99 protein-coding genes and 3 pseudogenes (2 of these 102 only partly in view) are annotated in these 115343 nt (G+C 62.7%); 38 read left to right on the top strand and 64 right to left on the bottom strand.

Annotated elements, in window-relative coordinates:
* The 3 genes in view from GTP69_RS01780 to GTP69_RS01770 are tightly spaced (at most 2 nt apart) and all read right to left on the bottom strand, a layout consistent with a single transcriptional unit that may run on beyond the window.
* Positions 1-514: the 5' portion of a hydrolase 2, exosortase A system-associated gene (locus GTP69_RS01780; RefSeq protein ID WP_371867764.1), read on the bottom strand. 326 nt of this gene lie to the left of the window's left edge; 514 of the gene's 840 nt are visible here — the first part of the coding sequence; it begins with the start codon at positions 512-514; its stop codon lies beyond the left edge, outside the window.
* A gap of 2 nt (positions 515-516) precedes the next feature.
* Positions 517-759, bottom strand: a complete 243-nt coding sequence (locus tag GTP69_RS01775) for an acyl carrier protein (RefSeq protein WP_161053259.1) — start codon at positions 757-759, stop codon at positions 517-519.
* Entirely contained in the window at positions 726-1454 is a 729-nt protein-coding gene (locus tag GTP69_RS01770; RefSeq protein WP_161053258.1) for a GNAT family N-acetyltransferase, read from the bottom strand. Before GTP69_RS01770 ends, GTP69_RS01775 begins: the two co-directional genes overlap by 34 nt.
* A 159-nt stretch (positions 1455-1613) precedes the next feature.
* On the opposite strand from GTP69_RS01770, the gene GTP69_RS01765 reads away from it, so the two are divergent.
* Genes GTP69_RS01765 through GTP69_RS01755 form a run of 3 tightly spaced genes read left to right on the top strand, consistent with a single transcriptional unit; the run spans position 1614 to position 6258 of the window.
* Entirely contained in the window at positions 1614-3176 is a 1563-nt protein-coding gene (locus GTP69_RS01765) for an acyl-CoA ligase (AMP-forming), exosortase A system-associated (RefSeq protein WP_161053257.1), read from the top strand.
* Complete coding sequence (locus tag GTP69_RS01760) at positions 3173-4399, top strand: pyridoxal-dependent decarboxylase, exosortase A system-associated (protein WP_161053256.1); 1227 nt, start codon at positions 3173-3175, stop codon at positions 4397-4399. Before GTP69_RS01765 ends, GTP69_RS01760 begins: the two co-directional genes overlap by 4 nt.
* Positions 4396-6258 carry an asparagine synthetase B family protein gene (locus GTP69_RS01755; protein WP_161053255.1) on the top strand — a complete coding sequence of 621 codons (1863 nt, stop codon included), beginning with the start codon at positions 4396-4398 and terminating at the stop codon, positions 6256-6258. The genes GTP69_RS01760 and GTP69_RS01755 overlap by 4 nt, the downstream gene beginning before the upstream one ends.
* On the opposite strand, the gene GTP69_RS01750 is transcribed toward GTP69_RS01755, so the two are convergent.
* Positions 6188-7027 (bottom strand): polysaccharide deacetylase family protein, encoded by an 840-nt coding sequence (locus GTP69_RS01750; RefSeq protein WP_161053254.1) that lies wholly within the window; start codon positions 7025-7027, stop codon positions 6188-6190. The two genes, GTP69_RS01755 and GTP69_RS01750, sit on opposite strands and share 71 nt — an antisense overlap.
* Entirely contained in the window at positions 7024-8283 is a 1260-nt protein-coding gene (locus GTP69_RS01745; protein ID WP_161053253.1) for a putative O-glycosylation ligase, exosortase A system-associated, read from the bottom strand. Before GTP69_RS01745 ends, GTP69_RS01750 begins: the two co-directional genes overlap by 4 nt.
* 91 nt (positions 8284-8374) lie before the next feature.
* Between GTP69_RS01745 and GTP69_RS01740 the strand changes: the two genes are divergently transcribed.
* The 5 genes from GTP69_RS01740 (at position 8375) to GTP69_RS01720 (ending at position 15525) form a co-directional block, all read left to right on the top strand.
* Complete coding sequence (locus tag GTP69_RS01740; RefSeq protein ID WP_229260753.1) at positions 8375-10462, top strand: glycosyltransferase; 2088 nt, start codon at positions 8375-8377, stop codon at positions 10460-10462.
* The gene (locus GTP69_RS01735; protein WP_161053252.1) at positions 10459-11898 is read left to right on the top strand and encodes a lipopolysaccharide biosynthesis protein; all 1440 of its coding nucleotides are present in this window, start codon (positions 10459-10461) and stop codon (positions 11896-11898) included. Before GTP69_RS01740 ends, GTP69_RS01735 begins: the two co-directional genes overlap by 4 nt.
* A 36-nt stretch (positions 11899-11934) precedes the next feature.
* Positions 11935-12975 carry a glycosyltransferase family 4 protein gene (locus GTP69_RS01730; protein ID WP_161053251.1) on the top strand — a complete coding sequence of 347 codons (1041 nt, stop codon included), beginning with the start codon at positions 11935-11937 and terminating at the stop codon, positions 12973-12975.
* Positions 12965-14368 carry an MBOAT family O-acyltransferase gene (locus tag GTP69_RS01725; RefSeq protein WP_161053250.1) on the top strand — a complete coding sequence of 468 codons (1404 nt, stop codon included), beginning with the start codon at positions 12965-12967 and terminating at the stop codon, positions 14366-14368. The genes GTP69_RS01730 and GTP69_RS01725 overlap by 11 nt, the downstream gene beginning before the upstream one ends.
* Before the next feature lie 74 nt (positions 14369-14442).
* Positions 14443-15525 (top strand): hypothetical protein, encoded by a 1083-nt coding sequence (locus GTP69_RS01720; protein ID WP_371867763.1) that lies wholly within the window; start codon positions 14443-14445, stop codon positions 15523-15525.
* Here the strand turns inward: GTP69_RS01720 and GTP69_RS01715 are convergent.
* From GTP69_RS01715 to GTP69_RS01655, 13 genes are read right to left on the bottom strand one after another with little or no spacing between them, the layout of a single operon-like run.
* Positions 15512-16252 carry a class I SAM-dependent methyltransferase gene (locus GTP69_RS01715; RefSeq protein ID WP_161053248.1) on the bottom strand — a complete coding sequence of 247 codons (741 nt, stop codon included), beginning with the start codon at positions 16250-16252 and terminating at the stop codon, positions 15512-15514. The two genes, GTP69_RS01720 and GTP69_RS01715, sit on opposite strands and share 14 nt — an antisense overlap.
* Before the next feature lie 9 nt (positions 16253-16261).
* Positions 16262-18688, bottom strand: a complete 2427-nt coding sequence (locus GTP69_RS01710) for a glycosyltransferase (RefSeq protein WP_202424258.1) — start codon at positions 18686-18688, stop codon at positions 16262-16264.
* Entirely contained in the window at positions 18685-19893 is a 1209-nt protein-coding gene (locus tag GTP69_RS01705) for a TIGR04063 family PEP-CTERM/XrtA system glycosyltransferase (protein ID WP_161053472.1), read from the bottom strand. The genes GTP69_RS01710 and GTP69_RS01705 overlap by 4 nt, the downstream gene beginning before the upstream one ends.
* Entirely contained in the window at positions 19893-21818 is a 1926-nt protein-coding gene (locus tag GTP69_RS01700) for an XrtA/PEP-CTERM system amidotransferase (RefSeq protein ID WP_161053247.1), read from the bottom strand. The genes GTP69_RS01705 and GTP69_RS01700 overlap by 1 nt, the downstream gene beginning before the upstream one ends.
* Before the next feature lie 2 nt (positions 21819-21820).
* Complete coding sequence (locus GTP69_RS01695) at positions 21821-22984, bottom strand: TIGR03088 family PEP-CTERM/XrtA system glycosyltransferase (protein ID WP_161053246.1); 1164 nt, start codon at positions 22982-22984, stop codon at positions 21821-21823.
* Positions 22971-24542 carry an exosortase A gene (xrtA, locus tag GTP69_RS01690; protein ID WP_161053245.1) on the bottom strand — a complete coding sequence of 524 codons (1572 nt, stop codon included), beginning with the start codon at positions 24540-24542 and terminating at the stop codon, positions 22971-22973. Before xrtA ends, GTP69_RS01695 begins: the two co-directional genes overlap by 14 nt.
* Positions 24539-25780, bottom strand: a complete 1242-nt coding sequence (locus tag GTP69_RS01685; protein WP_161053244.1) for a TIGR03087 family PEP-CTERM/XrtA system glycosyltransferase — start codon at positions 25778-25780, stop codon at positions 24539-24541. Before GTP69_RS01685 ends, xrtA begins: the two co-directional genes overlap by 4 nt.
* 5 nt (positions 25781-25785) lie before the next feature.
* The gene (locus GTP69_RS01680; RefSeq protein ID WP_161053243.1) at positions 25786-26820 is read right to left on the bottom strand and encodes a FemAB family XrtA/PEP-CTERM system-associated protein; all 1035 of its coding nucleotides are present in this window, start codon (positions 26818-26820) and stop codon (positions 25786-25788) included.
* Positions 26820-27650 (bottom strand): XrtA system polysaccharide deacetylase, encoded by an 831-nt coding sequence (locus tag GTP69_RS01675; protein ID WP_161053242.1) that lies wholly within the window; start codon positions 27648-27650, stop codon positions 26820-26822. The genes GTP69_RS01680 and GTP69_RS01675 overlap by 1 nt, the downstream gene beginning before the upstream one ends.
* Positions 27647-28792 carry a non-hydrolyzing UDP-N-acetylglucosamine 2-epimerase gene (gene wecB, locus GTP69_RS01670; protein ID WP_161053241.1) on the bottom strand — a complete coding sequence of 382 codons (1146 nt, stop codon included), beginning with the start codon at positions 28790-28792 and terminating at the stop codon, positions 27647-27649. Before wecB ends, GTP69_RS01675 begins: the two co-directional genes overlap by 4 nt.
* A 12-nt stretch (positions 28793-28804) precedes the next feature.
* Positions 28805-30322, bottom strand: coding sequence for a TIGR03016 family PEP-CTERM system-associated outer membrane protein (locus tag GTP69_RS01665; protein WP_161053240.1), 1518 nt, complete (start codon positions 30320-30322; stop codon positions 28805-28807).
* Positions 30315-31049, bottom strand: a complete 735-nt coding sequence (locus GTP69_RS01660) for an XrtA-associated tyrosine autokinase (RefSeq protein ID WP_161053239.1) — start codon at positions 31047-31049, stop codon at positions 30315-30317. The genes GTP69_RS01665 and GTP69_RS01660 overlap by 8 nt, the downstream gene beginning before the upstream one ends.
* Before the next feature lie 10 nt (positions 31050-31059).
* Positions 31060-32583 carry an XrtA system polysaccharide chain length determinant gene (locus GTP69_RS01655; protein WP_161053238.1) on the bottom strand — a complete coding sequence of 508 codons (1524 nt, stop codon included), beginning with the start codon at positions 32581-32583 and terminating at the stop codon, positions 31060-31062.
* 124 nt (positions 32584-32707) lie between these two features.
* On the opposite strand from GTP69_RS01655, the gene GTP69_RS01650 reads away from it, so the two are divergent.
* A complete protein-coding gene (locus GTP69_RS01650) occupies positions 32708-33307 on the top strand; it encodes an XrtA/PEP-CTERM system exopolysaccharide export protein (protein ID WP_161053237.1) in 600 nt (199 codons plus the stop codon).
* A gap of 90 nt (positions 33308-33397) precedes the next feature.
* Positions 33398-34141: an N-acyl amino acid synthase FeeM domain-containing protein gene (locus GTP69_RS01645; protein ID WP_371867762.1), complete on the top strand. Its 744-nt coding sequence runs from the start codon at positions 33398-33400 to the stop codon at positions 34139-34141.
* Here GTP69_RS01645 and GTP69_RS01640 read toward each other — a convergent pair.
* From GTP69_RS01640 to prsT, 3 genes are read right to left on the bottom strand one after another with little or no spacing between them, the layout of a single operon-like run.
* A complete protein-coding gene (locus tag GTP69_RS01640; RefSeq protein WP_161053236.1) occupies positions 34110-34874 on the bottom strand; it encodes a S1 family peptidase in 765 nt (254 codons plus the stop codon). The two genes, GTP69_RS01645 and GTP69_RS01640, sit on opposite strands and share 32 nt — an antisense overlap.
* Entirely contained in the window at positions 34871-36826 is a 1956-nt protein-coding gene (locus GTP69_RS01635) for a hypothetical protein (protein ID WP_161053235.1), read from the bottom strand. The genes GTP69_RS01640 and GTP69_RS01635 overlap by 4 nt, the downstream gene beginning before the upstream one ends.
* Positions 36827-36831: 5 nt before the next feature.
* On the bottom strand, positions 36832-39381 hold the full coding sequence (gene prsT, locus GTP69_RS01630; RefSeq protein ID WP_161053234.1) for an XrtA/PEP-CTERM system TPR-repeat protein PrsT: 2550 nt from the start codon (positions 39379-39381) through the stop codon (positions 36832-36834).
* A gap of 133 nt (positions 39382-39514) precedes the next feature.
* Between prsT and GTP69_RS01625 the strand changes: the two genes are divergently transcribed.
* Both GTP69_RS01625 and GTP69_RS01620 read left to right on the top strand, forming a co-directional pair.
* Positions 39515-40795, top strand: coding sequence for a nucleotide sugar dehydrogenase (locus GTP69_RS01625; RefSeq protein ID WP_161053233.1), 1281 nt, complete (start codon positions 39515-39517; stop codon positions 40793-40795).
* Positions 40795-41856 (top strand): SDR family oxidoreductase, encoded by a 1062-nt coding sequence (locus GTP69_RS01620; protein WP_161053232.1) that lies wholly within the window; start codon positions 40795-40797, stop codon positions 41854-41856. Before GTP69_RS01625 ends, GTP69_RS01620 begins: the two co-directional genes overlap by 1 nt.
* On the opposite strand, the gene GTP69_RS01615 is transcribed toward GTP69_RS01620, so the two are convergent.
* The 11 genes from GTP69_RS01615 to GTP69_RS01565 form a co-directional block, all read right to left on the bottom strand.
* The gene (locus tag GTP69_RS01615; RefSeq protein WP_161053231.1) at positions 41849-43204 is read right to left on the bottom strand and encodes a SpoVR family protein; all 1356 of its coding nucleotides are present in this window, start codon (positions 43202-43204) and stop codon (positions 41849-41851) included. The genes GTP69_RS01620 and GTP69_RS01615 overlap by 8 nt on opposite strands.
* A complete protein-coding gene (locus GTP69_RS01610; protein WP_161053230.1) occupies positions 43201-44322 on the bottom strand; it encodes a DUF444 family protein in 1122 nt (373 codons plus the stop codon). Before GTP69_RS01610 ends, GTP69_RS01615 begins: the two co-directional genes overlap by 4 nt.
* Position 44323: 1 nt before the next feature.
* Positions 44324-46258, bottom strand: a complete 1935-nt coding sequence (locus GTP69_RS01605) for a serine protein kinase (RefSeq protein ID WP_161053229.1) — start codon at positions 46256-46258, stop codon at positions 44324-44326.
* A gap of 83 nt (positions 46259-46341) precedes the next feature.
* Positions 46342-47253 carry a LysR family transcriptional regulator gene (locus GTP69_RS01600; RefSeq protein ID WP_161053228.1) on the bottom strand — a complete coding sequence of 304 codons (912 nt, stop codon included), beginning with the start codon at positions 47251-47253 and terminating at the stop codon, positions 46342-46344.
* A 69-nt stretch (positions 47254-47322) separates the two neighbouring features.
* Positions 47323-47751 (bottom strand): hypothetical protein, encoded by a 429-nt coding sequence (locus GTP69_RS01595; RefSeq protein WP_161053227.1) that lies wholly within the window; start codon positions 47749-47751, stop codon positions 47323-47325.
* A 336-nt stretch (positions 47752-48087) separates the two neighbouring features.
* Positions 48088-48483, bottom strand: coding sequence for an Hpt domain-containing protein (locus GTP69_RS01590; RefSeq protein ID WP_161053226.1), 396 nt, complete (start codon positions 48481-48483; stop codon positions 48088-48090).
* A 60-nt stretch (positions 48484-48543) separates the two neighbouring features.
* Entirely contained in the window at positions 48544-49401 is an 858-nt protein-coding gene (locus GTP69_RS01585; protein ID WP_229260752.1) for a proteasome-type protease, read from the bottom strand.
* Positions 49402-49461: 60 nt separating this feature from the next.
* Positions 49462-50262 (bottom strand): transglutaminase family protein, encoded by an 801-nt coding sequence (locus GTP69_RS01580; RefSeq protein WP_161053224.1) that lies wholly within the window; start codon positions 50260-50262, stop codon positions 49462-49464.
* Between the two features lie 15 nt (positions 50263-50277).
* Positions 50278-51225 (bottom strand): alpha-E domain-containing protein, encoded by a 948-nt coding sequence (locus tag GTP69_RS01575; protein ID WP_161053223.1) that lies wholly within the window; start codon positions 51223-51225, stop codon positions 50278-50280.
* A 2-nt stretch (positions 51226-51227) separates the two neighbouring features.
* Positions 51228-52658: a circularly permuted type 2 ATP-grasp protein gene (locus GTP69_RS01570; protein ID WP_161053222.1), complete on the bottom strand. Its 1431-nt coding sequence runs from the start codon at positions 52656-52658 to the stop codon at positions 51228-51230.
* A gap of 99 nt (positions 52659-52757) precedes the next feature.
* Positions 52758-53291, bottom strand: coding sequence for a PRC-barrel domain-containing protein (locus tag GTP69_RS01565; protein WP_161053221.1), 534 nt, complete (start codon positions 53289-53291; stop codon positions 52758-52760).
* A 176-nt stretch (positions 53292-53467) separates the two neighbouring features.
* Here GTP69_RS01565 and GTP69_RS01560 point away from each other — a divergent pair, with 176 nt between their 5' ends.
* Positions 53468-54301, top strand: coding sequence for a ferritin-like domain-containing protein (locus GTP69_RS01560; protein WP_161053220.1), 834 nt, complete (start codon positions 53468-53470; stop codon positions 54299-54301).
* Here GTP69_RS01560 and GTP69_RS01555 read toward each other — a convergent pair.
* Together GTP69_RS01555 and GTP69_RS01550 are read right to left on the bottom strand one after the other, a co-directional pair.
* The gene (locus tag GTP69_RS01555) at positions 54261-57215 is read right to left on the bottom strand and encodes a sensor histidine kinase (RefSeq protein WP_161053219.1); all 2955 of its coding nucleotides are present in this window, start codon (positions 57213-57215) and stop codon (positions 54261-54263) included. The genes GTP69_RS01560 and GTP69_RS01555 overlap by 41 nt on opposite strands.
* A gap of 61 nt (positions 57216-57276) precedes the next feature.
* Positions 57277-59643 carry an acyl-CoA dehydrogenase gene (locus tag GTP69_RS01550; protein WP_161053218.1) on the bottom strand — a complete coding sequence of 789 codons (2367 nt, stop codon included), beginning with the start codon at positions 59641-59643 and terminating at the stop codon, positions 57277-57279.
* Positions 59644-59803: 160 nt separating this feature from the next.
* On the opposite strand from GTP69_RS01550, the gene GTP69_RS01545 reads away from it, so the two are divergent.
* Genes GTP69_RS01545 through GTP69_RS01535 form a run of 3 tightly spaced genes read left to right on the top strand, consistent with a single transcriptional unit; the run spans position 59804 to position 62257 of the window.
* Complete coding sequence (locus GTP69_RS01545) at positions 59804-60118, top strand: CzcE family metal-binding protein (protein ID WP_161053217.1); 315 nt, start codon at positions 59804-59806, stop codon at positions 60116-60118.
* 40 nt (positions 60119-60158) lie between these two features.
* Entirely contained in the window at positions 60159-60830 is a 672-nt protein-coding gene (locus GTP69_RS01540; protein ID WP_161053216.1) for a heavy metal response regulator transcription factor, read from the top strand.
* Entirely contained in the window at positions 60827-62257 is a 1431-nt protein-coding gene (locus tag GTP69_RS01535) for a heavy metal sensor histidine kinase (RefSeq protein WP_371867760.1), read from the top strand. Before GTP69_RS01540 ends, GTP69_RS01535 begins: the two co-directional genes overlap by 4 nt.
* Here GTP69_RS01535 and GTP69_RS01530 read toward each other — a convergent pair.
* Entirely contained in the window at positions 62243-63262 is a 1020-nt protein-coding gene (locus GTP69_RS01530; protein WP_161053215.1) for a GlxA family transcriptional regulator, read from the bottom strand. The two genes, GTP69_RS01535 and GTP69_RS01530, sit on opposite strands and share 15 nt — an antisense overlap.
* Before the next feature lie 116 nt (positions 63263-63378).
* On the opposite strand from GTP69_RS01530, the gene GTP69_RS01525 reads away from it, so the two are divergent.
* Entirely contained in the window at positions 63379-64485 is a 1107-nt protein-coding gene (locus tag GTP69_RS01525; RefSeq protein WP_110847941.1) for an S-(hydroxymethyl)glutathione dehydrogenase/class III alcohol dehydrogenase, read from the top strand.
* Between the two features lie 8 nt (positions 64486-64493).
* On the opposite strand, the gene GTP69_RS01520 is transcribed toward GTP69_RS01525, so the two are convergent.
* On the bottom strand, positions 64494-64727 hold the full coding sequence (locus GTP69_RS01520; protein ID WP_161053214.1) for a hypothetical protein: 234 nt from the start codon (positions 64725-64727) through the stop codon (positions 64494-64496).
* A 169-nt stretch (positions 64728-64896) separates the two neighbouring features.
* Here GTP69_RS01520 and GTP69_RS01515 point away from each other — a divergent pair, with 169 nt between their 5' ends.
* Positions 64897-65730 (top strand): HpcH/HpaI aldolase/citrate lyase family protein, encoded by an 834-nt coding sequence (locus GTP69_RS01515; protein WP_161053213.1) that lies wholly within the window; start codon positions 64897-64899, stop codon positions 65728-65730.
* A gap of 12 nt (positions 65731-65742) precedes the next feature.
* Here the strand turns inward: GTP69_RS01515 and GTP69_RS01510 are convergent, their stop codons facing one another.
* Together GTP69_RS01510 and GTP69_RS01505 are read right to left on the bottom strand one after the other, a co-directional pair.
* Entirely contained in the window at positions 65743-66462 is a 720-nt protein-coding gene (locus GTP69_RS01510; RefSeq protein WP_161053212.1) for a CbtA family protein, read from the bottom strand.
* A 12-nt stretch (positions 66463-66474) separates the two neighbouring features.
* A complete protein-coding gene (locus GTP69_RS01505) occupies positions 66475-66690 on the bottom strand; it encodes a CbtB domain-containing protein (protein WP_161053211.1) in 216 nt (71 codons plus the stop codon).
* Between the two features lie 157 nt (positions 66691-66847).
* Here GTP69_RS01505 and GTP69_RS01500 point away from each other — a divergent pair, with 157 nt between their 5' ends.
* Both GTP69_RS01500 and GTP69_RS01495 read left to right on the top strand, forming a co-directional pair.
* A complete protein-coding gene (locus tag GTP69_RS01500; RefSeq protein WP_161053210.1) occupies positions 66848-67435 on the top strand; it encodes a histidine phosphatase family protein in 588 nt (195 codons plus the stop codon).
* Complete coding sequence (locus GTP69_RS01495; protein WP_161053209.1) at positions 67425-68141, top strand: MipA/OmpV family protein; 717 nt, start codon at positions 67425-67427, stop codon at positions 68139-68141. The genes GTP69_RS01500 and GTP69_RS01495 overlap by 11 nt, the downstream gene beginning before the upstream one ends.
* A 168-nt stretch (positions 68142-68309) precedes the next feature.
* Here the strand turns inward: GTP69_RS01495 and GTP69_RS01490 are convergent, their stop codons facing one another.
* Positions 68310-69089 carry a substrate-binding periplasmic protein gene (locus GTP69_RS01490; protein ID WP_161053208.1) on the bottom strand — a complete coding sequence of 260 codons (780 nt, stop codon included), beginning with the start codon at positions 69087-69089 and terminating at the stop codon, positions 68310-68312.
* 203 nt (positions 69090-69292) lie between these two features.
* Between GTP69_RS01490 and GTP69_RS01485 the strand changes: the two are divergent.
* A pseudogene (locus GTP69_RS01485) lies at positions 69293-69502 on the top strand (MipA/OmpV family protein); the annotation flags it as partial.
* On the opposite strand, the gene GTP69_RS01480 reads toward GTP69_RS01485, so the two are convergent.
* The gene (locus GTP69_RS01480; protein WP_161053206.1) at positions 69503-70399 is read right to left on the bottom strand and encodes an AraC family transcriptional regulator; all 897 of its coding nucleotides are present in this window, start codon (positions 70397-70399) and stop codon (positions 69503-69505) included.
* 101 nt (positions 70400-70500) lie between these two features.
* Between GTP69_RS01480 and GTP69_RS01475 the strand changes: the two genes are divergently transcribed.
* Positions 70501-71238: an SDR family oxidoreductase gene (locus tag GTP69_RS01475; protein ID WP_161053205.1), complete on the top strand. Its 738-nt coding sequence runs from the start codon at positions 70501-70503 to the stop codon at positions 71236-71238.
* 131 nt (positions 71239-71369) lie between these two features.
* Here the strand turns inward: GTP69_RS01475 and GTP69_RS31210 are convergent, their stop codons facing one another.
* Complete coding sequence (locus tag GTP69_RS31210; protein ID WP_229260751.1) at positions 71370-71513, bottom strand: LysR substrate-binding domain-containing protein; 144 nt, start codon at positions 71511-71513, stop codon at positions 71370-71372.
* 539 nt (positions 71514-72052) lie between these two features.
* Here GTP69_RS31210 and GTP69_RS01465 point away from each other — a divergent pair.
* Complete coding sequence (locus GTP69_RS01465) at positions 72053-72562, top strand: hypothetical protein (protein ID WP_161053204.1); 510 nt, start codon at positions 72053-72055, stop codon at positions 72560-72562.
* A gap of 337 nt (positions 72563-72899) precedes the next feature.
* Here GTP69_RS01465 and GTP69_RS01460 read toward each other — a convergent pair whose 3' ends face one another.
* Positions 72900-74075, bottom strand: a complete 1176-nt coding sequence (locus GTP69_RS01460) for a tyrosine-type recombinase/integrase (RefSeq protein ID WP_161053203.1) — start codon at positions 74073-74075, stop codon at positions 72900-72902.
* Positions 74076-74212: 137 nt separating this feature from the next.
* Between GTP69_RS01460 and GTP69_RS01455 the strand changes: the two genes are divergently transcribed.
* The 7 genes from GTP69_RS01455 (at position 74213) to GTP69_RS01425 (ending at position 79716) form a co-directional block, all read left to right on the top strand.
* On the top strand, positions 74213-75130 hold the full coding sequence (locus GTP69_RS01455; RefSeq protein WP_161053202.1) for an ROK family protein: 918 nt from the start codon (positions 74213-74215) through the stop codon (positions 75128-75130).
* On the top strand, positions 75123-75854 hold the full coding sequence (locus GTP69_RS01450; RefSeq protein ID WP_161053201.1) for a copper homeostasis protein CutC: 732 nt from the start codon (positions 75123-75125) through the stop codon (positions 75852-75854). Before GTP69_RS01455 ends, GTP69_RS01450 begins: the two co-directional genes overlap by 8 nt.
* A gap of 75 nt (positions 75855-75929) precedes the next feature.
* The gene (locus GTP69_RS01445; RefSeq protein ID WP_161053200.1) at positions 75930-76589 is read left to right on the top strand and encodes an amino acid ABC transporter permease; all 660 of its coding nucleotides are present in this window, start codon (positions 75930-75932) and stop codon (positions 76587-76589) included.
* Positions 76589-77260: an amino acid ABC transporter permease gene (locus tag GTP69_RS01440; RefSeq protein WP_161053199.1), complete on the top strand. Its 672-nt coding sequence runs from the start codon at positions 76589-76591 to the stop codon at positions 77258-77260. Before GTP69_RS01445 ends, GTP69_RS01440 begins: the two co-directional genes overlap by 1 nt.
* A gap of 1 nt (position 77261) precedes the next feature.
* Positions 77262-77993 (top strand): amino acid ABC transporter ATP-binding protein, encoded by a 732-nt coding sequence (locus GTP69_RS01435; RefSeq protein ID WP_161053198.1) that lies wholly within the window; start codon positions 77262-77264, stop codon positions 77991-77993.
* On the top strand, positions 77993-78919 hold the full coding sequence (locus tag GTP69_RS01430; RefSeq protein ID WP_161053197.1) for a glycosylasparaginase: 927 nt from the start codon (positions 77993-77995) through the stop codon (positions 78917-78919). Before GTP69_RS01435 ends, GTP69_RS01430 begins: the two co-directional genes overlap by 1 nt.
* 11 nt (positions 78920-78930) lie before the next feature.
* On the top strand, positions 78931-79716 hold the full coding sequence (locus GTP69_RS01425) for a transporter substrate-binding domain-containing protein (protein ID WP_161053196.1): 786 nt from the start codon (positions 78931-78933) through the stop codon (positions 79714-79716).
* Here GTP69_RS01425 and GTP69_RS01420 read toward each other — a convergent pair.
* Both GTP69_RS01420 and GTP69_RS01415 read right to left on the bottom strand, forming a co-directional pair.
* On the bottom strand, positions 79706-80659 hold the full coding sequence (locus GTP69_RS01420) for a LacI family DNA-binding transcriptional regulator (protein WP_202424257.1): 954 nt from the start codon (positions 80657-80659) through the stop codon (positions 79706-79708). The two genes, GTP69_RS01425 and GTP69_RS01420, sit on opposite strands and share 11 nt — an antisense overlap.
* Before the next feature lie 36 nt (positions 80660-80695).
* A complete protein-coding gene (locus GTP69_RS01415; RefSeq protein WP_161053195.1) occupies positions 80696-81343 on the bottom strand; it encodes a dihydrofolate reductase family protein in 648 nt (215 codons plus the stop codon).
* Positions 81344-81543: 200 nt separating this feature from the next.
* On the opposite strand from GTP69_RS01415, the gene GTP69_RS01410 reads away from it, so the two are divergent.
* The 3 genes from GTP69_RS01410 (at position 81544) to GTP69_RS01400 (ending at position 89289) form a co-directional block, all read left to right on the top strand.
* Positions 81544-83715, top strand: coding sequence for a glycoside hydrolase family 3 C-terminal domain-containing protein (locus GTP69_RS01410; protein ID WP_161053194.1), 2172 nt, complete (start codon positions 81544-81546; stop codon positions 83713-83715).
* A gap of 64 nt (positions 83716-83779) precedes the next feature.
* The gene (locus GTP69_RS01405; protein ID WP_161053193.1) at positions 83780-85750 is read left to right on the top strand and encodes a peptidase U32 family protein; all 1971 of its coding nucleotides are present in this window, start codon (positions 83780-83782) and stop codon (positions 85748-85750) included.
* A gap of 455 nt (positions 85751-86205) precedes the next feature.
* Positions 86206-89289, top strand: coding sequence for a di-heme oxidoredictase family protein (locus GTP69_RS01400; protein ID WP_229260750.1), 3084 nt, complete (start codon positions 86206-86208; stop codon positions 89287-89289).
* Positions 89290-89343: 54 nt separating this feature from the next.
* Here the strand turns inward: GTP69_RS01400 and GTP69_RS01395 are convergent, their stop codons facing one another.
* Positions 89344-90453, bottom strand: a complete 1110-nt coding sequence (locus GTP69_RS01395; protein ID WP_161053191.1) for a glycoside hydrolase family 5 protein — start codon at positions 90451-90453, stop codon at positions 89344-89346.
* 185 nt (positions 90454-90638) lie between these two features.
* Here GTP69_RS01395 and GTP69_RS01390 point away from each other — a divergent pair, with 185 nt between their 5' ends.
* Positions 90639-91373: a glycine-rich domain-containing protein gene (locus tag GTP69_RS01390; protein WP_202424256.1), complete on the top strand. Its 735-nt coding sequence runs from the start codon at positions 90639-90641 to the stop codon at positions 91371-91373.
* 19 nt (positions 91374-91392) lie between these two features.
* Here GTP69_RS01390 and GTP69_RS01385 read toward each other — a convergent pair whose 3' ends face one another.
* Positions 91393-92022: a 3-keto-disaccharide hydrolase gene (locus GTP69_RS01385; protein WP_161053190.1), complete on the bottom strand. Its 630-nt coding sequence runs from the start codon at positions 92020-92022 to the stop codon at positions 91393-91395.
* Between the two features lie 106 nt (positions 92023-92128).
* Between GTP69_RS01385 and GTP69_RS01380 the strand changes: the two genes are divergently transcribed.
* Complete coding sequence (locus GTP69_RS01380) at positions 92129-93790, top strand: FAD-dependent oxidoreductase (protein ID WP_161053189.1); 1662 nt, start codon at positions 92129-92131, stop codon at positions 93788-93790.
* On the opposite strand, the gene GTP69_RS01375 is transcribed toward GTP69_RS01380, so the two are convergent.
* Genes GTP69_RS01375 through GTP69_RS01350 form a run of 6 tightly spaced genes read right to left on the bottom strand, consistent with a single transcriptional unit; the run spans position 93787 to position 98411 of the window.
* Complete coding sequence (locus tag GTP69_RS01375; protein WP_161053188.1) at positions 93787-94083, bottom strand: RNA-binding protein; 297 nt, start codon at positions 94081-94083, stop codon at positions 93787-93789. The two genes, GTP69_RS01380 and GTP69_RS01375, sit on opposite strands and share 4 nt — an antisense overlap.
* A 12-nt stretch (positions 94084-94095) precedes the next feature.
* Positions 94096-94872, bottom strand: a complete 777-nt coding sequence (fabI, locus tag GTP69_RS01370) for an enoyl-ACP reductase FabI (protein ID WP_161053187.1) — start codon at positions 94870-94872, stop codon at positions 94096-94098.
* The gene (locus GTP69_RS01365) at positions 94869-96065 is read right to left on the bottom strand and encodes an acetate/propionate family kinase (protein WP_161053186.1); all 1197 of its coding nucleotides are present in this window, start codon (positions 96063-96065) and stop codon (positions 94869-94871) included. Before GTP69_RS01365 ends, fabI begins: the two co-directional genes overlap by 4 nt.
* A gap of 4 nt (positions 96066-96069) precedes the next feature.
* Positions 96070-97011, bottom strand: coding sequence for a phosphate acetyltransferase (locus GTP69_RS01360; RefSeq protein ID WP_161053185.1), 942 nt, complete (start codon positions 97009-97011; stop codon positions 96070-96072).
* Positions 97012-97062: 51 nt separating this feature from the next.
* Positions 97063-97245 (bottom strand): hypothetical protein, encoded by a 183-nt coding sequence (locus GTP69_RS01355; RefSeq protein ID WP_161053184.1) that lies wholly within the window; start codon positions 97243-97245, stop codon positions 97063-97065.
* Positions 97242-98411: a PepSY-associated TM helix domain-containing protein gene (locus GTP69_RS01350; protein ID WP_161053183.1), complete on the bottom strand. Its 1170-nt coding sequence runs from the start codon at positions 98409-98411 to the stop codon at positions 97242-97244. Before GTP69_RS01350 ends, GTP69_RS01355 begins: the two co-directional genes overlap by 4 nt.
* Before the next feature lie 128 nt (positions 98412-98539).
* On the opposite strand from GTP69_RS01350, the gene GTP69_RS01345 reads away from it, so the two are divergent.
* On the top strand, positions 98540-100741 hold the full coding sequence (locus tag GTP69_RS01345; protein WP_161053182.1) for a TonB-dependent receptor: 2202 nt from the start codon (positions 98540-98542) through the stop codon (positions 100739-100741).
* On the opposite strand, the gene GTP69_RS01340 is transcribed toward GTP69_RS01345, so the two are convergent.
* Together GTP69_RS01340 and GTP69_RS01335 are read right to left on the bottom strand one after the other, a co-directional pair.
* Positions 100738-102111, bottom strand: a complete 1374-nt coding sequence (locus tag GTP69_RS01340) for a DUF2799 domain-containing protein (RefSeq protein ID WP_161053181.1) — start codon at positions 102109-102111, stop codon at positions 100738-100740. The genes GTP69_RS01345 and GTP69_RS01340 overlap by 4 nt on opposite strands.
* A gap of 41 nt (positions 102112-102152) precedes the next feature.
* Positions 102153-102844, bottom strand: a pseudogene (locus GTP69_RS01335) (SDR family NAD(P)-dependent oxidoreductase).
* A gap of 111 nt (positions 102845-102955) precedes the next feature.
* Here GTP69_RS01335 and GTP69_RS01330 point away from each other — a divergent pair.
* Positions 102956-103706, top strand: a pseudogene (locus GTP69_RS01330) (LysR family transcriptional regulator).
* Position 103707: 1 nt separating this feature from the next.
* On the opposite strand, the gene GTP69_RS01325 reads toward GTP69_RS01330, so the two are convergent.
* The 3 genes from GTP69_RS01325 to GTP69_RS01315 form a co-directional block, all read right to left on the bottom strand.
* Positions 103708-105498 (bottom strand): sensor domain-containing phosphodiesterase, encoded by a 1791-nt coding sequence (locus tag GTP69_RS01325; protein WP_161053180.1) that lies wholly within the window; start codon positions 105496-105498, stop codon positions 103708-103710.
* 2 nt (positions 105499-105500) lie between these two features.
* Positions 105501-107159 (bottom strand): methyl-accepting chemotaxis protein, encoded by a 1659-nt coding sequence (locus GTP69_RS01320; protein ID WP_161053179.1) that lies wholly within the window; start codon positions 107157-107159, stop codon positions 105501-105503.
* A 184-nt stretch (positions 107160-107343) separates the two neighbouring features.
* On the bottom strand, positions 107344-108570 hold the full coding sequence (locus tag GTP69_RS01315; RefSeq protein WP_161053178.1) for a hypothetical protein: 1227 nt from the start codon (positions 108568-108570) through the stop codon (positions 107344-107346).
* A 56-nt stretch (positions 108571-108626) separates the two neighbouring features.
* On the opposite strand from GTP69_RS01315, the gene GTP69_RS01310 reads away from it, so the two are divergent.
* A complete protein-coding gene (locus tag GTP69_RS01310; RefSeq protein ID WP_161053177.1) occupies positions 108627-109115 on the top strand; it encodes a hypothetical protein in 489 nt (162 codons plus the stop codon).
* Here the strand turns inward: GTP69_RS01310 and GTP69_RS01305 are convergent.
* The 7 genes in view from GTP69_RS01305 to cyoB are tightly spaced (each overlapping or abutting the next) and all read right to left on the bottom strand, a layout consistent with a single transcriptional unit that may run on beyond the window.
* Positions 109096-109689, bottom strand: coding sequence for a 2'-5' RNA ligase family protein (locus tag GTP69_RS01305; protein ID WP_161053176.1), 594 nt, complete (start codon positions 109687-109689; stop codon positions 109096-109098). The genes GTP69_RS01310 and GTP69_RS01305 overlap by 20 nt on opposite strands.
* Positions 109686-110225 (bottom strand): response regulator transcription factor, encoded by a 540-nt coding sequence (locus GTP69_RS01300; protein WP_161046394.1) that lies wholly within the window; start codon positions 110223-110225, stop codon positions 109686-109688. Before GTP69_RS01300 ends, GTP69_RS01305 begins: the two co-directional genes overlap by 4 nt.
* Complete coding sequence (locus tag GTP69_RS01295) at positions 110222-111607, bottom strand: ATP-binding protein (RefSeq protein ID WP_161053175.1); 1386 nt, start codon at positions 111605-111607, stop codon at positions 110222-110224. The genes GTP69_RS01300 and GTP69_RS01295 overlap by 4 nt, the downstream gene beginning before the upstream one ends.
* Positions 111588-112373 carry an SURF1 family protein gene (locus GTP69_RS01290; protein WP_161053174.1) on the bottom strand — a complete coding sequence of 262 codons (786 nt, stop codon included), beginning with the start codon at positions 112371-112373 and terminating at the stop codon, positions 111588-111590. The genes GTP69_RS01295 and GTP69_RS01290 overlap by 20 nt, the downstream gene beginning before the upstream one ends.
* Complete coding sequence (gene cyoD, locus GTP69_RS01285; RefSeq protein ID WP_110847986.1) at positions 112370-112780, bottom strand: cytochrome o ubiquinol oxidase subunit IV; 411 nt, start codon at positions 112778-112780, stop codon at positions 112370-112372. The genes GTP69_RS01290 and cyoD overlap by 4 nt, the downstream gene beginning before the upstream one ends.
* A complete protein-coding gene (gene cyoC, locus GTP69_RS01280; protein ID WP_161053173.1) occupies positions 112777-113406 on the bottom strand; it encodes a cytochrome o ubiquinol oxidase subunit III in 630 nt (209 codons plus the stop codon). Before cyoC ends, cyoD begins: the two co-directional genes overlap by 4 nt.
* Positions 113399-115343, bottom strand: partial view of a cytochrome o ubiquinol oxidase subunit I gene (cyoB, locus tag GTP69_RS01275; protein WP_371867759.1) — the 3' portion only. The gene runs 62 nt beyond the window's last position; 1945 of the gene's 2007 nt are visible here — the last part of the coding sequence; its start codon lies beyond the right edge, outside the window; the stop codon is at positions 113399-113401. The genes cyoC and cyoB overlap by 8 nt, the downstream gene beginning before the upstream one ends.

Below are 115343 nucleotides of genomic sequence, written 5' to 3'. Positions count from 1 at the left end.
TTTCCGTGCTTTGCTCGGCCGCCGGCGGATTGGAGAACAGTCGCGCCGCGCTTTGCAACCGCACGAACTGGTTCAGATGCGCGCGTCCGCTCAGGGCGGGCTGCCACAGGATTACGCCATCCGGCCGCACGCGCGTGGCAAAGTCCAGCGCCAGCAAGGCGCCCAGACGCAACCCCCACAGGTAGCGCGGGCCGGTGTGGCGTGCTTGCAGCCAGTGCCATGCGCGTGTCAGGTCGCTCAGCCAGGTATCCCACCGGGCTTGCGGCAGCTCGCCGCTGCTGTCGCCGCATCCGAACAGATCGATTTGCAGCACGCCGAAGCCTGCCTGTGCATAGGCGCGGGCCTGCAACGCCACCATGCGCCGGCTCTTGTTCAATTCTTCCGCAAACGGATGGACGTAGAGGATGGCGCCGCGCGACGGCGTGCCTATTTCTGGCGCGTGGTACAGGCAAAAGCGTTCGCCCTCATCGGCATTGAGGAAGAACGGCAGGGCGGCAAGGGAGGCGGCGTCCACGGTCAGGCCGTCTTGCTGGCGACGAAGCTGGCCAGGGAGCCAACCGTGGCGAAGTGGCGGGCGCTGATTTCGTCGTCCTGGACTTCGAAGCCGAAGTGCTGTTCCAGCGCGACGATCAGGTTGGCCACCGCCATCGAGTCCAGCTCCGGCAGGCTGCCCAGCAGCGGCGTGTCTTCGGTCAGCTGCATGTGGCCGAGGGAGAGGGTGCTTCTCAGGATGTGGCAGACTTGCGAAAATTGGGGCATGACGGCTCCTGTAGCTGGCTGGTGTCGAACATCAGTTGGGGAAAGGATGCGGGGTGGCGCGACAAGTGGAAATAGGGCCGCAGGCTGCATACCATCCACTGCCACTGGCCGCAGCGCAGGAACACGGCGTGGCCTAGCCGCACCACGCCGATCTGCGCATGCGCGCGCAACGAGCCGGGATTGAAGGCCGAGATGCGGCTACAGGTCCAGCGCACGCCGCGTCCACGCAGCTGCTGGCGCGCGGTTTCCCATAATCGGCGGAAGACCCAGCCGAGGCGCTCATCCGGTCGCACCCAGACGTCAAAATCCCAGTTTTCGCGTTGGGACGACAACCGGTAGCGCGCGCGGACTTCGTCCTCCTGGTATGCATTTGGGATCAGCCAGAGAAAGCCGGCCAGCCGGCCGTTTCGCCATGCCGTCAGCGTGCTGGCGCCTTGGGCGTAACGGTCGCGCACCACATGCGCGGGGCGCGGATAGCCGTCCGGCAGCGGCGTGCTGACATCGGGAGAGTGGATACTGATGTCGGCACCACGCATCGGCGTGAGCGGCGAATCGCTGACATATTGGGCGACAAACAGGTAGCGGAACAGCGTCCAGCGGCCGCCACTGGCCCGCGCCAGCACGCGCGCCAGCAGATACAGGGCGGTATTCAGCCAGCCAAGTTGGGCGAGAGTGAGACGCAGGCGCTTGCTCATGACAGTCAGTTCGATCGGGAGCGGGGTTCTGATTAAACTATGGGCGCGGCGCGCACGGTTTGCGCCAGCACAAGCGCGCGTGGCGTTTGATGCGCATCAAGAACGGCTCGGCAGTTTGTCCCGATCATGGAGGACCGTCCATCGCGAAGGCTGACCGTCATGCCGCAGCTAATCCACGAATGTATCTTTCAGTCGGCGCGCCAGGTGCCGGACCGGCAGGCACTGTCTTATCAAGGCGTGGGCCTGAATTATGGCGCTTTGGAGCAGATGGTACGGCAGGCTGCGTACGCCTGGCTGGATCATGGCCTGGGACGCGGCGAGCGGCTGGCCGTCTATCTGGAGAAGCGCGAGGAGACGGTGGTGGCCATGTTTGGCGCGGCGGTGGCGGGTTCGGTGTTTGTGCCGGTCAATCCGGTGCTGAAGGCGGAGCAAGTGGCGTACATCCTCGCCGACTGCAATGTGCGCATTCTGGTGACCTCGCGTGAGCGGTTTAATCAGTTGGCGGAGGCGTTGGGCGGCTGCCCGGATCTGCATACGGTCATCATTATCGGGTCGATGGAGGCGTTGCAAGCGCCCAACGGCATCAAACTGCATTCGTGGCGCGAAGCGATGTTGGCGGCAGCCCCGCAGGAGTTTCATCCCTGCATTGACAGCGATATGGCCGCCATCCTGTACACCTCCGGCAGCACGGGCAAGCCCAAGGGTGTAGTGCTGTCGCACCGCAATCTGGTGGCTGGCGCGCTCAGCGTGTCCACGTATCTGCATAACACCTCGGAAGACCGATTGCTGTGCGTGCTACCGCTCAGTTTCGATTATGGCCTGAGCCAGTTGACCACCGCGTTTGCCGTCGGTGCCTGCGCCGTGCTGCTCAACCACCTGCTGTTGCGCGATGTGATCGACGCGGTCGATCGCGATCGCATCACCGGTCTGGCGGGCGTGCCGCCGCTGTGGATACAGCTGTCGGAGCTGAGCTGGCATCATGCGCGCCGATTGCGCTATATCACCAACTCCGGCGGCGTGATGCCGCAGCACACCATCAAAGCCCTGCGCAAGGCGCTGCCGCATGTGGAAATCTATCTGATGTACGGGCTGACCGAGGCGTTCCGCTCGACTTATCTGGCGCCGGAGCAGCTGGCGATCCGGCCTGAATCGATCGGCAAGGCCATTCCCAACGCCGAAATCCTGGTGCTGCGCAACGATGGTTCGCCGTGCGGTCCGAACGAGCCGGGCGAACTGGTGCATCGTGGCGCGCTGGTGGCGATGGGCTACTGGAACGATGCGGCGCGCACGGCGGAACGCTTCCGGCCTTTGCCCGACCGTAGCGGCGGCTTGCCGATAGCGGAACTGGCGGTGTGGTCGGGCGACACCGTGCGTGCCGACGAAGAAGGCTATCTGTACTTTATCGGCCGCACTGACGACATGATCAAGACTTCCGGCTACCGCGTCAGCCCGGCGGAAGTGGAAGAGGTGGTGTATGCGACCGGGCTGGTATCGGAGGCGGCCGCGTTTGGCGTCGCGCATCCGACGCTGGGCCAGGCGATCGCGCTGGTGGCAGTGGGCGATGAGCTGAACAGTCCGGCGCTACTGGCTGCCTGCAAGCGTTGTCTGCCAGCCTACATGGTGCCGGCGCGCATCGATATGCGTAGCGAGCCCCTGCCGCGCAATCCCAACGGCAAGATCGACCGGCGGCTGCTGGCGCAGGAACTGGAGGCGCGTCGATGACGATTTCCCATGCGGAGTTGCGCCAATTCCCGGTGCAGGATGATTGCCTGCAACTAGGCGGCATCGCGCTGACGCGGCTGGCGGAGCGGGTCGGCCGCACGCCGTTTTATGCGTATGAGCGCAACCATATCCAGTCGCGGATTGGCTTGCTGCGGCAGGTGTTGCCGGCCGGCGTGCATTTGCATTACGCCGTCAAAGCGAATCCCATGCCGGCGCTGGTGCAGATGATGGCATCGCTGGTGGACGGCTTTGACGTGGCGTCTGGCGGCGAGATGAAAATCGCGCTGGATGCCGGCATGCCGTCGCCGCGCATCAGTTTCGCCGGGCCGGGCAAGAGCAATGCCGAGTTGCGCAGCGCGGTGGCGGCCGGCGTGGTGCTGCATCTGGAATCGGAAGACGAAATGGCGCGTGCAGCGCGCGTGGGCGAGTTATTGGGAATTAGGCCGCGCGTGGCGGTGCGCGTCAATCCGGAATTTGAGCTGAAATATGCCGGCATGAAAATGGCCGGCGGCGCGCGGCAGTTTGGCGTCGATGCGGAGCGGGTGCCGGTGATGCTGCGCAAACTGGGTCAGCTGGAACTGGATTTTCAGGGCTTTCATCTGTTTTGCGGCGCGCAGAATTTGTCCGCCAAGGCAATCTGCGAAGCTCAACTGCTGAGCGTGCAACTGGCGCTACGCCTGGCGGAACATGCGCCGGCGCCGATGCGCTTGCTGAATATTGGTGGCGGTTTCGGTGTGCCGTATTTTCCTGGTGAGCGGCCGCTGGATCTGGCTGCCGTGGCGGAAGGTTTGCACGCCACTGCGCAGGTGCTGAGCGCCGCGTCGCCGGAGACGCGACTGATACTGGAGCTCGGCCGCTACCTGGTCGCCGAGGGCGGCGTCTACGTCTGCCGCGTGTTGGAACGCAAACTGTCGCACGGCCAGGTGTTTGTGATTACGGATGGCGGCCTGCATCATCATCTGGCCGCATCCGGCAACTTTGGGCAGGTGATCCGCAAGAATTATCCGGTGGCGGTCGGCAACCGCATGCACGCTGCGCCGCGCGAAGTGGTTACCGTGGTCGGCCCGCTGTGCACGCCGCTTGATATGCTAGCTGACAGCATGGAACTGGCGCGCGTAGAGCCGGGTGATTACGTGGTGGTGTTCCAGTCCGGCGCTTATGGCTTGACGGCCAGTCCGACCGCGTTTCTCGGCCATCCGCCGCCACTGGAGGTGCTGGTATGAGCGGGCTGTGCGGTTATTTGAATCTGCAACGTGATACGCAATTTGGCGCGTTGCCGTTGGCGGACCGCACCGCCAGCATGGCGCGCTTCGACGCCAGTCCGGTCAGGATATTAACGAGCGAGCCGTGCGGACTCGGCGTTGCGGCCAGTGCGGAGGCGGTCAGCCTGCACCAGGAACCGGGCTTGCTTGCCGCCATCTGGGGCCATGCCAGGCTGGACGGCAGTGCAGATCAGCTTGCCACACGGCTAGTGCAGAAATGGCGTACACGCGGCCCGCAGGCCTGCGCCGATCTGACCGGGCATTTCGCTGTCTGCATCATCGATGGCAACACGGGCCAGGCGATGCTGGCGGTGGACCGTAGCGGCGTGCATACCATGCATTACCAGAGCGAACCGCACGGACTGCTGTTTGCGACCTCGTTGGCGGCCTTGCCGGCAGGCGAGTTGGACCCGCAGTCGCTGTATCACTACCTGTATTTCCACATGATTCCAGCGCCACGCGGCGTGTATCGCGATCAGTACCGGTTGCAACCGGGCCAGTATCTGTTGTACCGGCGCGGACGCATGGAGCGTGGCGTGTACTGGTGCATGCGTTTCCGTGAGGAGCGCAGCACGCCGTTTGTGGCGTTGAAAAATCAGTTTCTGGGCGCGTTGCGCGATTCAGTACAGCAAGCGGCGGCCGGGACCGAGAAAGTCGGTGCCTTTCTCAGCGGCGGCACGGATAGTTCGACGCTAGCCGGCTTGCTGGCGCGGCCGGCGCGCACTTATTCCATCGGCTTCGATGTCGACGGCTACGACGAAATGGCCTATGCCCGCATCGCCGCCCAGCATTTTGGCACGGATCATCACGAATACTATTTGACTGCGGGGGATGTGGCGGACGCTATCCCGCAGATCGCGGCGGCCAGCGCGCAGCCCTTTGGCAATTCCTCCGTGGTGCCGGCGTATTTCTGCGCGCAGATGGCGCGGGCGGACGGGGTCACGCGCTTGCTGGGCGGCGATGGCGGCGATGAGCTGTTCGGCGGTAACGAGCGTTACGCGCGTCAGGCGGTGTTTGCCCGTTATGAGCAGTTGCCGTCGTCTGTGCGACAGTTGCTGCTGGAGCCGCTGCTGTTCGGGCTGGCACGCCGCTGGCAGGCGCCGCTGCTGCGCAAGGCCCGCAGCTACGTCGAGCAGGCGCTGGTGCCGATGCCGGCGCGGCTGGAAACCTACAATCTGTTGCAACGCTACGGTCCGGCACCGATGCTGCATGGCGATTTTCTGGCGTCCGTGGACCAAAGCGCGCCGCTCGGAGAATTGAATGCCTGCTATTGGGAATCGCACGGACTCAGCCAGATCAACCGCATGCAAGCGCTGGATCTGCGCTACACGCTGGCCGACAACGACCTGCGCAAGGTCGACCTGGCGTGTGAGCTGGCCGGCGTGGAGGCGGCGTTTCCGTTCCTGAGCGATGAGCTGCTGGCGTTCTCGGCTTGCCTGCCGCCGAGCGACAAGTTGAACGGCACGCGGCTGCGCTACTTCTTCAAGCATGCGCTGCGCGACCATCTGCCGCAGGCCATCCTGCGCAAGAAAAAGCACGGCTTCGGCATGCCGTTCGGCCAATGGCTGCTGACCGACATCCGCTTGCGCGAACTCGCGTTTGACAGCCTGGCCGATCTGAAAGGCCGCCGTATCGTGCGCGCGGACTTCATCGACCACCTGACGCAGACGCTGGTGCACGAGCATCCGGCCTATCACGGCACTATGGTATGGGTGTTGATGATGCTGGAACAATGGCTGCAACAGCACGCTACACCGCGATCCGCCGCTGTGCCAGCAGCCGCAGCAGAAACCGCAGCCGGTCCGGCTCCCACGGCGTGAAACGCGGCAATTGCAGCGGGTCGCTGCCGTCATAGGCGGCGCCGGCAACGGTGCTGAAGGCCGCGTCGAAACCCATCTCGCTCACCATTTGTACATGCTGCTGGCGGTAATCCGTGCCGGGCTTGCCGTTCGGATAGGCGAACAGTGTGACTGGCGCCTGGATGATGTTTTCCAACATCGACTTGCCCTGGGCAATGTCGGTGAAGGCGTCGGCATCCGGCACGGCGGCAAGGATCGGGTGCCGATGGGTGTGCGCGCCGATTTCCATGCCGGCAGCGTGCAGTGCTTGCAGTTGCTCCGAACGCAGCATCAGTTGCCGGCCGCGTGGCGGCGCCAGGGCGCTGGCGGTGCGCAGGCGGTGATCGAACGGCAGGTATTTCAGTTCCTGTAGCAACTGGTCCAGCGCCTGCGGGTCGCCACCGGACTGGCGGACGTAGTCGATGATGTCGTCGTTCCACATCTGACCGCCGTTCAGGTACCCGCTGGCGACAAAGAAGGCGGCGTTCAGGCCGTGCTTCTGCAGAATCGGCAAGGCGACCTCGGCGTTATCGGCATAACCGTCGTCGAAAGTGATGCAGGCGGCGCGCCGTGGCAGGGTCTGGCTTTGCAGCCGGCGTACGGCCTGGCTGACCGGCAGCACGTTGAAATGGCGTTTGAGCAGCGCCATCTGGCGGTCGAAGCGTTGTGCATCGGGCAGACTGGGCAGCAATGCGTCGGCTCGTGCCAGCACCCGGTGGTAAATCAGGATCGACAACCGTTGCGCGCTCATCGGGCCACCTCGGCTTTGCGGGCGGCCAGCCGCTGTTCGGTCAGCGCGCGCAGGGCGACCACGGCGGCCATCAAATAATACGGCACGTCAAAATAGAGCAGGCTGAGGAAGGCGCCGCCCACCGCGAAGCCGATCAGGCTGGATTGAATCATCTTGGCCAGGTTGCTGGCCCATTGTAGTTCGGGATCGTCACGGCTGCTGCGGACTATCCACGACGCCGAGCGCCAGGTCAGCACGCCCAGCAGCAGATACAGTCCCAATCCGATGAAACCATGTTCGCCCAGCGCCTGGAAATAGATGCTGTGGGCTGCATGAACAGCGGCCGGGTTCGGCGCGTACAGGTAGAACACGGACGGCTCGGCGATCTCGAAACCGCCGCCGAAGAAGCGGTCCTTGGCCAGGTTGTAAGCCATATGCCAGGCGTTGATGCGGCCCATGGCGGAGGTGTCGGCCTCGTAGTCGGCAATGCTGTCCATGCGTTCGGTCCAGCGCTCCGGCATGTACAGCATGGCCAATGGCGCGAACATCAGGATGACGAAGGCGCCCAGCAGCTTTTGCTGGCTTTTCAGCCACATCAGCACGATCATGGCGCCGATGGCCAGCAGCGCGCCGCGCGAGTAGGTGCCCAGCGCGGCCATGGCGGACAGCAGCATGGTGGCGGTCAGGCCGTGCTTGACCCAGCGGTTGTCGCTGCTCAGTTGCAGGTAGCGCATCAGTGGAATGGCGATGATCAGCGCCAGGGCGATTTCGTTATTGCCGCCGATGAAGGTGCCGATCGGCCCCCAGACGCGGAAGTTGCCGCCTTCGCGCACCGTGAAAATACCGCCCTTGACGCCGTAGTAGCCCAGCGAAATGACCAGTACCCAGATCATGCGGTGCACATCCTCGCGGCGGCGGATCACCACCATGGTGACCAGGCTCATCAACATGATTTTCATCACCTTGGCCAGTTGCACCTGGGACGCCGCCGGGAAGATCGCAAACAGTGTGGTGATGTTCATCCACAGCACCATGGCCAGCAGGGCAAAAGTGATGCCGCTGGCCGGCAAGGTCTTCGGCGTGCGCGAAGTGGCCAGGCTGAACAGCGTGATGACGGCGATGATCTGCGCAAACGGAAAGGTGGTGGCGAAGCCCCAGCTCTGGGTGTGCGGATTCATGACGCTGATCCAGATCCACATCAGCACGCCATTGACGGGATGTTTGATGATCAGCGGCAGGCTGGCAAACACAATAAAGGTAACGAATATGTCGCGCATGGCAGTCATTGATTTGGCTCAACGATGCGTTTGAGCCTGTCGGTACACTGGCTTTTTGATCTGCCAATCATAGGACAGGGGAGACCGGGCCTTGTTGACCGTACTCATGGCAACCCGCAATGGCGCTGCGACTTTACCTCGGGTGCTGGACGCTTATTGCCGCCTGAGCGTGCCTGCGGATGGTTGGCGGCTGCTGATCGTCGATAACGGCAGCACGGATGGCAGCGGCGAGCTGATCGCCAGCTATGCCAGCCGGCTGCCGCTGCGGTGCCTGCACGAGCCGGCCGCCGGCAAAAACCGGGCGTTGAATCGCGCGCTGGAGCTGGTACTGGCGGAGCCCGATGCCGACGATGCGCTCTACGTCTTCACCGATGACGACGCCACGCCGCACGCCGACTGGCTGGTGCAATGGCAGGCCTGCGCGCAAGCCTTTCCTGCCGACAGCGTGTTCGGCGGCGCCATCTTGCCCGATTGGGCCGAACCGCCGCCAGACTGGCTGCTGGCCTTGATTCCCACTGGATTGACGTATGGGCTGACGTCGCCATCGATGGCAGATGGGCCGGTATTTCCCGGACTGGTGTGGGGCGCGAATATGGCGGTGCGACGCGCGGCGTTTGTGGCTGGACACCGTTTCGACGTCGCGGTGGGGCCGAATGGCGCCGAGTACGCGATGGGCAGCGAGACCGAGCTGACGCGCAGGCTGGCCTTGCTGGGCCATCGCGCCAGGTTCTACGGCGGTGCGCGGGTGACGCATCATATTCGCCGGCATCAGGTGGAAATCGACTACGTCCTGCAAAAAGCCTGGCGCTTCGGGCGCGGCAAATTTCGGCAGGATCCGCCCGGCAGGTTTGCGGAGTGGCGGCGCGTGCCGCGCTGGATGTGGCTGCGCTACCTCAAAGAAATGTTGGCATGGGCGCGCGCGGCGCTGACCGGCGATGTTGGGAGCAAGTTCAGCCATCGCTGGGAACTGGCTTATCTGCGCGGCTATTTTCATGAAGCGTGGCGTGGTTCGCTGCCGGCCCGCAAGACGGTGCTGGTGACCAGCTATTCAGGCGAACTCGGCGGGATGGAATTGCGGATGGCGCAAGAGGTCCGCTATCTGCAAGCTGCCGGTCATGGGGCGGTGCTGGCGATGCGGCGCTTCGCCGGTCTTACCGCGTGGACGCAGCGGCTGGCGCGAGAGCAGGTCACGGTGGCGGAATTCGACCCGCCGGCGTTCTTCGAAGGAAACTGGCGCTGGCGCGATCTGCGCCGTTGGCGCGCGCACTGGTTCGGCGGCGGCAGGTTGCGGGCGTTCAGGGCGGATCTGGTGCATGTGGCGTTTTGCTGGACCACGTATGGCGCGTCGCTGCTGTGGCTGGCACAGCGTTGCCGGTTGCCGACGGTGATCAGCGTGCACAATGCGTTTCCTCCGGCCCGCTTTACCGCCTGGCACGAGCGTCTGCTGCGGCAGGCATTTTCCGGCGTGCGTGGCGTGTATGCGGTGTCGGCATCGGCAATGGCGCATTTTATGGCGATTTACCAGCCGTACTTGCCGCAGTCCGCGCGGTTGGCGGTGATACCGAACCCGGTCGATGTGGAGCGTTTCCGGCCATCGCTGGCGGCGCGGTTGCAGGCGCGCATGCGGCTACAGGTGCCACAGCAGGCGCTGGTGATCGGCACGGTGGCCCGGCTGGCGGAGCAGAAGCGTCCAGCATTGGCGATCAACCTGCTGGCGGCGCTGCGGCAACGATTTCCCGATCTTTATCTGGTGCTGGCTGGCGACGGACCGCTGGAGGCAACGTTGCGCGGGCAGGCCGAACGGCTGGGGCTGACGCCGTGGGTGATCTTTACCGGCTTTGTCGCCGATGTACACGAGGTGATGCCGGCGCTGGATGTCCATCTGCTGATGAGTCGCAACGAAGGCTTTGGCATTGCCACCATCGAGGCGATGGCGTGCGGCATCCCGGCCGTGGCGACCGACGTGCCGGGCAGCGCCGACATCCTGCGCGATTCTCCGGCGGGGACGTTGATCCCGGCGCATGGCCTGGCTGCGGCAGTCGTGGCGGTTGGCGATTTGCTGGCGGATCCGGCACGCCGCGCGGCCATGGGCCGCTGCGGTCGGGACGTAGCGGTCAGCCGCTATAGCAATGACGTCGTCGGCAAGCAGGTCTCTGCGTTCTACGACGGATTGCTATGAAACCACATCTATCGTTCCTGTTTTCGTTTTCTGAAAAATATACGCTGCTGGTGCTGAACACCATCGGTGCGATGGTGCTGGCGCGGCTGTTGACGCCGAACGATGTCGGCGTCTATGCGGTCGGCGCGGTGCTGATTGGATTGGTGCAGGTGCTGCGCGATTTCGGCGTCGGCGCGTATGTGATCCACGCCCGTGAATTGGACCAGCAGCAATTGCGTGCCGCGCTCAGCGTGAGCTTCCTGATTGCCTGGACGCTGGCGGCGCTGGTGTTGGCGGTCAGCATTCCAGCGGCCTGGTTTTATCACGAGCCACGGCTGCGCACCACGTTGCAACTGCTGTCGATTAATTTTCTGCTGATTCCATTCAGCGCGGTGGCGTTGCCGTATCTGCGGCGGCAGATGCGATTTTCGTCGATTTTCGCGATCAACACCAGCCAGTGCGCGGCGCAGATGGCATGCTCGATTGTCTTGGCGATGCGTGGCTGGGGCTACCTGAGCCTGGTCTGGGGGGCGGTCGCCGGCGCGGTGGCGACGCTACTGGCGACCTTGTGCTGTCGACCGGCGGATCTGCCTTGGTTGCCGGGATGGCGTGGCGTGCGCAAAATTCTGTCATTCGGCACCGTGTCCACGGCCGGCACGGTGATCGACGAGGCTGGCGTGGCGGCGCCCGATCTGATCATCGGCAAGATGACCGGGCTGGCTGAGCTGGGCATCTACAGCAAGGCGATGGGCATCATCAACGTCTTCAATCAGCTGGTGACCGCGGCGATTTCGCCGGTGATCTTCCCGCTGTTTTCCTTGCAGGCGCGCGAGGGACGCGATTTGCAGCAAGCGTATCTGACGACGGTCAGCTACATCACGGCGCTGGCCTGGCCGTTTTTCGGTTTCGTCGCGCTGATGGCGCCGGCGCTGGTGCGTGTGCTGTATGGCGATCAGTGGGATGCCGCCGTCCCCTTGATCCGCATCATTTGCCTGGCGTCGGCGCTGTACAGCATGTTCAGCATGGCGCGCTACCTGTTTGTGGCGATGGGCGAGGTCAAGGCGCAGGCGCGGCTGGATGCGATGGCGGTAGCGGTGCGCGTGGTCGTGGTGCTCATTGCGGCGCCTTTCGGCTTGTACTGGGTCGGCTGGGCGGTGGTGGTGGGTGCGGCGTTTCGCAGCGTGCTGACGTATGTCTATCTGCGCCGTCTGGTCGCCATGCAGGGTACGCAACTATTGGCGGCGACTGGTCGCAGCGGCGTGGTGGCGGCCTGGTGTCTGTGCGGCGTGGCGGCCTTGCAGCTGTGGCAGCCGCAAGCACAGGCGTTGGCGCAGTTGCTGGTTGCGGCGCTGCTGTGCGGGCTGATCTGGCTGGGGGCCATCCATTACGTTCGCCATCCGCTGGCTGAGGAATGCACGCTGGCCGCGCGCAAGGCGCTGGCGCTGTTGCATCGATAAGGAGTGTTTATGCGTGTTGGTATTTTGTCTTATCCCATGTTGTTTCAGCGAGATGGCGGCTTGCAGGTGCAGGTGCGTTCCACCATTGCGGCCTTGCGCGAGCTGGCCATGCCGGGGCTGGAGATAGAGTTGGTGGATACCAACCGCCAGCGTATCGACAGCTACGACGTGATCCATGTTTTTTCGGCGATCAATGGCAACTATCGGGCGGTCGAGTTGGCGACCGAGATGGGGGTGCCGGTGGTATTGTCGGCCTTGCTGTCGCCGGGATGGAGCCGCAGCGCGGGGTGGCGGGCGCGTGTGGCCGACCAGTTGACCGGGCGGCTGACGCAGTGGAATGTGCAAACCAGCTATGCCCAGACCAAGCGCGCGTTGCAGCTGGCGCAGATGGTGATTGCGCTGGGTGAGGCGGAGCAAAAGGCGCTGATGGATGGCTTCAAGATCGAATCGTCGCGGATTCAACTGCTGCCGAATGGCATTGCCGAGCGATTCTTTCAGGCGGATGCGAAGAGATTTCGGCAGCACACAGGTCTGGAGGGACCGTTTGTGCTGATGGTGGGCAGCATTTCGCCGTACAAGAACCAGCAGGGCCTGGTGCGGGCGCTGGCGGCGCTGGATCTGCCGGTGGTGCTGATCGGTCAGGCGCAGCGGCAGCATCAGGCTTATTTGCAGAGTTTGCTAGCGTCGCCCAACGTCCGCTGGCTGGGGCAGCTGGAGCATCACGATCCCTTGTTGGCCAGCGCGTATGCGGCGGCATCGGTACTGGCCTTGCCTAGCCAGGGGGAGGTGTTCCCGTTATCGGTGCTGGAGGCCTTGGCGGCCGGCACGCCGGCGGTCATGACTGATGAGAGTGCGCTGAGTCTGCCCGGCAGCGCATTTGCACTCAAGCAGTTGCGCTGGAGCGACACCGACTCGCTGCGCCAGGCAATACAGGAATTTGTGGGCGTGCCGCCGCCACGCGCTGCGGTCAGCGCTCTGGTGCAAACCTTCACCTGGCGTCGCGTCGCGCTGAAAATAGCCGACTGTTATCAGTTGCTGTACGAGCGTCGCCAGCAGGGATCGGGCGATGCTGTTTAACTCGTTCAGTTTTTTGTTCCTGTATTTGCCGGTGGCGTTGGCCGGCTACGTTGTGCTGCTGCATTGGCGTCCCAGCTGGATTGCTGGATGGCTGGCGCTGGCGTCGCTGTTTTTCTACGGCTATTGGGATACGCGTTATCTACCACTCTTGCTGGGATCGATCCTTTTCAATTACTGGTGCGCACGACACCGCCGGTTGCTGCTCTTCGGCGTGGTGGCCAACCTGGCCTTGCTGGCATACTACAAATACGCCAATTTCTTTCTACCCGGACACGGCTGGGAGATTATCCTGCCAGTGGGCATTTCGTTCTTTACCTTCACGCAGATCGCGTATCTGGTCGATTGCTATCGCGGCGGCACGGGTGAATACCGGCTGGTGCACTACACGCTGTTCGTCAGCTACTTCCCGCACCTGATCGCCGGTCCGGTGCTGCACCACAAGGAGATGATGCCGCAGTTCGACCGGTTGCCGCGCTTCGACATGGCCGACATTGGGATCGGTTTGTCGATATTTGTGGTGGGATTGGCGAAGAAGGTGTTATTGGCCGATCCCATCTCGGTGCTGGTGGCACCGGTGTTCGCGCCCGGCGCGCAGCCACAACTGGTGGAAGCCTGGATCGGCATGCTGGCTTATACCTTCCAGCTGTACTTTGATTTTTCCGGTTACTCGGACATGGCGATCGGCCTGTCGCGGCTGTTTGGCGTGCGTCTGCCGCTGAATTTCGATTCGCCGTACAAGGCCGCCAACATCAGTGACTTCTGGCGGCGCTGGCACATGACCTTGTCGCGTTTCCTGCGCGATTATCTGTACGTGCCGTTGGGCGGCAACCGTCACGGCACGTTGAGCCGCTACCGCAACCTGATGCTGACCATGCTGCTGGGCGGACTGTGGCATGGCGCCGGCTGGACCTTTGTTGTCTGGGGCGCGCTGCACGGCGTGTATCTGGTGGTTCAGCACGGCTGGCAAGCGTTGACGGGTTCGTCTACGCCAAGTTGGTGGGGGCGGTGGCTGACGCTGCTAGCGGTAATGATTGCCTGGGTAGTGTTCCGCGCACCGGATCTTGCCACGGCCGGCGAGGTATTGCAGGGACTGGCTGGCGCCAACGGCGTATCGCTGCCACGCGGCATGGCCGGCTGGACGTCGCAGATGGCTGCGTTGGGCTTGCATCCTGCGTTCGACGGCATCCGCTGGATTGATGTCAGCGGTCCGGTGGTGCCGACTTTGCTGGTGGCAATGGCGTTGGCGCTCTATGCACCCAATACGCAACAACTGTTCGGACTTTCCATGCAGTGGACGCCGGCCAGGTGGCGTAGCGCGCTGCTGGCCATGGTTTTCCTGAGCTGTCTGTTCAATATGAACAAGGTCAGCGAATTTCTCTACTTCCAATTCTGACCATGAGCACACAAACCGAATGGCGCGACTATGTCGCCATCTTTTGCGGCCTTGGCCTGGCGGTGACGGGCGCGGTGGCGGCGCTGAATTATCAGGTCGATCCCTACCTGACGCATCAGTGGGATACGCCGCATCTTCAGCGTTTGCTGCCCGGACGGGAAAAACTGAGTCCTTGGGGAAAGACCTACGCGCTGGCGCGGTTTCGGCCGCAGGTGCTGTACGTCGGCAATTCCCGTACGGAGTTGGGCTTGCCGGTGCAGACTGCGCTGTTCGGTTCGCAGCGCGTGTTCAACGGCGCTTTGTCTGGCGCGTCTTTGGGTGACGCGGCGGCGATGCTGCGCCATGCGGCCGCCGTCGGCCGGCTGGAGACGGTGGTGTGGGGCATCGACGCACCGTCGTTTTCCATGGAAATTGGCAATTCCGATTTTGACCGCGAGCTGGTGGCGGCGGACCGCTATTATTTGCTACGGCGCGGTTTGCTCAATCTGAAACGCGCCATCAGCGTGGACATGACGCTGGATTCGATCCGCGTGTTGCGCGGCACGTTTGGCCATGTTTGTCAGTCCAGTCTGGCGCTATATGGGCAGCGCGATGGCCGATGCGTGCGTGATCGCATCGAGAGTCTTGGCGGTACCAGTGCTGCTATTTTGCCGCGTGTGCGCGACTTCGCTCGCGGCGCCGGGCCGACGGCGGATGCCATGCAGGAATTGGCGGCGAATGTGGAAAACCTGTGCCGGGCTGGTACGCGGTTGCGGCTGTACATCAATCCAACGCATGCCATGACCAGTGACGCGCTTTACTGGGCGGGCAAGTGGCCGGCGCTGGAGAATTGGCAGGCGCAATTGACGGCGTTGGCTGACAGGCATCGGCAACACGGCTGCGATGTGCAGCTGTTTGATTTTTCCGGATTCAATGACGTGACGACCGAGCCGCCGCCACAAGTCAGCGGCAAGCCGGATATGCTGAATTATTGGGAAACGTCACACTACCGCGCGCGGGTCGGCGAAATGGTGCTGGCACGCATGTTCGCAACCGGCGATTTCGGCGTTGAGCTGACGCCGGCGACGCTGATCGCGCATCAGGCCGCACAGCGGCAGGCGCGGGATCGCTATCACCAGCTACATCCGGCCGAAACCGCGATGGTCAGGGGGCATTGATCAAGACGGCGCAGCCTTTTTCGCACGGACGCGAGGATTGCCGTAGCAACGGGAACTCCTGCTGCCAGCGTTGCAGGATAGCCAGTTCGTCATTGCGTGCCGCGTCATCGAGAAAGACGGCGCCATGTGCGGCAAGACGTGGAAACAGCAGCGGACCGGCCGGGTAGCGGGCCTGCGTGCGCGTGTCTTGAGGCGGGCCGTCGATCACCAGCATGTCGATCTGCATGTCGGCCGGCAGCTTGCTGATGTCGTACCACGGCCATGATTCGCCAGCCAGCGTGTACGGTAGCAACGGCGCGTCCAGCACTTGCGCCCAGTCCTGCAAGCCATGTTGGCGCAATTGCTGGCGCGTTTGCTCGGCGTATTGCGGACTGTGTTCCAGGCTCAGCACTTTGCCGGCGCCGTTCAGCTGAAGGCAGCGCGCCAGTACCAGCGTCGAGGTGCCGCTACTGCATTCGACTACCCAGGCAGGCTTGGCTGTGCGTGCATGTCTGGCTACTTCCAGTAGAAAATCCGGCGATGCGGCCCAGCCACGGGTTGGCGGCAGGCTGGTTTTCAGGTCCAGTTCGGCATACAGGCCGTGCAGGCCTTCCAACTGGCGGAACAGGTTGGCATTGTCCAGCCGCGACTGATCGCGGAAGTCAAACATCAGCAAGTGGGCTTTGCGCAGCTTGTATAGGCTGTACATCACCAGCACTAACAGCACGGAATCAAGTAGCAGCGGCATGGCGTTTCCTCAGTGGCTGGCGACTTTGCTGATGACGTAGCGATGCTTGCCGGACGCTTCGGCCGGGATCGCCGTCACTTCTTCGATGACGATCTCTACCGTTGCGCCTAGCCGGGCCCGGAATTGCGTCACGATGCTAAGCCGCAGCGACGGCGGCAAACCGTCCACGCTGACCAGCAGCACGCGGGTGCAGTCCAGCGTCTCCTGGATGATCTTGAAGGCGCGCACCTGCGGCAGGTCGCGCAGGATGTAGATCAGCGCCAGTCCGTGCATTACCGTGCCGTCGCGAGCCACCACAAAATCAGTGACACGGCCTTCAACGCTTTGCAGCAGCGGCAGGCCGCGGCCGCACGGGCACGGTTTCGGATCAAGCGTGCCGATATCACCGGTGGCGTAGCGAATGAAGGGGAAGTCGCGGCTGGCAAGGTGGGTGATGACGATGGCGCCGCTTTCACCGGTCGGCACCGGCTCGCCGTGGGCATCAAGGATTTCGACAATGACGTCCTCGGCGGTGATGTGCATGCCGCCTTCCGGGCACTCGTGGGCGATGAAGCCGGCGTCGCGACCGCCGTATCCGTTGGCAACCGGGGCGGCGAAGGCGCCCATCAGCAAAGCACGCTGGTCTTCGTAAAGGCGCTCGGCGGTGACGAACACCACTTGTATGCCCAAGCGGTCCAGCGCGATGCCGCGCGATTGCGCGTGTTGCACCAGCAAGCACATTACCGACGGATAGCCAAACAGCATCGCCGGACGTTGTTTCTGCAATCGGGCGAGGTAGTCGTCCAGCCGCGTCGGCGACAGGTCGAAAGCCGGCAGCAGATCGCTGCGCATGACGCGGTCGCGGCGCGCGCGCCACAAGTCCTGGGCGTGCAGTTCGATCGGCGATCCCCACAGCACGGCTTCGCGGTCGCCGATGTCCACGCCCCACCAGCGCGTGGCGCGCCATTTGGCGGCGACGTCATGGCTGACACGTTGTTTGCCCAGGTAGAAAATCAGCGGTTCGCCGCTGGAACCGCCGGTGGTGAATCGCTTCATGTGGCGGGCATCGTCGGCGTGGAAGTCGTCGCGGTGGTCGTTGATGTGCGATTTGCGCAGGATGGGCAGCAGCCGCAGGTCGCGCACGTCCTGCACGCGGGTGGCGTCGAAACCGATGCGGGCGTATAGCTGGCGATAATACGGTACATGTTCGGATGCGTACAGCAACAGCAGGCGTAGCCGATGCACCTGCAAGGCTTCGATCTGCTCGGGGCGCCACCACTGGCTGGCTTCCATCTGATGGCGCACGGCTGCGCTGTTGTGACGCTTGAACCATTCATGCAAAGGAAATAGTACGCAAGAAACCAGCGCCGTGTAGCCGGTCCAGCGGGGACGGTGGAGTACCCGCCGGTATTGCGCGAACAGCAATGGCGCGACGCGGTGCCAGCTGAAACGCTGTGCGGCGTGCAGTCCGGCCATCGCCATACGTCGCGCCATGCCGTGATCCTTCAGCAGCACGAGCATGGTACGCGCCATGATGTGCGGATCGCCGGGCGGCACCAGCAGGCCGTCGACATTATCGTGGATCAGGTCGGGCACGCCGCCGACGTTGGTACTCACCACTGGCACGCTGCTGGCCCAGGCTTCCAGCACGGAGATGGGCATGTTGTCGGCCAGGCTGGGATTCAGCACGAGGTCGGCCTGCTGATAATAAGCGGCCATGTCGGCGTTCTCCGTTTTGCCGGCGAAGTGGACGACGGTTTGCAGTTGGAGCGCCTCGGTCAGTTGTTGCAGCCGGGGCAGCTCCGGGCCTTCGCCGCAGATGGTCAGGCGGGCTTGCGGCAACTGCTTGCGCAGCAGCGCGAAGGCGTGCAGGGCGGTGGCGTGGTCGTACAGCGGTTCCAGATGGCGGGCGATCAGGATATGCGCTTGCGCAGGCCGCTGGGGCGCTGGCTGGAACCGGTCAAGATTGACGATGTTCGGCACAATTTGCGTGCTGATGCCGTATTCGTCGAACACGCGAGCCAGATAGGCTGATGGCACGATGACCGCCTGCGCGCGTCTCAGGCTAAAGCACACCAGCAACGGACTGCGCGCCAGGAAGGCCGGCGCTTCGCCGCCACGATAGTTGACCAGCACGCCTTTACCGCGCAGCCGGCCAATCCAGATGGCGGGCGCGGCGTGCAAATGCCAGGACCAGCCGGAGTTGGCCATCACATGCAATAGGTCTGTGCGGCCGGCTGCGCGCCACAACTGCCACAGATACGGCGCCAGCCGCAGCACCGCGCGCAGGCCGCGTACTTGCGCCGCCCACGCTGGTCGCCAAGGCGGATTGACCTGCACCAGTTCCACCTCGGCGCCGGCGGCACGCAGCAGGGCGGCCAACTGCGCGGTTTGGTTGGCCATGCCGCCGGCTGGCGGCGGCAGCGGACCGATCAGGGCGATGCGCTGGCCGTTCATGGGGCCGGAGCCAGCAGGCGCTGGTAGATGTCGCCGTAGCGGGCGACGCTGTTGTGCCAGTTGCGCTCGCTTTCGACGTAGGCGCGCGCCTGTTTGCGCAAGATCGGCCAGAGTTCGGCGTGCGTGATCAGGTGCTGGACCTGGTCGGCCAGCGCGTCGGCGTCGCCGGCTTTGAACAGCATGCCGGTTTTGCCGTGTTCGATCATTTCGCGGTGGCCGCCGACGTCGGAGGCGACAATCAGGCGGCCTTGGGCCATGGCCTCCAGCGGTTTGAGCGGCGTGACCAACTCGGTCAGCCGCATCGGCAAACGCGGGTAGATCAGGATATCGACCAGACTGTAGTATTCGGCGATTTGTTCGTGCGGGGCGCGGCCGGAGAAGATGACCTTGCTCTGCAGGCCCAGTTTCTCGACCAGCGCGCGCAGTTGGGGACCCTGCGGGCCGCCGCCAACCAGCAGCAACTGCAGCGATGGTGTCGTCTTGAGCAGGCGCGGCAAGGCTTGCACCAGCAACGCCAGGCCTTCGTAGTGATAGAAGGAACCGATAAAGCCGAGCACTACCTTGCCGTGCACGCCCAACCGCCGCGCCAGCATGCGGTTGGGCGGCGGTGCGGCGCGGAAGCGGCTGCTGTCGACAGCATTGGGAATGACGGTGATGCGCACGGCTGGGATGCCGCGCGCGATGAGGTCGTCGCGCAAGCCTTCGCAGATGGTGGTGATGGCGTCCACACGCCGTAGCGCGTAGGTTTCCAGCGCGCGACTCAGGCGGTAGCGCAGGCCGCCGGGGCGGCTGTTGCCGTGGTCGGCGGCGGCGTCTTCCCAGAAAGCGCGGATTTCGTAGACCACGGGAATCGCCAGCGCGCGGCCGACGTGCAACGCGGCAATCGCATTCAGCGACGGCGAATGGGCGTGCAGCACGTGCGGCCGCGCCGCCTGCGCGATCTGGCGCAGGCGACTACTCAGACCAATGATGATTGCGATGTGCGCCAGCAGCGGCAGGCGTGCCCACCAGCGGCGTTCCGGCGGCGTGCGGAAAAAGTGCCAGCCGTCAACGTGCTGTTCGGCCTCGGTTGCGCCTTGCTTGGCGCTGGTCAGGTGCACGGTGTCCCAGCCCAGGCGGCGCTGCTGGCCGAGGATGGCCAGGGTGCGAAAAGTGTAGCCGCTGTGCAGCGGCGCGGAATGGTCGAGGATGTGCAGGATGCGCATCATGCCGCCTGCTGTTCGAGGCGCCGGCCGGGTGTTTCCAGCATCTGGCGCAGGAAGGATTCAAACATCAGCAGCGACCACAACGGTGCACTGTGGTCGCGCAGGCCGGATTGGTGTTGTTGCATCAATTGCTGCACGTAAGTCATGTTGAACATATCGCAGTGCTTCAGCACGGGGCTGCTGAGGCTGCGTTGCAGGCGCGCGCGCAGCGGGCCACGGAACCAGTCGGCCAGCGGCACGGAAAAGCCCATTTTGCGCCGGTGCAGCAGTTCGTCCGGCAGGTACGGCGCCAGCGCTTGTTTGAACAGGTATTTGCCGCTGCCGCCGCGCAGCTTCAGGTCCGGCGGCAGGCCGGAGATCCATTCGACCAAACAATGGTCGAGCAGCGGCACGCGTACTTCGAGGCCGTGCGCCATGCTGGCGCGGTCGACTTTGGTGAGAATGTCGCCGGGCAGGTAGGTTTTCAGGTCGAGGTATTGCACCAGCGACAGCGGATCGTCGGCCGGGCAGTTGGCGGCGTGGCGGCGCAAGGTTTGTACCGCGTGGTAGTCGCCCAGATCGCGCTTCAGCGCCGGACTAAATAATTGCGCGCGCATCTCGTCCTTCATGATGCTGACGCCATGGAAGTAGGCGGCCACCGAATCGCGGGCCAGCGCCTGAAACGTGCTTTTGGCGCGTAGCGGCCGGGGCGCCCAGTCGGCCTTGGGATAGAGCCGGCCCAGCGTGCCGAACACCGGTTTGCGCACGCCCAGCGGCAGCAGCGCGCGCCAGCGTTCTTCGTGCAGGTGGCCACGGTAGCGGCGGTAGCCGGCCAGGTTTTCGTCGCCGCCGTCGCCGGACAGCGCCACCGTCACGCGTTGTCGCGCCAGTTGGCAGACCCGGTAGGTGGGCAGGGCGGAGCTGTCGGCGAAGGGTTCGTCATATAAGGTGGCGAGATGGTCGATGAGGTCGGCATCGTGCTGGGCCACGCGCTGGCTGTGGTGTTTGGTGTGGTAACGCTCGGCGACCAGGTTGGCATAGTGCGATTCGTCGAATTGCGCATCGTCGAAGGCGATCGAGCAGGTGTTGACGGGCGCGTCGGAGACTTGCGCCATCATGGCCACCACCGCGCTGGAATCGACTCCGCCGGACAGAAAGGCGCCGAGCGGCACCTCGGCCACCATGCGGATGCGCACGGCTTCGCGCAGGCGGGCGATCAGTTCGTCGGCTGCTTGCGCCTGGCTGATGATGGGGCGGCGCTGGAATGGCACGTCCCAGTAACGCTGTGTCGCGCCGGTTGCGCTGCCGTGGCGCACCAGTAGCGTATGGCCCGGTTCAAGTTTGCGGATCTGGGTAAATACGGTGCGCGGTTCGGGAATGTAGCCGTAGGCAAAATAGTCCTCGATGGCGAGCGGGTCGAGGTCACGCCGGAGTTGCTCATGTATCAGCAAGGCCTTGATTTCGGAGGCAAAGATCAACTGGCCGTTGTCCAGCACGGCGTAGTGCAGCGGCTTGACGCCCAGCCGGTCGCGCGCCAGGAACAGGCTGCGCTGGCGGCGGTCCCACAGCGCAAACGCAAACATGCCGCGAAAGTGTTCGACACAGCGCGGACCCCATTGCTCCCAGGCGTGGACGATGACCTCGGTATCGCAGTGGGTGCGGAAGCTATGGCCGAATTGCTGTAATTCGCGCATCAATGCAGGGAAGTTGTAGATCTCGCCGTTATAGACCACGACGACGCTGTGATCTTCGTTGAACAGCGGCTGCTGGCCGCTGGCGACGTCAATGATGGACAGGCGCCGGTGCCCGAGGCCGACGCCCGGCTCGCGGTGCATGCCGGCCTGGTCCGGTCCACGGTGGCGCTGCAAGTCGGTCATGTGCTGGAGCAAGCCGGCGTCGATGTCGGCGTGCTGGTAGAGATCAAAAATTCCGGCGATCGCACACATGGCTATCCTTTCATCGATGGCTGGAGGGTAAGACGGTCGTAGACGGCCAAGTAGGCGTTGGCCATGGCAGACAGGCTGAATTCGGCCAGTACACGGCGGCGGGCGCGGGCGCCGTGCTGGGCGGCGAGGCCGGGGATGCGGTAATAATCGGCAATGGCCGCCGCCAGCTGGCCGGGATCGCGCGGCGGCACCAGCGTGCCGGTCCAGCCCGGATGCACCAGTTCCGGATTGCCGCCAACGGCGGTGGCCACCACTGGCAGGCCGGTGGCCATGGCTTCCAGCACGGTATTCGAAGCGCCTTCGGCCAGCGAGGGTTGGACGAAGACGGTCATGCCGCGCATCAGGCGGGCGATGTCGTCGCGCGCGCCGGGCAGCCAGGCCAGGGCGGCCGTGCCAGAGGCGCGCAGCACATCCTGGCATGCCTCGCGGCACGGTCCTTCGCCAATGATGACCAACCTCAGCCGGCTGGAGGCGACGCCGCCTTGCGCCAGCAGCGTCAGGAAGGCGTGCACCAGCGTGATGTGGTCCTTGACCTCGGCCATGCGGCCCACGCTGCCGATCACGAAGGCGTGTTCGTTGACGAAGCCGTGCGGTCCGATCGGCGCCGGCGGCCCCAGGCGTGGATGAAATTGCAGGCTGTCGACGCCATTGCAAATATGCGTCACACGCTGCGGCCGCGCGCCGATGATGTCGACCAGCCACGCTTCCAGTTCCTTGCTGACGGCGATGAAGTGGCCGATCAACGGCCGCAGTACCTGGCGCAGCAGGCGATAGCGGCGCTTGCTACCGTCGAGGTCGTTGATGTCGCGGCCGTGTTCACCATGCACGCGTAGCCGCACGCCGGCCGCGGCCGCCAGCAACTGGGCTTCGATGCCGGCCAGGTTGCGGGTATGGATCAGCTGCGGCTGCAAGCGCTTCAGCGTATGGAACAGACGCAAATAGTGCGACCAGTCCTTGCCTTGCTGCTTGTTGATGCTGATGATTTCCACGCCAGGCCGCTGGATGCGCAGGCGGAAATCACTGGAATCCTCCAGGCACACAATGGCGTGACGGTAGCGCTCCGGCGGCAGGTGGTTGATCAGGTTGACCAGGCCGTTTTCCAGACCGCCGACGTCCAGGCGGTGGATCAGGTGGACGATGAGCGGGGCGCTGTCAACGGTCGACATGGCGTAATCCCTGGTCAATGGCGGGCAGCATGGCGGCCAGCAGGTCGCGCATGGCGGTTTCTGCCGTGGCCGGCTGATCATCGTAGGCGGAGGCGAGGACGACTTCGGCGCCGCCGTCGTTGCCGCCGGAGAGTTTGGCTTTGGCCAGCATCAGTTTGAGCATCTGCGGGCTGGCGAGCTCCACGCCGTCTTGCCGGTACCAGCGCCACACCAGCAGCTTGTCGCTGGCTGACTGCTCGATGGATTCGCGGATGGCGAGGCGGCGCGTAGCGATGAGCACGGTACGCTGGCGGGCTCCGACCTCTTCCCACTGTGGCACACCGGACAACACCGGACGTTGTACCTGGGCTAGCAGTTCGTAACCTTCATACTGGTGCCGATACCAGGTGAGTTGCAGCGAGACAGTACGGCGGCCATCGCTGTAGTTGCGCGAGATGCGCTGCGGCTGGCCTTTGTGCGGCATGTGCCAGTCGCCGGGCCGCATTGCGCTGGCATGCCATGGCGCTGGCGCGGCGGCCAACGTGAGCGATGGTCCCGGCGTAGCGTCCACCGGCGCGCGCAGTATGTAGGCGGCCAGCAAGGGCCAGATGGCGCTGATCACGATGACAGCGATGGCCATGCCGGCGAATTGTGCTGGCGGCGTCACTGGCAAGGTCGGCGCGGTGGCAGCCGGCGCGGGTGGCGGAAGCTCGGCGTCGCGCCAGTACACGCCGCACCAGAACAACATGGCCATCACCATGCCGAAAAAGATCCAGCCGTAGATCAGATGATCAATGCCGGCGGCCAGTTTCATGTCGCTCCAATGGCCAATCAGCACCACCATGCAAGCGCGCAAGCCATTGGCGATGATCGGTAAGACCAGCGATATGGCAATAAACACCAGCCGCTTGCGCGTGCTGCGGTAGTTGACGCCCGCATACAGCATGCCGAGCGCCACCGAGGCGATCAGGTAGCGCAGGCCGCTACAGGCGTCGGCCACCGCCCAGTTCCCGCTGGGCAGGGAGATGAAATTGTTCTCGTGGAAAACGGGAATGCCGAACAGCCGCAGCAGGGTGACTGTGAAATGGGCGGTGAAGTCGATCAGCGCCGGCATCAGTACTTCGCCAAACGGCACCGCCAGCAGCGTGTAGGCCAGCGGAAACGCGATCGCCGCCGCCAGTGCCCGGCCCAACACTGTGGCAACGGTGGCGATACCCATCAGCACCAGGCAATATTGCTGAAGCACCTGGACGTTGGCGACCTCGGACAGCATCCAGACCGCTCCGAGCATGGTCAGCAGCAGCAGGCCGGCGGGCCAAGGGCGCTGCGCCACACCCTGCACATGCGCGCGCTGGCGCCAGATCAGCCAGCCGGCAACCGGCAGGATCAAAAAGCCGTGGTTGAAGGTGGCCGAACGCAGCCATAGCGTGACGATCGAGCGCACGGTCGGCAAGTGCATGGCGAGCATGGCAACCAGGACCACCGCCAGCCAGACATGCTCGTGGCGCAGCAACGGCTGTGGCCGGGACGGCGCAGCCGGCGATGGCGCGGACAATAGTGCGGCGCGACCGGCATTCATGGAGCGCGCTCCATTTCTGGCGCGATGGCGAATTGCGGGTCTTTTGCGCCCAGCACTTGGCCCAGCCTTTGCAGGTTGATGCTCCAGCGATAATCGGCAAGGATGCGCTGGCGGGCGGCGATGCCGATCTGCGCTTCCGGTGCATGCAGCTGGCGGCAGGCGGTGCTGATGAATTCCGCACCGCCGTTGGCGCAGATGACTTCGGCGCCGCGCGTGACGCTGATGCCTTCCAGCGCTTGCGGCGAGGCGATGACGATTTTCTGCATGGCCATCGCTTCCAGCACCTTGTTCTGCACGCCGCGGGCGACGCGCAATGGCGCCACGACCAGCGCGGCATGCTGGAGATAGGGGCGAACATCCGGCACGGTGCCGCTGACTTGCACGCCCGGTAGCCGCAGCAGATCGCGTACCTGCGCTGCCGGCCGCGATCCGACGATATGGAATTCCAGATCGGTGTGTTGTGAACGCAACGTTGGCATCACGCGTTCGGCAAACCAGCTGACGGCGTCGATATTGGGTTCGTAATCCATGGCGCCGGTAAAGACGATGGCGCGCGCATCGCCGAACGGCGAGGGATGCAGTGCTTGCGGCATGAAATAGTTGCTGTCCACGCCGTTGCAGTAGTAATCCACTTTGGCGGCCGATTCCGGCGCGCGGCGTTTGAACAGTTCCGCTTCGGCCGGCGAGACCAGCAGCACGCGGTCGAATTCCGCAGCCGCCTTGCGTTCAAACTCCAGCAACAGCCGGCCCTCTCGTCGGTACAGGCCGGAAACGGGCCAGGGCTTGTTGTCGGCGTAGCCATGCCATTTTTCCGAATCGACATCAACCAAATCCAGCACGCGCCACAAGGGGCCGTGCGGCGTGCTGAAGGGGACGTACTGTGCCATCGGCCCGGAATAGGCCAGGCAGGCAGCGATGTGGCGTTCGGCCAGCGTCTTGTTGACCCAGCGTTGCAGGACGGCGTTGCGAAAATAAGGCAGGCTGAGCGCCTCGTCGCGCAACAGTGCCGACAAGCCGGACAGCCGTGCCCAGTGCGGCGGCATGCGGACGAAACAGCTGCTGGCGCAGTGCGCCGCCAGATGGTCGGCGTAGTCGCCGTCATCGTCGTGGTCGAGGAAGGTGCCGAGGTGGACACGGAAGTGTTGACGCAAGTATTGCAGCGCGTGGTAGGCGCGTATTTTTTCCCCCTTGTTGGGCGGGTAGGGCAGGCGGTGGCACAGAAAGAGCAAGTCCCGCATGGTGGCTATCCCAGTTGCCGCACGATATGCGGTCCGATCAGGTTAGCCACCGACAGCGGCAGCAAGCGCCAGGCTTTGATCAGCATCTGGTAGCGCGGGTTAAGCGGCTGCACTTCCTTCAGCTGCCTGGCGCGGTGCAGTTGGTAGTCGTAGTGCAGTGCTTCTGGTTCGAAGCCCCAGTTTTTCTTGAAGGCGAAAGCGCCGGTGCCATGTTTGCTGCGGCCGAAGTCGAACAGCGTGCAGCCGGCGGCGCAGGCGCGGCGCATCACTTCCCAGTACATGAAGTCGTTGCCGGCGAGGACCCGCGCCTGGGCGCCGCCACCGCCGTAGTAGGGCAGGATCTGGTCGCGGAAACGGAAGCTGAGTACGGCGCACACCGGGCTTTCGGCGTGTTCAACGCACAGCACTTCGCAGTCGGCGCCAAACACTTGCTGCAACAGCTGGAAGTGGCGGCGGCTGAACATGGGCGTGCCAAGGTGATGCATGCTGCGGGCGTAGCAGTCGAAAAATCGGCGGGTATCGGTCTCCATCACGCTGGACAGGCCGGCCGCTATCCCTTTGCGCACCATCGCGCGTTGTTTGCGTGGAATCGCCAGCAGGTTTTGTTCGGCGTTTGTATGCAGGTGTTTGCGGAAAGTGGCGTAGGTGTTGCGGTGCAGCCAGTCGGCATGGTAAGGCTGGCGGTGGCGATATTCCAGATGGTCGACCTGGAGCCGGTTAGCCAGCTGTTGCGCGGCCAGATCGACTGCATCGGCGGCGTCGCGACTATCGGCAGCAATGCCGCCGTAGACGCAGAAAGGCAGCGAGCACAGGGTATTGCCGAACCAGCGGCTGTTGACCTGCGCCAGCGGCAGCACGGCGTGAATCTCGCCCTGCTGATTGGCGGCGTACATGAACCAGGTGGAATGGCCGAAGCTTTCTTCCATGATCTGCTGCCAGCCGGCGCGATGGAAGAAGCTGGCGTCCGGGCAGCGTAGGACAAAATCGTCCCAGCGCGCGCGGTCCTGCGATCCCATCAGCCCGACGGTGTAGTGCGACATTATGCTTTTCCCAGAAAAATACGGTCCATGCGTCCCCAGCGAAAATCGCCCAGCAAGCGGTTGATGCGCGCCTCCATCCGGTGCAGATTGAGGTAGTGGCGCAGCCGGGTCTTCCGGCTGATGCCTGCCATCACAGGCTGGCCGGGATCGAGTTCCCAAGGGTGAAAGTAAAATATGCCAGCTTGCCCATCGTGCGAATTGATCCGTCGCAAAGCCCAGCGCGACGCGGCGTAGGGCAGCAGCCGGAAATAGCCGCCGCCGCCGGCCGGCAGGTTGCGTCCCAGCAGGCGCACGGTGCTGACGGGTAATTCCAGCAGGCCGTGTTCGCCACGCGGACGCCAGGGAAAACGCGGTGCGTCCGGCATGCCGTAATGGTCGTGGCGGATCGGGTAGATACTGGAGCTGTAGCGGTAGCCGGCTTGCAGCAGGCTGTCCAGCGCCCACAGGTTGTTCTGGCCGATGGAAAAACTGGGGGCGCGGTAGCCCAGCACCGGCTGACCGCTCAGTTGTTCCAGCAGTTTTTTGCTGAGGGTGATGTCGTGGTCGAATTCCGCCGGCGTCTGCTGGCTGGCGCGCTGATGGGCGTAGCCGTGGCTGGCCAGTTCGTGGCCTTCGCTGACGATGCGCCGCACCAAGGCCGGATAGCGCTCGGCAATCCAGCCCAGGGTAAAGAAGGTGGCGTGGACGCGGTGCGCGGCCAGCAAGCCGAGGATCAGGTCGACATTGCGCTCGACGCGACAGGGCATGGCGGGCCAGTCCGCAGGCGCGATGCGGGAGGCGAAGGCGGATACCTGGAAGTAGTCTTCCACATCGACGGTCAGCGCGTTCATGGCCGCCGCTCCCGCCGGCTTTGCAGCCAGTTGCTGGTGACGGCGGCGACGCGCCTGGCGGCCTGGCCGTCCCAGTACGGCGGGATGCGGCCGGATTTTCCACCGAAACGCAGGATGTCACGGCACAGCGCCAGGATCACCGATGGATCGCGGCCGGCGATGGCGTTGCTGCCTTCGGTGACGGTGACCGGGCGTTCGGTGTTGTCGCGCAAGGTCAGGCAGGGGACGCGCAGCACGGTGGTTTCTTCCTGCACGCCGCCGGAATCGGTCAGTACCACGCAGGCATGCTTCATCAGGCCCAGCATATTCATATAGGACAGCGGCGGCAGGCAGGCCAGACGCGGCACGTCCAGCATGCCGGCCAGCTCGTGCTGGTGCAACATCGCGCGGGTGCGCGGGTGCAGCGGAAACAGCACCGGCAGGTCTTCGCTGAGCCTGGCCATGGTGGCCATCAGCGCGCGCAGGCGTAACGGGTCGTCGACATTCGACGGGCGATGCAAGGTCAGCAGCGCGTAGGGGCCGCCGTCGGGGACGAAGCCGGCCAGGTTGGCATGGCGCAGTACTTCGGCGGCGCTGGGGGCGGCGGGAAGCTGTCGTAGCAGCGTGTCGATCATGACGTTGCCGACGAAGTGGATGCGGTGCGCCGGCAGGCCTTCGCGCAGCAAATTGGTGGTGGCGCTGGCTTCACTGGTGAAGAGCAGCTCGGAGATGTGGTCGGTCAGCACGCGGTTGACTTCTTCCGGCATGGCGCGGTCGAAGCTGCGCAGTCCCGCTTCGACATGCAGCACCGGAATATTTTGCTTGGCGGCGGTCAGTGCGCAGGCCAGCGTGGAGTTGACGTCGCCCACCACCAGCACCGCGTGCGGCGCGATCTTGGCCAGCACCGGTTCGAAGCGGCGCATCACTTCGGCGGTCTGGACGGCATGGCTGGCGGAGCCGACCTCCAGGCGGAAATCCGGCGCGGCCAGTTCCAGTGCGCCAAAGAACTGGCCGTCCATGTCGGCGTCGTAGTGCTGGCCGGTGTGGACCAGCACGGTTTCCACCTGGGTTTCCGGCGCGGCAAAGGCACGCAGCAGCGGCGCCATCTTCATCAGATTGGGGCGGGCGGCGACCACGCAGGCGATACGGTAGGGACGGGACATGGCAGGCTCCGGTTAGAACGACATGACCACCGACGCGCCAATGCCGTTTTCGCGGTAATTTGCGCCGGCGGTGCTGGTGTGGCGCACATGGCGCAGGTCGGCGCTGGCGCTGATGCGGTTGGACAATTGCCGCGTCAGGCCGACGGTCAGCGCGCTGTTGCGGTCTTCACGGCCGGTGGTCAGCGATTTGGCGCGGCTGTGGCTGGCGCCGATGGTCAGGCTGCCGCGCGCCGACATGCGCCAGTTCCAACCGACCTGCAGGCTGGTCTGGCGGGTGCGGTCGGTCAGGCTCAGCTGGTCGGGACCGAGCAGCACGCTGTCGATGGCGTTGGTGGTCTGGCCGGTGCGGCCGGTGGTGGCCAGGTGCACGGCCAGCGCGCTGCGCGGCGTGCTGTAGACGCCGGACAGTCTTGCTTGCTTCTGCAGGTAGTAGCGATGGCTGAAGAAGTTGACGTTGCCGTCGGTGCCGAGCATTTGCGAGATGGCCAGGAATACCTGGATCGTCTTCAGCCGCAATTGTGGATCGGGAATACGCGTGGCCCACAGATCCCACAGGAAATCGCTCAGGCCGTCGGGGCGGACGCTGAAGAATTCGCCGTGCGTGGTGGTGATGTCTTCGTTATAGCTGAGGCTCCAGAACATGCTGCGCAGGCGGTAGCTGGCGTCCAGCGCGTAGGTCTTGCCGAAGAAACGGTGGCCGATGCTGGCCGAGAGCCGGGTGCGCGGCGATGGCGTCCACACGCCGCCCAGCGTGCCGAACCGGCCCTGCGGTTGCGCGCTGGACGAGTGGTAATCCTGCTTTTCATAACCGGCGGTGGCGAACAGGGCGAGGCTGCTGTTGAACGGGTAGCTGAGCGTGAGCGCGGCGTTGCTCATGGTGACGGGCGCCAGCGCGGCGTCGTCCAGCTCTGTACGTTGCACGATGAGATCCCAGTTCCAGCCGCGGCCGCCGTTATCGCCGGTCAGTTGCAGCGTGGCCCCGGTGCTGCGCACGTCCAGCAGGCCGCCGCTGCCGGCGTGCTGATAGTCGTAGCGCAGCACGGCGGTGGCGAGGCCCCGGAAGTAGTGGCGCAGATACGGGCTGATCGACTGCGTGCGGACCGTGCTGCTGTTGCTGTTGGTGATGGTCGGATCAATCAGTTGCGGGCCGAACGCGGAGACGTTGCGCTCGGTGATGCCGGCGCGGGCGTCGAGAAACAGCCAGTCGGCCAGCACTTCGGCGTGGCTGTTGGCGTCCAGTTGCTGGCTGGTGCGATCGGGCTGGCGGGTGTAGGCCACTCTTTGCAGCGTGTAGGCCAGGGCCAGTTGCAGGCGCGGGCCATCGGTGCTGACCAGCACGCCGGGCGAGACTTCGGTGATGAACTGGCCGCGCGCCTGGTCCGGTGGCGCCAGGTTCATATTGTCGGTATAACTTTCGCGCAGCCGAACGGTGGGGGTGACGTCCCAGGTGGCGGAGGCGGCCACGCTGGGCATGCTCAGCAATACCAGCATGGTCAGGCCGGGAGAGCCGCGCAGAGGCAGCTTAATCATAATAACCATAGTATTCGCTGCCCGGAAAGGCGGTGCTTTTGTTGTAGACCAGGTTGACGCTGGCGCACTGCTCGAGGTGTCGCAGCGCTTCCTTGACGGCGTGTTGCGTAGTGCGCTCGGACTCCACCACCAGCAGCACCTGGCCCATTTGCGCGGCCAGCACACTGGCTTCGGTGGTCATCAGCAGCGGAGGCGAGTCGAAAATGACGATGCGATCGGCGTAGCGTTCGGCAATTTCCGTCAACAAGCGGCTCATGCTGCGGCTGGCCAGCAGCTCGGTGGCGTGCTTGTTGGCGCGTCCGGCCGGCAGGATGCTCAGCGTCGGCACATTGGTTTTCAGGATCACGTCGGCCAGACCGGTCTGGTCGCGCAGCAGGATGTCCATCAGGCCCGGTTCCGGCGGCAGACCCAGCACTTTTAGGACCGACGGCCGGGCGACGTCGGCGTCCACCAGCAGCACGGTGATGTCCATTTCCATGGCGATGCTCATGGCCAGGTTGACGGCGCAATAGGTCTTGCCTTCGCCGGGCATGGCGCTGGTGACGACAATCAGGTTGCCGTGGCGGAGCGGCGGTACATCGTCGCCGCCGCGCGCATTGCGCAGCAGTGGCCGCTTGATCATGCGGAAGTCTTCGGCCACCGAGGTACGGCCGCCGTCCTGCGTCACCATGCCAAGCTGGTGCAGACGGGTGAGATTGATCTCGACGTGGCGTGGGGGCGTGGACATGGCGGTTTCCTCAGCGCAGTATGGCGGACGCCAGCACGCCGCCGTAGGCGACAAACAGGCAACTCAGGGCGGCGCCAAACGCGTATTTGCCGCGTTGCCACTTGGTTCTCTCAGCCGGGGTCCAGTTCATGGCGATCGTGCCCAGCACGGGCAGACCGGTACGGTCGCGTAATTCCTGCGGACTCAGGAAGGTCGGCCGTACCTGGCTGATCAGCAACGCCACGGCGACGCCGGTCAGCAGCGCGGCGCCGAGTGTGATGGTGTACAGCAGAACCCGGTTGGGTCCGATCGGCGTCAGCGGCACGGTGGGCGGGTCGATGATCTTGAACGACATCATCTCGGTGGTGGAGCTGAGGTCGCCGGACAGCTTGGCGGCCTCGCGCCGGCCGATCAGTTTTTCATAGTTTTCCTTGTTGATCTGGTAGTCGCGGTTGAGCTGGGCCAGCTCGGTCTCGATTTCCGGCACGGCGTTGGCCTGGCTCAGCAGGCGCTGGTGGCGCAATGTGTATTCCTGTACCCGGGCGGTGATGGCGGCGACGCGGGCCTCGGCCTCGGTCTGCGCCACTTTCAGCTGCTGCAACATGGGGCTGTAATTCTTGCCGGGATCGCCATTCTGCTTGAGCTTGCTTTCTTCGACCTTGCGCGCTTCCAGCTGCGCCACCAGCCGCTTGGCGGCCACAATGTCCGGATGCAGTTCGGTGTACTGCATGCGTAGCGCATCCAGGTTTTTGTTCAGCGCGGAAATGCGGCCATCCAGATCCGGGTTGTCGATGGCGGACGGATTGAGGTCGGCGCCAAGGATGGGCTCGTCTCCGGTGATCTGGTTGCTGATGGCGTTGCGGGCCTGTTCGGCTTCGGCCAGTTCCAGCCGGGCGGCGCTCAGCGCGTCGGACGACTGCATCAGCTGGCTGTTGTAGTCGATGCCCTGGCGCGGCAGCAGGCCATTGTTCTTCAGGCGGAATTCCTTGACGCTGTTTTCCGCCGTCGACAGCTTGTCTTCGTAGAGCTTGATCTGGTCGTCGATGAATTGCACGGCCTTGCGGGTTTCGCCGCTCTTGCCCTTGAAGCTGCCTTCGACAAAAATGGTCAGCAGCGATTGCACCACGTCGCGCACGATGCGCGGATTGCGGTTGTTGTAGGTGATGGTGTAAATGTCGAGGTTGCCGGTGCCGTTGATGCGGATCTTGTTCATCAGCTCATCCAGTTGCTGTTGCTGCTCGCGCGGCGTGCGGGCGCTGATGTCCAGGTCCACCATGCGCATGACGCGCTCGACATTGGGGCGGCTCAGTAAGGTTCGGCTCATGATGGACACCTGCTGTTCGACGTTGGGCATGCTGGTCATGCCCGCCAGCAGGGGCTTGAGTATGCTTTGCGTGTCGACAAACACGCGCGCGGTGGTCTGGTAGTCGTCCGGCAGCATGGCCACCTTGGCCCAGCCCAGCGCGGCGACCAGCCAGGCGGCGGAAACGGCGTACCAGCGATACTTCCAGATCCCTTTCAGGCTGGATACCAGCTGGCTGATGAGCTCCTCCATATTGCAACTCTCCAGTAAGGGACGGCAGGACTCAAATTATATTTTTCTCAACTGGACAGTCGTTGAGGCATATCAAGTAGAGGGCGGCGAGATTTCTGAATCATGGCGATGAGGAGGAAATATCATGCGTGCGTTGATTTGTTGGCTGTTGACCATGTTGCTGGCGGGCTGTGCCCATCGCGGCGGCTCGCTGGATGAGCCGCCACCGGTGCCGCTACAGGGCGATTACCAGATTGGCGCCGGCGACACGGTGAATATCAATGTCTGGCGTAATCCGGAGGTGTCGCTGAGCGTGCCGGTGCGGCCGGACGGCAAAATCACCACGCCGCTGGTGGAGGATTTGCAGGCGGCCGGCAAGACCGCCACCGAACTGGCGCGCGATATTGAAAAGGCGCTCGGTAAATACATTCAGCAGCCGATGGTGACGGTGATCGTGACCAGCTTTGTCGGCCCGTACACGCAGCAGATCCGGGTGATCGGCCAGGCGGCGCGGCCGCAGGCGCTGGCCTACCGCCAGGGCATGTCGCTGATGGATGTGCTGATCGCGGTCGGCGGCATTACCGACTTTGCGGCAGGCAACAAGGCCAACATCATCCGCACGGTGGACGGGCAGCGCCAGAGCGTGCCCGTGCGCTTGCAAGATTTGTTGCGTGACGGCGATATTTCCGCCAACGTGGCGGTACTTCCGGGCGATATTCTGGTGATACCGGAAGGATGGTTCTAGCAGGGGATGCAGAAATAAATTTCAAATTGCGGGAACTCTTCAACTCAGCGTGGTGTCTCATGAATACATCCACCTGATAGGAAGCCAACCGTGCACTATGACGATGCTATTGTTTCTTTCGAGGTCGAGAGCGAAATGCGCGACCTCGTTGTCGGCGAAGGTAAGGCCGAGGCCGCGTTAGACCACCCATTGGACCAGCAAATTTTTCACATCCGCATGGCCAATTCGCAGGGGCGACGCGAAGCAGCCAGCCTGCTGCTGAAAAAGATGTATGGCTGGCGGGGCTATTCAGTCGATCCCACCGCGATTCACGCTCCCAACAAGATCACATTGTTTGCCGAGACCGGCGGCGAGGTGGTCGGCACCATGTCCTTGTGTCTGGACAATGACGAAATCGGCCTGCCGGCCGATGAAAATTTCCGCGACAAACTGGATGACCTGCGCGGGCAGCACCGTCGCCTGTGCGAACCGTCCCGCCTGGCCATCGACAAAGGCGTTTCCAAGCGCGTGTTTGCCGCGCTGATCCATATTTCCTATATTTATGCCCGCAACATCCATGGTTATACCGACTATGTGATTGAAGTGAACCCGCGCCACGTGATGTTTTACAAGCGCATGCTGGGTTTTCGCGACTTTGGCGGCACCCGTGACTGTACACGGGTCGGCGCGCCGGCCGTGCTGCTGCGGCTGGAGCTGGAGTATATGGGCGAGCAGATCCGGAAATTCGGCGGCCTGATGGAGCAGCATGGCAATGAACGCTCGTTCTATCCGTACTTTTTCCCGATCTGGGACGAACCCGGTATTACTGGCCGTCTGTTGTCGGGGGCAACTTGAGATAGTTGGCGGGAATCGCATAGGTGATGCCGCTGGGGGCCGTGATCGCCGATTCCTTCACGCCCTTGACGAACACCATGTTGACCACGCCGACCACCTCGCCGGTGGCCGGATCGAATAGTGGGCTGCCGCTGCTGCCCGGATAGGCCGTGCCGTCCAGCTGGAACACGGCGTAGACGGGCTTTTGCAGTATCTGGGCGGTTTTGCCGTCCAGCTGTTTGGCGGTGATCGCCGGTGTGGCCAAGGGCGTGATGGCGGAGACGATGCAGCGGTGCGTCACGTGGTTCAAGCCGAGCACCATGCCGAGCGGGAAGCCCATGAAGGCCAGCGCCTTGCCTTCGCGTACCTTGCTGGAATCGCCAATGCGCAGTGCCGGCAAGGCGCTGCCTTTGGTGATGCGCAAACGCGCCAGGTCATGGTCCTTGTCCATGGCGATCAGCGATGCGGCGCGGAAATGCGCGGTTTCGCCGCTACGCACCAGCACGCCCAGCGTGGCGGTCTGGCCTTTATTGACCAGGTCGTTGACGACGTGCGCCGCCGTGACCACGGTGTAACCATCGCCGATGACGAAACCGGTGCCGATAAAGCTGACAGCGGGGCCGCGCGTCTGCTGCAGGCTGCCAATGCCGACCACCGACGGTTTGACTGCCTCGATCATCTGTATCAGGTCGTCGGCGCGGGCGCTGCTGGTCAGCAGGCTGAACAATAGCAACAGGCGGTATAACGTGGTCATGATGGATTCCTTGCTTGCAAAGCTGCCGCGCACAGCAACAGCGTCGACAGCAGGGTGATTCGGGGGACATCGATCAGGCTGTCGAACAGGCCGACGACGAGAAAGGCGGCCAGCGCGGCCAGCCAGGCGGTATCGCCCTGCCGCAGCACAGTGGCAGCCGCACCCAGCAGCAGCAGGGTGTAGCTGAGCACGCCTGGCCAGCCCATTTCGAAATACAGGTTAAGGCCGAGATTCTTGATATGCCAGGGCAGGTGGTTGCGGTCGCTGCTGAAGAACCAGTAGTTGTTGGCGTCGGAAAAGCTGCCGTTGCGCAGCAGCTCATGGCCGTCGGTAACGGTGCGCAGGCTGATGTTGTCGATATCAAGCATCGCCCGCTGGCCTTCCGCAGCGATTTCCAGCTTGACGGGGAGGCCATCGCTGCCAAGTATGCCGGCATGCAGCGGGAACACGTAACGCTGCCACTCCGGCGCGTGCGGAATCTGGCGCAGTGGCGTTACCACGCAGCTTTGCGGGTACAGCAACTGCCGCTGGCACAAGTTGACTTGCAAAAAGCCGGGCGGCCCATTGTTCCAGACATCCACGCCCAGCATGTAGTGCTGGCCGGGGACGATATGCACCGTTTGCAGCAGACGCAGCAGCTCGCCGTAGCCCGCTGCGTATTCGCCGGCGGCCAACCGCACATGCCGGTTCGGCCCTTGATCCACGAATTGATAGCTGGGCGGCACTTCGCGCTGGGGATTGCGCCAGAAGTAGGTCACCGGAAACGTGCCGAGTCCCATGCCGAGCCATGGCGTGACGGCGTCATCGTCCATCATTGCCAGTGTCTGTCGCCAATGACGGAGGCGGGCGGACCAGTCGCTGGTGACGGTACTAAAGCGCTGGTTGACGTAATAGCCATGATAAATCGGCACCATCGGGCTGAGCACCAGCAGGCCGGCCAGGGCCATCGTCGCGCGACGCCGGTTGGCGGCCACCATGATCAGGCTGATCAAGAGCAGGAGCAGCGCGTAGAGGCGGTAGCCGCCCACGCGGAAAGCGACGTCCAGCGGCAATAATATCGCTGCCCCCGTCAACAGGATCAGCGGCCGGCGCAGCGCCACACCGGCGGTCAGGATGATGATGGCGACTGCCAGCGCCAGATACAGTCCGCGTGAAAATGTCGCCAGCCCGGCATACAGTGCCAACGGCAACAGGGCAAGGGCGGCGACGTTGCGTAACGGCGCGTTACGTTCCAACAGCCAGACCGCCAGCAAGGGTGTGCTCAGCGCCAGATAAGCGTCCAGCGCGGCGCCGCCGGTGTGCATGGCGGAAAAGGGGGCGCTGATGCGGTAGTCGCTGGAAAAGTTCAGCAGTCCGGGAAATTGCATGCGCTCACGGATGGCCGCAGCCGTCACCATCAACAGGCCCAACAGCATGCCTGGCAGCAGATAATCTCGTATTCCCTGGCATTGGGCGCCGGCAGCCTGGCGCAGCGGCGGCAACAGCACCAGCGTCCACAGCCAGCCTTTAGCGACACGCAGGGCATTGGCGGGACTCAGGTAGTTGTTGAAGGTGTTCACGTCTACTGATGACAGCGGCTGCAAGCCGCGCCATAAGCCTGTCGCGCAGGCTATCGCCAATAGGAACAGCCCCAGGCGGAACAGCAGCGGCCAGTGCGGCAGATCGGCGGTGTCGGGCGGCAGGCGCCAGTAGGTGATCGCGGCCGTCAGCATCAGCAGCAGGTCGATTTCTTCCAGAAAGAACCAGCCGGTCAGCGGCGCGAGATCTAATATCGGCAACAGCGCGGGCAGGGCGAGCAACCACAATGCCGGCCGCCACCAGAGCAGCAATCCATAGGCGGCCAGCACGGGCAGCAGCCAGTGTCCCGCCAGCGGATAGACGGCAAGCGAGCAGCCCAGGCTGGCCAGGAAGCCGACCGCCGCCGTCTTGGCGCAAGCGACGCGTACCGACATAGGCTTTATTGCGCCAGCAAGCTGAGTACGGCGTCGCGGCGTTCGAAGCCCTTCGCTGCCAGCAATGGTTCCAGCTGTTCGCGTGCGCCGCGCTTGTCGCCGGATTTGGACAGGGCCACACCATAGTGATAGCGGATTTCCGCATTGTCGGGCACTTGCGCCGTTGCCTGCTTCAACAGCGGCAGCGCGCGGTCGAGCTGGCCTTGTTCAACCAGAATCCAGGCCAGCGTATCGGTAACGGTGGCGCTGTTGGGCGCGATGTTGTGCGCCTTTTGAGCCAGGTCCAGCGCGCGCGGATCGTGCCGTTGCTGGTACAGCCAGGCCAGGTTATTCAGCGCCACCGGCTGCATCGGCACCTGCTTCAGCACCTGTTCGAACTGCGCGGCGGCAGCCGGATAGTCTTTCTGTGCCAACAGGCTGCTGGCAAAATAGACCCGGGTGGTGACGTCACTGGCGTGCGTGGACAACCATTGCTGCACGCGTGAACGCGCCTCCTCGGTCTTGCCGGCCTGAATCAGCGCGCCGTACAGTGCCAGCAGGGCCGGCCCGCTGGGTTGCTTGTCGTAGGCTTCCTGATACAGCGTCAACGCCTTGTTGAGTGCCTGCATCGCACCTTCCTTGTCGTTGACTTCGGCGCGCGCGCCGGCCAGCTGGTGTTGTATCAGCGCCGAGTTTGGTTGTAGCGCCGCCAGTTTGCTCCAGCTGTCCAGCGCGGCGTCGCCCTGGCCCACGCGCGACTGCAAGGCCGCCACCAGCGTCACCACCTGTGGATTGGTGGGATTGGTGGCCAGCAGCTTCTGTCCCAGCAGCAGCGCCTTCTGCACCTCGTTATTGCGGGAGTAAAACTGTGCCAGTTTCATCGATGGCTCCAGTGCATCCGGCTGCACCTGCGCGGCCCGTTCCAGCCATGCCTGCGCCTGTTTCAGCTGGCCCTGGCTGATAGCGAAATCGCCTAGCGCCGTCAGCAGATCGACGTTGTTCGGATGCTTGGCCAGTATGGTTTCCATGCGCTTGCGGGCAAGCTCCGGTTTGTTTTCCTTCAAGTCCATATTGGTCAGGTTATCCAGCGCGGGAATGAACAGCGGATCGATGGCCAGCGCCCGTTCAAAGCTGGCGCGCGCCGCAGGGAGATCCTTGATCATCAGCAGTACACCGCCTTTCAGGTTTTGCACCATGGGATTCTGCGGCGATTGCACCTCCAGCCGCTTGGCCGTTTCCAGCGCCTTGTCGAATTGCCGGTTACGAACCTGGCTCAGTACCAGCAAGGTGGCGACCCGGGATGATTTACTGTCCAGCCCGGCTGCATGCTCCAGTTCGGCCACGGCGCGCTGGTTGTCTCCCAGCCCCATATGACTCATGGCCAGTGCCGCGTACACCATCGGCGCCTGCGGCGACAACTTGCTGGCGCGCTCAAAATATTCCGCCGATTTGGCGTACTGGCGCAAACGCATGTACAGCTCGCCGGCCAGCGACATCATTTCCGGGTCCTGCTGCTGGCTGTCAAACATCGGCTCGACAATCGCCAGCGCCTGTTGCGGCGAACCGCTATTCAGCAGCGTGGACGCCAGGAGCTTGCTGGCGTAAGCATGGCCGGGATTGGCTTCCAGGAATTTGCGTAGATGCTGCTCCGCCTGCGTGTAAGAACCTTTGCTGCGCAGTACCGCGCCCATCAACAGGTTGCTCGGCAAATGTTCGGGCGCTGCACGCAGCACCATCGCCAGGTGATCTTGCGCCGCCGTCATTTTGTTTTCACGGAACTCCAGCAAGGCCAGCGTATAAATCAGCATCAGGCTGTTGGGCTGCGACTGACGGGCGATGACCAGTTCCTTGCGCGCCTCCGCCAGCTTGCCGGACTGGATGTAGAGATTGGCGATGTCCACATGCGGCTGCAATTGCACCGGATTCAGTTGCAGGATGCGCTGGTAGGCCAGCAACGCCTCGTCGTTCTTGTTCAACATGCGCAGGATATCGCCCTTGAGCCGCAGTCCGTCGAGGTTGTCGGGCTGCTGGGTCAGTACTTTCTGTACCTGCGCCAGCGCGTCTTCCCGGTTGCCTTCCATGAGCGCCAGCCGTGCCAGGCCCAACAGTGCTGGCGGACTATCCGGATGGCGCAGCATGATCTGCGCAAAGGCCGCGCGGCCCTCGTCCAGCCGGTTCAGGCCCAGCAGCGCATGACCGCGCAGTGCCTGCGACTGCGGCTGCTGCTCGTCGGCAGGAATGTCGTCCAGCAGTTTTTGATATTGCCCCAGTTGCAGCAACGCTTTGCCCAGCAAGGGCCGCACCGCGCCGGGATTGACGCCCAGCTCCAGCGCCCGACGCAGTTCCTTGTCGGCGGATTGCACATCGCCGGTATCGAGATAAAGCTGGCCCAGCATCAAGCGCGCCTGGCCGTTGGACGGCGCTTGCTGCAACGCATTCTTCAGCTGGATCACCGCAGCCTTGGATTCGCCGCGCGCCATGTATTTGCTGGCTTCCGCCATCAGATCATTTTCGCTGTGCGTGCGGCTGCAAGCGGCCAGCAACAGCACCATCCACCAGACACGCAACAACGCCATGACAATCTCCTCGAAAACCCTAGAGTAGGAACGATCGGCGCGGCACTCGTTGATCGACCTCAAACGGCCAAGCAAAAGGCGCTCGTAGAATCAGTTGACGTAGCTGATGAATACTCCAAAACGAGGTGTCTAAATGGAAGTTGTTGCCGTAGTCGGACTGGGATATGTGGGTTTGTCGCTGGCGGTGGCGTTTGGCACGCGCCGCCGCACCATCGGACTGGATCTGTCGGCGCGCAAGGTGGCGAGTTACCGGCGCGGCCTTGATCCGGCCGGCGAGGTCAGCGCCGCGCAGTTCGCCGACGCGCGCTGGCTGGAAATGGGCTGCGACCCGGTGGCGCTGGCGGAAGCCGATTACATCATCGTGGCAGTGCCGACGCCGGTGGATGAGGCGCACAATCCGGACTTCAGCGCCTTGTCCGCAGCCAGCCGGGCGGTGGGGCAGCATATGAAGGCCGGCGCGGTGATTGTCTACGAATCCACCGTGTATCCCGGTGCGACGGAAGAGATTTGCATCCCGATCCTGGAGCGATGCTCGGGCCTGCGCTGGCAGCGCGATTTCCATGTCGGCTTTTCGCCCGAGCGCATCAATCCCGGCGACCAGGAGCATCGGCTGTCGACCATCCGCAAAGTCGTGTCCGGCGACGATGCCGTCACATTGGAACGGGTCGCCGCCTTGTATGAACAGGTAGTCGATGCGGGCGTCCATCGCGCCTCCAGCATCAAGGTGGCCGAGGCCGCCAAAGTCATCGAAAATACCCAGCGCGACCTGAACATCGCGCTGATGAACGAGCTGGCCATCATCTTCGACCGGCTCGACATCGACACACTGGAAGTGCTGCAAGCCGCCGGCACCAAGTGGAATTTCCTGCCGTTCCGGCCGGGCCTGGTGGGCGGGCACTGCATCGGCGTCGATCCGTATTACCTGACCCACAAGGCCGTCATGCTGGGCTACCACCCGGACGTGATCCTGGCCGGCCGCCGCATCAACGACAGCATGGCCAAGTTTGTGGCCGAGAAAACGGTCAAGGAAATGGTGCGCGCCGGCTTCAAGCTCAAGGGCTGCCACGTCAACGTCCTGGGCCTGACGTTCAAGGAAAATTGCCCGGATTTGCGCAACTCCAAGGTGGGCGACTTGATCCGTGAGCTGGAATCCTACGGCTTGCAGGTCCACGTCCACGACCCGGTGGCGGACGCCGACGAAGCCCTGCACGAATACGGCGTACGGCTGGAGGCCTGGGACGACTTGCCGGCTGCGGAAGCCGTGATCAGCGCGGTCGCCCATCGCGAACTGGCGGCGCGGCCGCTGCGCCAGATGCTGGACAAGATCGCTCCCAGCGGCTGCTTCATCGACCTGAAATCGCAATTTGACCCGGCGCCACTGCGCAGCAGCGGCCTCAGCGTATGGAGGTTGTGATGAGCGACTACGACAACGGCACACCCGCCGCCAGCGCCTACCAGCTGGTGCGCGAAAAGCTGCAAGGCGAGCAATACCGCTGGGTGATTACCGGCGTGGCCGGCTTCATCGGTTCCAACCTGCTGCAATCGTTGCTGGAACTGGGGCAGCGCGTGGTGGGCGTGGACAATTTCCTCACCGGCTACCGCCATAATCTGGACCAGGTGCGCGAACTGGTGGGCCCGCTTGCCTGGCGCTGCTTCGACCTGATCGAAGGCGATGTGCGCGACATGGCCGTCTGCCGCCAGGCCTGCGACCGCGCCGATTACGTGCTGCACCAGGCAGCGCTGGGTTCGGTCGGCCGCTCGCTGGCCGACCCGTTGCTGTGCAACGACATCAACGTCACCGGCCAGCTCCAGATGCTCGATGCATCGCGGCATGCCGGCGTGCGGCGCATGGTGTATGCCGCGTCCAGCGCCAGCTATGGCGACCATCCCGGCCTGCCCAAGGTCGAACAGCACATCGGTTGCGCGCTGTCGCCGTACGCGCTGACCAAGTACGTCAACGAGCTGTACGCCGGCGTTTATGCGCGCTGCTACAAGTTGGACACCATCGGCCTGCGTTATTTCAACGTGTTCGGCCCGCGCCAGGACGCCAACGGCGCCTACGCCGCCGTGATTCCGCAGTGGATCGCGGCCATGATCGGCCAGCGCCCGCTCGTGATCAACGGCGACGGTGAAAGCAGCCGCGACTTTTGCTATGTCGCCAACGCGGTGCAAGCCAACCTGCTGGCGGCGCTGACCGACAAGCGGGCCGCCGTCAACCAGGTCTACAACGTGGCGCTGAATTCACGCACCAGCCTCAACGAGCTATATCTGCTGCTGCAAGAACTGTTGGTCGAACGCCACACGCATCTGCGCGATTACCAGCCGCACTATGCGCCGTTCCGCGCCGGCGACGTGCGCCATTCGCAGGCCGACATCAGCAAGGCCGCCAATCTGCTCGGCTATGCGCCGACGCACGATTTGCGGCGCGGACTCAAGCAGGCCTTGCGCTGGTACGAGCAGCACCTGGCTAAGTGACCTGTAGCGTGCGCGGCGTGCCGCGGAAATCCACCGTGTGCAGCGTGACCGGACGGCGCCAGACGTCCGCCACGTAGTGCATGACTTGCTCGGCTTGCGCCATGTCCAGGCCACGGCCGTCGCGCGCGTGGTCGTGTCGCAGCACCAGGCTGAAGTCATCATTCATGCGCTCGGCAAAGATGCACGGCGCGCCGTAGTTGTACTTGGGGCCGAGGATGGCTTCGTGGACGTCGTGGATATCGCGGCTGACCACGCGGGTTTCGCCGTCGTTGCGGGCCTGGTAGCTGAACAGGTCCAGTTTTTCCGCCAGTTGCGCGCTCAGGTGGTTGCGGATAAAGCCGAAGTCGTCTTCCTCGGCGCAGATGCGGCGGGCGGCGTCGATGCCGTCACGCTCGATGATGTCTTCCCAGATCGCAAAGCCAAGGTGGTAGGGATTGATGGCCAGCGCCAGTTGCTGCTCGTTGCCATACGGACTGACCACATCGGAATGCGCGCGCAGGGCTTGCAGATACAGATCCTGCGGCAGGAAATCCGCTTCGCGCAGCAAGCGCGCGTGCCAGTAGGAGGCCCAGCCTTCGTTCATGATCTGGCAGGCATGGACAGGGAAGAAATAGAACGCCTCTTCGCGTACCGCCAGGAAAATGTCGCGCTCCCAGTCTTTCAATTCCGGACCGTAGCGGGCGACGAACCACAACAGGTCTTGCTCCGGATACGGCGGGATCTGGCGTCGCGCCGGCTTTTGCGGGCCGGGCACAGACTCTCCCGGCAAGCCGAGGTAGCGTCGGCGAAAATCGTCGGCCGCCGGTGGCGACGCCGGTTCTGCGGGCTGCTCGGGGTAGGGCGGGCGGTACAGCGGCTGATGGATATCGATGTGCGGCTCCAGCGCCAGTGCTGCATCCAGGACGGATTCGACGGCTTGCTGGCCATGGCGCAGCAGCGCGTCTTCCATCTGGTGCGCGCGGGCGGCGCTTTGTTCGAGGATGCGGCCGCCGGCCATGCTCATGAAGCGCGCAAACAGCGCATTGCGCTTGACGAAATCGGCGTGGCCGATCACGTGTGCCGTCACCAGTGCGTTTTCGGCCAGGGAGTTGCGGTTCATCATGTAGGCATGGCAGGGGTCGCCGGGAAACATCACTTCGAAGATGCGCGAATGGCCCATGTTGTGGTGCAACAGCTGATGAATATAGCGCAGGCCGAACGACCAGTGATGCATGCGTACCGGCATGCCGTAGACGGCGATTTCCAGCATGAAGTTCTGCGGCACCAGCTCAAAGTCCACCGGATAGTAATCCAGTCCCAGCCCGGCGGCCAGGGTATGCAGCCGGCGGGTGTAGTCGTCCAGCGTCATGACGCCGCCTGTTGCATGAGGAATTGGCGTATCGCCGTGAAGACATCGTCACCATCGGCCAGCACGGCGCTGGACAGGGGCAAGCCTTGGCGCTCGCGCTCCTTCCACAAGCGGCCCATTTCGGTATCCTGTATGCGCGGCATGCCAGGCAAGGTTTCGACGTAGGCCAGATAATTCAATTGCGTCGCCAATGATTCCAGCAGGACGCTGGCGGCGGCACGGTCCTCGGAGAAATTATCGCCGTCGGAGGCGTAGAACAGGTAGCTATTCCAGTTGGCCGGATCGTAGTGGCGCTGGAGCAATTCCAGCGCCAGCTGGAAGCCGGTGGACGCCAGGGTGCCGCCCATGCCGCTGGTCTCGAAGAAATCGCCCTCGTTGAATTCCCAGGCTTCGGCGGCGTGCGCCAGGAAGCGGGTTTCGATCTTGTGGTATTTGCGGCGCAGGCCTTGCAAGGCAAGGAAGAAAAAGGTCTTGGCCAGGCGGCGCTCCGTGATCATCATGCTGCTCGACACGTCCAGCATGAAAAACACCACCGCGCTGCTGCTGGGCTTGGGTTGCTGCACCAGTTGCCGGAAGCGCAGGTCGTCATTGGTGAACGGCGGCGCTTGCGTCTGTACCGCGCGGCGCTTGATGGCTTCCTTGATGGTGCGGCGCCGGTCCAGGCGGGATGCCGCGCCGCGCTTGTCCCAGCCGGCGCGCACCACCTCGGGGTCGTCCAGCGAGGCCTTGCCGCGCGGTTCCAGTTGCGGCAGTTGCAGGTCTTCCCACAGCCATTCCATGATTTCATCCATGGAAAATTCCATCAATAGCGTGACGGCGCCGCCCTCGTTGCCGGCGCCATTCTCGTCCTCGTCGAAGTAGGGCGAGCGCAGCACGTCGCCCGGCTGGCCGGGACCCTGGCCCGCGCCCGTGGTGCTGTGCTCGTCCGACAGGCGAAACCGGGCGTGCTGCAGCAACTTCAGGGGCACTTGCACGCTGTGCTCGCCGATGCCGCTCATCAGGTCCGGGCCGGACAGCGTTTCGGGCAGATGCTGGCGGACGGCCTCGCGCACCTTGTCGTTGTGACGCAGCCAGTCGCGCGAGCCGCGTGAGAACAGGTCATACCAATCATTGCGCATATCACTCCTGTGCCAGCAGCGTGGTGACGTAGTTCAGCGCTTCGCGCGCACAATGGCTGTCGTAGCCGTATTCGTCCACCAGCCGCTGTTCGACGGCGGAAATCTTGGCCCGCACCTCGTCGTCCGGCCGCTTGGATGAGCTCACCAGCCGCAGCACGTCACGCCGTTGCTCGAACAGATACTGTTGCAGGGCATCGCGCAGTTGCGCATGGCTGCCCAGCCCGAAGCGCTCGCCACGCTTGTAGGCGCTCATGGCCTTGCGTACCACCTCCTGCCGGAACGATTGCTTGCCGGAGTCGGAAATATGGATCTTTTCCTCCACCGCGCGCAGAAAGCGCTCGTCCGGCCGCCGCTCTTCATTGGTGATGGGATCTTTAACCTGCCGGTTGTCGAGCATGGCTTCGACTTCGTCCAGGTATTTGTCCAGCAGCTCGGAGACTTCCTGCTCGAACGACACAAACAAGGCCTTGTGGACGTCCTCCTTGACCCAGCGGTTATAGAACTCCTTGCGCGTCAACACCAGATAATCGACCCAGCGCCGCTTGCGCGACGATTCGATGCGGGCGTCGCTTTCGATCGCGTCCTTCAGCGCCAGCAGCAAGTCCATGGTGCTGATGCTGTGGCCCGCAGACTGGATAATAGCGTGCGACAAGCCGTTGATGACAAAGCGCGGCGACACGCCGGACAAGCCCTCATCCGGCGACCGCTCCTTGTTGCGCACGCGCAGCGCCTCGTTGTGATGCACGCCGTCAACGTCCTCGCCGGCGTGAATGCGTACGCGCCGGGCCATGTCGGTATCGCGCTCCTCGCTCTCGTGCAGCCGGCTCAGCACGGCGAACACGGCCGCCGCGTGCAGTACATGCGGATCGAGATGGACGTCGCGGAACGCCGGCGCCGACAGGATCAGCTTGCGATAAATCCGCGCCTCCTCGCGGTAGTTGAGGGTGTAGGGCACTTGCACGATGACCATGCGGTCCAGCAGCCCCTCGTTTTCGCTTTCCTGCAAAAACTTGCGGAATTCCGCCAGGTTGGTGTGGGCCAGGATGGTTTCGTCGAGATAAATCAGCGGGAAGCGGGCGACCTTGACGTTTTTCTCCTGCGTCAGCGTCAGCAGCAGGTAGAGGAATTCGCGCTTGACCTTGAGGATTTCGATCATTTCCAGCACGCCGCGGCTGGCCGCGTACACGGTGCCGGACCACGACCACGCGCGCGGATCGCCTTCATCGCCATACTCGGCCACGCGCGACAGGTCGACCGAGCCGACCAGGTCGGCTACATCGGCGGTATTCGGATCATGCGGCGCGTAGGTGCCGATGGCGCTGCGGCCGGCCTCGGAGATGAAAATGCGCTCGACCGGCATGCGCAGAAAGTCGCCGCCCAGCTCGTATTCCAGCCGCATGCGGCAATGCGGGCAGAGTTCGCCGACCACGTCCACCCCGTAACTGTCGCGGAAGCCGGCGCGTAGCGTGTGCGGCACCAGATGCAGCGGCGATTCATGCACCGGACAGCCGGCGATGCCGTACATGGCGCCAGCGTCGGTGTAACTGTATTCCTCCAGCCCGCGCTTGAGGCGGATCACCAGCGTCGATTTGCCGCCCGATGGGGGGCCCAGCAGCAGCAGCAGCCGCCGTCCCACTTCCGACCCGGCCGCCGCCGCCTTGAAATAGTCGGCCACGCGGGCCAGGGCGTCATCGATGCCGAACAACTCGTCGGCAAACAGCGAACAGCGCAGCTTGCCGTCGTCGCCTTGCTTGCCGCTCCAGCGCAGCATGTCCCAGATGTATTGATGCGATGAGCGCGCCAACTGGCCAGGGGCCGGCGGCAGCACCTGCTCCATGAACTCGGCAAAACTGCCGCGCCAGTGGCCGGCGCGGTGCTGCTGCGTAAAGGCACGCAACTGGTCGCGAAATGTCTCTTGGGATTGTGTCGGTTCCATCGTCGCCTGTCCTCCGCAATCTGGGAGTATCGGCGCTCGGGCACAGGCTCAGATGATCTGCCTCAAACGAAAAAAGGGAACTTTTACGCGGTGCGGTCCCACGGCGGTGTACCGGCCAGTTCCTGCACCAGGAAATCGATCATCACCCGCACTTTGGCGCTCAGGTGACGGCGACTGGGATAGATCGCCAGCACGTCCATATCCGGCATGTGGTAGTCGGGCAGCACGCGTTGCAGGCGGCCGGCGCGCAGGTCGGCGCCGACCAGGAACGTCGGCTGCCAGATGACGCCAAGTCCGCCCAGCGCGGCGGCGCGCGCCGTATCGCCGTTGTTGGTATGCATCACGCACGGCATCTTGACCGTGTGGGTCTGGCCGCTGGCGTCCAGCATCGGCCATTCGTCGGCGTTGGCGGCGTAACTGTAGCCGATGCCGTCATGCTGTAACAGCTCGGCCGGGGTCTGTGGCATGCCGCGCTGCTGGATGTAGTCCGGCGACGCGCACAGCACATTCTGCGAAGTGGCCAGCTTGCGGGCGACGTTGGCAGTGGAACCGGCGCGCGAGATGCGCACCGCCATGTCGTAGCCTTCCTCGACAATATCGACCACGCGGTCGATCAGCGACACGTCCAGTTTCACCTCGGGATACAGCCGCATGAACTTGGCCCACAGCGGCGCCAGGTGCAGCACGCCAAAGCTCAGCGGTGCATTGATGCGCAGCACGCCATGCGGCTGCAAGGTAGCGGACGAGACGATGGCCTCGGCTTCGGCCACATCGTCCAGGATCGACTTGGCGCGCTCAAACAGCGCCTCGCCGCTGGAGGTCAGCGACATTTTGCGCGAGCTGCGGTTCAGCAGCCGGGTTTGCAGATGGGCTTCCAGGTCGCTGATGTAGCGGGTCACATTGGCAGGCGAGGTATCCAGCGCCTCGGCCGCGCGCGCAAAACCGTCGCGCTTGACGACTTCCACAAACACTTCCAGCGCGCGCAGACGGTCCATGCCTCACTCCCAAAGAAAAAAGCCGCCGCACCGGAGGGTGGGCGGCTCTGTATTTGACGGCGCGACGGCTTAATGCGCGACGTAGTTGGCGGTGGCGGCTTCCTTGATCACGCGGCCGGCGTTCAGTGCCGGGCCGGCGCTGCCGACGCGGTTGGTGGCGTTGCTGGCTTCGTGCGACATGCCCACCAGGCCGACGGCAGCCTGGGCGTCGCCAGCGCTGGCGGCGCGCTCAAACAGCTGCATCGCTTCGCGGCGTTTGTCCGGATTGGCCAGATAGCGCAGGGCCAGCTCGCGCTGGGCCACCGGCGAGCCCTGGTCGGCCCATTCTTGCAGGCGGCGTTCGGCGGCCGGCTGGCCGCCAGGGCTGAGTTGCATGGCGGCGGCTTCAATCACCGTCGACGATGGAATTGCATCCTCCTGAGCCTGGCAGGCGATCAAAGCGCCAACGGTGACCAGCACCGCAGATACCAACACACCAGACTTGTTGAATAATTCCATACTTTAGACCCTTGTTGTAAAGCCATTAAACAAACATTGCACACAAAGCTCGATGCATTGCACCATTATACTTGCATCTGGGCAAATTGTCTATTACGCAATAACTTGCAAAATGAAACAATCGAACCCGAATTCTACAAAGTTGTTGTAAGTCATGGCGCACGCTCGGCAAGTGCTGGCGATATTAGCATGAAGATTTTCTGCAACTAGGCTGCACATGGCAAATGGGGGTAACAATTGTAACCATTCGTTAATGGCATAAAAGTTACGTGCTAGTCTCGTGCTGTGCGGTGCAGCATGAATGTGGCTTCACAAATCGTGAAGTGTGATGGCAGCTCAGATGCCGGGTGGGGCATGGCGTTGAAGCCAGTCGTCGGCTTCGCGCAACACCAGTTGATATTCGGACTCCAGTGCGGCAAATAATGGCGGGATCAGTGCCTGCTGGCGCTCAACGATGGCCTGTTCCAGCTTGAGTGAGGCCGCCACCAGCCGTTTGGCGCCCAGCGCGCCGATCGAGCCGCGCAGGCTGTGGAAGATTTTGCCGGCCTCGGCCAGGCGATCCTCGCGCAGGGCGGCGCCGGCCTGTTCCAACGGCGTCATGCGCGGCACGCAGGCGTCACGGACGATCTTGGCGACGATGGCCAGCGCTTTATCGTCATTTCCCATGTACTTCAACAAGGTGTCGACCGTGAAAATGCTCAGTTCAGGTTGCGATGGCGAGGCGTCACTCATGCATTGCTCCAGAATGGGTTGTCTTTATCCTATCATACGCCCCGTTGGGCGCGCGTCCCATTACTGTTGTCCGTCGTGAAATTGCTGTGACAGTGTCTGCAACGGCGGGCTGGACACCTTGGGCGCCGCCATGCCGGCCGGTGGCGTGACCCGTACCGGTTTGCCGCCAGTGTGGGTGGAATGTAACACTGTGCCCGGCGTTTCCGGTGCGGCGTTCCACACCGGCGCTTCCAGGCCTTCGAATACGCTCTTCAGCTGGTCGCCCCAGGTGCTGCGGATCATCTGGAAATACTCGTTACGGTCATCAATTGTTACAAAATGGGTGACGGCCAGCTGGTTGTTTTCATACACCAGCAAATCAAGGGGCAGCCCCACCGAGACGTTGGAGCGCAGCGTCGAATCCATGGAAATCAGCGCGCACTTGGCGGCGTCGTCCAGCGAGGTGGCCGGCGTGACCACGCGGTCGATGATGGGCTTGCCATATTTGGCTTCGCCGATCTGGAAATAGGTGTTTTCGTCGTGCGCTTCGATGAAGTTGCCGGCTGAGTAAATCTGGAACAACCTGCAACGCTCGCCCTTGACCTGGCCGCCGAAAATGATGCTGACATTGAATTCGATGCCGAAGTCCGCCAGCGTCTTGGCATCGCGCTCATGCACCTGACGCACCGCCTGGCCGAGAATGCGCGCGGCGTCATACACGCTCGGCGCGGTCCAGATGGTATGGCCGGCATCGTCGATCAGCTCCGACACCAGCTGGCGGATCGATTGCGATATCGACAAATTACCAGCTGTCATCATGACCATCATGCGGTCGCCGGGAATCTCAAACACGGTCTGCTTACGGAACGTGCCGACCTGGTCCACGCCCGCATTGGTACGTGAATCGGATAAAAACACCAGCCCGGCATCCAGGCGCATGCCCACACAATAAGTCATCGTTGCAAAGTATTGATTTGAAGTATCGTTATTTTACACCGCTCATTGCGGCACGATCTGTACGTCCACGCTCAGAGACTCGGTGCCGCCGCCGCGTCGCACGCCGCGCACCGGGGCGGCGCTGTCGTAGTCGCGACCGGTGGCCAGGCGGCAATAGGCATCCGTCATCAGCCGCGCGTGGGTGACGTCGATGCTGACCCAGCCGCTGTGATCCTTGTCGTCCACCCAGGCGTCGACCCAGGCGTGGCTGGCGGCGTGGCCGGTATTGCCGGGGTCGATATAGCCCGACACATAGCGCGCCGGAATGCCGTGCGCATGGCAGCAGGCCAGGAACAGGTGCGCATGGTCCTGGCACACGCCCTGGCCGAGGGCGAGGGCGTCGCTGGCCGTGGTAGACACGGCGGTCGCACCGCTTTGATACCGGACCGCACCAAAGATGTGCTCTGCCAGGCACATCAGGTCGCGCGTCATGGCCTTGCCGTCGGGCAAGCACGACGCCGCCAGCTCCAGGATGCCGGGCGTGGCGGCCGTCAGCCGGGTCGGCACGGTAAAAATCAGCGGCGACAGCGCGTCGGCGACGATGCGGCCGCGATCCGGCACCGTGGTTTCCACCACGCCGCTGGCGACGATGGACAGCGCCTGGTGCGGGGTATCCATCGTCATCATGTGCGACAGGTTGCCGTAGGCGTCGGTGTAGCGGTGCATATGGCCGGGCGCCGCCAGGTTCCAGGACAGCACATGTTGCTGCGGCTCAACACGCGGCGTCAGGTGCAGCTGCTGGATGGTGTACGCCAGCGGCAAGGTGTAGGTGTAACGCGTTTCGTGCCGGATGGACAGTTGCATGGAATGGCCTTTCGCTTATGCCGCAAGCGGCACCAGGAAATCGCGGCTGACGCGATTGCCCAGTTCATAGATGTTGGCCAGGAAGCGGGTCAGCGTGTCATGCAAGCCGTCCGCCAGGATATCGTCGATTTTGCCGAATTGCAGCTCGGCGCGTAGGCGGCCGGCGAAGCGCTCGGTATCGGCCGAGACGTCGTTGCGCACCTCGTGCAGGTTTTGTACCACTTCATCCATGCAAGCCAGCAGCGAGCGCGGCATGTCGCCGCGCAAGATCAGCAACTCGGCGATGCGCGCCGGGGTGATGACGTCGCGATACACCTTGCGGTAGATCTCGAAGCCCGACACCGAACGCAGCATCGCGCCCCAGTAATAGAAATCGCGCTGGCTCATGCTTTCCGCGCTGTCGGTGGCGCCGCCGTGGTATTTCACGTCGAGGATGCGGGCGGTGTTGTCGGCGCGCTCCAGGAAGGTGCCAAGACGGATGAAGTTGACCGCCTCGTCGCGCAACATGGTGCCCAGCGTTACGCCGCGCGACAGGTGCGAGCGGTACTTGACCCATTCAAAGAACTTGCTGGGGTCGGTTTCCAGCAGATCGCTTTGCAGGCGACGCTGCATGTCCAGCCAGGTCTGGTTCTGGATCTCCCACACTTCCGTGGTCAGCGTGCCGCGCACGGCGCGGGCGTTTTCGCGCGCTTGCGTCAGGCAGGCCACGATCGAGGAGGTGTTGTCGGGATCGCGCACCATGAAATCGATAACTTCGCGGCCCTCCAGCGACTGGTATTTCTGGTTGAACGCCTTTTGCAGCTCGGAGATGCCGAGCAGGGCGCGCCAGCCCTGGGCGTTTTCCTCGTCGGACTGCGGCAGCATCGAGGTTTGCACGTTGACGTCCAGCATGCGCGCGGTGTTTTCGGCGCGCTCGGTGTAGCGTGCCATCCAGAACAAGTGGTCAGCGGTTCGGCTCAGCATGCTTATTTCTCCAAAATCCAGGTGTCCTTGGTGCCGCCGCCTTGCGACGAATTCACCACCAGTGAGCCTTCCTGCAAGGCCACGCGCGTCAGGCCGCCGGGCACCATCGAGATGGTTTTGCCGGACAGCACAAACGGCCGCAGATCGATATGGCGCGGGGCGATCCCGCTTTCCACATAGGTCGGGCAGGAGGACAGGGCCAGCGTCGGCTGGGCGATGTAGCCGTCCGGCTTGGCGATCAGGCGCTGGCGGAAGTCTTCGATCTGCGCCTTGGTCGAGGCCGGCCCGACCAGCATGCCGTAGCCGCCGGCGCCGTGCACTTCCTTGACCACCAATTGCGGCAGGTTGGCCAGCGTGTAGGCGAGGTCTTCTTTCTTGCGACACTGGTAGGTCGGCACATTGTTCAGGACCGGTTCTTCCGACAGGTAGAACTTGATCATGTCCGGCACATACGGGTAGATCGACTTGTCGTCGGCCACGCCGGTGCCGATGGCGTTGGCCAGCGTCACGCGGCCGGCGCGGTAGACCGACAGCAGGCCCGGCACGCCCAGCGAGGAATCCGGCCGGAACGCCAGCGGATCGAGGAAATCGTCGTCCAGCCGGCGATAGATCACGTCCACCCGCTTCGGTCCGCGCGTGGTGCGCATGAACACGGTGTTATCGCTGACGAACAAATCCTTGCCTTCGACCAGCTCCACGCCCATTTGCTGGGCCAGGAAAGCGTGCTCGAAGTAGGCCGAGTTGTACATGCCCGGCGTCATCACCACCACGGTCGGGTCGTTGATGCCCATCGGCGCCACGGAGCGCAGGTTATCCAGCAGCATGTCGGGATAATGGTCGACCGGGGCGATCTTGTTGCGGGCGAACAGTTCCGGGAACAGCCGCATCATCATCTTGCGATCTTCCAGCATATAAGAGACGCCGGACGGCACCCGCAGATTGTCTTCCAGCACGTAAAACTCGCCCTGGCCGGCGCGCACGATATCGACCCCGGCGATGTGGGCGTAGATGTCGGACACCACGTTAATGCCTTGCATCTCCGGCCGGTACTGGGCGTTCTGGTAGATTTGCTCGGCAGGAATAATGCCGGCCTTGATGATGTTCTGGTCGTGATAAATATCGTGGATGAACATATTCAACGCCTTGACGCGCTGGACCAGGCCGGTCTGCAACTGCTTCCACTCGGCGGCGGGGATAATGCGGGGGATGGTATCGAACGGAATCAAGCGCTCGGTGCCGGCATCGTCGCCATACACGGCGAAGGTGATGCCGACGCGGCGGAAGGTGAGGTCGGCCTCGGCGCGCTTGCGTTCGATGGTGTCGGCGGATTGGCGCTGCAGCCAGCCGCAGAATTCGCGGTAGTGTTCACGCACGTCGGCGCTGGCAGTGTGCGCCAGGCCGTCAGCTGTCATTTCATTGAAGAATTTTGGCATATCGGACATTCCCTGTTTGGCACGTTTATTCTTCTATCAAGAAACGTGCCAAGGGGAATGCCCGCTTTTGGTGCAGGCGCCCGGGGAGGGCGCCGTCAATCAGATATTGCCGCTGCCCGAGCCGATGCTGCCGCCGCGGTTGCTGTAGGTTGGATCGATGTAGCCCGGATCGCTTTGCAGGCTGGCGCTGCCGCTGCCCATCACGCTGCCGGTCGACGTCACGCCGCCGGGAACGTTTTGCTGGGTGCCGTAGAAGCTGTGCAGTTGGGTGTTGAACTCGGTGCTGGCCATGTCGGGCCAATTGTCCTGGTCAAAGCCTGGAGCATTTTTCAGGTGCTCTTTGGACACGTCCAGCAGGAAACGCTTGTTGTCGGTGTCCAGTTGCAGCGCTTGCCATGGCACGGCGAACAGCTTGTCGCCCATGCCCAGCCAGCCGCCGAACGACAGCACAGCGTAAGCCACTTGGCCGCTGCGGATGTCCAGCATGATTTCCTTGATATCGCCCAGGTCTTCGTCCTGGCGGTTGTACACGTCCTCACCGATGAGCGTGTCGGCGCCCATCAGGCGTGGGCCTGGGCCGGTTGCGTCGTCGCTGCGATAAATGCCGTAGGTGTCGCGGTCTAGATAGCTCATGATGGTCTCCAAAGGTTGGTAAGGTCCCGCGTCAGACGATGCGGTGACAGGCATCATCATGCTGCTTGCCCGACAGTTGAGGTATCGGTGCGCGTGCAGTGTGGGTGTAGGACAGGGATTAGTTCTTGAAGAACCAAAGTGCTACACTACCGCCCTCGCAAATTGGAAGACTCCGCATGACTGCTACCGAACTCCGCGCCCGCGCGCTGCAATGCCTGACCGAGCCCGATCCGATGGCCAAGGTGGCGGCGGTGTACGCCTTGTCGAAGGCATCGGAGCAGGGCGCTTGCCTGCCTGACCCGGCGGCGGAGCTGACCTCGGCGGCGCAGATTCCGGGCCGGCCCGAGCGGCCGGAATTGGTGCCGCCGCTGCAAGTGGGGCGCCGCGCCATGAATACGCCGGAAGGCCGTGCCATGCTGATCCACGCGCTGGCGCATATCGAATTCAACGCCGTCAACCTGGCCCTGGATGCGATCTGGCGCTTTGCCGGCATGCCGGCCGCTTACTACACCGACTGGCTACAGGTCGCCAGGGAAGAGGCTTACCATTTTTCGCTGCTGGAAGAACATTTACAGCGGCTGGGCTATGGCTACGGTCAGTTCCTGGCGCACGACAGCCTGTGGGAGATGGTGGCCAAGACCAGCGACGACGTGCTGGCGCGCATGGCGCTGGTGCCGCGCACGCTCGAGGCGCGCGGTCTCGACGCCAATCCGCCGCTGCGCGCCAAGCTGGCCCAGGCCGGCGACAAGGACGCCGCCGCCATTCTCGACATCATCCTGCGCGACGAAATCGGTCATGTGGAAATCGGCAATCGCTGGTATGGCTACCTGTGCCGCCTGCGCGGGCTGGAGCTGATCCCGGCCTACGCCGCGCTGGCGGCGCAATACAAGGCGCCGACGCCGCGCGGCCCGTTCAATCTGGAAGCGCGCCGGCAGGCCGGCTTTACCGAAGAGGAATTGCAGACGCTGGTCAGCGCCGGTACGCGCGCCGCCCCGGCAGACGCAAAATAATCCTGGTGCCGGCGCCGGCCGCGCTGTGCACGGTCAGCACCCCGCCGACGCTCTCAGCACGTTCGCGCATGCCCGGCAAGCCCCAGTGGCCGGGACGTTCGCCGGCGGCTAGCACATCGGCGCTCAGTCCCTGGCCCTGGTCGGCGACGGTCAGCATGAAATGCTTGCGCGTATAGGTCAGCGTCACCGTAACGTCGTCGCTGTTCGCATGCCGGAAAGCGTTGAGCATGGCCTCGCGGGCGATCGCGTAGGCTTCCGCCGCGATTTCCTCGCGTAACGGCAGCGGCGCACCGACCACTTCCAGCGCAAAGCGCACGCCATGTTGCTCGCCCAGCGTCTGGCCGACGCCGGACAAGGCGCTATCGAGTTCTTCCTGCAGCGCAGTGCTGCGCAGTTCGTGGACTTGCGAGCGGCCTTCGTTCAGCACCAGGTCGGCGGCGTCCAGCGCGGCGTCGATGCGCTTTTGCGCCGGATCGGTCGGCGACAAACCCTTCTTTACCTGCGAGAAGAAGATCATCAGCGTTTGCACACTTTGCAGGAAATTGTCGTGCAAGGTGCGGGCGATGCGTTCGCGCTCCCGGCGCCGTTCGCCCATCCGTTCCGCCATTCGTCGCGTCGCCAGCGCCAGCCGCCAGCAGTAAAGCAGATACAGCGCGCCCAACACCACCAGCCCGCACACCAGTTTGAACCACAGGGTTTGCGTAAACGCCGGCGTGATGCTGAAGGCGAGAGCGCCCGGCGCCGTACTCCAGACGCCGTCTTCATTCATGGCGCTGACTTCAAACCGGTACTGGCCGGGGCTCAGGTTGGTATAGAAAGCGGTGCGGCGGACGCCGGCGTCACGCCAGCCTGACTCCAGTCCCAGCAGGCGGTAGCGGAACCGTACCCGCTCCGGGATCGACAGCGCGGCCGCCGTGAAATCCAATTCCAGGTTGGTGGTGTGCTGCGGCAGGACCAGGCCGGATTGCGGGGAATAGCCCTGACTGTCGGTGCGCAAGGCGGTAATCTGTGGCGCTGGCGGCAGCGGATTGCTGTCGATGCGGGACGGATCGATCCAGCCGACACTGCCGGTAGTGGCGTACCACAGCCTACCGTCAGGCGCCTCGGTCAGCGCCGACAGCGGCCGCAACTGAGCCGGCTTGCCTTCGTGGCCATCCAGGTAATCGAAGTGCTCGGCTTGCAGCCGATGGCTGCCGTCGGCCAGCGCGGCCTTGAGCGCCGGCGCGGTGACGCGGATCAGGCCGTCAGCGCCATGCAGCCACAAGCCGCCGTCCCTGGCCGCGACCAGCCCGGAAACGCCGTTCATGCGCTGACCAGCCGCGTCAGAGAGGGCGGCGAAGCGGCCGCCGGTGAACACCGCAACACCCTGGTCGCCACCGACCCACAGATGGCCGCCGCCGCTATCCATGACCGTGACGTTGCCTACCTCCAGGCCATCCTCCGGGCCGAACTGGCGCACCGCATCGCCTTGCACCAGCGCCAGGTGATTGCCGGGATAGCCGATCCAGACCGCACCGTGCGGATCGGCATACAGCGACACGGCCGTGCGCGGCGCCAGCTCGGCATGGCCGCCGCCCGCCTGCCACTGGCCGTCATGCAGCACATGCACGCCCTTGCGCAGCACCGATACCCACAGGCGGCCGGCGCGGTCCATCGCCAAGGCCTGCACCTCATGACCGCGCAACTCGGGCGGCAAGGGCCAACTGCGCCAGCGGCCGTCTTCCCGGTGCCAGATCTTTTCGGCGTTGCCGAACCAGACGCTGCCATCCGGCGCGCGCGCCGTGGCGGTGATGTTGGTCAGGGGCGTCGCTTCGCGGCTGCCGTCGCCATGCAGGCCGAAGCTGTTCAATTCGTAATTGCCGGTGGTCTGGTAATTGCCGATCCAGACGGTGCCGTCGCGGTCGGCGCGCACGCTCAAGCCGCTGAACATGCGCGGCGGCAGGGAAATGGCGGTCAGGCGCGACTCGCGGATGCGGTCGACGCCGTTTTCTGTGGTCAGCCAGACATTGCCTTCACGGTCTTCCAGCATGTTGTAGATCAGCTTGCCACTGAGGTTTTGCGGCGCCAGAAAGGTGCGTTGCACGCGCAGATCCCGGCCCAGCAGCTTGACGCCGTCATCCGTATTAATCCAGATGCCGCCGCGATGGTCGACAAACACCCCGAACGGCTGTTCGCCATCCGGCAAAATAATGGGCTGGAACTTGTCGTCGCGCGGTGTGTAGCGGTACAGCCGATGATCGACACTGACCGCCAGCACATCGCCGTCCGGCAGCAGATGGCCGATTTCGATCTGCTTGTCGTTCGACACCAGATGGAATTGATGGCCGTTGGCATTGCTACGGTACAGGCCTTGCGGGTGGTAGGCCAGGATGCTGCCGTCCGTCAGCGCCGTGAAGTAATGGAAATCGCCGGCCGGCAGACCCTCCTCGGGTTCCACATGGCGCCAGCGCGCGCCGTCCAGCCAGTACAGGCCCGCGCTGCTGGCGATCCACATCACGCCGTTGCCGGTGCGATCGATGTGATAAACACTACGCTCCGGCAGGCCTTCCGCCGTGCCGTAATGGCGCACCTTGCCCTGGTCGAAGACGCTGACGCCGCCGAAGTTATAGCCTATCCACAGCGCCGTGCCGACCGCCAGCATGCCGTTGGTATTGGACGAGCGCAGCGGATTGCCGTCGATGGCCGTGGTGCGCGCGAAGCGCACGCCGTCGAAATGGTAGACGCCGTCGGTGGCGGTGAACCACAGCATGCCGCGTTGGTCCTGCGCCATATCGAACACGGCGGCAGGTGCGCCGTCACGCTTGGTCCAGGCGGCATGCACCATGCTGGTATGCCAATACGGTCGCAGGGGCGCGGCGGCGACAGTAGAGACCAGGAAAACGAGGAAACCAAACAGCGCGGATCGAAAAAACATAAGGCCCTATGCGAAAGCAGTCGCAGCAGTGCTGCCGCAAAGGGGCTTATTCTAAAGCAACTCAGGCCGTCTCTGCTTGCGCTTGCGGCGCCATGCGGCGGCGCTGTTCGGCGTCGGCCGCCGCGTTGAGGTCGGGCGGGAAGTCGTCCACGTGCACCGACAAGTCGGTGTAGCGGGCAAAGTCCGACATGGCGCGGCGTTCTTCCGGCGTCATCAGGCCTTGGGATGCGGCATTGGCGATCCAGTGCTCCATCTCCGGCAGGCTTTGCGGTATCGGCGGCAGCTTGCCGGACTTGATGGCCGGCTTCAGACGATGTTCGATGCCATCTACCATGCCCAGCAGGCCGAACGCCAGCTCGCCGCAGGCGACCGGATCGCGCAGGTCGTCAGCCAGGAAACTGTCGGCCAGCAGCCGTTCGCGGGAGTCGCCGTGGGTTTGCATGGCGGTCGCGACTTCAGCGCCGATGCGGTCGGACGGCGCCGCATACGGCAGGCCGAACGGGAATACCAGCAGCCGCGCCAGCCAGGCAGCAGGACGGCTGGGGAAGTTGTCCAGCACGCCAACGAGTGCGATTTGCGCCTTGTCGAGCGCATCCTGTATCGACCAGTGCGCGTACGGTGCGTCGGCTTCCTGATGGCCATCATCCTCGTAGCGTTTCAGCGTGGCGCTGATCAGGTACAGCATGGACAGCACATCACCCAGGCGCGACGAGATGCGTTCGCGCCGTTTCAGGTCGCCGCCCAGCGTGAACATCGACAAATCGGTCATCAGCGCAAATGCGGTGGACAGGCGGCCAACGGCGCGGTAATAGCGGCCCATCTCGCTTGATGCGCGACGCGGTACGGGCGCGGTCACGGCGCCGGTGAAGCTGTACCACAGCGAACGGAAGGCGTTGCCAATGGTGAAGCGCATGTGGCCGAAGAAGGCGGCGTCGAAGTCGATCAACCCTTGGCGCTGGTCGGCGTCGGCGGTGGAGCGCATTTCCTTCAGCACATAAGGATGGGAGCGAATCGCGCCCTGGCCGAAGATGATCAGGCAGCGCGTGAGAATATTGGCGCCTTCCACCGTGATGGCTATCGGAATCTGCTGATAGGCCCGCGCCAGGAAGTTGGACGGCCCCATGCAAATGCCTTTGCCGCCCAGGATATCCATGCCGTCGTTGACGACTGCGCGGCCGCGCTCGGTCACATGGTATTTGGCGATGGCCGAGATGACGGCCGGCTTTTCCCCCAGATCGACGGCCAGCGCCGACAGCTTGCGCGCCGCATCCATCATATACAGATTGGCGCCCATGCGCGCCAGCGCTTCCTGCACACCTTCAAATTTCCCGATGGCGGTGTTGAACTGGCGGCGGATCGCGCAATACGCGCTGGTGCCGCGCACTGCCAGCTTGGCCGTGCCGACGCTGGCCGAGGGCAGCGAAATGGCGCGGCCGGCGGCCAGGCATTCCATCAGCATGCGCCAGCCTTTGCCGATTTGCTGCGGCCCGCCGATGATCCACTCCATCGGAATGAACACGTCCTTGCCGCTGGTCGGGCCGTTCTGGAACACGGCGTTCAGCGGCCAGTGGCGGCGGCCGATCACCACGCCCGGATGGGTGGTCGGGATCAGCGCGCAGGTGATGCCGGGTTTGGCGTCCGCCGGCAGCAGCTTGTCCGGATCGGTGACGCGGAAGGCCAGGCCGAGCAGCGTGGCGATCGGTCCCAGCGTGATGTAGCGCTTGTTCCAGGTGATGCGCAAGCCCAGCACCTCGCGGCCTTCATGCTGGCCCATGCAGACCACGCCGGTATCCGGAATGGCGGCAGCGTCCGAACCAGCATACGGGCTGGTCAGCGCGAAGCAGGGGATTTCGTCGCCCTTGGCGAGGCGCGGCAGGTAGTAATCCTTTTGCTGGTCGGTGCCGTAATGCAGCAGCAGTTCGGCTGGCCCCAGCGAATTGGGCACCATCACCTGCACCGCCAGCGCCGAGCAGCGCGTCGACAGCATCATCACCACCTGCGAATGCATATAGGCCGAAAACGCCTTGCCGCCGTAATGCTTGGGAATGATCATGCCGAGGAAGCCCTTGTCGCGGGCGAATTGCCAGGCCGGCGCCGGCAGGCCTTGCCATACCTGGGTGGCCTCCCAGTCATCCACCATCTCGCACAGCTGGCGCACTTCGTTGTTCAGGAAGGCCTGCTCTTCGGCGGTGAGGGTGGGGCGCTTGAGCTCCATGAATTTGTTCCAGTCCGGACGGCCGGAGAACAGGTCGGCGTCCCACCAGGTGGTGCCGGCTTCCAGCGCGTCGCGCTCGGTGTCGGACATCGGCGGCAGGATGCGCTTGAACAGCGCGTAGATACGCGGTGTGATCAGGCTGCGCCGCAGCGGCGCATAAGCAAGCAATACAACGAAGGCGACGACGACGGCCGCAAGTATCCATAGCATCATGGTGATCTCCTCTAGTTAGGCGGACGATAACCCAGCGAATCGCGCGTTACTGTACGGTTGCGCTCATACAGGCTGTCATAAAAGTGTAATCCGCGGGCCATGCTGGCGTAATCGACGGGTTTCTATAATCGCCTCACTATCATTCACCCCGGAGAAGATCATGTCCCAACGTATTGTTATTACCCTGGCGTTGCTGTTTTCTGTCAGCGTAGGCGCGCAGGCCGCCGACCAGCATTTCGGCAGCGTGCTGCCAGCCGCCGCAGCCGGAAAAGTCATCACGATTACGCCGCAAACCCGCTATGTGAACGTGGATAACGGCGATACCGTGACCTTCGTGCGCGGCGGCCAGACTTTCACCTGGAATTTCCGCACCCTGCGCGAGGCCGACGATTTCCAGCTGTCCTCGATTGCGCCGGCCGGTTTCGATACCAGCGGCGTGCAGGTGTATGTCGATCGCGACCCGACCTACCGTTGATTTCAGCCATTCCTAATCTTCAGCGAAGACAATCTCACAAATGCGTATCCTGATTGTTGAAGATGAAACGAAAACCGGCGACTACCTGCGTAAAGGGCTGCTGGAAGCCGGCTTTCAGGCCGACCTGGCCCGCACTGGGCCGGGCGGCCTTGACCTGGCGCTGCACGAAGACTACGCCCTGATCGTGCTGGATGTTATGTTGCCCGGTCTCGATGGCTGGAGCGTGCTGCGCCAGCTGCGCGAACGCAAGCAGACGCCGGTGCTGATGCTGACGGCGCGAGATGAGGTAGCCGACCGCGTGCGCGGCCTGGAACTCGGTGCTGACGATTACCTGATCAAGCCGTTCGCCTTCGCCGAACTGCTGGCGCGGCTGCGGACCTTGCTGCGGCGCGCGCCGCCACGTCCCCGCGACACGTTGAATGTGGCCGACCTGTGCATCGAAGTGCAGCGCCGCCGCGTTTCCCGTGGTGACGTGCGGATCGACCTGACGGTGCAGGATTTCGCCTTGCTGCAACTGCTGGCCGAGCGTGAAGGCGATGTGCTGTCGCGCTCGCTGATCGCCTCCCACGTCTGGGACATGAACTTCGAGTCCGACACCAACGTGGTCGATGTCGCCATTCGCCGGCTGCGCGCCAAGATCGACGATCCCTATCCGGTCAAACTAGTGCACACGGTGCGCGGCATGGGCTACGTGCTGGAGGCGCGGGCGTGAATCCGGTGGCCAGCATCCGCTCCGGTTCCATTGCATTCCGCCTGACCTTGCTGTTTTCACTGGTGGCCATGCTGACCTTTACCGCCGTCGGCACCTACCTGTACCAGTTGCTAGTGCAAAAAATCGAGCTGCGCGACGACGACCGCCTGGTCGATAAAGTGGTGCTGACGCGCACTTTGCTGTCGGACTTTACCTCGCTGGACGCCATCGTAAAATTGCCAGCGCCGTTCAAACATGCCGTACACGGCAGCGACGGTCTGACGTTGCGCCTGATCGGACCAGACGGCCGCCTGCTGCTGCAAGCGCCGTCGCGCGCCAACGCACCAGCCTTCGTTCCTTTGCATAATGTGGTGCCGGCCACACGCACGCCGGTGGCAGAAGACGTCCACAAACAATCCTGGGCGCCCGACGAATTGCGGGTGCTGAACGCCGAAGGCACGCTGGGCGACGCCGCCGGCACACCGGTGCAGATTGCCATCTCCCGGCCGCGTTCGCGGCATTCGGAATTCCTGCGGCACTACCTGCTGAACCTGTCCTGTGCGGTGGCGTTCGGCGCCACGCTGGTGGCGGTGTTCGGCTTTCTGATCGTCCGGCGCGGCATGCAGCCGCTGCATCTGGTGATCAGCCAGGCCAACAACATCAGCACGCACCGGTTGAACACCCGCCTGTCGGTCGAGCGCGGACCGGCCGAGCTGCGCGAGCTGGCCGCCGCCTTCAACGCCATGCTGGACCGGCTGGAAGACGGCGTGCAGCGCCTGTCCGGCTTCGCCGCCGATCTCGCTCACGACATGCGCACGCCGGTCAACACGCTGATGGTGGAAACCCAGGTAGCGTTGTCGCAACCGCGCAGCAACGAGGAATATCAGGCCATGGCGGCCTCCAACCTGGAAGAATACGAGCATCTGGCGCACATGATCGAGAACACGCTGTTCCTGGCGCGGGTCGACAACGCCCAACTGGCGATCGCGCGCGCGATGCTGGACCCGAGGGCCGAATTGCGGCGCGTCTGCAATTATTTTTCCGGGTTGGCGGAGGAGGCCGGCATCACGCTGGAGGTCCGCGAGATTGCCGGCGAGGCGCACCTGTACGCGGACGCCACCTTGCTGCGGCGTGCATTGGGCAATCTGTTGTCGAATGCGATTACGCACACGCCGGCCGGCGGCCGCATCACGCTGGCGATGCAGGCCAGCCTGCAAGGGCTGCAAATCGACGTCACCAATACTGGCGAGGGCATCGCTGCCGAGCATATGCCGCATATCTTCGAACGCTATTATCGCGCCGATTATGCTCGCGCCAGCAATGCCTCGACCGGACTGGGCCTGGCGATCGTGCGCGCCATCATGCAGCTGCATGACGGCGAAGTCAGCGTGGTCAGCGTGCCGGGCGCGCGGACCACGTTCAGCTTGCAGTTTCTAGCTTTGGGGTGACGGACGTTCGATACCGGTGGTAGCGAAACGTTCGCGGTAGACTTTCGGCGTAATGCCCAGCTTCTTCATGAAGACGCGGCGCATATGGGCCTCATCGCTGAAGCAGGCGCGCGCAGCCACGGTTTTCAATGCCAGATCGAGGTCGGCCAGCAATTGCGTGGCGCGTTCGAAGCGGCACATCTCGATGAATTCCTGCGTGCTCAGGCCCACCTCCTGCTGGAACACGCGGGCGAAGTGGCGTTCGCTCATCATGGCTTTTTGCGCCAGCTGCGACACCGACAGGCGCTCGTGCAGATTGTCCAGTATCCAGTTTTGCAGTTCGCGGATGTTGGGACGGGTGGTGCGTTCGCTCAACAGATGCGAGCTGAATTGCGATTGGCCGCCCGGCCGTTTCAGGTAGACCACCATCTCGGTCGCCACTTCCAGCGCCAGGTCGCGGCCGTAGTCTTCTTCCACCAGCGCCAGCGCGAGGTCGATGCCGGCCGTGACGCCGGCCGAGGTCCACACATTGCCGGAGCGGATGAAAATGGCGTCGGCGTCGACTTCTATTGCCGGATAGGCCGCCTTCAGGCGATCGGCTACGCTCCAGTGAGTGGTGGCGCGCTTGCCGTCCAACACGCCGGCCGCCGCCAGAAAGAAGGCGCCCGAACACAGCGCGGCCAGGCGCGGAATGCGCGCCGCGACCGCTGCAACCCATTCGGTAATGGCGGCACTGTCCACCAGCGCCTGCTGGATATGGCGCGCGCCGACGATGATGGCGTTGTCAGGCAGCGCCAGCGGACTGAGTGCCTTGGTCGCTTCCAGCGCCATCAGCGTATCGGAACGCACCATGCCGGTCTTGTCGGAAGCGATGCGGACATCGTAGCCGGGCGCTTTGCCGCGCCGTTGCAAATGCAGGTTGGCGTATTCAAAGACCGACATCGGGCCGATGGCCTCCATCGCTTTAAAGCCTGGGTAGACCACGATATCAACCGTGATCGACGGCTGGGATGAAGATAAGTTCATAGGGCAGTGAGAAAAATCCGGTCATTATTGTACCAATTCCTGCCATTCTGATGCGGAGACAGCCACGCGCGCGGCGCCAGCCTGCACAATGCTGCCATCTTTTAACGGGAGCACGCATGAAAACCAAAGCAGCAGTTGCATGGCGCGCCGGCGCGCCGCTGACCATCGAAGAAGTTGACCTGGCCGGCCCGCGCGCGGGCGAGGTGCTGGTCGAGCTGAAAGCCACCGGCATTTGCCATACCGATTACTACACCCTGTCCGGCGCCGATCCGGAAGGGATTTTCCCCGCCATCCTGGGCCATGAAGGCGCCGGCGTGGTGGTGGACGTCGGTCCCGGCGTGACCACGCTGAAAAAAGACGACCACGTCATTCCGCTGTACACGCCGGAATGCCGTCAGTGCAAATTCTGCCTGTCGCGCAAAACCAACCTGTGCCAGGCGATCCGCTCGACCCAGGGCCGTGGCCTGATGCCGGACGCTACCAGCCGCTTCTCGCTGGACGGCAAGCCGCTGTTCCACTACATGGGCACGTCCACCTTCTCCAACTACATCGTGGTGCCGGAGATTGCGCTGGCCAAGATCCGCTCGGATGCGCCGTTCGATAAAGTTTGCTACATCGGTTGCGGCGTGACCACCGGCGTCGGTGCGGTACTGTTCTCGGCCAAGGTCGAGGCGGGCGCTAATGTGGTGGTGTTCGGCCTCGGCGGCATCGGCCTGAACGTGATCCAGGCGGCCAAGATGGTTGGCGCGGACAAGATCATCGGTGTCGACATCAACCCGGCCCGCCAGGAAATGGCGCGCAAGTTCGGCATGACCCATTTCATCAACCCGAACGAAGCCGAAAATGTGGTGGACCAGATCGTTCAACTGACCGACGGCGGCGCCGACTACAGCTTCGAGTGCGTCGGCAACACCACGCTGATGCGCCAGGCGCTGGAGTGCACGCACAAAGGCTGGGGCCAATCGTTCATCATCGGCGTGGCGGCGGCGGGGCAGGAGATTTCGACCCGTCCATTCCAGCTGGTGACCGGCCGCGAATGGAAAGGCTCAGCCTTCGGCGGCGCCCGTGGCCGTACCGACGTGCCGAAAATCGTTGACTGGTATATGGAAGGCAAACTCAACATCGACGACCTGATCACCCACCGCCTGCCGCTGGAACGCATCAACGAAGGCTTCGATCTGATGAAGAGCGGCGAGTCGATCCGTTCCGTCGTGCTGTACTAGTATTTTCGTTACGCGTTACGCTTTTTGGTCCGGGCTTGGGCCAACCTGAGTTGCTCGCGCAAATCATGGTTTTCCTCGGTGAGCCGTTCGACGGTTCGCTGGGCCCGGTCCAGTTCCGCCAGCAGGCGGCGCGGCGAGCCGTCGTCCGGCGATTGCTGTAACGCGTTACGGGAACTAGCGATGGCCGCCTTTTCCTCACGCTTGCGGTCACGGTAGGCTTTTTGGCGTTCGGCGCTGCTCATGGCATGTCCGGTCACCGGACGGCCACGTTTTTTGTTTTCTATCATCTGAGTTTATCAGTTAAATAAAGTAACGCGTAACGGTAATTCTACCCGATATAACGCGCTGCTTGAACGCATCGTTTTTAACTTTGAGGTAAGGTATGGATACATTCCAAATTGGGAGCGTTCCATGACTACCGCCTTGCCGTTCGTTCATTCCTACCTGTTTGTTCCCGCCAACCGCCCAGAGCGATTTTCCAAGGCCGTTGCCTCCGGCGCCAATGCCGTCATTATCGATCTGGAAGATGCAGTTGGGGCCGGCGACAAGACGGCCGGTCGCAACAGCCTGACCAACTGGCTCGACAGCGAGGAAGCGCGCGCGAATCAGGTGCCCATCCTGGTCAAAGTCAACTGCGTTAATTCGGGCTGTTTTGGCGAGGATTTGCGGGTGTGCCGCCGCCCCGACATCGCCGGCATCGTGCTGCCGAAGGCCGAGCGCGCCGACGATATCGCCAGCGCCTCGGCTGGCGCACCGGTTTATCCGCTGGTCGAGACCGCACTTGGATTTTCGCGCATCGCCGAACTGGCGAAGGCGCCGCGGGTCCAGCGGCTGCTGTTTGGCGCCATCGACTTCAAGCATGACATGGGTATCGATGGCGATGAGGATGAACTGCTGTTCTTCCGTTCGCAAGTGGTGCTGGCTTCCAGGATCGCTGGCCTATTGAGCCCGGTGGATGGCGTCACCACCGAAATCGACGACCTGGAAAAGATTGCGCGCGACGCGGCCTACACCAAGCGCCTCGGCTTCGGTGGCAAACTCTGCATTCACCCCAACCAGGTGCCGATCATCAATCGGACTTTTGTGCCGTCCGCAAACGAACTACGCTGGGCCAACCGGGTGCTGGAAGCCGCCGAAAGCGCGCGCGGTGGCGCGGTAGCACTAGATGGCCGATTGATTGACCGGCCCATGGTGCTCACGGCGCAGCGCATCATCGAGGATGCCCGGCGCCGCAATGCACTCTGAGTGTCAGTTCACTTAACCAGGCTGCCGCTGCGCAACCAGCCATCCAAACAGCAGGCCGATGGTGGTCCATAGCAGGAATTGCATGCCTAACGCCGCGAGACGGAATTGCCACAACAACACTGCGGGGAAATTGGTGGCAACTTCGTTTAGCGGCGGCAAAACATTCAGGATCACAGCGATGATCGCAACGTAAATGACGGCGGCGCTGATCGAAGCATTCCATGAACCGAGCCGCGTGGCCAGCGTGCCGCGCATCTTCAGCGCAAACACCGTGGTAGTGATCGATATCGCGATCAGCAGGAAAAACAGGCCGGTGCGATAGCCAATCGTCTCCGCCATGCCCACCGAGGGCGGATTGGCAGGATACTTGAGCATCGGCACCAGCGCCAGGGTGATGAAGGCAGCCAGCGCCAACCAGGCCGACAATGCCCTGGCGCCAAGCTGGCCCACGCGACCGTAGGCATAGGCGAACACCAGCGCGAACAAACCGCCGACGGCAGCGCCAAACACCACCACGCCGGTCAGCAAGCCGATACCAGCCTGGGTAGGGCGGCTGACCAGTTCTTCCTCTTCATGCGCGTGACCGTGTTCCGCGCCATGTGCCTCTGCGTGTGTTTCCAATGAGATCGCCTGTTCCACCTGCGGCTCACCATACCAGCGCGCGAAGCCGAAGGTCAGTAGGCCCGCGACGACGCCCGCGAGCATGCCGCGTACTAAAAACTTACCGACCATATGAACTCCGGATCAGTGGCAGGGAAAACCCAGCAGATGGCGGCCATCGTGCACGAATTCGTGCACATACATGCCAGGGATCAGCGAGGTGGCGCCTTGTTCTGCGCCGACGAAGTAAATCGCCAGCAGCATCAGGAGGCCAGCGAACACCAGCCATGGCATGAGTTCGCGAAGAGGGATAGGACTGACGACAGGCGCCAAGGTTGGGCTGAGCGTGCCAACGTTCATGTTGATTCTTTCCGGGGTGCGTGCCCCACGATACAATTGAAGGTCTGAAGTTCGAAACTTGGGTCTGGCTTTACAGTGGCACGACCGCACCGGGCTTGCACCGGTTTCCGCATTTCGACCTCGTCATTATACGCACTATTCTTTCGAAAATTGATTCATGCCCTTACGGATATTCCTGATCAGCCATGCGGCAACGGCGGCCATGCGCAGCGGACGCTTTCCCGCCGACGATGCGCTCGACCAGCGCGGCATGGAGGCGACACAAACCTGGCGCTCCCGTGTCGCCGCGATGCCGGCAACGACCGCATTCCGCAGCGCCGCCAGTTGCGTGGGCGATACCGCGCGCCTGCTCAACGTTGAGGCCACCATCGCGCCGGCGCTGAATGAAACCGACTACGGCCGGTGGGCCGGACAGCGCCTTGCCGATATCGCCGCCACAGAACCGGACGCCCTGGCAACCTGGCTCAGCGATCCACAGGCGGCTCCGCATGGCGGCGCATCCTTCGAAGCAATGGCCCGCCGCGTCGGTGCATGGCTGGACGATCTGCCCGACACGCCAGCGACAATCATCGCCCTGACACATGCCTCGGTCGCCCGAGCGGCTATTATTCACGCGCTCGGTGCGCCGCTTGCCGCGCATTCGCGGATTGAGATCGCGCCACTGACGATGGTTGAATTGCGCCGCTCAGCGCGCGGATGGCACTGGATAGCAAACGTTCCCGAATGGATGGAAAATGCCACTTAAACCTCAACTCGTGCTGTGCGGCCTGCTGCTGGCTCAAGGCCTGCATGCCGAATCGACGGACAGCGCAGACTGGAAGCTGGTTGGCGATATCGGCGCCGGCGTGAATGCCGCGCCGACGCCGGCCCGCGCGCAGTCGCGCCAGACAACCGCAGTCCCTTACCTGAACTTTGACGCCGGCCCGGTGTTTGCCCGCATCGACATGTTCGGCGTTAAATTAGTGCCGGTCGGCGCAGGCCATGTCGAACTGCTGACCCGGGTGCTGTCCGACGGCTACACGCCGCCCATGCCGGACACGCAGCGCCGCCGCGATTCACTGCCAATCGGGCTGGGTACGCTGCAAGTGACGCCGGTGGGAGCGTTCATGGTCAACGCCTACCGCGACGTTGGCAAATCCGGCGGCCATCTGGTCGACCTGATGTATGCGGCTGAAATCGATATTGGGCCGGTAGCGCTGTATCCCCAAGCCGGCCTGGAATACCGCTCGTCCGCCTATGTCCGCTACTACAACGGCACCGCCGCGTATCAGCCCGGTGCTGCCGACAGCCCATTCGCCGCGCTCTTCGCCGAATGTCATCTGGGCGGCCATTGGTACCTGAACGGCAACCTGCGGCGCACATGGCTGGCCACCTCGGTCGCCGCCAGTCCGCTGGTGCGACGCGGCAAGCTGGATTCCGGTTTGCTGGCGGTGAGTTATCGATTTAATTAGCTCGACAGAGCGGAAGCGTTTCTGCATAACGATAGCGGCGCCTGTCCGCCAGATGAACGACCAATTCCGCCTATCTATCTCAGGCCTTCAGCGGCGGCTACAGCGAAAGTATGGCATGCAGGCCGGCACACTGCGGGCAATCATCAGCTACTACGGGCGGTGGCTGGTTTAATTGCAGCCGGCCTGACCGGCGCGGCTGTCGAGTATCTTCTGGATGCTTTTCGTTTTGATCAACCGCCCGATGGCCCGATCGAGCACTGGCAGCAGCGGGGCCAGCGCGGGCGCACGGGGGACGGCAATCAATGCCGCTTCGGCGCCGATGGATTTTTCCGCCACCACCCAGCTCCCGGCTTCCTTGTACACGCAATTCAGCATGGCGGCGGTCTGTGCCGCGCTGCGGTAGCTGTCGATGAGCAGGGCATCGACATGACGCGCGTTCACCATCTTCAGCCGGCTGAGATTGGATGCGGCATTCTCGTCGACGGCAAACAGCGTGCCGCGGCGCTGCTCGAACTCCGGACTGTATTTGCCGCCGCTGCCGATCGAGATCACTTTGCCGCGCAGATCCTCCCAACGCTGGAATATGAGCGGCGCCTGGGCCGACGACACCAGCCACTGGTTGACGAAGTACAGCGGTTGAGTGAAGTAAAACATGCGCGCGCGCTCGGCGGTGGCGGTCGCGCCGAACAGCAGGCCTTCGCCGTTTTCGGCCATCATCTGGGCGCGGCGCCACGGATAGGGCCGCAATACCAGATTGAGCCCGGATTCGGCGGCCAGCAACCGGATAATTTCCACCGTGGCCGGCGAAGAAGGCATGGGATTGCCGGCGGAATCAATCTGCTCGGCGATCAGCACCGGCACTTCCGCCGGCGCCGGGCCGGCGTATGCCGGCGTCGGCATGGCGAGCGCCAGTAGCACGGCGCACAGGCCAGGGATGGATTTTTTCATATAGGAATCTCGATGGACAGGTGTCCCGTAACGGCCCAGTATGATACCGCTGGCCGTGCAGCATGGCGAAGGTTTTTTCGCCAGAAGCCTGCGTGGCGTGGGCTAGGGCGCCCAGGTTGGCGCATTCGGCTACAGCGCGTCGTTAGGCATCCGTGGCGGCCGCAAGGAAAAAAATCAGATCGCCACGTTGAACGGATCAGCAGACGGCGCGCTCACGCTTTCACCCGTTCGTGGCTGGAGCAGGGTGGTATGAAGCAGCCGTGGCGCTGACCTGGGATCACCAGTTCAATGCGCAGTGGGGCGTGACGTCGATGCTCGGCGCCACGCAGTTGCTGCAACAGGCGGCACGCAGCCCGCTGACGGAACGCAAGACGTCGCCAACGGTAGCCGTTTATGCGAGCTATCGCTATTGATCAAAATGACGCTCGATAACGTTTCGGCGCGTTGCCATGCAGGCGCTTGAAGGCATGCCGGAAAGCGCTCTCCGATGCATAGCCGATGTGAAGGCTGGCGGCGGCAACGCTCGCGCCGCGACGTAACTGATCGCGTGCGATCCGCATGCGCCAGTGAAGCAGGTAGTCGAGCGGCGCGCGGCCTACCAGCGATTTGAAACGCTTCGAGAAGGCGGAGCGCGACATGGCCACGGCGGCGCACAGTATTTCCAGCGTCCACGGATGGGCTGGATCGTTGTGCATCAGTCCAATGGCTTTTCCGATGCGGGGATCGGCCAGCGCGCCGATCCATCCGAAGTCGGTACTTCGATCAAGTTCCAGCGCCGCCCGCAGGACCAGCACCAGCAGCACGTCGACCAGCCGTTCCGTCAGCAGCGCCGCACCGATCTGCGGCCCCTTTATTTCAGGCGCTATGATTTGTAATGTGCTGCGGATGGCTGCTGCGGACGGATGCCCGCCAGGTATGATCAGGATTTGCGGCAGGGCGTCCAGCAGCAATTCAGCATCCGAGGCGTCGAACTGGAAGCTGCCGGCGACGAGAACGGTGTCGTCCCCCTCATGACGTGCGACGTCCGAATGCTCCCAGTCAAACATCGCTATGCCGTCCGCCGGCAAAGCCTGCTCATCGTTTGCAAGCACGTAGCCTGGCGCGTTCGCCAACAGAAATGAGTCGCCGGCGCTCAGATGATGGCGCACTCCCGTACCAAAATCCATCCAGCAGTCGCCCTTGAGAATAGCGCCAAACTTGAGTGCGGGCTTGGCCGGAAAGCGATAAGACCAGTTTCCGCTGGCCTCAAAGCGCGTACAACGCGCGGCGCGGACGTTCAATAAAGAAATTACTTCTGACAACGGGTCCATGGTTTATCCGATATAGCCGATTTTACGGACGATATAGCATAGATCGTCCCGATTTCCACTGCTAAGCTTAGCGCTCAAATACATTTAAAGGAAGTGGAATCATGGCTGGAATCGAAGGCAAAGTGGTTGTCATCACGGGGGCGAGCAGCGGCATCGGCGCTGCCACGGCACGGCATCTCGCGCAGCGCGGCGCTTGCGTGGTGCTGGCTGCGAGACGGCCGGATCGGCTCGCGGCGCTGTGCGGGCAGATCGTGGCTCAGGGCGGCAAGGCCTGCTACCGGGTCACCGATGTAACGCGGCGCGCGGATCTGGCGCAACTGGTCGGGCTGGCGATCGAACAATATGGCAAGCTCGATGTCTTGATCAGCAATGCCGGCATTGCGCCCATCTCGCTGCTGGACGAGTTGCGCGTCGACGATTGGGACAACATGATTGACGTGAATGTGAAGGGCGTTCTGCATGGGATTGCGGCGGCGCTGCCGATCTTCCGCCGGCAAGGTTTCGGTCATTTCGTCCACACGCTATCGACAGCTGGGCTGAGGATAGTACCGACGATGGCAGTGTATGCCGGGTCCAAAAACGCTGTCAGGGCAATTTCCGAAGGGCTGCGCCAGGAGGCCGGAGACAAGCTGCTCGTCACGACCATTTCGCCGGGATATGTGGATACCGAGCTTCCTTCTTCGATGTCCGATCCGGCCGCGCGCGAGAAAGGACTGGCGACAATGAAGCAGATGGCGATTCCGGCCGAGTCTATCGCCGAGGCCATCGCCTTCGCCATTGCCCAGCCCGACAATGTCGATGTCGGCGAAATCGTGATCCGGCCGACCGCTCAGGCGTGAACGAAAAACGAATGCGGATGCAGTCATGCTGCAAAAGGTCCTGGGGTGAGCGGGGATGCCCCGATGGCGCAAATACTCCGGCGAAGCCGCCCATGCCAAGTGCTGGAGTCGCGGACCAATTGGCACCGCAATCATGTCTTGCGCGAGATTTTCCCGTACCGGATTCCAGCATCGCAGCCAGCAGCAGCGATATCGACCAGCCGGTCATCCACAACAAGCTGGATGCGTACCGCAGGATGCACCTTGAGAAAACGGTCGATCAGTGGCGCCCACATTGAGTTTCAGCAGGCCGCGCACGTCGTCGCGCGCGGTAGCTAGGTCGAGCAAGGCAGTCCGGCCTCGGAAAACAGCGGCGCGATGCGTTGAGCAAGTTCTCGTCGCAGGAAGTGCTTGATGCGCTCGATAAGTTCGTCCAGTTCAAGGATGAGAACAAAGGTAGTGTGGTTGATCGCATTTTGCGTGGGACGTTACTGCGCAAGCGTTGAAGTAGTCGCTAATTTGTGTCTTTCGGCGAGTAGGGCATCTATCAGCTCCTCTAATTTCTGTATGCTTGCATTGAATATGTCTGGGTTACCGGGAGCGCTGACCGTAAGCACAAAGTTGAGCTTTGAATTATGTTCAGACGTCTTCATCGCCATGATCGTTTCTAATCCTGCAAATGAGCCAGATAGGTCAGTAAAATTGTGGAATGCCTTTGTAGCAAAAAGAGTTGTTAGTCGTTGTCGAATAGGAATTTTGCCATCAGTGCCTGTGGAGCCTGATTGTCCGTTCTGACATACTATCGGCTCATATGTCTAACTTGATAAGGATGCGAATGGAGCCAATCACTTGGACATTTTTAGGCACTCTCGGCGGTGCGGTGGTTGGTGCTGTCACCAGTATCGCAACTACGACGATCAACAGTCGTAACGTGGCCAGCTTGCAACTTGTAAAGGTGAATGATGAGCGCGAAGAGCGACGTCGAACATTTCAGCGTGAAACCATTCTTGAGGTGCAAGACTGCTTTTATGATCTCTTGCGGCTTGCGACTAGACTCTATCTGGCTGATCTAATCGCTTTCAAAGCAAGTCAAAACTGGGGGCTGAGTAAAATAGACGCTGATCTTGACGAGGGCTTTCGATTGCAAAATCAAAAGCTGAGTTGTTTATTGGAGCGCATTTTTGATGAGGATTTACGAAATCAACTTCGCTCTTTGCACCGGAATGTTTCTTCAATTGCTACTGCAAATAGTCGTGAGGAAGCGGAGGCTATCGATCAAAGCTCATCGGCGGAGTTTCGGCAGACAATGACAGCCTTGGGGGCCGTTTTGCGTTCGAATTACTGAGACCGCATCGCTCGAATGCAATTAGAACTTTTCCCGTTTAGTGAGTTAAGTGACGAAGATTTTGCACGTACTCTTCGGCTGATTCGTAACCATTACTGGCATCTTCGGAATAGGCGGTCTCGGGATCTGGCTACCGCGAGGAAATACTATCGGCTTGTCGCAGGAAAAAAAAACCCCTGCTCATGGCAGGCGTCTCAAAGCGTGAGGTGCTTGACCTTTTAGCTTGCTGTCGCGGGCAGTGCGCTCAGAATAAACATCCGTTTAAACCATGCGCTTATTGCCCGAAGTAGACGGCTCCGCACCGCAGGCCATTTTACATAATATAAATTATGCGAATTCACTTAGATTCCTTGCCCAGGCCAGCAGAAGCAAGAATCTCATCATGTCGTTCGTTGTCGGTCTTGTGAAGATACGCTGCCGTGGTGGCGATGCTTGCGTGGCCGGCGGTCTCTTGCAGTGTCTTTAGCTGCACGCCGTTGTTGGCGTGGTTGGTCAGCATGCTGTGCCTTAGCCAGTGCGCGGACGCTTGCCGGAATGTCGCGGCCATGTCGGCGTCGCCCAATTGATCTGCTGCGACCGCCGCTGCGGCAAAGATGGCTTTCAATGCATCTGCCGCAGCTTCGTCCGTGATGCGCACCAGGAATTCGCCTCGGCTCGACAATACTAGCGGAGTATCGTCGCTGCGCGCGGTTTGCGGCAGCAAGTCGTATGCGACGCGGTACTGTCGGAATGCGGCCAGCATTTCAGGCGGCACCGGCAACCGACGTGGTTTGTTGCCTTTGCCAAGCACGTCCAGCCACCAGCGGCCGTTGCCTTCGGTGTAGAAAGCGCCCATGTTGGCGCCGACGATTTCGCTCAGCCGCGCGCCGGTGTGGATGTAGCTCGTCAACAGGAAACGGTCGCGTTCGCGTCGGCGGATGGATGCTGGCGTCGTTGCTTCGCGCGTGGCGACAACGGTCAGCGCCAGTTCCAGCGCGTCCGGCGTCAGGTAGCGCGTGATGCGGCTGGCACTGGCGGTTTTCACGTGCTTGACCAGCGCCGCCGCATCGCGCCGCAAGTAGCCGGTCTGCGTGGCGTATGCGAACAGGCCTTTGACGGCGATCATGGCCTGGCGCCGGCTGGCGTCCGACAACGGGCCGCTGAACGGCCGGTAACGCGGGTCGCTGCGTGGCCATTTGGTGGTTGAAACCCAGTCCGGCGGCGGCGACCGGATGAAGTCTTTGTAGCCATTCAGGTCCGCCACGGTCAGCTGGCGCAAGGTTTTGCCCGCCTCTTCCCGGCACCAGGTCAAAAACCGGAACAGCTCTTTTTGGGTGTTGGCGATCGATTTTTCGCCCAATTCGCCGTGACTGATGAACTCTCTTGCAATTTCACTATCGGTGCGGGCATCGGTGATGGCGTCTTCGGCAATGGTGCGCAGGGCGTCTGCATCGCGCTGCCGGCGTTCCGCTGCGCCGCCGCTGCGGGCGGGAAATGGGTCCAGATTGATGACGTCGAATTTCTTTTCTGGCATTGGTAAAGACTAAATACTGTATGGATATCTAGTGGATTATACAGTATCTCATACAGTTATTTTAATCGACAATATAGGTAGTAATGTCGAGTTAATCAAATTGGCATTTCCTCGCTTTTGCCCTTATGATTTGCGCCATGATTACCTGTTTCGATATCGGTGGCAGCGCCATCAAATGTGCCGTCGCCACGGCGGACGGCCAGATCGGTGTCCTGCACCGTGTGCCGACTCCCGCCCATGATTTTGCTGCATTCACCACCGCGATGCAGGCGTTGATCGTAGCCGGTGGTCCCTCGCGCGGCGTCGCCATCTCGATCGCCGGCGTGATTGATCCGGCCGATGGCCGCATCAAATGCGCCAACATCCCCGGCATCGATGGCCGCATTCTGGCCGACGATCTGGCGGCGGTGTTCGGCCTCCCCGTCTGGATCATCAACGACGCCGACAGCTTCGCCCTCGCCGAGGCCCAGGCCGGCGCGGCACGCGGCCACGCTAATGTGTTCGGGCTGATATTGGGCACCGGCGTTGGCGGCGGCCTGGTTATTGGTGGCCGGCTGATCGGCGGGCCTGGCGGCTTTGCCGGCGAATGGGGACATGGACCGGTGGCCGCGCAATTTGCCGGCACGCCGCCGCAAGCTATTCCCCGCTTCCGCTGCGGTTGCGGCCAAACCGGCTGTCTGGACACGATTGGCGGCGCACGCGGTCTGGAGCGACTGCATCTGACGTTGCACCAGGCGTCGCTGGATAGCCGCGCCATCATCGATGCCTGGCAAGCCGGCGATGCCGACGCCGAACTGACCATTTCCTGCTTTATCGATCTGCTGAGCGGACCATTGGCGATGCTGGTCAACACCCTTGGCGCATCGGTCTTACCGGTCGGCGGCGGCCTGGCCAACAGCGCGCCGTTGATCGCCCGGCTTGACCAGGCGGTGCGCGCCGCCATTCTGCGCAAGACGGACAAGCCCATCATGGTGCCCGGTCAGTCCGGCGCGGAGCCTGGGTTGATCGGCGCAGCGTGGCTGGGCCTGGGTAAATTGGAAGGCGCACATGAGTGAAAGGATCACGCTGGAAGTCTGCGTCGATAACGCCGACGGACTGGCCGCTGCGCTGGCCGGCGGCGCCGACCGGATCGAATTGTGTAGCGCGCTGGAAATTGGCGGTCTGACGCCGACGTCCGGTCTGCTGCAACTGGCCTCGACCAGCCCGGTTCCGGTGGTGGCCATGATACGCCCGCGCGGCGGCGACTTCTGTTTTGGCGAGGCGGAAACGCAGCTGATGCTGCACGAAATCGACGCGGTTGCCGCTGCCGGCCTGCAAGGCGTGGTGCTCGGCGCCTCGTTGCCGGATGGCCAGCTGGATCAACGCACACTGGAACTGCTGGTGCGCCGTGCCGTCGGTCATGGACTGCGCTGTACGCTGCACCGGGCTATCGACCTGTGTCCGGATCTGGCGCAGGCAACCATCCAGGCTATTGATCTGGGGTTCGAACGCATCCTGACTTCCGGCGGCGTCATGAGCGCGCCGGATGGTTTGGCTGGGCTGCGTCGCTGTTTTGATGCCGCGGCCGGTCGAATCGCCGTCATGCCCGGCGCCGGTATCAACGCCTACAATGTTCGTTTGTTGCGCACGCGGCTGCCGCTGACCGATGTCCACGCGTCCTGCTCGGAGCCGATGCCGCCGGCATCGCCCCAGGTGCTGGCCTTTGGTTTCGATTCCGGCGGACGGCGCCAGACCCGCCGCGACAAGGTCGCCGCCCTGAAAGCCGCGCTACTGTCTTGAAATTCACCGCAGTTTGTGTGACACTCGTTTGAAATAGCAGTGAAACCGGTTTCACTTTTCGCGGGAGCAGCCTGTTTGACGTTCTATCCGACCACCCTTGCCCCCTATTTTGGCGACCTGGCAGCCGGTGCGCGGCTGACCGCCCTCGCCTGCGCGCTGGCTCTGGCCGGCGGCCTGGCGCTGGGAGTCGTGGCTGCTCTAATGCGCACTGCCGCATCGCCACAGGCCCGCCGTGTGGCCGAAATCTACGTCGACATCTTCCGCAACGTCCCCTTCATCGTTCAGTTGTTCTTCCTGTTTTACGGCCTGCCCGAAATCGGCGTGGAATTGAGCGCCTTCGGTACCGGCGCACTGGCGCTGTCGCTGGCTGGAGGCGCTTTCACGTCCGACGTCATCCGCTCCGGCATCCTGGCGGTGGAACCGGGCGTGCTGGAGGCTGCACAGGTCAGCGGCCTGTCTCGGTTCGCCATCTACCGCCACATCGTGCTGCCAATTGCGCTGCGCAGTTCCGTTCGACCGCTTGGATCCGTTTTCGTCAACCTGATCCTGACGTCGTCCATCCTGTCGGCGATTACGCTGAATGAATTGACCGGGAGCGCGAAGATCGTCGCCGCCGACACCTTCCAGCCGTTTGAAGTGTACGTCCTGCTCCTGCTGTTGTATGCGGTGATGACCTGGCTGGTATCGCTGTCGGCCGGTGCGCTGCACCGTCGCCTGAACAAGGATCACGGCTGATGCGCTACACCGATTTCACGCCGCATGACCTGCTGTTGTTGCTGCAAGGCCTGGGCGTTTCCGTCGCCCTATTCGCGGCCACCACCGTCATCGGCCTGCTGATTGGACTGTCTTGGGCGATGCTGCGCTACTACCGCACGCCGCTGCTGGCGCCATTGACCACCGTGCTGGCTGAACTGCTGAAGAATTCTCCTGTACTGGTACAGTTATTCTTGGTGTTTTTCGGCTTGCCGGTACTGTTGGAAACAGATCTGACGCCTGTACAGGCAGCACTCATCACACTGTCCGGCAATACAGCAGCGTTCATATACGTGATCGCGGTGTCGGCCATCGAATCGGTCGGCCGGGAGCAGCTGGAAACGGCGCGCGTATTCGGCTTGAGCCGCTGGCAAACACTGCGCCGCATCGTCGCGCCACAGGCGGCGGCTTTCGGCCTCGGGCCGCTGGCCGGGCTGCTGGTCAACCAGTTGCAGGTAACGTCGCTGATTTCCGTGATCGGCGTGGTCGACCTGACCAAGGCCGGCGCCATCCTGAACCTGCGCACGCTCAAGCCTTTCATCGTCTGGACCGTGATTGGCGTGCTGTATTACCTGATGGCCCGGCTGATCGCCAGGGTTTGCGCCCGCGCCGAGACGCGCTTACGCGCGCATAGTCAATGGAAGGGTTTGTAGCATGATAGATATCGAAGGCGTGGTCAAACGCTTCGGCGCCAACACGGTGCTCGATGGCGTCAACCTGCGCATCGCGCCGGGTGAAGTGGTGTCCATTCTTGGCGCCAGCGGGTCCGGTAAATCGACGCTGATCCGCTGCATCAACGGCCTCGAAAAGCTCGACGGCGGCACAATTTCCGTCGACGGCCATCGCGTCGACGACCCGAAGCAGCTGCAGCTGGCGCGGCGCTGCTCCGGCACCGTGTTCCAGCTGTTTAATCTGTATCCCCACATGACGGCGCTGCAGAACATCACGCTGGCGCCGGTCGAAGTGCTGGACGTGCAGCGCCGCCAGGCCGAAGACGAAGGCCGCGAGCTGTTGGCCTCCGTCGGCTTGGCCGACCGCGTAGATGCTTATCCCGCGCAGCTGTCGGGCGGTCAGCGCCAGCGCGTCGGTATCTGTCGCGCCCTGGCGATGAAACCGCGCTATTTGCTGCTGGACGAAGTCACCAGCGCGCTCGATCCTGAAATGACATCCGAAGTGCTGGATATCCTGGCCAGGCTGGCGGCGAGCGGCACCACCATGCTGTTCGTCACGCACGAAATCGCATTCGCCCGCCAGATATCCAACCGCGTGGTGTTCCTCGACCAGGGCCGCCTGCTGGCCGACCTGCCGACCGCGCAGTTCTTTGCAGCGGACGGCGGTCTGGCGCAGCCGCGCATCGCGCAATTCCTATCCAAAATGAGCAAATAATGAAAATGCTGCTTGCGAACGCCGAGGCATGGCCCGGCTTTGAAACCACCGTCGACCTGCTGAAACAAGGCGGCGCCAGCATAGACGCCATGGTCAGCGGCATCGCCAAGGTCGAACGCGAGGCCAAGGTGCGTAGCGTGGGCTACGGCGGCTGGCCGAATATGCTGGGCGAGATGGAGTTCGACGCCGGTGTGATGGACGGCACCTCGCGCGACGTCGGCGCGGTCGGTGCGGTGCCGGGCACCCTGCCCGTCTCCGCACTGGCGCACGAAGTGATGAAGCACCTGCCGCACGTGATGCTGACCGGCGCCGGCGCGCGCCGCTTCGCCACCGAACGCGGTTTCGCCGTCGACGAGGTACTGCACCCGGACAGCAAGCGGGTTTGGTGGGAGCGGCTGCAAAAGGAGATGTCGCCGGCGCAGCTGGCGGCCTTCCCCGATATCGCGCTGGCCCCGCTCAGCAACACCATCACCGATCCCGAACGCGTGCGCGACACCACGGTCTTCCTGGGCCGCGACCTTGGCGGCAATATCGGCGTGGTCACGTCGACCTCCGGTTGGGCGTGGAAGTATCCAGGCCGTCTCGGTGATTCACCGATTCCCGGCGCAGGCTTCTATGCGGACAGCCGTTACGGCGCCGCCGCCTGCACCCACACTGGCGAAATGACCATGCGCTGCGGTACCTCGCGCAGCATCGTGCTGGCACTCCGGCTTGGCTATACACTGGAAGATGCGATCAAGCTGGCGGTGGAAGAGTTGTCCGAATTGAAGACCGGTTTCCTGGCCGGTGTGGTTATCCACGCCATCGACGCCAAGGGCAATCACCAGGTCGTCAACTACCGCTGCGACGAAGAGATACGTTATTGGTATTGGGACGAGCGCATGGCGGCGCCGGAATTGCGCGTCGCCGCCGCCGTCAAACTTTGAAAGGGTTGAGCATGCAGCATCGTTTCAAACGCACCGCCGCCGCTGTGGCATTGGTGCTGGCGGCAACATCGGCGCTGGCCGGCCGCATCGAAGAAATCAAGGCGCGCGGTTATGTGCGCATTGGTGTTTCGCTGGGGGGAGAGCCGGTCGGTTTTCGTGACGCCAGCAATGAGCCGGTCGGCTATGACGTCGATGTGGCAAAGCAGCTGGCTGCGAAGCTCGGCGTGCCGGTGCGCTTCTCCGACGTCTCCAGCGACGCGCGCATTTCAATGCTGATGTCGAAGCAGCTCGATCTGGTGGTGGCTAACGTCTCGATCACGCCGCAACGCGCGCGCGTGGTGGATTTCTCGATTCCCTACAATCTGGCCGGCCTGCGCGTGATCGCGCAAAAGAGCGTGCATATCAAAACGCTGGTGGACCTGAACGGCAAGCGCGTCGTGGTCGGCCGCGGCACCACGGCGGATACCTTCCTGCGCCAATCGGCGCCGCAGGCGATCTTCATCTACACCGACAATTTCGCACCGGACGGCGTCCTGCTGTTACAGCAAAAACGTGCCGATGCCGGTATCGAAGATTCGTCGCTGCTGGACTACCTCGCCAGCAAAAACGACCAGCTGGAGACCTTGCCGACGATGTACGGCAATACGCCGATCGGCATCGCCATGGCCAAGGGCGATCCGGCGCTGCTGAAGTTTGTGAACGGTTTCGTGTCGGACTACATCAAGTCCGGCGCCTACGCGGCCAACTACAAGAAATGGTGGGGCAGCAAAGCCGCACCACCGGTGCTTACCCCGTAAGCCGGGGCACAAAGCGGGTGGCGACCAGCACCTGGCCGCTGTTCTGCGCCAGGTCCGCCGGCTGGTTAAGGAGGCGGACAATGTGCGCCACGTATTCGCGCCGGTCCGAACCGATGGATGAAATCGGATAGGCGTCGAACTGCGTCAGCGAGATGTTATCGAAGCCGTACAGGCGGAAGCGCATCGGCCGGTGTTCTGGAAAATGCTGGCGATGCGCATCCAGCACCCCCATCGCCATCGCATCGGCGGTGCAGAACACGGCCCCGGTAGCGTCGACATCGATCTGCTGCGCCAGCGCGCGTCCGCTGGCGTAGGAATAATCGCCCGCCAATTCGCCCAGCAGCGTGACGCCGTGCCGCGCCAGCGCTGCGCGGTAGGACGCGATGCGGGCCTGCTCCACCAGCGACATGGTGCGCCCGGTCAGCAGCAGCGCGGTGCGCACACCCTTGCCCGCCGCATCGGCCACGCATTCGCGGATGCCCTGATCCTCGTCCATCGTTACCGACGGCACGCCCGGATCGTGATGGCCGTTCAGCATCAGCACCGCGTTGTTGCGGAACATACGGCGCACCGTGGCGGCATCGGCGAAGTCGGCAAACACCAGCGCCGCATCGACGTGATAGGCGACGCCGTCGCGCAAGAAGGATTCGGCATGCTCGCCGGCGCCAACGCGGATAAAAATCACCTGCTTGCCGATGGCCTGTATTTCGGTCAGCAGCAGGTCGAACAGGTCGAGGTCCGACAGGTCGTGGATGTGGTTGACCAGGATGGCGACCAGGTTGACGGTCTTGTTGGCCAGCCCGCGCGCCAGCGAATTGGGACGGAAACCCAGCGTCTCGGCCGCGCGCAGCACCCGTTCGCGCTTGTCGGCGGACACGGGCCGCGGCTGCGCCGACAAGGCCCGCGACGCAATCGCGCGCGACACGCCCGCCAGCGCGGCCACATCGGATAACGTTGGTTCAGGAGCGGATTTCAGAGCTTAGTCCTTGCGCAGCACCACATGCGTCGCAGCCTCGGTCGGAACGTGCTCGGTGCAGCGAAACCCCAGCGCCGGCATGTCCAATCCTTCGAGCAGTGATTCTCCGGAACCCAGCAATACCGGCGAAATGGCCATGTGCAACTCATCGACCAGGCCGGCCTGAAGAAGCTGGCGGATGGTCTCGACGCCACCGCCCAGTCGCACATCCTTGCCGTTTGCCGCCTTGATCGCCTGATCGTAGGCGGACTGGATGCCGTCGGTAACGAAGTAGAAGGTCGTGCCGCCCGCCATCACCAGCGGTTCGCGGGCATGGTGCGTCAGTACGAAGACAGGAACGTGGTACGGCGGCTCGTCTCCCCACCAGCCTTTCCATTCGTCGTCCGGCCATGCGCCACGGACAGGGCCGAACATGTTTCGGCCCAAGATCCAGGCGCCGATGTTGTCGAAGCCGCGCGCGGCAAACTGTTCGTCCGGACCATCGGTTCCCTGCGATGGATTGCCTATCATGCGCTGGAAGGTGCGGGTGCCACGGAACCACGTATGCAGCCCGCCGCCGCCATCGCCCATCGGGTTTTCCAGGCTCTGATTCGGGCCAGCGCCATAGCCATCCAGCGACACCGCAAAGCATCGCACCTTCAGTTCGGACATTCCATCTCCTTTAATGATTTGTGCGACAAGAATATCACCCTTCGCGGGTCGCTGGGTGCCGCCGAATTGGCGTCCGGGTGCGACGTTGGCTGAGCCGCCGTTGAGTAAAAACATAACGCAGACCGGCAATTTTCTGTCTTGCCAGTATTGTCGGTCCACTGCACCATCTTGCTCATAATTACCAAAAAATTGGAGACAAGATGACCACCAAATTGTTGCGGGCGGCATCGCTCGCCTGCCTGCTCGTGTGCGCGCGGGCAAATGCGGGCGATTACCCGTTCCAGAATCCGTCGCTGCCTGCCGCAGAGCGGATCAGCAATATCCTGTCGCTGATGACCGTCGATGAAAAAATCGCCGCGCTTTCTACCGATACCAGCGTCAGGCGGCTCGGCATTCCCAGCTTCGGCAGTTCCGAAGGCATTCACGGTGTGGTCAAGCGCGGCAATGAGAAAAAAGGTCTGGCCGCGATCACCACCACCCAGTTCCCGCAGCCTCCGGGCATGGGCGAGACCTGGAACCCGTCATTGGTCCGCATGGCCGGCGAAATCCAGGGCACCGAAGCCCGCTACATCACGCAGAACGACCAATACAATCAGCCTTCGCTGATGCTGTGGGGGCCGCAATCCGACCTGGCGCGCGATCCGCGCTGGGGACGTACCGAAGAGGTGTACAGCGAAGACCCCTTCCTGGCCGGTACCATGGCCACGGCGTTTATCAAGGGCTTGCAGGGCGATGATCCCAAATACTGGCGCTCGGGCGCGCTCCTCAAGCATTTTCTGGCCAACAGCAATGAAAACGGGCGCGGCAATTCGTCGTCGGATTTCGACCAGCGGCTGTTCTGGGAATACTACGCCATGCCATTCCGCATGGGCTTTGAAGACGGCGGCGCGCGGGCGCTGATGGCCTCGTACAACGCCTGGAACGGCGTGCCGATGGCGGTCAATCCCATCATCAACAGCCTGGTCATCGACACCTGGGGCGCGGAGGTGATTTCCGGCGACGGCGGCGCGGTCGGCAATCTGGTCAAGCTGTACCACCGTTATCCGGATCACAAAACCGCCGTGGTGGCAGCCTTCAAGGCCGGCATCAACCAGTATCTGGACAAATTTCAGGATGAGATGAAGCAGGCGGTGGCCGAAGGCATGGTCAGCGAGGCGGAGCTGGGCACCGCCCTGCGCCGCAAATTCCAAGTCATCATTCGGCTGGGGCTGATCGATCCGCCGGAAGGCAATCCGTACGCCAGCGTCAAGGATGGCGCGGAGCCGTGGCTGAGTGAGCGGCATCGCGCGCAGTCGCTGCAGGTGGCGCTGGAGTCGGCGGTGTTGCTGAAAAACGCGCGCAACACGCTGCCGCTAAACCGGAGCAAGCTGAAATCGATCGCCGTGATCGGCCCGCTGGCCGATGGCGTGCACTGGGACTGGTACGGCGGCCATCCTCCTTATGCCGTCACGCCGCTGGACGGCATCAAGGTGGCGGCCGGTGCCGGCGTCAAAATTCAATTCGCTGCCGATAACGCCGATGGCGCGGCGGTCAAGGCGGCGCGCAATGCCGACGTGGCGATTGTCGTGGTCGGCAACGATCCAACCTGCGGCCCCAACATGGCCAACGACTGGACCGACGCCGGCACCAAGCCGTGCGCTGACCCCGGTGACGGCCGCGAAGGACGCGACCGCGAAACGCTGGCACTGAAACAGGAAGAACTGGTCAAGCTGGTCCATGCCGCCAATCCGCGCACGGTGATGGTGCTGGTTTCCAGCTTCCCGTACACCATCAACTGGTCGCAGCAGCATGTTCCCGCGATCCTGCATCTGGCGCATTCATCGCAGGACGAAGGCACGGCGATAGGCCGCGTGCTGTTCGGCGATTTCAATCCGGGCGGGCATTTGATCAGCACCTGGCCGTCATCCATGAGCCAGCTGCCGCCGATGATGGATTACGACATCCGCCACGGCCATACTTATATGTATTTCAAGGGCAAACCGCTGTATGCCTTTGGTCACGGCCTCAGTTATACCAGCTTCAAGTATGCCAATCTGCGCACCAGCAGCCCGGCGCTGGCCGCCGGCGGGACAGTGACGGTGGATGTTGACGTCACCAATACCGGCCGGCGTGAGGGCGATTCGGTGGTGCAGCTGTATGTCAGCTATCCAGCGTCCAAGGTAGCGCGGCCGAAGCAGGCGCTGGCCGGATTCGAACGGGTCCGGCTGCCCGCCGGCGCCACGCGGACGGTGCATATTCCTTTGAAAGCCAGCCAGCTTGCCTATTGGGATACGGCCAGCGGTGCGCCTGTCGTGGAGTCCGGCCCTGTCAAGCTGAGCATCGGCGCGTCGTCGGCCGACATCAAACTGACGGGAAAAGTGGCGGTGCAATAGGCGCAGAGTGACTTAAGGCCTTGATTTCGCTATAATTCCCGCCTTCACCGTAAGGAATTAAGCCATGACTCTGCTAGCCCATCAGCTTGAACTGCTGTCGCCCGCCAAGACCGCCGAAATCGGCCGCGAAGCCATCCTGCATGGCGCCGACGCCGTCTACATCGGCGGCCCGGCCTTCGGCGCGCGTCATAACGCCAGCAATTCGATCGAGGAGATCTCCAGCCTGGTGGCATTTGCACACCGTTATCGCTCGCGTATTTTCGTCACGCTCAACACGATTCTGCATGACGCCGAGCTGGACGCGGCCCGCAAGCAGATCTGGCAGCTGTACGAAGCCGGCGTCGATGCGCTGATCGTGCAGGACATGGGCTTGCTGGAAATGGACTTGCCGCCGATCCAGTTGCACGCCAGTACCCAGTGCGATATCCGCACCATGGAGAAGGCCAAGTTCCTCGGTGACGTCGGTTTCTCGCAGCTGGTGCTGGCGCGTGAGCTGACCATCGAGCAGATCAAGAAAATCCACGCCGACGTCGACACGCCACTGGAATACTTCATCCACGGTGCACTGTGCGTGGCCTATTCCGGCCAGTGCTACATCTCGCACGCCGACACCGGCCGCAGCGCCAATCGCGGCGACTGCTCGCAAGCCTGCCGCCTGCCCTACACGCTGAGCGACAACAAGGGCCGCGTCGTGGCCTACGAAAAACACCTGCTGTCGATGAAGGATAACGACCAGAGCCGCAATCTGGAAGCGCTGGTCGACGCCGGCATCCGCTCGTTCAAGATCGAGGGCCGCTACAAGGACATGGGTTATGTGAAGAACATCACCGCCCACTACCGCCTGCTGCTGGACGAGATCCTGGAACGCCGCACCGAATTCACCCGTGCCGCCAGCGGCGACACCAGCATCCTGTTCACGCCGGATATCGACAAGAACTTTCACCGCGGCCACACGGATTACTTCGCCAACGGCCGCCAGGACGAAATCGGCGCTTTCGACAGCCCGAAATACGTCGGCGTCGAGCTGGGCACGATTACCCGCATGGCCACCGATCACTTCGACATGGTCACCAACGCGGCGATGTCCAATGGCGACGGCCTGAACTACATGCACAAGCGCGAGACCTTCGGCATCCAGGCCAACACCGCCAAGAAAATCGGCGACAGCGAGGAAGGCCAGCTGTGGCGCGTGTATCCGAACGAAGCCATCAGCGCCCTCACCGGCCTGCGCATCGGCCTGTCGGTCAACCGCAATGGCGACCGCCAGTGGGAATCGACGTTGAACAAGAAATCGTCTGACCGCAAGCTCGGCCTGCACCTGACACTGAGTGAACAGAGCGGCGGCCTGCGCCTGGACCTGTGCGACGAAGACGGCTACCTGAGCAGCACCGATGCCGCCCTGGAACTGCAACCGGCGCAAAACGCTGACCAGGCCGACGCCGGCCTGCGCGCCAGCCTGGGCAAGCTGGGCAACACCATGTTCCGCGCCGACAGCGTCACGCTGAAGCTGTCGCAGCCGTGGTTTGTGCCGTCGGCCGTCATCAACGCGCTGCGCCGCGACGCCATCGAGGCGCACGAAGCGGTGCGTCTGGCGGCCTGGGACCGGCCGATGCGCAAGCCGGCCGCCGAACCGCTGGCGCTCTACCCGGATACCCAGCTGAGCTACCTGGCCAACGTCTACAACGAAAAAGCGCGCGCCTTCTACACCAAGCACGGTGTGCAGCTGATCGCCGCCGCCTACGAGTCGCACGAAGAAGCCGGTGAGGTGCCGCTGATGATCACCAAGCACTGCCTGCGCTTCTCGTTCAACCTGTGTCCAAAGCAGGCCAAGGGCGTGCAAGGTGTGCAGGGCCAGGTCAAGGCCGAGCCGATGACCCTGGTCAGCGGCGACGAGACCTACACCCTGCGTTTCGACTGCAAACCGTGCGAAATGCACGTGGTCGGCGCGATGAAGCCGGGCATCCTGAAATCCGCCCCGCCGTCCAACATCCCGTACAGCCCGCTTACCTTCCACCGCCAGCGCCCGCGCGCCTGATCCCGCTCTAAAGCCCGGCGCCTGCCGCCGAATAAGCCGCTCACGGTCCTTCCGTGAGCGGCTTTCATGCGTCTGCGAAATGGCGGATGTTCTATTGATATACCTCGAAAGATTTTGTTGCACGGTTGTTCAAATGGCTTGACAGTCAACTAGACGAAAGCTATCTTCACGGTTGTTGCCATACGGCAATTATCGGATTCAAGTACTTGAATCATTCGTGCGCAGCGAAAACTTTTTTTGTTGCAGAATGCGCGTCGCTACGGCGGTGTGCCGTTGGCAATCTTTCTATTTCAGCCGAAAGCCAGGGGATATTTATGACAAACTTGCCACACAGAAAGCAATCTTTGGAAAGCTTTCACAAATTTTCGAGAACAGCGCTACCCATCGCACTGAGTCTGGCACTAGCTGCGTGTGGCGGCAGTAGTGACAGCACCACCACTACCAGTGCGCGCACTATGAGCATGATGAAAGCGGGGGCCGTCGCCGAAGTGGCGCTGACGCCGGTTGGCGCCACCGCCAGCTCCGCTGAACGCGGCGATCTCAGCGCTACCGCAGCGATCGACACCAACGACGGCACCCGCTGGGGCAGCGGATTCAGCGACAACGAATGGCTGACACTGGACTACGGCCAGACCCAGACCATCAACCGCGTCCACATCAACTGGGAAAACGCCCACGCCACCGAGTATGAACTGCAGGTGTCGGATGATAATTCCCACTGGACTACGCTGAAACACGTCACCGGCAGCGCCGGCGGCGTCGAGGACCTGACCGGGCTGAACGGCCAGGGCCGCTACCTGCGCATGCAGGGCATCAAGCGCTCCACCGGCTATGGCTACTCGATCTTCGAGATCGTCGCCTACTCGGGCGGCAGCACCGATACCGGCACCACGCCGCCACCGGACGATCCGACCACCACGCCGCAAGTGCCGGTCGACACCAGCAAGCCTGGCGTGTCGATCAAGCCGGTCAAGGTGACCTCGTCGGCGGTAGAAGGCGCCAACACCGCCGACCTGGCCGTCGATGGCAAGCTGAATACCCGCTGGAGCAGCGCCGCCGACAATGGCGCCTGGCTGCAATTCGACTTCGGCGCCAAGACGCAGATCGGCTACCTGAAGCTGACCTGGGAAAACGCCTACGGCAAGCAGTACAACCTGGCAGTATCGGACGATGGCCAGACCTGGAACATCATCCGCACCGTGACCAACGGCCAGGGCGGCACCGAGGAGTTCTTCAACCTCGGCGTCAACGCCCGCTACATCCAGCTGCAAGGCGTGCAGCGCGCCACCCAGTACGGTTACTCGCTGTTTGAAGTCGAGTTCAAGACCCCTGGCAGCGACAACAGCCTGGCAGCCGGCACCACCACCTCGGCCTTCCCGTTCCCGACCAGCGGCGCTGGCCTGATTCCGCTGCCGAGCTACGCGCAGCCGCTGGAATCGACCCAGTTCACCCTGGCTGACGGCACCATCGTCACCCGCTGGGGCGCGCGCGGCGTTGGCCGTCACGGCCGCGAGCGCGGCGAGGACTGGAACGAAATCGGCTACGGCCCGAACGACACCGTCGATCCGGTCACCGGCCTGCCGCAGGACAAAGGTCCGGGCGCTTACCTGATCTTCGTGGCGAACTACTTCAAGAACCGTACCTGGGGCCTGGAGATGATCGACAACAGCCGCGTGGCTGGCGTCACCAAGCCGACCCTGATCTTCAACGAGTACCACCAGACCCAGGGCCTGCGCGGCAACACCGTGTTCTTCCGCCGCTTCGACGATCCGGGCAGCACCGGCTACGGCTGGATGGTCGGCCGCGAAATCGTGCAGGACAACAACCAGCCTTGCGATCCGGTCGCTTACCCGGCCAACTTCAAGCTCAACTCGGCAAACGGCATCAACAACGGTTGCACGCTGCTGATCAAGGAGTATCCACGCCACAACAGCCTGAACTCGGCCGGTTTCCCGGACGGCACCGCTGTCGATGCGCGCGCGCTGAAAATCGGCGACGTGATCGAAGCCGGTCCATCGATGTTCGCGGTGGAGGCGGCGATGAAGGCCAAGGGCGACAACGGCGGCTTCCGCTACTACGCCAACGAGTGGACCTATGTGGTCGGCCAAGGCCTGCGTCCATGGTACGGCATCCAGCCGCGCCTGAATTCGACGCCGATTCCAGACCAGTACCTGCAAGGCGGTACCGGTTCGGTGTCGTATGACTACGCCGACAATGGCGACCACATGTTCCAGCAGCCGCAGAACAACGTCGGCATGCAGAATATGCAGCGCTTTGTGGAAGGCCGTCGTCTGGTGCACACCAACTTCACCACCGGTATGCACAATGAGCCAGGCAATGACCGTTACGATCCTGCCGTCGGCCTGCAAGGCCAGCGTTATGGCCAGGCTGCCTGTATCGGCTGCCACGTCAACAACGGCCGCAGCCCGGCGCCGATCGCTGTCAACCAGCGTCTGGACAACATGACCGTGCGCGTGGCGGTGACCGATGCCAACGGCGTTCAGACTCCGCACCCGCAATACGGTACGGCGGTGCAGATGAACGCCGTGTCGTCGACCGGTGCGCCGCAGAACTGGGGCCTGGGTGTACGCGTCGCCAACTTCGTTTCCAGCATCGCCAAGCTGGCGGACGGCACGGCGGTCGAGCTGCGCAAGCCTGTACTGGCGTTCGAAAGCGCGACGCCGGATACCGTCTCGCTGCGTCAGGCGCAACCCATGCTGGGCGTCGGCCTGCTGGAAGCCATCCCGGAAGCCGACATCCTGGCCAAGGTACGTACCTCGGCGGATGAAGACGGCGTGAAAGGCAGCGCCAACTACGTGTTCGATCCGGAAACCGGCGCCGTGCGTCTGGGCCGCTTCGGCTGGAAGGCTGCCAAGGCGACCCTGCGTCACCAGGCTGCTGCCGCACTGGTACAGGATATGTCGGTGACCTCGCCGCTGTATCCTAACCGTAGCTGCCTGACCGATCCTGCCGGCTGCAAATCAGCGGCGGCGCAAAAAGGCGTGAGCGAAGCGGAACTGACGCTGATCACCCAGTACCTGTCGCTGGTGGCGGTGCCTGCACAACGCGCGATCTCCAGCGGTTTCCCGAAAGGCGTGTCGCCATTGAAGGATCTGGATGTTGATCCGGCCAAGATCGCCAAGGGCAACACGGTGTTCCAGGGTATGCGTTGCGCTGCTTGCCACACTGTCGATCAGAAGACCGGCAGCGGCAGCCTGTATGCGGAACTGCGCAACCAGAACATCAAACCGTACACCGACCTGCTGCTGCACGACATGGGCGACGGACTGGCGGACAAGTTTGTGGAAGGCCAGGCCAAGGGCAATATGTGGCGCACTTCGCCGCTGTGGGGTATCGGCTACTCGGACACCGTGATGGGTTCCGCAGGCAAAGCTGGCTACCTGCACGACGGCCGCGCACGCAACCTGACCGAAGCGATCATGTGGCATGGCGGCGAAGCGACCAAATCGCGTCAACGCTTTGAAAACCTGACCGCAGCGGATCGCGATGCGCTGCTGGCGTTCCTGAAGTCGCTGTAATCTTTCCTTAGTTGTTCTTTGAATGCCGGGCACTGCGAAGTGCCCGGCATTTTTTTATTGCGCGGCGTTGACGATGGTGCTGATGACGGCAGGGTAAGCCTGGGCGCCGGTCGAGCGGTTGAACAGGCCGGATTGATGGTTGCTGGTCGGGCCATTGTCCCAGTACACCGGCACTAAACCGTGCTGGTAGGCTGATTTGGTGATGTACTGGTCCCAGTACTGGCGGTATTTGCCGGGTGTATCGTACTCGGTGCGCAGGCTGGCAGCGTATTCGCCCAGTATCACCGCCACACCCTTGTCGATGAAGCGCGTCTTCATCTTCTGGAACTGCGCGTCCACATAGGATTCGTTGGCCCAGGTTTCGGTGGCCGAGGCGATGGTCGCAATCGCGCCCCACTGCCAGATGCCATTGGCCGTGTTGAGGGTGAAGTTATACGGGTCGTAGTAATGCACTTCCATCATCAGCCGCTTGCTGGCGCTGTCGGTCGGCACCGTGTTGGTCGCGTAGGTGTAGTCGATATTGGTGTTGTAGCCCTGGACGATCAGGTGCCGCTGTCCGTTGTTACCGCCGGTGCCGCGCACAGTGTTGACGAACACCTGATTGAAGCCGTTTTGCACCGCGATGTTTTCCGCCGTGGGCGCGCTATACACGCTTTCCACCATCACCTCGTTGGTGCCGGCGAACAGCAGATAGTCGTCGTAGTTCTTGAAGGTCGTGCCGATCTGGGTCCAGAACTTGGCCAACCGCGCATTGGCGCCGGCTTGTGCGGCGTAAGTCGGCTGCTGCCAGCCGCCGTCCCAGTGCACGTTGATGATGGTGTACAGGCCGGCGCTGCGGGCGGCATCCACCACCTCCTTCACCCGCGCCATCCAGCTGGCGCTGATGTTGTAATTGGCATCCGCGTACTGACTCCATGACACGGGAATCCTCACAGTCTTGAAACCTGCCGCCTTGACGGCTTTAAACAAAGCCTGATTCGCCGGCGGATTGCCCCATGCGGTCTCGCCGCCGATGGCTTCCAGCGAATTCCCCAGATTCCATCCCGGCGACATCTGTGTTGCCAGCTGCACGCTGGTCAGGTTGCGCATAGTGCCCGGGTTTTGCGCCTGGGCAGGCGCGATCAGCACTGCGGCTAGCAGCGCAAGAAGGTATCTCGCTTTCATTGGTCGTCTCCGTAGATTTATAGTTATCGCGTGTTGGCACGCGTGAAATCATTCTGCGACTGCTTTCATCCAGTCGCAATTACGAAAACAGCCAAGACGATGAACGAAATTTGATAAACACCAGTTGTTACAGAAGACCAGCGATCTAGAATCGCCCTTACCGAGACAGTCAATGAGGTGCCAGCGTGAACATTGCCGAGTCCATTCCCTATATCGTATTGGTCGGCGCATCCACCATCCTGTGGCTGGATTTGCGTCATGCGCGCCGTGCCCGCCGCGAACAGCACATCCGCGACTTCGACCTGCCGCCAGGTTTGTTCGACAAGCTGCGCAAGCATCATCCGCATCTCACACAGAAAGACTGCCAACTGGTCGCGCAGGGATTGCGGCAGTTCTTTATGACGCACCTGAAAAGTGGCCGCCAGTTCGTCTCGATGCCGTCACAGGTGGTAGACGACCTGTGGCATGAATTCATCCTGTACACCCGAGAATACAACAGGTTTTGCCAGCATGCTTTTGGCCGCTTCCTGCATCACTCGCCGGCCATCACGCTGTTCAAGGGACAGCGCAACAACGCTGGCATACGCCGCACCTGGCACTACGCCTGTCATGATGAGAAGATCAATTCAATGAAGCCCACGCGTCTCCCCTTGTTATTTGCGTTGGACGCCAAATTCAACATCGCCAACGGCTACATCTATGTGCCCGATTGCAGTGGCTTCCCGCGCCACGACGGCAGTAGCAGCGCCGTGCCGCACTGCGGCAGCGACTTGGGACACATGAGCACCGGCTGTGGCGGCGGCAGCGACGGCTGCTCCGATTGGGGCGACGGTGGCGGCGACGGCGGCGGCGATGGCGGCGCAAGCAGTTGCGGCGGCGGGTGTGGTGGCGGTGGTTGCGGAGGTGGAGGCGGCGACTAAGCGCCGCCCTGCTGACATCTCAGTCCAGCGGCGTAAGCACCACGCGGCGCAACTCGTACGGCGTGCCTTCCAGCTGGAAGCCGATCTGGCCAGATGCCGGTGACACATTTGTTACGCGATTCTGTAGCACGCCATTCACCGTCACCTCCACCGTGCCGTCGCGGCTGACGATGTCGCAAGCATTCCACTCGCCCACCGGCTTTTCGCTGTCGGCCGCCGTATGCGCCTTGATGCGGGTTTCTGCGCCAGGTTTGCTGGTCAGGGGCTCGGCAAAACTGCCTGCCGCCATCGGCAGCAGGTCGCCGACGCTGCCGTTCTTGGTCTGCACCTGCAAACTCACCGGCCACACGCGGTCAAAAGTGCCGGGGCTGATGTGCAGCAGCACGCCGCTGTTCCCCGGTTTGCCGGACCAGCGCCATTCAACATGCAGCGTGTAATTGCGGTAGTTCTTGGTGGTGGCGAGGAAGCCGGAAGGCTTGCCGGCCGAAGCGATCACGCCCTCCGGCAGCACGCGGAAAACATCGGCGACCGTGGCCGATGGCGTGGTTTGCAGCTCCCAGCCGCTGAAATCGCGGCCATTAAACAGATCGACCGCGCCGGCGCCATGGGCGGCCAACGTCAATATCGCAGTACTTACTAATTTACGCACACTGTCTCCTTTATGAATTTTTGTACAGTATATGCGAACCATGATCTGTCAAAAGTCTCACTTTAGAATGTAGTAGTACGCAGTGGATTAGCGGTAGACTAGCATCATGACGATCTACGACACTTTCAAGAACCGCAGCGCGCAGGCGCTGCCAAAACTGGCGCCGGCCGAGATCAAACGCATCCAGCGCTTCGGCGCCTTGATGTGTTTCCGCGACGGTGAACGCCTGTTCGAGGCAGGCCATAGCAGCTTTGGCATGTATGTGGTGCTGAAAGGTGCGATTCGCATCGGCCGTTACGATGGTCTGGGCAATAGCTCGGTCATCACCGAGCATGGCGTAGGCGAATTTGCCGGCGAAATCAGCCAGTTGGCCGGCGCGCCGTCGCTGGTCAACGGTCACGCCGTCGGCGAAGTGGAAGTGCTGGCCCTGACCACCGAAGCACTGCGTTCGCTGCTGATCGCGGAGGCTGAGCTGGGCGAACGCATTGTCCGCGCCTTCATCCTGCGTCGTGTCGAACAATTGGACAACAAGGACGGCGGCGTGGTGCTGGTGGCCCCGCCCGGCCACCCGCGCATGCACGCATTGCAGGGCTGGTTGAACAGTAACGGCCTGCCGCACCGCGTGCTGGACCCGCGCAGCGACGAACAGGCGCGCGCGCTGGTCGACCGCTATCAGCCGGAAGCCAGCGACTGGCCACTGGCCGTGTGCCCGGACGGTGGTGTCAAGATGAATCCAACGGTGGTGGACCTGGGCCGCTGCCTCGGCACCCTGCCCCCGCTCAGCCCCGACACGATCTGGGACGTGATCGTGGTCGGCGCCGGCCCCGCAGGCCTGGCCACCGCCGTATATGCGGCCTCCGAAGGCCTGTCGGTGCTGGTGCTGGAAACCCGCGCATACGGCGGCCAGGCCGCAGCCAGCGCGCGCATCGAAAACTACCTCGGCTTCCCGACCGGCATATCCGGCGCAGCACTGGCCGGCCGCGCCTTCGTGCAGTCGCAAAAATTCGGCGTCAAGATGGCGATTCCCGCGCCAGCCGGCCGCCTGCTGTGCGACACCTATCCGCTGCAAGTAGAAATGTGCGGCAGCCTGACGCACCTGCAAGGCCGCGCCGTGGTGCTGTCCTGCGGCGCGCGCTATCGCCGTCCGTCGCTGGCCAATCTCAAGCAGTTCGAAGGCAAAGGCGTCTACTACTGGGCCTCGCCGCTGGAAGCGGGCCTGTGCGCCAACGACGAAGTGATCCTGGTCGGCGGCGGCAATTCGGCCGGACAAGCGGCCGTTTATCTGGCGAGCCATGCGGCCAAGGTGCACGTGCTGATCCGTAAAGACAGCCTGGCGTCCACCATGTCCAGCTACCTGATCGACCGCATTGCGGCCACACCCAACATCGAGCTGCATACGCAATCGGAAATCGTCGCGCTGGAAGGCTGCGATGAGGAAGGACTGGAAAAGGTGGAGGTCCGCAATCACCGCAGCAAGGAAGAAACGGTCTACAACATCAAGCACGTCTTCCTGTTCATCGGCGCCGACCCGAACACCGGTTGGCTTAGCGACTGCGGTGTAAAGGTCGACGACAAAGGCTTTATTCTGACCGGCTCCGACGTGCCGGGTGCGCCGGGCAGTGAACGGGCGGCGCTGGAAACCAGCGTGCCGGGCGTATTCGCGATTGGCGATGTGCGGGCACGCTCCACCAAGCGCGTAGCGGCGGGTGTCGGTGAAGGCGCCGCCGTGGTGTCGCAGATCCACGGCTTCCTGGCCAGTCGGCCTTAAAGGATATTGATGCGCTGGTGCGGTTCCAAATTGTGGAAGTCGTGGAATACGTCCTCCTGGTGCAACGGAATGTAGAAATGCAGCTTTTTCCCGCGATGGAAAACGCCGCGCAGCTGGTTACAGACATTCCACACGTGTTCATACGAATCGTGCACTTCGATTAAGGCCCAGGGATTATCCTCCAATCCCTCGCGGATCATGCTCACGTTCTTCACGTGGAAAAATGGCTTCAGCCCTTCCGTGACGCTGTCTTCACACGCGTCACAATGCAATCCGGATAAGATGACTTGCATGGTGTGCTCCTCTCAAGCGATGATATTCAGGCCGCCGTCTACATAGACTGTGCTGCCGGTGAGCCGCTTCGCAAACGGAGATGCCAGATAGGCGCAGGTATTGCCGACATCGACGATGTCCACCAGCTCTCCCAACGGCGCGCGCGACACGGCGTCCGTCAGCAAATGGTCGAAGTCCTTCAGGCCCGAAGCGGCGCGCGTTTGCAACGGCCCCGGCGAAATGGCGTGCACGCGAATGCCGCGCGGTCCCAGTTCGTAAGCCAGATAGCGGCAAGCCGCTTCCAGCGCTGCCTTCACCGGCCCCATGACGTTGTAGTTGAGGACCACCTTGTCTGCGCCGTGATAGCTCATGGCGAAAAGCGTGCCGCCGTCGGACATCAAGGGTGCGGCCAGTTTGGCCATGCGCACGAAGGAATGGCAGGACACATCCATCGCCTGCAGGAAGCCGTCCAGCGAGCAGTCCAGTAAACCGCCCTGCAAATCCGCTTTCGGCGCGAAGGCGATGGAGTGGACCACGATATCCAGTTTACCCTGCTGCGCCAGCGTGGCGAATACCGCTTCCAGCTGGCCTGGTTGCGTGACATCCAGCGGCAGCAACTGCGCGTCAATCTCCTGCGCCAGCGGCGCCACATGCGGCAGCGCCTTCTCGTTCAGATACGTGAGCACGACGTCGGCGCCCAGCTTGCGGAAGGCCAGCGCGCAGCCCCAGGCGATCGACTGTTCGTTGGCCACGCCAACCACCAGCGCGCGCTTGCCTGTCAGGATCGGATAGACAGTTTCGGTACTCATGCCGCCTCCACTACTTCAAGCGCATGGCGCGCGATCATTAATTCCTCGTTGGCCGGCACTACCCAGACGGCGACTTTGCTGTCCGCCTTGCTGATCCGGACGATGCCGCCGCCACTGACATCGACGTTCGCCGCCTCGTCCAGCTGCACGCCGAGCCAGGCCGCATCGTGGCAGACCGCTGCGCGCAAGGACACGCTGTTTTCGCCAATACCGCCCGAGAAGACCAGCGCATCGATACCGCCCAGCGCCGCCGCCAGCGAACCCAGTTCGCGGCCGATGCGGTACACCATCAGCGCAATCGCCGCTTTGGCGCGCGGATCATCGCTCTGCTCCAGCGTGCGCATGTCCGACGAAATGCCGGACACGCCCAGCAGGCCGGATTGCTGGTACATCAGCTTCTGCACCGCCGCCACATCCATGCCCAACTCCTGCATCAGATACAGCACCACGCCCGGATCGAGCGCGCCGCAGCGGGTGCCCATCGGCAGGCCGTCCACGGCGGTGAAACCCATGGTGCTGGCCATGCTGCGGCCCGCGTCCATGGCGCACATGCTGGCGCCGTTGCCCAGGTGCGCCGCCACCACGCGCGCATGCGCCAGGCCGGCATCCGCTTGCGGCAGCACGCTGGCGATATATTCGTAGGAGAGTCCATGGAAGCCGTAGCGGCGCACGCCCAGCTCTGTAATATTCGCCGGCAGCGCAAACTCCTGCGCCTCGGCCGGCTGGCCGACGTGGAAGGCGGTGTCGAAGCAGCCGATCTGCGGCACATGTGGCGCCATCGCCAGCACCGAGCGCACCGGCGCTAGGTTGTGCGGCAGATGCAGCGGCGCCAGCGGCACCAGCTTTTCCAGTTCATCGACCAGCGCGGCAGTCAGCACCACTGGCTTGCTATGCGCCACACCGCCATGCACGATGCGATGGCCAACCGCCACCACGCGGTGCCCATCCAGATGCGTTTGCGCGAAGTCGATCAGGAAGCGCATGCCACCTTCGTGGTCAAGCGCGCCGTCGCGCCAGTGACGTTCGCCCACCACGGCGTTGTCCGCATCTTGTGCGATGAAGCGGGCCACGCCGCTGTAAAGGTTCTCAATCTTGCCGCGCATGGTCAGGTCCAGCGCGGGACCGCTGTACATCGAGAACTTGATGCTGGAAGAACCTGCGTTGATGACAATGACGCTATCGTTGGCCAGCATGGCGTCAGCTCCCCAGAATACGCGCACCAGACAGTTTGCTGTGCGCGACCAGTACAGCCACCGCACACGATGCCAACCGTGCCTGCACACTGTCTGCACGGCTGGTGAGTATCACCGGTACACGCGCGCCGAGCACGATGCCGGCTGCGCTGGCGCCGGCCATGAAGGTCAGGCTCTTGGCCAGCATATTGCCGGCTTCCAGGTCCGGCGCCACCAGCACATTGGCCTGGCCGGCGACCGGCGACACCAGATGCTTGATCGCTGCCGCTTCCGGATCGATGGCGTTATCCATCGCCAGCGGACCGTCCACCAGCGCGCCGGTGATCTGGCCACGGTCGGCCATCTTGCACAGCGCCGCCGCGTCGATAGTGGATGGCATCTTGGAGCTGACCGTCTCCACGGCGGCCAGAATGGCGACCTTGACGGGATTAAAGCGCAGCACATGCGCCAGGTCGATGGCGTTCTGCACGATGTCGATCTTGTCGGCCAGGGTGGGGACGATGTTGACGGCGGCGTCGGTGATAATCAGCGGCTCGGCGCGATCCGGCACGTCCATCACGAAGCAGTGACTGAGGCGGCGCGCGGTGCGCAGGCCGGTGGCGGTGGCCACCACGGCGCCCATCAATTCGTCGGTATGCAGGCTACCCTTCATCAGCGCGGTGGCCTGGCCTTCGTGCACCAGTTGTACCGCGCGCGCGGCAGATGCATGACTATGTTCCGTGTCGACGATGGGCCAGTCCGAAATATCCAGCCCGGCGGCATCGGCCACTTCGCGGATGCGGGCGATAGGACCGACCAGTATGGGCTTGATCAATCCCATGCGGGCCGCATCGAGCGCGCCTTCCAGCGCATTGCGGTCGCAGGGATGGGCGACAGCGACGGTAGCCGGTCCGGCATGACGCGCTGCAGCGATTAATCTATCGTAGTGCGGGTGCGGTCTTTCCATGCGATCTCCTCTGTAAGGCAGCATGGGGATGATACAACAAATGCCAATAAATCAATCGCTTTTTGTGCGACGCCGCAAACCAAACCAGAGGCATAAGAGTACCGGTACACCCAACGCAACAGCGGAGACGTGATCCCAGACACCGTCGCCCACCAGCGCGGAGATCAGGCCAATAATGGTCAGCGCGGCCAGTGCAATCGGCGCACCCCACATGCGCATGAATGAGCTGCTCATTGCGCCTCCCCTTCCGTCGCCAGCACCGGTGCATCCTCCTCGCGGCGCACAGGTGCGGCATTGGCTGCACGAGCCGGCGCCGGCGCACCGCGCTTCAGCCACAGATACAGCCCGCTACCCAGCACGAAGATGGTGATCACATCCAGCGCAGCCCACAGGAACTGCATCCACGCACCGCCGTAGTCGCCAAAGTGCAGCGGCTGCGAAATCAGCAGGCCGGTGAGATACCACGGCAGGTTGCGGCGGTCGGTAATTTCGGTGGTCTGGGCATCGATCAGCACCGGCTTGTACAGGCGCGAAGTCAGCGCCTCGTCGCCGCGCATGAAGATACCGTAATGGTGAGGACTGGTGAACGGCGTGCCGGGGAATGCCACGAAGCCGATCTTCATGCCCGGTTCCGCCGCCACCGCGTGCTCCAGCGATTTTTGCATCGAACCCAGTTGCGTCGGCGCTGGCATGCCCTTATACGGCGCGATCATCTCGGCCATTTCGGTCACCTGCCAGTACTTCAGCAACAGGTCGGCCCAGGTATTGATCATGCCGGTGGCGCCCACCACCAGCGCCCAGGTCAGCGTGACGATGCCCAGCATATTGTGCAGGTCCAGCCATTTGACGCGCGGGCCGCGCTGACGACGCACTTCGCCAAACTCCAGCTTGCGCATGAACGGCGCGTACAGCACCACGCCGGAAATGATGGCGATCACCAGCAGCAGTCCCATGAAACCGAGGAACAGCTTGCCCCACAGGCCGGCGTACAGGTCGACGTGCAGGTGGAACATCACGCCCAGGAAACTGCCTTCAAAACTCGGCTCACCCAGCACCTTGGCGGTGCGCGCGTCAACTGCGATGGACTTGAATTTCTCGTCGGTGGGATTGTCGCCCATGGTCAGGAACCAGATGCTGGCATCGTCCGGCTCCTGCGACAGATACATGGCGATCTTGTTCGGATACAGCGCCTTGCCGGCGGCGATCACGTCGTCCAGGCTGGCCTTGGGCGTACTGGCCGGCATCGTCGGCGCTTCGATGGCGTTGCCGAGCGCGTGATCGATTTCGTGGTGATAAATCAGCGGCAGGCCTGTAAGGCAAAGCAGCAGCATGAACACGGTGCAGACCAGGCTGCTCCATTTGTGTATCCATGCCCAGCGGCGGACGGCGATCGGTGTCATTTTGTTATCCAGTTACTGTACCCAGCTTACAATGATAATGCAAATTACTCTCATTACGCAGCGAAAAATCGTGGCGAGAGCTATAATTGAGAATCGATCTCATTTACTTAATAAACTAATAAATTGCCATGCAAACCCTGAATCTGAAATTGTCCCCGCTCGCCCTCGCCGCCATGCTGCTGGTCGCAGCGACCGCGCAAGCGCAAACGCAAACCGATGCCACCACCACCGCCGCCACCTCCGGCGATGAAAAAGTGCAGTCGGTCGTGATCAGCGCTTCGGCTGACGCATCGGCGGCCGGCCTGACCAAGAATTTCGCCGGCGGCCAGATCGCACGCGGCGGGCGTGTCGGCCTGCTGGGCAATGTCGACATGATGGACACGCCGTTCAACTCGCTGAACTACACCGCTGCCCTGATCCAGGACCAGCAGGCGCGCAGCGTCGCGGACGTGCTGCAGAACGATCCATCGGTGCGCGTGGCGCGCGGCTTCGGCAATTTCCAGGAACTGTATGTGATCCGCGGCTTCGCCGTCAGCTCCGACGACCTGGCTTACAACGGCTTGTACGGCGTGCTGCCGCGCCAATTCGTCGCCTCCGAACTGCTGGAGCGCGTGGAAGTCTTCCGTGGCGCGAACTCCTTCCTAAACGGCGCAGCACCGGGCGGCGGCGGTATCGGCGGTTCGATCAACCTGCTGCCTAAACGCGCCGGCAACGCGCCGCTGACAGAAGTGACGGTTGGCGTCGAAAGCGGCGGCCAGGGCTACGCTGCCGCCGATATCGGCCGCCGCTTCGGCCCGGAAGACCGCGCCGGCATCCGCGTCAACGTCGCTCGCCGCGACGGCGACACCGCCGTCGACAAAGAACACCGTGAACTGAACGTGGCCTCGGTCGGCCTGGACTACCAGGGCCGTGGCTTCCGCCTGTCGGCCGACCTGGGCTACCAGGACAACAAGCTGACCGCGCCACGTCCGGCCGTCACCGTTGCCGGCGGCATTGCGCTGCCTACTGCGCCGGACAGCGGCAGCAACTGGGCGCAGAACTGGACCCACTCGAATGAACGCGACACGTTCGGCACCGTCCGTGGCGAATGGGATCTGGGCACCGACTCGGCGGCCTGGGCCGCCTTCGGCGCGCGCAGCGGCGACGAGAACAACAGCCTGTCCGAACCGACCGTCACCGCCACCAGCGGCACTGCCAACGCCTACCGCTTCGATAACACCCGCCACGACAACGTACGCACCGGCGAAATCGGCGTGCGCACCAAACTGCGCACCGGCAGCATTGGCCACAGCATCAATGCCAGCGCGTCCAGCTACTGGCTGGAGTCGAAGAACGCCTACGCGTTCAGCACCTTTGGCGGCATTGCCACCAACATCTACAGCCCGATCGACGTCAGCGCGCCGCCGGCCACCTTCTTCACCGGCGGTGTGTTGAGCAGTCCGGGCCTGACCGCCAAGACCATCTTCAGCAGCTATGCGCTGGCTGATACGCTGTCGATGCTGGACGATAAAGTGCTGCTGACCGTAGGCGCGCGTGACCAGACCATCAAGACCGACGGCTACGAATACAACACCGGCATCAGCAACGCGCACTACAACCAGAGCAAAGTCACGCCGATGGCCGCCATCGTCTACCGTCCAGTAAAAGCCGTATCGCTGTATGCGAACTATGTCGAAGGTTTGCAGCAAGGTCCGACCGCTTCCGGCGCCGGTGTCCTCAACGTCGGCGAAGTGTTCTCGCCATACGTGTCGAAGCAGAAGGAAGTCGGCGTCAAGGTCGAAGTGGGCACGCTGGGCGCGACTGCGGCGCTGTTCCGCACCAATCAGCCGTCGGCCTATATTCAGAACAATATCTTCGGCGTGTATGGCGAACAGCGTAACCAGGGTCTGGAAATGACCGTGTACGGCATGCCGCTGCGTGGCCTGCGCCTGCTGGGTGGCCTGACGCTGCTGGATGCGACGCAGCGCGTGACGGCTGGCGGTGTCAATCAGGGCAAGGACGTGATCGGCGTGCCGGGCACGCAGCTGAACATCGGCGCAGACTGGGATGTGCCGGGCGTGCATGGCCTGAGCGTGAATGCGCGCACGCTGTACACCTCGTCGCAATACGCTGACGGCGCCAACACCCAGGAACTGCCTTCGTGGACCCGCCTGGATCTGGGCGCCAGCTACGCCACCCACATCCTGGACCGCAACGTCACCTTCCGCGCCCGCGTGGATAACGTCACCGACAAGAGCTACTGGGCTTCGGCCGGTGGCTACCCAGGTTCGGGCTACCTGATCCTGGGCGCACCGCGCACCTTCTCGCTGTCGGCGACGGTCGGCTTCTAATAGATCTCGCGGCGCAGGCGCTGCATTTGCAGGTCATGACGCTCGACCCAACGTCGGGCGTCATCCAGCTGGCGCTCCACCCGTTGCAGATAGTCGTTTAACTCGCGCCGCTCCTGTTCCCGGCGGCGATCCTGCTTGGCCGTTTCGTCGTTGGCGGGACGGTCCTTCGCTTCCTGATTGGCGCGGATCTCGCGCTCCAGTTTTCCTAACCGGTTGCGCGCATCACGCGCGCGGTTCGCCAGATCGTTGGCATCTGCCACCGCCTGACGGTATTTGACCGCCGTGATCTCGTAATCCTGTCCACTGACGTAAGCGTGCTTCAACTGGTTCTGTACAGCCGGCGCGCAGACTTCGACCGCCATGCCGGTATTGGTGCGTCCCCGTTCAAAAGCGTTATCCGGCACGCAGTAGCGCGCATTCTCCTGACGCCACGCATTAGTGTAGGCATCGCGCGTGCCGGGAATCGCAAACACGCCGTCGCGGCTGGCGTTATTGATACGGTCTTCCAGCAGGAACGGCTGGCCGTAACCTTCCGCCGCGCCAGTGGCGCGCCAATATTCGATCAGACGGGCCTCCCAGGCCTGGCGGTATTCCTGCTCGTATATCTTCAAGCCCTTGGCCTTGGCCTCGCGTCCACGCGTGCCAAACTCCTTGCCGCTGGTGGCATCTTGCGTGCCCAGATTTCGCCAGTAGTTGACGATCTCCGCGTTCCACGCGGAGCGGTACGACTCTTCCTGCACATCGACGCCGGCGCGGCGCGCCGCGGTAGCAAGGTTGCTGAATTCACTATCGGGGATTCCACTCCTGGCGTCCGAGTAGCCGGCATCGGACCAGAAAGTGCGATTGCCGGCGCGCCAGCCATCAGCGTAAGCGGCATCGTCAAACCGCAGCTGCGCGGCGGCCGCATTGGCGCGGCTGATTTCCTTTTGCGTGGACGGCTGGCCGCTCGCGCCATCGCGTTGACCGGTATTGCGCCAATAAGTGGAGTTACCGTTGGCCCAGCCGCCATCGTAGGCCGGACGATTCAGCGGCGTTTTGTGCTTGCGGACGTCGTCGTTGTTGGCGCGCTGTTCAAACTGCGGCTGCTGTCCCTGCACGCCATCCTGTTGGCCGAGGAGGTACCACGCGTCCCAGTTGCCTTGCGCCCAGCCGGCCGTGTAGCGCGCGGCGGCATCGGCGGCAGCCGGCTTGTCGGCGTGATCGTCGCAGAAGTCCTTGCGGTCGGCGTAGTTGGCCGGCTCGCCAAGCAAGCCGTCCTTATGGCCGATGGCGGTCCAGTCGCCGACCTTGCAATCGGCAATCCGCTGCTGGGTGGACTGGCATCCGGCCAGCAGCAGAATCAGGGGAATCAGGCGCAATATGGTTTTCATGGCCGGATTATAATGCCAACTTTACAATCCGGGCCAGTCAGCTACCATGCCACGGTGCGGCCTTGGTAATCCAGATATTCCAGTCCCGGCCTATTCAGTTTTGCCAGCATCACATCGACCAATGGCGGAATGCTGTCGGCTATGGTCAGCGGCGCATCGTCGCCACCCAACTCAGTACGCACCCAACCTGGCGCCATCACCAGCATCGGGCGCTGCGTCTCGTCCTGCCGCGCCGCGAAACTGCGCATAAACTGATTCAATGCCGCCTTGGTGCCGCGATATAGCTCTCGTTGCCCGCGTGGTTGTTGGCGATGCTGCCCTGCCCGGACGACATCACGCCCAGCAGGCCATCCGGCCGCACACGGTCCGCCAGTTTTTCCAGCACCCGCATGGGACTCAAGGCGTTGGTGATCATCAGGTTGACGAAGTCCTCGGTCGATACTTCAGCAATCGTCTGGTTTGGATCGGGATTGGTGGTGCCGGCGTTTACAAACAGGGCGTCAAAGACTCTCCCGTCCAGGCGGCCATGAAGGGCATGAAGCTGTTCGCTCAATGTGATGTCCAGCGTTTCAATCTCCAGCTGGGACGGATGCGTGTCGGCCAGGCCGTGCAAAGGCGTTCTGGCGCCACCGGCGCGCACGGTCCCGACCACGTGCCAGCCTTTTCTGACAAATTCCACGGCCATCGCATGACCGAGCCCGCGCGAGGCGCCGATTAACAAGATACTGGGCATAGTGCTGATCCTTGGTTGAAGATGACAAGCACCGATGATAGGCGCGGCTAACGCCTTGCACCAGACGCCTGGCCTGCAATCGATGATTGCGTCCCACGCTATAATCGCAGCATGGTCAATATCGACTTCAACCTGCTGATCGCATTGGAAGCGCTGCTCAGTGAGCGCAGTGTCACAGGTGCTGCCCGCCGCTTGGGACTGAGCGTCTCGGCGATGAGCCGCACGCTTACCCGGCTGCGCGAAGCCACCGGTGATCGCTTGCTGCTGCAAGCGGGACGCACGCTGGTGCTCACGCCATATGCCGAGCAGCTGAATCAACAGGTGCCGGCGCTATCGCGTGATATTCAGGCGGTGCTGCGTCCAACCATTGCGGGACGGCGCCATCGATCTGGAAATCGGCACCGTCAAAACCACGGCGCCCGAAATCCGTACCCGCCTGCTTTTTCGCGATCGTTATATCGGCGTGTGCCGCAAGGGACATCCGATACTGGACGCTGATGCCATGGACGCCGCCACATATGCAGCCGCAGACCACGTGGCCGCATCACGCCCCACGCCGGTGGACGCCGCGCTGGCCGCCTTGGGTCTGAAGCGCAAAATAATGATGACCGTCGCCGGCTACACCCATGCCATGCAGGTGGCCCGCCATTCCGATCTGCTGGCTATCATCCCCCACTCGTGCCTGGGCAACGCCTTCATCCCGGACCACGCGGCCGCCAACGGACTGCGAAGCTTTGAGTTGCCCGTGCAGACGCCGGCTTTCAATGTCTCTGCCATCTGGCATCCACGCCTGGACAGGGATCCCGCCCACGTCTGGCTGCGCAATGAAATCCTCGCACTATGCCAGACTGCGTATCCCTGACTCACACGTCGATTGCAGCGTGACTATCGCGGTGCTGGATCGCGTGGGCGAGGAAGGCAGCGGCGTTAAGCGGTTTGGCAAAGTGATAGCCTTGCGCGATGTCGCAGCCCCAGGCGCGTATCAGGCCCAGTGACTGTTCGGTCTCCACGCCCTCCGCCACCACCTGGTAATCCAGTTCACGCGCAAGGCCGATCAGCGAACGGACGATGCGTTGGTCGCGTGGATTGGCGTCCACATTGCGGATCAGCGATTGATCGACCTTGACCACGGTGGCCGGCACCTTCTGCAAATACGCGAAGTTGCTGTAGCCGGTGCCGAAATCGTCCAGCGCGAGGCTCATGCCAAGATCGCGGATGCCGTGCAGCGCCTTCAGGATGCCCGGTCCTTCCATCCACATGCCTTCGGTGCATTCGATCTCCACATAACGCGGATCGACATTGAATTCGCGGCAGGTCGCGGCCAGCCGCTCGGCGATGTCCGGCTCCGCAAAGTTATAGGCCGACAGGTTGATCGCCACCTTGATCTTATTGCCCGCCGCATGCCACTCGCCGATCTGGCGGATGGCGGTGCGGATCACCCAATGCGTCAATGGCCCTATTAACGCCGTTTTCTCCACCAGCGGGATAAACTCGGCCGGCGACACCGGTCCCAGTTCCGCATGGTTCCAGCGCAGCAGCGCTTCGGCGGACAGGCAGGCGCCTTTGTTCAGTTCATGCTTGGGCTGATAGAACAACTCGAAGTGGCCTTGCGCGATGGAGTGCCGCACATCGTTCAGCAGGCGGAAAGCGCGCTGCTGTTTTTCGTCTTCCGCGTTGCTGTACTGGCTCCAACGCTGTTGATTGACCATCGCGTGATTAATGGCGGCAGCGGCCTTGCGCGGCGCATCCTGGGCTGCGTTCTGGCACAGCTCAAACACCACGATGCCGCCGAAGCTGTTCAACGCCATCGGGATATTCAAGCCATTCAGCGGCGCCTCCAGCGCCTCGTCTAGCCCATGCAGGTAGCTGATGAAACCATCCGTATCCTCGTCGCGCGACAGAATGGCGAAGCGCGCATCGTTAAGGTGATACACCTGTGCCCTGCCCTCAAACAGCTGGATCAACCGCGCGCCGACTTCTCGAACCAGCGCATCGTAGACCGCCGCTCCCAGCACGCGAATGATTTCGAACGACTTGGCTGCATCCGGCATGGCGATATCCGCCAGCACGCGGCGCTGTTGCGGATACAGGCGCGCTTGCATGGTCAGGTCTTCAAACAGCTGGTATTTATTAGGAATGCCGCTGACCGCATCGACATGGCCGACCGCGCGGCCCAGCGTGATGTGCGCCATCACCAGCGACGCCAGGCGGGCCAGCTTGTCTTTCTCGGCGGCGTTCAGGCTGCGCGGCTGCTGGTCTATGACGCACAGCGCGCCGATGGCGTAGCCGTCCACCGTAATCAGCGGCGCGCCGGCGTAAAATCGCACCGCCTGCGGGCCGGTGACCATCGGATTATCGGCAAAGCGCGTGTCCAGGAGCGTGTCTTCCACCACCAATACGCTGGCCTGCTGGATGGTGTAGTTGCAGAAGGTTTGCTCGCGGTCCGTGTTCGGCGGGCAGAAACCGACGGTGGACTTGAGCCACTGGCGGTCGCTGTCCAGTAGTGAGATGTAAGCGCCATCGGCGCCGAACATTTCCATCGCCAGCCGCGTGATGGCGTCAAAATACTCGCTGGTGTTGGTATTCAAAATACCCAGTTGGTGGAGCGCCTGAATGCGCTCCGGCTCGGAATTCTTGAGCAAAATCTGCTGCATCCTTACGCTCCCACGGGCGCAGGCAGCAAGCCGACGCGGACTTCGGTCCGTGCAGCGGCCCGTACCGGCTGCGCATTCCAGCCTTCACGGCGGGTCTTGAACACGCTGACGGCGTTATTCAGATGGGCAGCCTGCTCTTGCAGCACCTCGACCTCGCCGGCCGCGTGCTCCACCAGTGCGGCGTTCTGCTGCGTTACCTGGTCCATTTGCGAGATGGCGCGATTGACTTCCTCGATGCCCACGCTCTGCTCATTGCTGGCCAGCGTAATCGCGCTCACCATGTCGCTCACCTGCTTCACGCTATGCACGATGTCGCGCATGGTGGTGCCGGCATGTTCCACCAGCGCGGTGCCGGCGTGGATCTTGGCGACCGATTCATCGATCAGCGTTTTCACCTCGCGTGCCGCCGTGGAGCTGCGCTGCGCCAGGTTACGCACTTCGGTCGCCACTACCGCAAAGCCACGGCCCTGTTCACCGGCGCGTGCTGCTTCCACGGCCGCATTCAACGCCAGGATATTGGTCTGGAAGGCGATACCGTCGATCACGCTGATAATTTCTTCGATCTTGCGCGACGAGACATCGATGGCATTCATGGTCTGCACCACTTCATCGACAATCTCGCCGCCTTTGCTGGCGATATCGGATGCGTTGTGCGCCAGGTTGTTGGCGTCGCGGGCACTGTCGGCGTTTTGCTTGACGGTGGCGGTCAGTTCTTCCATCGCCGATGCGGTTTCCTCCAGCGAACTGGCCTGGTCTTCCGTGCGGCCTGACAGGTGCTGGTTCTGCTCAGAGATCTGGTCGCTGATGCTGCTGACGGCTACCGCAGCTTCGTGCACTTCGGTGACGGTGCTGCGCAGGTTGCGGCTCATCTTCACCAGCACGGCCATGATGCTGTCCTTGTCCTGGCCGCGCAATTCGACTTCGTGATACAACTCGCCACGGTCAACCGCATTAGCCAGCGCTTTGACTTCCGCCGGTTCGGCGCCGAGAGCGCGCAGCAGGTACTGCGTCACGCGCCATGCAACCAGCACGCCGATGGCAATGGCAAGCGCCGCAGCCAACAGGGCCAGCGACTGGAAGTTGTGCGCGCCTTTACGCGCCAGTTCCGATTCCGCCTCGGTCAGTTTCTCTTCCTGGTCAATGAAGCCATTGATACTGGCCAGCCAATCAGTGAAGGCTGGCTTGGCCTCATCCAGCATCATCTTGCGGGCGTTGTCGGCATCGCCGGCGCGACGGGATTCCACAATTTTCTTGATCAGCGGCGTGGCGCGGGCTTCGCTCTGCTTGATCTTGTTCAGCCAATCGCGTTCTTCCGGCGTGACTTTGACTTTGGCGTCGCTGATCATCGCATTCAGCGGCTGCGCGGAGCGCTGATAATCGCTATCCAATTTCTCGATCTGCGCGGTCACCGCAGCCAGCTCACCATCACTGACCAAGGCCACGTCGCGCAGCGCAATCGCGCGGTCGTGCACACTGCCACGCAAGTTGACGGCGTGGCGCTGCTTGACGTTATTCACTTCGCTGATGTGTTGCAGGCTGTTGTCGATGGCATTGACCTTGATCACGCTCAGTACCGACAACGCCAGCATCATCGCCAGCACGATGCCAAAACCGATGCTCAGACGGGCGGCGACGCTGATTTCATTCTTATTCGTTTCCATTGCATTTCCTTTAGATCGCACACGAGATATCTGCATCATATTTCGTTTCAGCAATTTCGTTAAATGGATTGATTAAATCCATTCAATAGTCATTGCCTATTAACAATGTCCATGCGTCAACTTGGATGGAACTTTACTACTTGAAGATAGGGAAAACACCTCTCTAACGAGGTAGCGGCAGGCGTTAGAAACGCCAGCGCAGAGATACCGTAAAGCTGCGTTCGGTTTGCTGCGGCAGTTCGGCCAGCAGGCGCCGCGCCGACCGGTCGCTGCGGACCAGCAGCGCTTCGCTCATCAGGGACAGGCTGTCCGACAGCGGCCAATCGTAGGCCAGCGCCACGCCGTAGCCGTTTTCGTCGTTGGGATCGGCGGGCAGGATGTCGTGCCCGCGCGTGCGGAAATGGTCGTAGCGAATCGCCGCCGTGCCGCCGCCAAGCGGATGGCTGGCCAACGCAAACCACGACTGGAAATCCAGCGCCACAGCGTTGGGGCCCATCAGCGTATCGCCACGCATGGCCTGCATCGCCAGTTCCCACTGGCCCTGCGGCCGCCACACGGCGCTGACATGGTCGAAGCGCGTGCGCCAACTGTACTGCCAGTCCTTGACCGCCATTGGATCGGCCAGGTTATCGTAATGCAGCGCCGACAGCTCCAGTCGCGTGCCGACATTGAAATTCGCGCCGGCGTAGTAGCCGAGCCGCCCATCCACTTCGCGGAATGGATGGATGTCACGCCATTGCCGGGGGATCGCGCCGTCGCGCCGGTACACCGGCAGGTCGGGCAGCTTGACTGTATCGAAGCGGCCGGCGATGCGGTCGCTGATCGACCAGCCGCGCCATGCAAGCAGCGTTCCGGTGGGGTCATTGCCGTTGAAGACCGCAGCTACCACGCCCACGTCATACGGCGCATCGACATAGCGGCCCGGCCGGCGCGCACTCCACTCGATGCCGTTGGTGCGCAGCTCCTCGCCGATCCAGCTGTTGATGGCGGAACTGGAGATGGTGTGCTTCGGCACCCAGCCGACGCTGTCGTAGTCGATTTCCACGCTGGTCGGCGGGAAGAAGAAGCCCGCCTTGACGCGCGTCTTCCACGCGCCGGCCGGCACCGGACTCCATGCCAGCCACGCCTCGCGCACATCGACTACGCCGCGATGCTGCTGATCGGCGCTCAGTTCCAGCGTGCCACTGATGCTGTCGGTGATATCGACATCGCCATGCAGCACGGCCTGGCCGATGCTGAAGCGCGGCGAGTTGGCGTCGTAGCGGGTTTTGCCCATGCCGCTGTCCAGGAAGCTGCGGCTGGCGTCGGAATCGACGGCGCGCACGTCGACCAGGCCACGCCATTCGGCCGCCTGCGCGCAGCCGGCGGCAAACACCAGCAAACCGAGGAAGGGACGCGACGTGGTTATCATGCCCGCATCATACACGGCTATAATCCTAGTCCTCAACATGACGAAGAAAGCTTCGGATGATTAATAGTTTGCGTATTGCCGGGCTGGCGCTGCTGGCCTGTGTGTCCGGCACGGCCATGGCCGACGGTTTCGAGACCATCGAGTCGAAGCCACTGCAAGAGGTCTGGATCAATGGTGGCTTTTACTCTTACCACTTCCAGCGCGATAAAGGCCTGAACGACAGCAATCCGGGCCTGGGCGCGGAATGGCGCTTTTCGACGGTGGCGTCGGTAACGGCGGGACGCTTCTATAACAGCGACCGCGCTTATTCCAACTACGCGGGCGTGTATTATCAGCCGTGGAAAATCGGCCCGGTGCGCATCGGCGCAGTGGTCGGCGGTTTTAGCGGCTATCCTAAAATGCGCGATGGCGGCTGGTTCCCCGCCGCCATCCCTACCCTCAGCTATGAGTACGAACGCGTTGGCGTCAACGTCGCCATCGTGCCGTCGTACAAAGACCGGTTGTACGGCGCGCTGTCGATTCAGCTCAAGCTGAAGGCATTCTAAAGCGGGCCAGCACGTTGTAAGGACGTGCCTGGCCAATGTGACTGTGCAGCAGGACGAACTCGCGCACGGTCCATTCCACCGGCGCTACGCCTTGCGGCGGCGCCGTCACATCGTCATACAGCAGCGTAACGTGGGGCGTGTAGCTGGCGGGATTGCCGGGAATGCCCGCTTTGTGCAGCGCGCTATTCAGATTACGGTACAGCGCAGCGACGCCAATCACGCCATCGCCGCCGGTCAACACGAACGGCCGGTTGCGGGCGCGGTTCACGAAGGTCTGCGCGGTGTCGAAGCTGGCTACAAAGGGCGGCGTAGCGCCGGCCACCTGCGTTGCTGCTTCCGACGCGCGCGCGATCAGCGCATCCGGCATGCCGGCAAAGTCACCCAGATTACACAAGGTGCAGTGCAGCTTGGCGTCCGCAATCGGCCGGCCTTGCATGCCATGCTGCGCTTTCAGCGTCGCGGTCAGCGCGCCGATGTCGGCGATGGCCTGCGCATCCGGCGCGATGGCGAAGAAGATCCGGTCCGTCAGTTTTGGCGGCGGTTCAAAATCGAATAGCGATGCTTGTTGGCTCATTTGACCCGTTGTTTCTCAAGTTTGCGCGCCAGCGTGCGGCGGTGCATGCCGAGACGACGCGCTGCTTCGGAGATATTGAAATCGGTCTCCGCCAACACTGTGTGAATATGCTCCCACTCCAGCGTCTTGACCGACGTGGTGCGCGAGCTCAGTTCCAGGTCCGCCGCGCCGGCCACGTGCTCGAACGCGGCTTCAATATCGTCGGTATTCGATGGCTTGGCCAGGTACTGGCAGGCCCCCAGCTTGATCGCCTCCACCGCCGTGTTGATGCTGGCGAAGCCGGTCAGCACCACAATCAGCATCTCTTCGTCATGCTCATGCAGCATCTGCACGCAGGCCAGGCCGGACGAATTGCCCTTCAACTTCAAGTCCACCACGGCGTAGCCGGGCGAATGGTCGACCAGCAGCGCGCTGGCATCGTCCACGTTTTCCGCCAGCAGCACCTGATAGCCGCGCCGCTCGAACGAACGCCCCAAGGTACGGGCGAAGGCTGCATCATCTTCTACCAGCAGCAGTACTCGATCTTCTGTCGTCATGTCGTTTGTTGTTCCGATTTGATTTCGATGGCCGACAACGGCAGCGTCAAACGCACCATCGCCCCGCCCTGCTCGCGGTTGGTCGCGGTCACTTCGCCGCCCAGCGTGCGCGCCACATTCAGCACCAGGAACAATCCCAGTCCGCCGCCGGGACGGCCTTTACTGGAATTGTATGGCTTGCCAAACTGCGCCAGTATAGACGGTGCGAAGCCCGGACCGTTATCGGTCACCAGCAGCACCAGCATGCCGCCTTCAATGCTCGCTTCCATGCGCAGCCACGCCGGCGACGCTTCCAGTGCATTATCCAGCACATTGCAGATCATTTGCTTGAGGGTGGAATCGGACACCACCGGTAAGTCATGCGCGATGCGGTTTTCCAGTTCAAACGCCACCACCGGGCGGCCGACGCGCCACTCGGCCACCACTTCGTCGAGGAAGGTGTTAAGCGTGGTGGCGGTCGAAGATTCGCCGCGCGCCTCGCCGGCCGACATCAAAATGCCGCTGACGATGGACTTGCAGCGTTTGAGCTGCGTTTGCATCTCCGCGATTTCTTCCAGCAGCACCGGGCTGCCTTTAAATTCCGGCATGTGCTTCCAGTCGCCGAGAATCACCGCCAACGTCGCCAGCGGCGTGCCCAGTTCATGCGCCGCACCGGACGCCAGAAGCCCCATGCGGACGATGTGCTCTTCTTCCGCCGCGCGCTGGCGCAGGTCGGACACCGCCGCCGCGCTGCTGCGCATATTCTGCATGATGCGGGTGATGAAGATGACCAGCAGCGCCGCATCGAGAATGAAGCACAGCAGCATGCCCTGTACGTACAGGCTGAAAATGCCCAGCGCGTGATCCTGCGGCAGCGGCAGCGGCTCCGAAAACAGCGCCAGGCCGGCGATGCAGGCGCCGGTGACGATCACAATCGTCCACGTCGACCACGTCTCCAGTAGCACCGCGCCCAGAATCACGTGCAGCAGGTAGAGGAACACAAAGGGATTGGTGGCGCCGCCGCTTAAATACAGCTGCGCCGTCAGGCTGGCCACGTCCACCGTCAAGGCCAGTAGCAGTTCGCTGTTGGACACCACCTGGTTTTCCTGCCAGCGCAGGATGCTGGCGACGTTGAAGGCGATCAGGCAGGCCAGCACATTCAGCATGGCCGGCATCGGCAGCTGCACGCCGAGCAGGATCGAGGCGGTGGCTATGGTGGTGATCTGGCCAATCACGGCGATCCAGCGCAGCTGGATCAGCTGCTGCATGTTCTTGTGACCGGCCGCGTGGGTGATCGTGCTGGCGGAGGCGTTCGCCGACGCCAGCGGTTCTACGACAGGAAGACGGGGCCGCAGCCGTGCCGGGCCGCCGTCATAAGGGTTACTATTTTTGTTTGCGCGCATCTCGGATTATCCATACCGTCGCTCCAGCCACCATCAGGGCCAGTGCGTACCAGGTGATAGCATAAACCAAGTGGTTGTTGACGAAGGAAATAACTGTCAGTCCGCCGACCGGCTGCACGTTCGCCACCGGTCCCGCCGCCTTGGCCGACGCCGCATCGGCATCGACAAAGTACGGCGCCACCGCCGGCAGTCCACGCGCCTGGGCGATCGCCTGCACATCGCGCGTGTACCAGTAATTGCGTGCCGGTTCGTTCTGGCGCAAGCGCCCCGCCACTTCGGTCAGCCGCAGCAGACCGCTGACCGACACCGTCGGACCGGCCGCGCCACGGCAAGCATCGGCCGTTGCCGCCGGCGGCGCCGGTTGTGGCTTCCAGCCGCCCAGGCCTGCCGGCGTAAAGCCGCGATTGACCATCACGATGCCGCCGTCCGGCGTGCACAGTGGGGTCACCACCCAGTAGCCGATGCCGCGATCCAGCGACGCCAGCACCTGGGTGGTCGAGCCATCCAGCAGCACGCCGCTCAGCTGCACGCGCCGGTAGTCGTCGGCGTCCGCGTTGAGCTGCGGCCATTGCGCGAGCGACGGCGCCGGCACCGGCGCCGCATGCACGCGCTGGTCGACGCGCTCGATCAGCGCCAGTTTCCATTGAAGTCTGAATACCTGCCACGTCCCTAAAGCAAAAAACCCTGCAAACATCACCCCGGCCGCGAGGACCAGGATGACGCGCAGGGTTCGGGAACGTTGGCGCTTGGAGGCGCCCGTCATCATTGCATGTCTTGCATGTTGTGAGCGTCGTTACCCATGGATGGCATCATGTTCAGGTTCATGTGGTACATGACCCAGATGGAGCCAGCCAGTACGATCACCAGCAACACCAGCGTGAACAGCGTGGCCAGCATCGACCAGCCGCCTTCGGCTTTACCGTTCATGTGCAGGAAGTAGACCATGTGCACGATCACCTGCACCGCGGCGAAGCCGAGGATGACGATGGCGGTGGTGCTCGACTTGTCGAACGCCTTGGTCATCACCAGGTAGAACGGAATCGCGGTCAGGATCACGGACAGGATGAAACCGATCGCGTAGTCCTTCAGGCTGCCGTGGTGACCATCGCCTTCGTGGTCGTCATGGCCGTGGCCGTGGTCATCATGCGCAGAGTGGTTGTGTGGTGCGCTCATGGCAGAACTCCCATCAGGTAGACAAAGGTAAAGACGCCGATCCAGATCACGTCCAGGAAGTGCCAGAACATCGACAGGCACATCAGGCGGCGGTTGTTTTCAGGGGTCAGGCCGTGCTTGCCCAGCTGGAAGCACAGCGTCACCAGCCATACGGTACCGAAGGTCACGTGCAGACCGTGGGTGCCGACCAGCGCGAAGAACGAGCTCAGGAACGCGCTGCGTTGCGGACCCGCGCCTTCGTGGATCAGGTGCACGAACTCGTCCAGCTCCAGGTACAGGAACGCCAGGCCGAAAGCGCCGGTGATCAGCAGCCAGACGATGGTGGCCTTCAGGTTTTTACGCTGCGAGGCGATCATCGCAAAGCCGTAGGTGATCGACGACATCAGCAGGAAGCCGGTGTTGAGGGCCACGGTCGGCAGGTCGAACAGTTCCGCGCCGCTTGGGCCGCCCGCATAGCTGCGGCCCAGGACTGCGTAAGCGGCGAACAGGCCGGCGAACAGCAGGCAGTCGCTCATCAGGTAAATCCAGAAGCCCAGCAGCGTGCTGTGCTCAGGATGATGGTCACGCACGTAGTAACGCGCGCTTGGATCGGCGCTCATGGCGCCATTAGCGTTAATTTCAGACATGGCTTTCCAGCAAACGAGTATGCGCTTCTTCGGTACGATTCACTTCATCGGCTTTGATGTAGTAATCGCGCTTGTAGTTAAAGGTGTGAACGATGATCGCTACCAGCATGGCCGCGAACGACAGTGCAGCAGGCAACCACATCGACCAGACCATGGCGAAGCCAAAGACGAAGGCCAGTGCCGAGATGATGAAGCCGGCGCCGGTGTTCTTCGGCATGTGGATGTCGACGAAACCTTTCAGCGGACGCTGATACTGGTTGGCTTTCATGTCGGCCCAGCTGTCGCTGTCATGCACCACTGGCGTGAAGGCGAAGTTGTAGTCTGGCGGTGGCGACGAAGTAGCCCACTCCAGCGTACGGCCGCCCCATGGGTCGCCGGTGACGTCGCGCAGTTTCTTGCGGTTCAGGACGCTGACGCCGATCTGCACCAGGAAGGCGCCGATACCGGCAGCAATGATCAGCGCGCCGATAGCAGCCACAATGAAGTAGATCTGCAGCGAAGGATCATCGAAGTGGTTCATACGGCGGGTAACGCCCATGAAGCCCATGATGTACAGCGGCGTGAAGGCCACCCAGAAACCGACCAGCCAGCACCAGAACGATACCTTGCCCCAGAACTCGTCCAGCGTGAAGCCGAAGGCTTTCGGGAACCAGTAGTTGATACCAGCGAACAGACCGAACACCACGCCACCGATAATCACGTTGTGGAAGTGGGCGATCAGGAACAGCGAGTTGTGCAGCACGAAGTCGGCTGGAGGCACGGCCAGCATCACGCCGGTCATACCGCCGATAACGAAGGTCAGCATGAAGCCCACGGTCCACATCATTGGCACGGTGAAGCGAATGCGGCCTTTGTACATGGTGAACAGCCAGTTGAAGATCTTGGCGCCGGTCGGGATCGAGATGATCATCGTGGTGATGCCGAAGAACGAGTTGACGCTGGCGCCGGAGCCCATGGTGAAGAAGTGGTGCAGCCATACCAGGTAGGACAGCACGGTAATCACGACGGTCGCGTACACCATCGAGGTGTAGCCGAACAGACGCTTGCCGGAGAAGGTCGAGACGATTTCCGAGAACACGCCGAACACTGGCAGCACCAGGATGTAGACCTCAGGGTGGCCCCAGATCCAGATCAGGTTGACGTACAGCATCGGGTTACCACCCAGTTCGGTGGTGAAGAAGTTGAAGCCGGCGATACGGTCCAGCGACAGCATGGCCAGGGTGATGGTCAGGATCGGGAAGGTCGCAACGATCAGTGCATTGGTGCACAGTGCGGTCCAGGTGAACACTGGCATTTTCATCATCGACATGCCAGGCGCGCGCATTTTGATGATGGTGGCCAGCAGGTTGACCCCGGACAGCGTAGTCCCGACCCCGGCCACCTGCAACGACCAGATGTAGTAATCGACCCCGACGTCCGGCGACGCAGCGATGCCCGACAGCGGCGGGAATGCCAGCCAGCCGGTCTTGCCGAATTCACCGATGAACAGCGACACCATGGTCAGCATGGCGCCGAAGGTGGTCATCCAGAACGAGAAGTTATTCAGGAACGGGAACGAAACGTCGCGCGCGCCGATTTGCAGCGGCACTACGTAGTTCATCAGACCGGTAACCAGCGGCATGGCGACGAAGAAAATCATGATCGTGCCGTGGGCGGTAAACACCTGGTCGAAGTGGTGCGGCGGCAGGAAGCCCGGGTTATCCCCGAAGGCCATGGCCTGCTGTGCGCGCATCATCAGTGCATCGGCGAAGCCGCGCAGCAGCATGATGATACCCAGCACCATATACATGATGCCGATTTTTTTGTGGTCGATCGAGGTAACCCAGTTACGCCAGAACGGACCCCACAAACGGAAGTAGAACATGGCGGCGAGGAAGGCGATACCGCCCAAAGCCACGCCGGCGAAGGTGCCGATCAGGATGGGCTCGTGGTATGGA

The organism is Duganella levis (assembly GCF_009857605.1).
In the GTDB taxonomy this organism is placed as follows: domain Bacteria; phylum Pseudomonadota; class Gammaproteobacteria; order Burkholderiales; family Burkholderiaceae_D; genus Rugamonas; species Rugamonas levis.
This window is presented reverse-complemented; position numbering and strand designations above follow the sequence as displayed.

Bases quoted from the DNA above. Each gene is read 5' to 3' on its own strand.
- GTP69_RS01775 (WP_161053259.1), bottom strand. From the start codon at position 759: ATGCCCCAATTTTCGCAAGTCTGCCACATCCTGAGAAGCACCCTCTCC.
- GTP69_RS01770 (WP_161053258.1), bottom strand. From the start codon at position 1,454: ATGAGCAAGCGCCTGCGTCTCACTCTCGCCCAACTTGGCTGGCTGAAT.
- GTP69_RS01765 (WP_161053257.1), top strand. From the start codon at position 1,614: ATGCCGCAGCTAATCCACGAATGTATCTTTCAGTCGGCGCGCCAGGTG.
- GTP69_RS01760 (WP_161053256.1), top strand. From the start codon at position 3,173: ATGACGATTTCCCATGCGGAGTTGCGCCAATTCCCGGTGCAGGATGAT.
- GTP69_RS01755 (WP_161053255.1), top strand. From the start codon at position 4,396: ATGAGCGGGCTGTGCGGTTATTTGAATCTGCAACGTGATACGCAATTT.
- GTP69_RS01750 (WP_161053254.1), bottom strand. From the start codon at position 7,027: ATGAGCGCGCAACGGTTGTCGATCCTGATTTACCACCGGGTGCTGGCA.
- GTP69_RS01745 (WP_161053253.1), bottom strand. From the start codon at position 8,283: ATGCGCGACATATTCGTTACCTTTATTGTGTTTGCCAGCCTGCCGCTG.
- GTP69_RS01735 (WP_161053252.1), top strand. From the start codon at position 10,459: ATGAAACCACATCTATCGTTCCTGTTTTCGTTTTCTGAAAAATATACG.
- GTP69_RS01730 (WP_161053251.1), top strand. From the start codon at position 11,935: ATGTTGTTTCAGCGAGATGGCGGCTTGCAGGTGCAGGTGCGTTCCACC.
- GTP69_RS01725 (WP_161053250.1), top strand. From the start codon at position 12,965: ATGCTGTTTAACTCGTTCAGTTTTTTGTTCCTGTATTTGCCGGTGGCG.
- GTP69_RS01715 (WP_161053248.1), bottom strand. From the start codon at position 16,252: ATGCCGCTGCTACTTGATTCCGTGCTGTTAGTGCTGGTGATGTACAGC.
- GTP69_RS01710 (WP_202424258.1), bottom strand. From the start codon at position 18,688: ATGAACGGCCAGCGCATCGCCCTGATCGGTCCGCTGCCGCCGCCAGCC.
- GTP69_RS01705 (WP_161053472.1), bottom strand. From the start codon at position 19,893: ATGCGCATCCTGCACATCCTCGACCATTCCGCGCCGCTGCACAGCGGC.
- GTP69_RS01700 (WP_161053247.1), bottom strand. From the start codon at position 21,818: ATGTGTGCGATCGCCGGAATTTTTGATCTCTACCAGCACGCCGACATC.
- GTP69_RS01695 (WP_161053246.1), bottom strand. From the start codon at position 22,984: ATGTCGACCGTTGACAGCGCCCCGCTCATCGTCCACCTGATCCACCGC.
- xrtA (WP_161053245.1), bottom strand. From the start codon at position 24,542: ATGAATGCCGGTCGCGCCGCACTATTGTCCGCGCCATCGCCGGCTGCG.
- GTP69_RS01685 (WP_161053244.1), bottom strand. From the start codon at position 25,780: ATGCGGGACTTGCTCTTTCTGTGCCACCGCCTGCCCTACCCGCCCAAC.
- GTP69_RS01680 (WP_161053243.1), bottom strand. From the start codon at position 26,820: ATGTCGCACTACACCGTCGGGCTGATGGGATCGCAGGACCGCGCGCGC.
- GTP69_RS01675 (WP_161053242.1), bottom strand. From the start codon at position 27,650: ATGAACGCGCTGACCGTCGATGTGGAAGACTACTTCCAGGTATCCGCC.
- wecB (WP_161053241.1), bottom strand. From the start codon at position 28,792: ATGTCCCGTCCCTACCGTATCGCCTGCGTGGTCGCCGCCCGCCCCAAT.
- GTP69_RS01665 (WP_161053240.1), bottom strand. From the start codon at position 30,322: ATGATTAAGCTGCCTCTGCGCGGCTCTCCCGGCCTGACCATGCTGGTA.
- GTP69_RS01660 (WP_161053239.1), bottom strand. From the start codon at position 31,049: ATGTCCACGCCCCCACGCCACGTCGAGATCAATCTCACCCGTCTGCAC.
- GTP69_RS01655 (WP_161053238.1), bottom strand. From the start codon at position 32,583: ATGGAGGAGCTCATCAGCCAGCTGGTATCCAGCCTGAAAGGGATCTGG.
- GTP69_RS01650 (WP_161053237.1), top strand. From the start codon at position 32,708: ATGCGTGCGTTGATTTGTTGGCTGTTGACCATGTTGCTGGCGGGCTGT.
- GTP69_RS01640 (WP_161053236.1), bottom strand. From the start codon at position 34,874: ATGACCACGTTATACCGCCTGTTGCTATTGTTCAGCCTGCTGACCAGC.
- GTP69_RS01635 (WP_161053235.1), bottom strand. From the start codon at position 36,826: ATGTCGGTACGCGTCGCTTGCGCCAAGACGGCGGCGGTCGGCTTCCTG.
- prsT (WP_161053234.1), bottom strand. From the start codon at position 39,381: ATGGCGTTGTTGCGTGTCTGGTGGATGGTGCTGTTGCTGGCCGCTTGC.
- GTP69_RS01625 (WP_161053233.1), top strand. From the start codon at position 39,515: ATGGAAGTTGTTGCCGTAGTCGGACTGGGATATGTGGGTTTGTCGCTG.
- GTP69_RS01620 (WP_161053232.1), top strand. From the start codon at position 40,795: ATGAGCGACTACGACAACGGCACACCCGCCGCCAGCGCCTACCAGCTG.
- GTP69_RS01615 (WP_161053231.1), bottom strand. From the start codon at position 43,204: ATGACGCTGGACGACTACACCCGCCGGCTGCATACCCTGGCCGCCGGG.
- GTP69_RS01610 (WP_161053230.1), bottom strand. From the start codon at position 44,322: ATGCGCAATGATTGGTATGACCTGTTCTCACGCGGCTCGCGCGACTGG.
- GTP69_RS01605 (WP_161053229.1), bottom strand. From the start codon at position 46,258: ATGGAACCGACACAATCCCAAGAGACATTTCGCGACCAGTTGCGTGCC.
- GTP69_RS01600 (WP_161053228.1), bottom strand. From the start codon at position 47,253: ATGGACCGTCTGCGCGCGCTGGAAGTGTTTGTGGAAGTCGTCAAGCGC.
- GTP69_RS01595 (WP_161053227.1), bottom strand. From the start codon at position 47,751: ATGGAATTATTCAACAAGTCTGGTGTGTTGGTATCTGCGGTGCTGGTC.
- GTP69_RS01590 (WP_161053226.1), bottom strand. From the start codon at position 48,483: ATGAGTGACGCCTCGCCATCGCAACCTGAACTGAGCATTTTCACGGTC.
- GTP69_RS01585 (WP_229260752.1), bottom strand. From the start codon at position 49,401: ATGCGCCTGGATGCCGGGCTGGTGTTTTTATCCGATTCACGTACCAAT.
- GTP69_RS01580 (WP_161053224.1), bottom strand. From the start codon at position 50,262: ATGCAACTGTCCATCCGGCACGAAACGCGTTACACCTACACCTTGCCG.
- GTP69_RS01575 (WP_161053223.1), bottom strand. From the start codon at position 51,225: ATGCTGAGCCGAACCGCTGACCACTTGTTCTGGATGGCACGCTACACC.
- GTP69_RS01570 (WP_161053222.1), bottom strand. From the start codon at position 52,658: ATGCCAAAATTCTTCAATGAAATGACAGCTGACGGCCTGGCGCACACT.
- GTP69_RS01565 (WP_161053221.1), bottom strand. From the start codon at position 53,291: ATGAGCTATCTAGACCGCGACACCTACGGCATTTATCGCAGCGACGAC.
- GTP69_RS01560 (WP_161053220.1), top strand. From the start codon at position 53,468: ATGACTGCTACCGAACTCCGCGCCCGCGCGCTGCAATGCCTGACCGAG.
- GTP69_RS01555 (WP_161053219.1), bottom strand. From the start codon at position 57,215: ATGTTTTTTCGATCCGCGCTGTTTGGTTTCCTCGTTTTCCTGGTCTCT.
- GTP69_RS01550 (WP_161053218.1), bottom strand. From the start codon at position 59,643: ATGATGCTATGGATACTTGCGGCCGTCGTCGTCGCCTTCGTTGTATTG.
- GTP69_RS01545 (WP_161053217.1), top strand. From the start codon at position 59,804: ATGTCCCAACGTATTGTTATTACCCTGGCGTTGCTGTTTTCTGTCAGC.
- GTP69_RS01540 (WP_161053216.1), top strand. From the start codon at position 60,159: ATGCGTATCCTGATTGTTGAAGATGAAACGAAAACCGGCGACTACCTG.
- GTP69_RS01530 (WP_161053215.1), bottom strand. From the start codon at position 63,262: ATGAACTTATCTTCATCCCAGCCGTCGATCACGGTTGATATCGTGGTC.
- GTP69_RS01525 (WP_110847941.1), top strand. From the start codon at position 63,379: ATGAAAACCAAAGCAGCAGTTGCATGGCGCGCCGGCGCGCCGCTGACC.
- GTP69_RS01520 (WP_161053214.1), bottom strand. From the start codon at position 64,727: ATGAGCAGCGCCGAACGCCAAAAAGCCTACCGTGACCGCAAGCGTGAG.
- GTP69_RS01515 (WP_161053213.1), top strand. From the start codon at position 64,897: ATGACTACCGCCTTGCCGTTCGTTCATTCCTACCTGTTTGTTCCCGCC.
- GTP69_RS01510 (WP_161053212.1), bottom strand. From the start codon at position 66,462: ATGGTCGGTAAGTTTTTAGTACGCGGCATGCTCGCGGGCGTCGTCGCG.
- GTP69_RS01505 (WP_161053211.1), bottom strand. From the start codon at position 66,690: ATGAACGTTGGCACGCTCAGCCCAACCTTGGCGCCTGTCGTCAGTCCT.
- GTP69_RS01500 (WP_161053210.1), top strand. From the start codon at position 66,848: ATGCCCTTACGGATATTCCTGATCAGCCATGCGGCAACGGCGGCCATG.
- GTP69_RS01495 (WP_161053209.1), top strand. From the start codon at position 67,425: ATGCCACTTAAACCTCAACTCGTGCTGTGCGGCCTGCTGCTGGCTCAA.
- GTP69_RS01490 (WP_161053208.1), bottom strand. From the start codon at position 69,089: ATGAAAAAATCCATCCCTGGCCTGTGCGCCGTGCTACTGGCGCTCGCC.
- GTP69_RS01480 (WP_161053206.1), bottom strand. From the start codon at position 70,399: ATGGACCCGTTGTCAGAAGTAATTTCTTTATTGAACGTCCGCGCCGCG.
- GTP69_RS01475 (WP_161053205.1), top strand. From the start codon at position 70,501: ATGGCTGGAATCGAAGGCAAAGTGGTTGTCATCACGGGGGCGAGCAGC.
- GTP69_RS31210 (WP_229260751.1), bottom strand. From the start codon at position 71,513: ATGTGGGCGCCACTGATCGACCGTTTTCTCAAGGTGCATCCTGCGGTA.
- GTP69_RS01465 (WP_161053204.1), top strand. From the start codon at position 72,053: ATGGAGCCAATCACTTGGACATTTTTAGGCACTCTCGGCGGTGCGGTG.
- GTP69_RS01460 (WP_161053203.1), bottom strand. From the start codon at position 74,075: ATGCCAGAAAAGAAATTCGACGTCATCAATCTGGACCCATTTCCCGCC.
- GTP69_RS01455 (WP_161053202.1), top strand. From the start codon at position 74,213: ATGATTACCTGTTTCGATATCGGTGGCAGCGCCATCAAATGTGCCGTC.
- GTP69_RS01450 (WP_161053201.1), top strand. From the start codon at position 75,123: ATGAGTGAAAGGATCACGCTGGAAGTCTGCGTCGATAACGCCGACGGA.
- GTP69_RS01440 (WP_161053199.1), top strand. From the start codon at position 76,589: ATGCGCTACACCGATTTCACGCCGCATGACCTGCTGTTGTTGCTGCAA.
- GTP69_RS01435 (WP_161053198.1), top strand. From the start codon at position 77,262: ATGATAGATATCGAAGGCGTGGTCAAACGCTTCGGCGCCAACACGGTG.
- GTP69_RS01430 (WP_161053197.1), top strand. From the start codon at position 77,993: ATGAAAATGCTGCTTGCGAACGCCGAGGCATGGCCCGGCTTTGAAACC.
- GTP69_RS01425 (WP_161053196.1), top strand. From the start codon at position 78,931: ATGCAGCATCGTTTCAAACGCACCGCCGCCGCTGTGGCATTGGTGCTG.
- GTP69_RS01415 (WP_161053195.1), bottom strand. From the start codon at position 81,343: ATGTCCGAACTGAAGGTGCGATGCTTTGCGGTGTCGCTGGATGGCTAT.
- GTP69_RS01410 (WP_161053194.1), top strand. From the start codon at position 81,544: ATGACCACCAAATTGTTGCGGGCGGCATCGCTCGCCTGCCTGCTCGTG.
- GTP69_RS01405 (WP_161053193.1), top strand. From the start codon at position 83,780: ATGACTCTGCTAGCCCATCAGCTTGAACTGCTGTCGCCCGCCAAGACC.
- GTP69_RS01400 (WP_229260750.1), top strand. From the start codon at position 86,206: ATGAGCATGATGAAAGCGGGGGCCGTCGCCGAAGTGGCGCTGACGCCG.
- GTP69_RS01395 (WP_161053191.1), bottom strand. From the start codon at position 90,453: ATGAAAGCGAGATACCTTCTTGCGCTGCTAGCCGCAGTGCTGATCGCG.
- GTP69_RS01380 (WP_161053189.1), top strand. From the start codon at position 92,129: ATGACGATCTACGACACTTTCAAGAACCGCAGCGCGCAGGCGCTGCCA.
- GTP69_RS01375 (WP_161053188.1), bottom strand. From the start codon at position 94,083: ATGCAAGTCATCTTATCCGGATTGCATTGTGACGCGTGTGAAGACAGC.
- fabI (WP_161053187.1), bottom strand. From the start codon at position 94,872: ATGAGTACCGAAACTGTCTATCCGATCCTGACAGGCAAGCGCGCGCTG.
- GTP69_RS01365 (WP_161053186.1), bottom strand. From the start codon at position 96,065: ATGCTGGCCAACGATAGCGTCATTGTCATCAACGCAGGTTCTTCCAGC.
- GTP69_RS01360 (WP_161053185.1), bottom strand. From the start codon at position 97,011: ATGGAAAGACCGCACCCGCACTACGATAGATTAATCGCTGCAGCGCGT.
- GTP69_RS01355 (WP_161053184.1), bottom strand. From the start codon at position 97,245: ATGAGCAGCTCATTCATGCGCATGTGGGGTGCGCCGATTGCACTGGCC.
- GTP69_RS01350 (WP_161053183.1), bottom strand. From the start codon at position 98,411: ATGACACCGATCGCCGTCCGCCGCTGGGCATGGATACACAAATGGAGC.
- GTP69_RS01345 (WP_161053182.1), top strand. From the start codon at position 98,540: ATGCAAACCCTGAATCTGAAATTGTCCCCGCTCGCCCTCGCCGCCATG.
- GTP69_RS01340 (WP_161053181.1), bottom strand. From the start codon at position 102,111: ATGAAAACCATATTGCGCCTGATTCCCCTGATTCTGCTGCTGGCCGGA.
- GTP69_RS01325 (WP_161053180.1), bottom strand. From the start codon at position 105,498: ATGCAGCAGATTTTGCTCAAGAATTCCGAGCCGGAGCGCATTCAGGCG.
- GTP69_RS01320 (WP_161053179.1), bottom strand. From the start codon at position 107,159: ATGGAAACGAATAAGAATGAAATCAGCGTCGCCGCCCGTCTGAGCATC.
- GTP69_RS01315 (WP_161053178.1), bottom strand. From the start codon at position 108,570: ATGATAACCACGTCGCGTCCCTTCCTCGGTTTGCTGGTGTTTGCCGCC.
- GTP69_RS01310 (WP_161053177.1), top strand. From the start codon at position 108,627: ATGATTAATAGTTTGCGTATTGCCGGGCTGGCGCTGCTGGCCTGTGTG.
- GTP69_RS01305 (WP_161053176.1), bottom strand. From the start codon at position 109,689: ATGAGCCAACAAGCATCGCTATTCGATTTTGAACCGCCGCCAAAACTG.
- GTP69_RS01300 (WP_161046394.1), bottom strand. From the start codon at position 110,225: ATGACGACAGAAGATCGAGTACTGCTGCTGGTAGAAGATGATGCAGCC.
- GTP69_RS01295 (WP_161053175.1), bottom strand. From the start codon at position 111,607: ATGCGCGCAAACAAAAATAGTAACCCTTATGACGGCGGCCCGGCACGG.
- GTP69_RS01290 (WP_161053174.1), bottom strand. From the start codon at position 112,373: ATGATGACGGGCGCCTCCAAGCGCCAACGTTCCCGAACCCTGCGCGTC.
- cyoD (WP_110847986.1), bottom strand. From the start codon at position 112,780: ATGAGCGCACCACACAACCACTCTGCGCATGATGACCACGGCCACGGC.
- cyoC (WP_161053173.1), bottom strand. From the start codon at position 113,406: ATGTCTGAAATTAACGCTAATGGCGCCATGAGCGCCGATCCAAGCGCG.